The organism is Kitasatospora sp. RG8 (genome assembly GCF_017813315.1).
GTDB lineage: Bacteria > Actinomycetota > Actinomycetes > Streptomycetales > Streptomycetaceae > Kitasatospora.
This window is the reverse complement of record NZ_JAGIYX010000038.1, coordinates 1-83194: the sequence shown is the minus strand read 5'-3', so window position 1 is coordinate 83194 and position 83194 is coordinate 1. Positions and strand designations below refer to the sequence as shown.

General features: G+C 73.0%; 72 protein-coding genes and 1 pseudogene. 36 read left to right on the top strand and 37 right to left on the bottom strand.

Annotated elements, in window-relative coordinates; genetic code table 11:
- On the bottom strand, positions 1-576 hold a 576-nt coding region (locus tag J5Y04_RS36295), incomplete at its 3' end, for a LuxR C-terminal-related transcriptional regulator (RefSeq protein ID WP_209416793.1).
- Between the two features lie 132 nt (positions 577-708).
- Here J5Y04_RS36295 and J5Y04_RS36290 point away from each other — a divergent pair.
- Positions 709-2295, top strand: a complete 1587-nt coding sequence (locus J5Y04_RS36290; protein ID WP_209416792.1) for a DUF6350 family protein — start codon at positions 709-711, stop codon at positions 2293-2295.
- Positions 2296-2471: 176 nt separating this feature from the next.
- On the opposite strand, the gene J5Y04_RS36285 is transcribed toward J5Y04_RS36290, so the two are convergent.
- Complete coding sequence (locus tag J5Y04_RS36285; protein WP_209416791.1) at positions 2472-3143, bottom strand: hypothetical protein; 672 nt, start codon at positions 3141-3143, stop codon at positions 2472-2474.
- A gap of 355 nt (positions 3144-3498) precedes the next feature.
- Between J5Y04_RS36285 and purN the strand changes: the two genes are divergently transcribed.
- Together purN and purH are read left to right on the top strand one after the other, a co-directional pair.
- Positions 3499-4158: a phosphoribosylglycinamide formyltransferase gene (purN, locus tag J5Y04_RS36280; RefSeq protein WP_307853479.1), complete on the top strand. Its 660-nt coding sequence runs from the start codon at positions 3499-3501 to the stop codon at positions 4156-4158.
- Positions 4155-5732, top strand: coding sequence for a bifunctional phosphoribosylaminoimidazolecarboxamide formyltransferase/IMP cyclohydrolase (gene purH / locus J5Y04_RS36275; protein ID WP_209416790.1), 1578 nt, complete (start codon positions 4155-4157; stop codon positions 5730-5732). The genes purN and purH overlap by 4 nt, the downstream gene beginning before the upstream one ends.
- Before the next feature lie 107 nt (positions 5733-5839).
- On the opposite strand, the gene J5Y04_RS36270 is transcribed toward purH, so the two are convergent.
- The gene (locus tag J5Y04_RS36270) at positions 5840-6595 is read right to left on the bottom strand and encodes an RDD family protein (RefSeq protein ID WP_209416789.1); all 756 of its coding nucleotides are present in this window, start codon (positions 6593-6595) and stop codon (positions 5840-5842) included.
- 521 nt (positions 6596-7116) lie between these two features.
- On the opposite strand from J5Y04_RS36270, the gene J5Y04_RS36265 reads away from it, so the two are divergent.
- The 7 genes from J5Y04_RS36265 (at position 7117) to J5Y04_RS36235 (ending at position 16188) form a co-directional block, all read left to right on the top strand.
- Positions 7117-7971, top strand: coding sequence for a bifunctional methylenetetrahydrofolate dehydrogenase/methenyltetrahydrofolate cyclohydrolase (locus J5Y04_RS36265; RefSeq protein WP_209416788.1), 855 nt, complete (start codon positions 7117-7119; stop codon positions 7969-7971).
- 19 nt (positions 7972-7990) lie between these two features.
- Positions 7991-8413, top strand: coding sequence for a DUF3017 domain-containing protein (locus tag J5Y04_RS36260; RefSeq protein ID WP_148644447.1), 423 nt, complete (start codon positions 7991-7993; stop codon positions 8411-8413).
- 218 nt (positions 8414-8631) lie between these two features.
- Positions 8632-11943, top strand: coding sequence for a hypothetical protein (locus J5Y04_RS42495; protein WP_245206157.1), 3312 nt, complete (start codon positions 8632-8634; stop codon positions 11941-11943).
- A 228-nt stretch (positions 11944-12171) separates the two neighbouring features.
- Entirely contained in the window at positions 12172-13164 is a 993-nt protein-coding gene (locus J5Y04_RS36250; RefSeq protein ID WP_209416787.1) for a malate dehydrogenase, read from the top strand.
- A gap of 79 nt (positions 13165-13243) precedes the next feature.
- A complete protein-coding gene (locus tag J5Y04_RS43775; protein WP_209416786.1) occupies positions 13244-14566 on the top strand; it encodes a hemolysin family protein in 1323 nt (440 codons plus the stop codon).
- Between the two features lie 30 nt (positions 14567-14596).
- Positions 14597-15637: a tryptophan--tRNA ligase gene (gene trpS / locus J5Y04_RS36240; RefSeq protein WP_209416785.1), complete on the top strand. Its 1041-nt coding sequence runs from the start codon at positions 14597-14599 to the stop codon at positions 15635-15637.
- A 62-nt stretch (positions 15638-15699) separates the two neighbouring features.
- Positions 15700-16188: a 2'-5' RNA ligase family protein gene (locus J5Y04_RS36235; protein WP_307853478.1), complete on the top strand. Its 489-nt coding sequence runs from the start codon at positions 15700-15702 to the stop codon at positions 16186-16188.
- Between the two features lie 7 nt (positions 16189-16195).
- On the opposite strand, the gene J5Y04_RS36230 is transcribed toward J5Y04_RS36235, so the two are convergent.
- Both J5Y04_RS36230 and J5Y04_RS36225 read right to left on the bottom strand, forming a co-directional pair.
- Complete coding sequence (locus J5Y04_RS36230) at positions 16196-18694, bottom strand: CDP-glycerol glycerophosphotransferase family protein (protein WP_209416784.1); 2499 nt, start codon at positions 18692-18694, stop codon at positions 16196-16198.
- A 280-nt stretch (positions 18695-18974) separates the two neighbouring features.
- Complete coding sequence (locus tag J5Y04_RS36225; RefSeq protein WP_209416783.1) at positions 18975-22547, bottom strand: bifunctional glycosyltransferase family 2 protein/CDP-glycerol:glycerophosphate glycerophosphotransferase; 3573 nt, start codon at positions 22545-22547, stop codon at positions 18975-18977.
- Between the two features lie 230 nt (positions 22548-22777).
- Here J5Y04_RS36225 and J5Y04_RS36220 point away from each other — a divergent pair, with 230 nt between their 5' ends.
- The gene (locus J5Y04_RS36220; protein ID WP_209416782.1) at positions 22778-23776 is read left to right on the top strand and encodes a glycosyltransferase family 2 protein; all 999 of its coding nucleotides are present in this window, start codon (positions 22778-22780) and stop codon (positions 23774-23776) included.
- A gap of 70 nt (positions 23777-23846) precedes the next feature.
- The gene (locus J5Y04_RS36215) at positions 23847-24824 is read left to right on the top strand and encodes a YihY/virulence factor BrkB family protein (protein ID WP_209416781.1); all 978 of its coding nucleotides are present in this window, start codon (positions 23847-23849) and stop codon (positions 24822-24824) included.
- Between the two features lie 23 nt (positions 24825-24847).
- Here the strand turns inward: J5Y04_RS36215 and J5Y04_RS36210 are convergent, their stop codons facing one another.
- Positions 24848-26077, bottom strand: coding sequence for a D-alanyl-D-alanine carboxypeptidase (locus J5Y04_RS36210; protein WP_307853477.1), 1230 nt, complete (start codon positions 26075-26077; stop codon positions 24848-24850).
- A 144-nt stretch (positions 26078-26221) separates the two neighbouring features.
- On the opposite strand from J5Y04_RS36210, the gene J5Y04_RS36205 reads away from it, so the two are divergent.
- Complete coding sequence (locus tag J5Y04_RS36205) at positions 26222-26479, top strand: SCO4848 family membrane protein (RefSeq protein ID WP_209416780.1); 258 nt, start codon at positions 26222-26224, stop codon at positions 26477-26479.
- A gap of 73 nt (positions 26480-26552) precedes the next feature.
- On the opposite strand, the gene J5Y04_RS36200 is transcribed toward J5Y04_RS36205, so the two are convergent.
- The 4 genes from J5Y04_RS36200 to sdhC are packed head-to-tail and all read right to left on the bottom strand — an operon-like array spanning position 26553 to position 30002.
- Positions 26553-27326, bottom strand: coding sequence for a succinate dehydrogenase iron-sulfur subunit (locus J5Y04_RS36200; protein WP_209416779.1), 774 nt, complete (start codon positions 27324-27326; stop codon positions 26553-26555).
- Complete coding sequence (sdhA, locus tag J5Y04_RS36195; RefSeq protein ID WP_209416778.1) at positions 27326-29068, bottom strand: succinate dehydrogenase flavoprotein subunit; 1743 nt, start codon at positions 29066-29068, stop codon at positions 27326-27328. The genes J5Y04_RS36200 and sdhA overlap by 1 nt, the downstream gene beginning before the upstream one ends.
- 53 nt (positions 29069-29121) lie before the next feature.
- Complete coding sequence (locus tag J5Y04_RS36190) at positions 29122-29613, bottom strand: succinate dehydrogenase hydrophobic membrane anchor subunit (RefSeq protein WP_209416777.1); 492 nt, start codon at positions 29611-29613, stop codon at positions 29122-29124.
- A gap of 8 nt (positions 29614-29621) precedes the next feature.
- Positions 29622-30002 carry a succinate dehydrogenase, cytochrome b556 subunit gene (gene sdhC / locus J5Y04_RS36185; protein ID WP_148644469.1) on the bottom strand — a complete coding sequence of 127 codons (381 nt, stop codon included), beginning with the start codon at positions 30000-30002 and terminating at the stop codon, positions 29622-29624.
- 253 nt (positions 30003-30255) lie between these two features.
- Here sdhC and J5Y04_RS36180 point away from each other — a divergent pair, with 253 nt between their 5' ends.
- On the top strand, positions 30256-31017 hold the full coding sequence (locus J5Y04_RS36180) for a hypothetical protein (protein ID WP_209416776.1): 762 nt from the start codon (positions 30256-30258) through the stop codon (positions 31015-31017).
- Between the two features lie 7 nt (positions 31018-31024).
- On the opposite strand, the gene J5Y04_RS36175 is transcribed toward J5Y04_RS36180, so the two are convergent.
- The 3 genes from J5Y04_RS36175 to J5Y04_RS36165 all read right to left on the bottom strand — a co-directional run bounded on the left by J5Y04_RS36175 (position 31025) and on the right by J5Y04_RS36165 (position 34263).
- Positions 31025-31462 carry a 2-oxo-4-hydroxy-4-carboxy-5-ureidoimidazoline decarboxylase gene (locus J5Y04_RS36175; protein ID WP_374106189.1) on the bottom strand — a complete coding sequence of 146 codons (438 nt, stop codon included), beginning with the start codon at positions 31460-31462 and terminating at the stop codon, positions 31025-31027.
- 342 nt (positions 31463-31804) lie between these two features.
- Complete coding sequence (locus J5Y04_RS36170) at positions 31805-33454, bottom strand: alpha/beta hydrolase (RefSeq protein WP_209416775.1); 1650 nt, start codon at positions 33452-33454, stop codon at positions 31805-31807.
- Between the two features lie 68 nt (positions 33455-33522).
- Entirely contained in the window at positions 33523-34263 is a 741-nt protein-coding gene (locus tag J5Y04_RS36165) for an SDR family oxidoreductase (RefSeq protein ID WP_209416774.1), read from the bottom strand.
- Positions 34264-34398: 135 nt separating this feature from the next.
- Here J5Y04_RS36165 and J5Y04_RS36160 point away from each other — a divergent pair, with 135 nt between their 5' ends.
- The 8 genes from J5Y04_RS36160 (at position 34399) to J5Y04_RS36125 (ending at position 44851) form a co-directional block, all read left to right on the top strand.
- A complete protein-coding gene (locus tag J5Y04_RS36160; protein WP_209416773.1) occupies positions 34399-35988 on the top strand; it encodes a methylmalonyl-CoA mutase in 1590 nt (529 codons plus the stop codon).
- A 191-nt stretch (positions 35989-36179) separates the two neighbouring features.
- A complete protein-coding gene (locus J5Y04_RS36155; RefSeq protein WP_209416772.1) occupies positions 36180-37454 on the top strand; it encodes an amidohydrolase in 1275 nt (424 codons plus the stop codon).
- Between the two features lie 233 nt (positions 37455-37687).
- Positions 37688-38746: a BMP family protein gene (locus tag J5Y04_RS36150; RefSeq protein WP_209416771.1), complete on the top strand. Its 1059-nt coding sequence runs from the start codon at positions 37688-37690 to the stop codon at positions 38744-38746.
- Between the two features lie 284 nt (positions 38747-39030).
- The gene (locus J5Y04_RS36145; protein WP_374106188.1) at positions 39031-40623 is read left to right on the top strand and encodes an ABC transporter ATP-binding protein; all 1593 of its coding nucleotides are present in this window, start codon (positions 39031-39033) and stop codon (positions 40621-40623) included.
- Positions 40624-40627: 4 nt separating this feature from the next.
- The gene (locus tag J5Y04_RS36140; RefSeq protein ID WP_209416770.1) at positions 40628-41791 is read left to right on the top strand and encodes an ABC transporter permease; all 1164 of its coding nucleotides are present in this window, start codon (positions 40628-40630) and stop codon (positions 41789-41791) included.
- Entirely contained in the window at positions 41788-43053 is a 1266-nt protein-coding gene (locus tag J5Y04_RS36135) for an ABC transporter permease (protein ID WP_209416769.1), read from the top strand. Before J5Y04_RS36140 ends, J5Y04_RS36135 begins: the two co-directional genes overlap by 4 nt.
- The gene (locus J5Y04_RS36130) at positions 43050-43445 is read left to right on the top strand and encodes a cytidine deaminase (protein ID WP_209416768.1); all 396 of its coding nucleotides are present in this window, start codon (positions 43050-43052) and stop codon (positions 43443-43445) included. Before J5Y04_RS36135 ends, J5Y04_RS36130 begins: the two co-directional genes overlap by 4 nt.
- Positions 43446-43573: 128 nt before the next feature.
- On the top strand, positions 43574-44851 hold the full coding sequence (locus J5Y04_RS36125) for a thymidine phosphorylase (RefSeq protein WP_209416767.1): 1278 nt from the start codon (positions 43574-43576) through the stop codon (positions 44849-44851).
- A 27-nt stretch (positions 44852-44878) separates the two neighbouring features.
- Here the strand turns inward: J5Y04_RS36125 and J5Y04_RS36120 are convergent, their stop codons facing one another.
- From J5Y04_RS36120 to J5Y04_RS36110, 3 genes are all read right to left on the bottom strand, one after another.
- Positions 44879-45433, bottom strand: a complete 555-nt coding sequence (locus tag J5Y04_RS36120) for a Uma2 family endonuclease (RefSeq protein ID WP_307853476.1) — start codon at positions 45431-45433, stop codon at positions 44879-44881.
- Between the two features lie 42 nt (positions 45434-45475).
- Positions 45476-46150, bottom strand: coding sequence for an alpha/beta fold hydrolase (locus tag J5Y04_RS36115; RefSeq protein WP_209416766.1), 675 nt, complete (start codon positions 46148-46150; stop codon positions 45476-45478).
- Positions 46151-46240: 90 nt separating this feature from the next.
- Positions 46241-47530 carry an MFS transporter gene (locus tag J5Y04_RS36110; protein WP_209416765.1) on the bottom strand — a complete coding sequence of 430 codons (1290 nt, stop codon included), beginning with the start codon at positions 47528-47530 and terminating at the stop codon, positions 46241-46243.
- A gap of 119 nt (positions 47531-47649) precedes the next feature.
- Between J5Y04_RS36110 and J5Y04_RS36105 the strand changes: the two genes are divergently transcribed.
- From J5Y04_RS36105 to J5Y04_RS36095, 3 genes are all read left to right on the top strand, one after another.
- Positions 47650-48603, top strand: coding sequence for a LysR family transcriptional regulator (locus J5Y04_RS36105; RefSeq protein ID WP_209416796.1), 954 nt, complete (start codon positions 47650-47652; stop codon positions 48601-48603).
- A gap of 110 nt (positions 48604-48713) precedes the next feature.
- Complete coding sequence (locus J5Y04_RS36100) at positions 48714-49862, top strand: adenosine deaminase (protein WP_209416764.1); 1149 nt, start codon at positions 48714-48716, stop codon at positions 49860-49862.
- 203 nt (positions 49863-50065) lie between these two features.
- Positions 50066-50419 carry an ATP-binding protein gene (locus J5Y04_RS36095; protein WP_209416763.1) on the top strand — a complete coding sequence of 118 codons (354 nt, stop codon included), beginning with the start codon at positions 50066-50068 and terminating at the stop codon, positions 50417-50419.
- Positions 50420-50545: 126 nt separating this feature from the next.
- Here J5Y04_RS36095 and J5Y04_RS36090 read toward each other — a convergent pair whose 3' ends face one another.
- The gene (locus tag J5Y04_RS36090) at positions 50546-50728 is read right to left on the bottom strand and encodes a PspC domain-containing protein (protein WP_209416762.1); all 183 of its coding nucleotides are present in this window, start codon (positions 50726-50728) and stop codon (positions 50546-50548) included.
- A gap of 311 nt (positions 50729-51039) precedes the next feature.
- Here J5Y04_RS36090 and J5Y04_RS42485 point away from each other — a divergent pair.
- Positions 51040-51249, top strand: a pseudogene (locus J5Y04_RS42485) (MerR family transcriptional regulator); the annotation flags it as partial.
- Between the two features lie 539 nt (positions 51250-51788).
- On the opposite strand, the gene J5Y04_RS36085 reads toward J5Y04_RS42485, so the two are convergent.
- From J5Y04_RS36085 to J5Y04_RS36075, 3 genes are all read right to left on the bottom strand, one after another.
- Complete coding sequence (locus J5Y04_RS36085) at positions 51789-52514, bottom strand: NAD(P)-dependent oxidoreductase (RefSeq protein WP_209416761.1); 726 nt, start codon at positions 52512-52514, stop codon at positions 51789-51791.
- 191 nt (positions 52515-52705) lie between these two features.
- Positions 52706-53326 (bottom strand): TetR/AcrR family transcriptional regulator, encoded by a 621-nt coding sequence (locus J5Y04_RS36080; protein ID WP_209416760.1) that lies wholly within the window; start codon positions 53324-53326, stop codon positions 52706-52708.
- Between the two features lie 38 nt (positions 53327-53364).
- Entirely contained in the window at positions 53365-54456 is a 1092-nt protein-coding gene (locus J5Y04_RS36075; protein WP_209416759.1) for a TlpA disulfide reductase family protein, read from the bottom strand.
- A gap of 309 nt (positions 54457-54765) precedes the next feature.
- Here J5Y04_RS36075 and J5Y04_RS36070 point away from each other — a divergent pair, with 309 nt between their 5' ends.
- The gene (locus J5Y04_RS36070) at positions 54766-55167 is read left to right on the top strand and encodes a peptidoglycan-binding protein (protein ID WP_209416758.1); all 402 of its coding nucleotides are present in this window, start codon (positions 54766-54768) and stop codon (positions 55165-55167) included.
- A 346-nt stretch (positions 55168-55513) separates the two neighbouring features.
- Entirely contained in the window at positions 55514-56794 is a 1281-nt protein-coding gene (gene aspS, locus J5Y04_RS36065) for an aspartate--tRNA(Asn) ligase (protein ID WP_245206155.1), read from the top strand.
- Positions 56795-56938: 144 nt separating this feature from the next.
- On the opposite strand, the gene J5Y04_RS36060 is transcribed toward aspS, so the two are convergent.
- The gene (locus J5Y04_RS36060) at positions 56939-57475 is read right to left on the bottom strand and encodes a hypothetical protein (RefSeq protein ID WP_209416757.1); all 537 of its coding nucleotides are present in this window, start codon (positions 57473-57475) and stop codon (positions 56939-56941) included.
- Between the two features lie 147 nt (positions 57476-57622).
- On the opposite strand from J5Y04_RS36060, the gene J5Y04_RS36055 reads away from it, so the two are divergent.
- The 3 genes from J5Y04_RS36055 (at position 57623) to J5Y04_RS36045 (ending at position 60357) form a co-directional block, all read left to right on the top strand.
- The gene (locus tag J5Y04_RS36055) at positions 57623-58267 is read left to right on the top strand and encodes a PhzF family phenazine biosynthesis protein (RefSeq protein WP_209416756.1); all 645 of its coding nucleotides are present in this window, start codon (positions 57623-57625) and stop codon (positions 58265-58267) included.
- Between the two features lie 264 nt (positions 58268-58531).
- On the top strand, positions 58532-59926 hold the full coding sequence (locus tag J5Y04_RS36050) for a hypothetical protein (protein WP_209416755.1): 1395 nt from the start codon (positions 58532-58534) through the stop codon (positions 59924-59926).
- Positions 59927-59982: 56 nt separating this feature from the next.
- The gene (locus J5Y04_RS36045) at positions 59983-60357 is read left to right on the top strand and encodes a ribosomal protein L7/L12 (protein WP_209416754.1); all 375 of its coding nucleotides are present in this window, start codon (positions 59983-59985) and stop codon (positions 60355-60357) included.
- A gap of 50 nt (positions 60358-60407) precedes the next feature.
- Here J5Y04_RS36045 and J5Y04_RS36040 read toward each other — a convergent pair whose 3' ends face one another.
- The 4 genes from J5Y04_RS36040 to J5Y04_RS36025 form a co-directional block, all read right to left on the bottom strand.
- The gene (locus J5Y04_RS36040) at positions 60408-60947 is read right to left on the bottom strand and encodes a VanZ family protein (protein WP_209416753.1); all 540 of its coding nucleotides are present in this window, start codon (positions 60945-60947) and stop codon (positions 60408-60410) included.
- A gap of 128 nt (positions 60948-61075) precedes the next feature.
- On the bottom strand, positions 61076-61411 hold the full coding sequence (locus J5Y04_RS36035; protein ID WP_209416752.1) for a hypothetical protein: 336 nt from the start codon (positions 61409-61411) through the stop codon (positions 61076-61078).
- Positions 61408-62919, bottom strand: coding sequence for a HAMP domain-containing sensor histidine kinase (locus J5Y04_RS36030; protein WP_209416751.1), 1512 nt, complete (start codon positions 62917-62919; stop codon positions 61408-61410). Before J5Y04_RS36030 ends, J5Y04_RS36035 begins: the two co-directional genes overlap by 4 nt.
- An 82-nt stretch (positions 62920-63001) precedes the next feature.
- On the bottom strand, positions 63002-63679 hold the full coding sequence (locus J5Y04_RS36025) for a response regulator transcription factor (RefSeq protein ID WP_148644494.1): 678 nt from the start codon (positions 63677-63679) through the stop codon (positions 63002-63004).
- 291 nt (positions 63680-63970) lie between these two features.
- Here J5Y04_RS36025 and J5Y04_RS36020 point away from each other — a divergent pair, with 291 nt between their 5' ends.
- Entirely contained in the window at positions 63971-64954 is a 984-nt protein-coding gene (locus tag J5Y04_RS36020) for a SigE family RNA polymerase sigma factor (RefSeq protein ID WP_374106187.1), read from the top strand.
- Positions 64955-65151: 197 nt separating this feature from the next.
- On the opposite strand, the gene J5Y04_RS36015 is transcribed toward J5Y04_RS36020, so the two are convergent.
- The 5 genes from J5Y04_RS36015 to deoC all read right to left on the bottom strand — a co-directional run bounded on the left by J5Y04_RS36015 (position 65152) and on the right by deoC (position 69832).
- Positions 65152-65787 (bottom strand): ATP-binding protein, encoded by a 636-nt coding sequence (locus J5Y04_RS36015; RefSeq protein WP_209416750.1) that lies wholly within the window; start codon positions 65785-65787, stop codon positions 65152-65154.
- Between the two features lie 47 nt (positions 65788-65834).
- Positions 65835-66245, bottom strand: coding sequence for a hypothetical protein (locus J5Y04_RS36010; RefSeq protein ID WP_209416749.1), 411 nt, complete (start codon positions 66243-66245; stop codon positions 65835-65837).
- Between the two features lie 218 nt (positions 66246-66463).
- Positions 66464-67366, bottom strand: coding sequence for an aldehyde dehydrogenase family protein (locus tag J5Y04_RS36005; RefSeq protein ID WP_209416748.1), 903 nt, complete (start codon positions 67364-67366; stop codon positions 66464-66466).
- Positions 67359-68840: an aldehyde dehydrogenase family protein gene (locus tag J5Y04_RS36000; protein ID WP_209416747.1), complete on the bottom strand. Its 1482-nt coding sequence runs from the start codon at positions 68838-68840 to the stop codon at positions 67359-67361. The genes J5Y04_RS36005 and J5Y04_RS36000 overlap by 8 nt, the downstream gene beginning before the upstream one ends.
- 5 nt (positions 68841-68845) lie before the next feature.
- On the bottom strand, positions 68846-69832 hold the full coding sequence (gene deoC, locus J5Y04_RS35995; protein WP_209416746.1) for a deoxyribose-phosphate aldolase: 987 nt from the start codon (positions 69830-69832) through the stop codon (positions 68846-68848).
- Between the two features lie 140 nt (positions 69833-69972).
- Here deoC and J5Y04_RS35990 point away from each other — a divergent pair, with 140 nt between their 5' ends.
- A complete protein-coding gene (locus J5Y04_RS35990) occupies positions 69973-70650 on the top strand; it encodes a PH domain-containing protein (RefSeq protein ID WP_209416745.1) in 678 nt (225 codons plus the stop codon).
- 99 nt (positions 70651-70749) lie between these two features.
- Here J5Y04_RS35990 and J5Y04_RS35985 read toward each other — a convergent pair whose 3' ends face one another.
- The 6 genes from J5Y04_RS35985 to J5Y04_RS35960 form a co-directional block, all read right to left on the bottom strand.
- Positions 70750-72474, bottom strand: coding sequence for a phospho-sugar mutase (locus J5Y04_RS35985; RefSeq protein WP_245206154.1), 1725 nt, complete (start codon positions 72472-72474; stop codon positions 70750-70752).
- A gap of 130 nt (positions 72475-72604) precedes the next feature.
- Entirely contained in the window at positions 72605-73426 is an 822-nt protein-coding gene (locus J5Y04_RS35980) for a purine-nucleoside phosphorylase (protein ID WP_209416743.1), read from the bottom strand.
- Between the two features lie 127 nt (positions 73427-73553).
- A complete protein-coding gene (locus J5Y04_RS35975; RefSeq protein WP_209416742.1) occupies positions 73554-74651 on the bottom strand; it encodes an NlpC/P60 family protein in 1098 nt (365 codons plus the stop codon).
- 68 nt (positions 74652-74719) lie between these two features.
- Positions 74720-75202 carry a poly-gamma-glutamate biosynthesis protein PgsC/CapC gene (locus J5Y04_RS35970; protein WP_063349074.1) on the bottom strand — a complete coding sequence of 161 codons (483 nt, stop codon included), beginning with the start codon at positions 75200-75202 and terminating at the stop codon, positions 74720-74722.
- On the bottom strand, positions 75199-76674 hold the full coding sequence (gene pgsB, locus J5Y04_RS35965) for a poly-gamma-glutamate synthase PgsB (protein ID WP_307853474.1): 1476 nt from the start codon (positions 76672-76674) through the stop codon (positions 75199-75201). The genes J5Y04_RS35970 and pgsB overlap by 4 nt, the downstream gene beginning before the upstream one ends.
- Positions 76675-76687: 13 nt before the next feature.
- Positions 76688-78919: a HAMP domain-containing protein gene (locus tag J5Y04_RS35960; protein ID WP_307853473.1), complete on the bottom strand. Its 2232-nt coding sequence runs from the start codon at positions 78917-78919 to the stop codon at positions 76688-76690.
- Positions 78920-79144: 225 nt separating this feature from the next.
- Here J5Y04_RS35960 and J5Y04_RS35955 point away from each other — a divergent pair, with 225 nt between their 5' ends.
- Positions 79145-80116, top strand: coding sequence for a hypothetical protein (locus J5Y04_RS35955; protein ID WP_209416741.1), 972 nt, complete (start codon positions 79145-79147; stop codon positions 80114-80116).
- A gap of 6 nt (positions 80117-80122) precedes the next feature.
- On the opposite strand, the gene J5Y04_RS35950 is transcribed toward J5Y04_RS35955, so the two are convergent.
- Positions 80123-80560, bottom strand: coding sequence for a gamma-glutamylcyclotransferase (locus J5Y04_RS35950; RefSeq protein WP_209416740.1), 438 nt, complete (start codon positions 80558-80560; stop codon positions 80123-80125).
- Positions 80561-80638: 78 nt separating this feature from the next.
- On the opposite strand from J5Y04_RS35950, the gene J5Y04_RS35945 reads away from it, so the two are divergent.
- Entirely contained in the window at positions 80639-82093 is a 1455-nt protein-coding gene (locus J5Y04_RS35945) for an NAD(P)H-quinone dehydrogenase (RefSeq protein WP_209416739.1), read from the top strand.
- Between the two features lie 236 nt (positions 82094-82329).
- On the top strand, positions 82330-83194 hold an 865-nt coding region (locus J5Y04_RS35940; protein WP_245206159.1), incomplete at its 3' end, for a DeoR/GlpR family DNA-binding transcription regulator.

The following is an 83194-nucleotide window of genomic DNA, read 5'->3' as shown; positions in this document are numbered from 1 at the left end:
GGCCGGCGGGGGCGAGGGCGAGGGCGCCGGTGCCGGGGCCTCGGCGGCGTCCGGCCGGGGGCCCGGCCTCCCGCTCCGCGCGGGCCCGGCCGCGCGCCCCGCAGCCGCGGTCCGCCCGCCGGCGGTGGTCCCGGGCGCCGTTCGGCCTGCCGCGGGTGCGGACTGAGCGGGGCTCAGCAGAGCGGCGAAGGCGTCGATCTCGCCGCGGGTCCGGGTGCCGAGCTTGCGCATGGCCCGGTGCTGGTAGCTGCGCGCGGTGGCCGGGGCGACCCCGAGCGCGGCCGCGGTCTCGGCGAGGTTCCGGCCGGCGGCGAGGTGGGCGAGGGCCTCGGCTTCACGGGGTGTCAGCTGCCGGAGCAGCCGGGCCGCCTCCTCCTGGCCGACGGAGGGCCCGGCGGTGCGGCCGGCGGCGGGCCCGGTGGTGGGGCCGCCGACCGCCTTGGCGCGCGTCGCCTTGGTGTTCTTGGCGGCCCGGCCGCGTCCGGCCCGGCCCTTTTCCGAAGAACGGCCCTGGGGTGCGGGTCCGTCGGTCGTGGGGGCGCCGGTGGGGCGCTCGGCGGTCGGCGGCGTGGACATCAGACGCTCCGGGCCGGAGTGGGGGCGGCGAGAGGGCAGGGTCTGAAAATGCGCATAAGCCAATAATCTGGGACACGACGGCGGTTTGCCTCTTCACGGAGCATGGCGAGTCGCCTTGGCACCATGAGGCGCATGACGCAGCTGATGGGCCGTCCGATCGTTCAGGTGCCGGGGGAGCTGGGCACCAGGCCCGTCCTGGCGGACGTGCTCACCGGGGTGCGGACGGCGCTGCTCGGTCTCGCGGGGGTCGCGGTGCCGGTACTCGGGCTCTGGGTGGTGACCCCGTACGCGGACGACGACGCGGCCGGCGCCGTCCGGCTGGCGGGCGCGCTCTGGCTGCTCGGGCACGGCGCGCCGGTGCTGCGGGGCGGCGCGGACGCCCCGCTGACCGTCACTCCGCTGCTGCTCGGCCTGCTGGTGGTGGGGCAGTTGTACCGGGCGGGTGCCCGGGCGGCGGCGCGGCGCGGTCCGCGGCCGCGGTGGAGCGGCCCGCCGGCGGTGTGGTGCGGCTACTGCGCGGTGGCCGCGGCGGTGGTGGCGCACTGTTCGGGCGCCGGGCCGTTCCGCGCGCGGGTGCTGCCGGACGTGCTCGTGGTGACGCTGCTGGCCGCGGCCGCGATGGCGGCCGGTGCCAGGAGGGCGCGCCGCGCGGAGGGCGCGCCGCCCGGCGCGGGCGGGCCGGTGCTCCGGTGGCGGGCGCTGGAGCGGGCGCTGGAGCGGGCGCTGGAACGGGTGCCGGACTGGGCCCGGCCGGCCGGGGGAGCGGCGGTGATCCGGACGGCGGCGCTGGCGGCCGGGGCGGGGCTGGTGGCGGCGGGAGCGGCGGTGCTGGCCGTGGCGGCCGTGCTGGACGCGGTGGCCGGCACAGGCCGGGCGGCGGCGGTGCTCGCCCACGGCCCGGCCGCGGTGGCCGGGCTGCTGCTGCTGAGCGTGCTGCTGCTGCCGAACGCGGTGCTCTGGGGCACGGCCTACGCGCTGGGCCCGGGGTTCGCGGTGGGGGCGGGCACGGTGGTGGCGCCGGGCGGGGCGGTCCTGGGGCCGTTGCCGGAGTTCCCGCTGTTCGCGCTGGTGGCGGAGCCGGGCGGGGGCGGCTGGCGGTCGGCGGCCTGTCTGCTGCCGGCCCTGGCCGGGGTGGCGCCGGCCCTGCTGCTGGGCCGGGCGGCGGCTGACGGCGCGGAGCGTACGGACGTCCGGGCCGGGGCGGACCGGCCGGCCGGGGCGGCGACCCCGTGGCACCCGGCGGCGACGGCCGTCGCCGCGCTGGCGGCGGCGCTGCTGACCGGGGTGGCGGGCGAGGTGCTCGGCCGGCTCTCCGGCGGTGCGCTGGCGGGCGGCCGGATGGCGCAGCTGGGCCCGGCGCCGTGGCGGACGGGCCTGGCGGCGGCGGGGTGGTTCGCCGCGGTGGCGGTGCCGGGAGCGCTGCTGGTGCGGGCCCGGGCGCTGGGCAGGGCGGCGGGCCGTGCGCCGGACAAGGCGGCGGGCCGTGCGCCGGGCCGGGACACCTGTCGGGGCGTCACCGCGGAGGGTGGAGGGGCCTTGGCTGCCGGTGTCAGTGCCGGCAGTGCGCTCGCCGGCCACGCGCGCCGGAGCGCACTGTTGCTGCGCGCCCGTGCGTACGCGCTGGTGCTGCGGCTGGGCCCGCCCGTGGACGGGGTGGGCGGAACGGACGGCGCGGACGGCGCGGACGGTACCGTCTCCGCCTCCCCCGACGAGGACTGACCACCTCGCCACCCCGCCGGCCGAGGGCGACGACCGGCCCACCCGGCGCCGGCTCTCCGGCGGCCCGCTCCCCGGGGGCCCGTTCTCGGGCGGTCGGCTGTCCCGACGGCCCGCTGTCCCGCTGTTCCGATGCCGGCGGCGCCGCTGCCCGTTCTCCCGGGGGAGAGTTTCCCGGGCTACTCGCCCTTGGTCGTGATGTCCACGTACCACTTGGGCGCGAGCCGCTCGCAGTTGTCCGCACCGGTGGCGGTGAGCGAGTCCCGGACGCAGGTGACGTAGTCGTTGTAGTACAGGCTGAGCCCGATCACCGAGGACACGAAGACCACGGTCATCGCGCCGGTGAGCACCCCGGCGAGCGCGGCCGGGGTGAGCGGGTTGGGCGCGGCGGACCCGGTCGCGCCGGCGGGCACCGCGCCGGCCGTGGTCCCGGCCGTGGTCCCGGCCGGCCGGTCGGTGGCCGGCTTGGGGGTGCGCATCGCGCCGATGCCCCAGGCGACGGCGAGCGCGCCGACGAACAGGGCGACGTAGTGCAGCGCGGCGAACGCGCAGACCAGCGAGGCCATGCCGGCCAGCGCCGCGTTGCGGGCCTTGCGCTGGGCCGGGTCGTTCGGGTCGAGCTTGGGCGGCTGCGGGGCGGGCGGCCGGGGGTGCCAGCCGCCGCCCTGGTAGCCGGGGCTCCACGGGTGCGGCGGCGGCACCAGCGGGCGTTCGTCCTGGCCCTCGTCGCCGTCGGGTGCGTGCTGGCCCTCGGCGGGCCCGGGGTTGCGCGGCCGCCACGGCTGGTCCGGGGCATCCGCCGGCGGCGGCGCGAAGGGGTTGCGCTCGCCGGTGTCGTCACCGCTGCTCATGGTTCAGCCATTCCTTCTCGGTCGGTTGGGCGGACGCCCGCGCCACCCTATGATCCCGCAGCCGCCCGCGGGCAGTCCTGCGGCCTTCCGCCCGGCGCGGGCGTCCGGCCCGGTGCCCCCGCCCGCGGGCCGGGGAGATCCCCGTCTCAACTACGCGCGTAGCGACGCCCGGCCGTTTCGGAGGCCGTCCGACCAGCCGTTATCGTGGTGACGGTCAGCAGCTCACAGAGGTTCCCGGGGCCCGCGTCGCGGCGGGTTCTCCTGATGTTCCCCCTTGCTCGACCTGCCGTTCGTAGTGGCCCCACCGCCGGTGGACGTACCAGCGGGCGGCGCCCGACCTACGGAGAAACGCGCAGTGACCGCCGCCCCCGCTCAGCTCTTCCCGCCCCGCACGCCCGGCCCGGCCCGTCTGGTGGTGCTGGTCTCCGGCTCCGGCACCAACCTGCAGGCGCTCATCGACGCCGCCGCCGACCCGGCCTTCGGCGCCGAGATCGTCGCCGTCGGTGCGGACCGTGACGGGATCGCCGGCCTGGAGCGCGCCGAGCGCGTGGGCCTGCCGGTCTTCGTCCACCGGGTGAAGGACTTCCCCGACCGGGCCGCCTGGGACGCCGCGCTGACCGCCTCCACCACCGCGTACGAGCCGGACCTCGTGGTCACGGCCGGTTTCATGAAGATCCTCGGCGCCGGCTTCATCGAGGCCTTCGCCGGGCGGATCGTCAACACCCACCCCGCACTGCTGCCCGCCTTCCCCGGCGCCCACGGCGTCACCGACGCCCTCGCGTACGGGGTGAAGGTCACCGGCTGCACCGTCCACCTGGTCGACGCCGGCGTGGACACCGGGCCGATCATCGCGCAGGGCGTCGTCGAGGTCGCCGACGCCGATCACGCCGATGGCGGCGAAGCGCTGCACGAGCGCATCAAGACTGTCGAGCGCAAGCTGCTCGTCGACGTCGTGGGCCGGCTGGCCCGCGAGGGTCACCGCATCGAGGACCGAAAGGTATGGATCCCGGCATGAGTGCCAGCTCCGCCACCCCCCCTGTCTCCGAGAACGTCCGTCCGCTCCGTCGCGCGCTGATCAGCGTGTACGACAAGACCGGTCTGGAGGAGCTGGCCCAGGGCCTGCACGCCGCCGGGGTCGCCATCGTCTCCACCGGCTCCACCGCCGGCCGGATCGCCGCCGCCGGCGTGCCGGTGACCGAGGTCTCCGAGCTGACCGGGTTCCCGGAGTGCCTGGACGGGCGCGTGAAGACGCTGCACCCCCGCGTGCACGCCGGTGTGCTCGCCGACCTGCGCCTGGAGTCGCACCGCGCGCAGCTGGCCGAGCTGGGCGTCGAGCCCTTCGACCTGGTCGTCGTGAACCTCTACCCGTTCAAGGCCACCGTCGCCTCCGGCGCCACCCCCGACGAGTGCGTCGAGCAGATCGACATCGGCGGCCCGAGCATGGTCCGCGCCGCCGCCAAGAACCACCCCTCGGTCGCCGTCGTGGTCGACCCGGCCCGCTACGGCGACGTGCTGAAGGCCGCTCAGGAGGGCGGCTTCGACCTGGCCACCCGCAAGCGCCTGGCCGGTGCCGCGTTCGCGCACACCGCCGCGTACGACGTCGCCGTCGCCTCCTGGTTCGAGGCCGGCTACGCGCCGAGCGACGAGCGCTTCCCGGAGTTCCTGGGCGCCACCTACGAGCGGCAGAACGTGCTGCGCTACGGCGAGAACCCGCACCAGGGCGCCGCGCTCTACGTGGACGGCACCGGCGGCCTGGCGGGCGCCGAGCAGCTGCACGGCAAGGAGATGTCGTACAACAACTACGTCGACACCGACGCCGCCCGCCGCGCCGCGTACGACCACGCCGGCCCGGCCGTCGCGATCATCAAGCACGCCAACCCGTGCGGCATCGCGACCGGCGCGGACGTCGCCGAGGCGCACCGCAAGGCGCACGAGTGCGACCCGGTCTCCGCGTACGGCGGCGTGATCGCGGTCAACCGCCCGGTCACCGTCGAGCTGGCCGAGCAGATCGCCCCGATCTTCACCGAGGTCGTGGTGGCCCCGGGTTACGAGGAGGGCGCCGTCGAGGTGCTCGCCCGCAAGAAGAACCTGCGCGTGCTGCTCGCCCCGGAGGCCCCGGTCAACCGCCAGGAGGTGCGCCCGATCTCCGGCGGCGTGCTGCTCCAGGAGGCCGACCGGGTGCACGCCGAGGGCGACGACCCGTCGACCTGGACGCTGGCCACCGGCGAGGCGCTCACCGAGGCCGAGCTGGCCGAGCTGGCCTTCGCCTGGCGGGCCTGCCGGGCCGTCAAGTCCAACGCGATCCTGCTGGCCAAGGACGGCGCCTCGGTCGGCGTCGGCATGGGCCAGGTCAACCGGGTCGACTCCTGCAAGCTCGCGGTCGAGCGGGCCGGCGAGCGGGCCAAGGGCGCGTACGCGGCCTCCGACGCGTTCTTCCCCTTCGCGGACGGCCCGGCGATCCTGATCGCGGCCGGCGTCAGGGCCATCGTCCAGCCCGGTGGTTCGATCCGCGACGAAGAGGTGATCGCCGCCGCCGCCGAGGCCGGTGTGACGATGTACCTCACCGGTACCCGCCACTTCTTCCACTGATCCCACCGGTCACACCGGTCCCGGCGGCTCCGCCGGTGACGGTGTGACGGACGCGACGGCCCGGCCCCCGCGAGGGGAGCCGGGCCGTCGCGTCGTACCGGTACGCGCTACTTCTTGATCACCACGGTGCCGGCGGCACGGTCGTGCCAGCCCTGCAGCTTCCCGGTGTTGTCGAAGAACGGGGACAGGTAGACGAGGGTCTGGCCGAGGCCGCACAGCAGGGCGCCGACGCTCGGGATGATGAAGCGGATGAAGCCGCCGCCCACGCCGGGGTTCTGGCCGGAGTTCTCCTTCACGACCCGCAGGCCCATGGCGAACTTGCCCAGCGTCGCGCCGGTAAAGGCCACCAGCAGCCACTCGTAGAGCAGGCCGACGGCCATGAACAGGCCGAACATCACCATCACGGTGGCGAACCAGCCGGTCGCCGCCTGCGTGTTCTGGTGCACGCAGTCGTAGTAGGCGGAGTTGGTGCCGCCGTAGGAGGAGCCGCTGTAGTCGAGCTTCGAGCTGCAGTCCTGCTGGTCCTTGGCGACGCCCATCGCGCCGAGGACGCCGAACACCGCGAAGAGCGCGTAGAGCGCGCCGAAGAACAGGCCGTCGATCAGCCGGGCGGCGAACCGCTGCCCCATGGTGGCGATCTTCACCGTGCCCAGCTGGGCGATGTTGATGTAGCCGTTGTTCGCCTGGATGGTGCCCGGCATCGGCGCGTACCCGTACGCCGGCTGCTGCGGCACGCCGTAGCCCGCGGCCGGCGGCTGCTGGGGGTAGCCGTAGCCCGCGGCCGGCGGGGCCTGCTGCGGGTAGCCGTAGCCGGGCTGCTGCGGCTGGCCGTACGGGTTGTTCGGGTCGGGCGGGTAACTCATCGATGCCTCCGGGCAGGATGGGGACAGGGGACGGGACAGCGGAGGACCCGGACCGGACCGGCGGGACGAGCAGCCGGGCGGATGGGACGATAACGGAGCGCGGTGACATCGGGGGCGCGTGGGAACCGGCACCCGCCGTCGCGGCTCAGGACCGTGGGGACCGTGGGAGTCGTGACGACGGTACGAACAGGAGCATCGACGGCTGCGGTCCTGGCAACGTGCGGCCGTGGCGCTCTGGCGGCACGGCGTGCTGTGGTCGGCTCACTCTGTTCTTCCCCCGGGTACGCCCCGCCGGTGTGTCCGTCGGCCCGTCACCGGGCCGGAGGCGGCAGGGAATGCCCGCTCATCGTCAACCGGACGGCCCGTCGCTGTCCAGCCGCTCCCGCGCACCGGACCGGACTGTGGCGCAACCGCAACGTGGCCCGCACGTTCCGCTCCGGACCGTGGCCGCCCCGGTGCGGGAGGACGAGGTGGTGCCGGGGCTGGCGCGGCCGGTTGCCGGGATCCGGGAGAATGGGGTCATGACTGCCCAGATTCTCGATGGCAAGGCCACCGCGGCCGCGATCAAGTCCGAACTCGCCGCCCGCGTGGCGGCCCTCAAGGCGAAGGGCGTCACGCCCGGCCTCGGCACCGTCCTGGTCGGCGACGACCCGGGCAGCCGCTGGTACGTCAACGGCAAGCACAAGGACTGCGCCGAGGTCGGCATCGCCTCGATCCAGCGCGAGCTGCCCGCCACCGCCACCCAGGAGGACGTCGAGAACGTCGTCCGCGAGCTCAACGCCGACCCCGCCTGCACCGGCTACATCGTCCAGCTCCCGCTGCCCAAGGGCCTCGACCAGAACCCGGTCCTGGAGCTGATGGACCCGGACAAGGACGCCGACGGCCTGCACCCCACCTCGCTCGGCCGCCTCGCGCTGGGCATCCAGGGCCCGCTGCCGTGCACCCCGCTCGGCATCGTCGAGCTGCTGCGCCGCCACGACGTCGAGATCGACGGCGCCGAGGTGGTCGTGATCGGCCGCGGCGTCACCGTCGGCCGCTCGATCGGCCTGCTGCTCACCCGGCGCAGCGAGAACGCCACCGTCACCCTCTGCCACACCGGCACCCGTGACCTCGCCTACCACCTGCGCAAGGCCGACATCGTCGTGGCCGCCGCGGGCGTGCCGCACCTGGTCAAGCCGGAGGACGTCAAGGCCGGCGCGGCCGTGCTGGACGTCGGCGTCAGCCGCAGCGAGGGCAGGATCGTCGGCGACGTGCACCCGGGCGTGGCCGAGGTGGCCGGCTGGATCTCCCCGAACCCCGGCGGTGTCGGCCCGATGACCCGCGCCATGCTGCTGAACAACATCGTCGAGGCGGCCGAGCGCCGCGCCGGCATCTGACACCGGAGGGACGGCGCGGATGAGTGAGCGACCGGTGAGGTCCCGGCGCAGGCCGGTCAAGACCACCGGGACCCTGCCCCCCGAGGGCTCGGCCGCGGCGCTGGGGCGCGAGCACGCGCTGCCGGTGCGCCAGTGGCCGATAACGCTGGTCCTGCTGGTGGTCGGTGCCGGGCTCGCCGTGACCTGGTTCGCCGACTTCAAGGAGGGCTTCAAGTACGGGCTGCTGATCCTCGGCGGCGGCGTGCTGCTCGGAGCCGTCCTACGGCTGGTCCTGCCCGAGGTCGGCATGCTGGCGGTGCGCAGCCGGTTCACCGACGTGATCGTGCTGTCCTTCCTGGGTCTGTCGATCGTGCTGCTGACCCTGGTGGCCCAGCCCAACCCGTGGCTGGAGATCCGGCTGCTGGACAACATCGGCAATCTGATCGGCCGTCCGCGCCACTGACGCGCCCGGCCCTCGACGGCCCCCGCCCGGAGCTCCGGGCGGGGGCCGTTCCCGTGCCCGGGAAATCCCGGCGCACCAGGAGATCATCCGTTGGTATGCTCCGGCCGTTCTCGGGGGGATCGAGTCAGGACGGGACGGCGCCGGACCCGCTGCGGGTGGCGGCCGCGTCCGGCTGCGCGTGTTCCCCCTCCTGCGCTCACACAACGAGGGAGCATCCCTTGGACCCGTCCGGAAGCCGGTCAACGCGCCTGTGCCGGGGCCTCAGTGCCGTCGCACTGGCCCTGGCCACCGGCGCAGCGTCACTGACGCTGGCTCTTCCGCAGGCCGCCGTCGCGGCACCCGCCGGCGAGCCGTCCGCGGAACTGGTGCTGCCGGCCGCGCCGCGCGGCATCCCGGCCCGCGACCAGCTCTTCGTGGCCGGGGACACCGGCCTGCTGCACGCCCGCGAGGGCAGCGATCAGCTGCTGTGGACCAGGTACGACACCGGCGCCACCACCGACACCGGCCTCCGGCTGCCCGCCCCGGTCCCGGCGGGCCTCGACGAGGGCCGGCCGTCGGGCTTCTACCGCGGCAAGCCGGACAACCGCTACGGCACCGGCTCGGACACCGTGGCCGTCCCGGTGGCCGCCACCGGGCAGACTCCGGCCAAGGTCGACCTGTACGACCTGGCAGCCGGCCGGCCGACCGCGCTGGGCTCGGTGGAGCTCCCCGCCGGGCAGACCTACTACGGCACCTACGGCCGGACGGTACTGGCGTACGAGGGCACACCGTCCGCGGTCACCGGCTGGTTCCTGCACCGGCTGGACGGCGGCTCCGTCTCCCACACCAAGGTGGCCCTGCCGGCGGGCGCCACGCTCGCGACCTCGGTGCACGACGGCGACCAGAACTCGGTGATCCTGCGCTACCGCCAGGACGACCTCTCCCACTCCGTCCTGGTGGACGTCGTGACGGGGGCGCTCCTCGCGCTGCCGGACGAGCAGCAGTTCGACTTCTCGTACGACTTCCGGCTGGGCAAGGGGGTCGTGCTGCGGGCACACGGCTCCAACGGGGACGTCGACCACCTCGACCGGGCGCAGCCGCAGACCGTGCTGAGGACGACGTACGTCAGCGGCATCGGCGGCGAGCTGCGGCTGGTCGGCGACCGGCTGGTACGCACCGAGTCCGTCACGCACAGCTCCGGGGACAACCGCGGACGGCCGGTGTTCGCCTCGGCCGCCGGCTCGACCGACGGCTCCGCGGAGATGGTCCTGGAGAGCGCGGACGCCCAGCTGCTGCCCGCTCCGGACGGATCCCTGATCGTGGTGGGCACCGAACACCTGCCCGCCTACGGGCAGCAACGCGACACGAAGGTCTACCGGCTCGCCGCGCAGGCCGGCGCCAAGCCGGCCGTCGCCGCGCTGACCGACGTCCCGGCGGCGCCCGCCACCGTGTTCGGGCTCTCGATCGGCGGCGGCGTGCTGACCACGGCCTCGGACACCGTCGGCTTCCAGCCGGCCATGACCACCGGCTCCTTCCGCAGCTACCGGGTGTCGGGCGACGCCACCCCGGTGAAGCTCTCGGAGACCCTGGACGGCTCGCACAACATCTCCGACTGCTACAGCCACAACGCCGCGTGCACCGAGCTGTGGTCGACCGGTGACGCGCGCTACCTGCAAGGGGACCCGGCGTCCGGCGACAAAGTGGCCGTCCGGAAGGCCGGCACCCAGGATCAGGCCGGCACCGTCGCCACCGGCGGTCTGTACAGCCTGAGGACCGAGGACACCGCGGGCCGGTACGTCGTCGTCGCACAGGCGACGTCCAACTGGCAGGTCAACCGGACGATGATCGTCGGCGACCTGGACACGGGTGACCGGCTGCAGCAGACGGAGCTGACCGCCGCCGCCGTGCAGGGCGACACGCTGTGGAGCGCGAAGCAGGGCACCAACACCGTGAAGGCCACCGACGTCCGGGGCGACTCCGTGCGCGACTCCTTCACCGCACCCTGCCCGGTCACCCAGCTGGAGGCCGTCGGGCGCTTCGTCTCCTGGGGCTGCCAGGACAGCCAGGGCACGCTGCGCACCACCGGCGTGTTCGACACGGCGACCCGTCAGACCCTCTCCGTCCCCGTGCAGGCCACGAACTGGGGCTACGACTGGTCGGGCCGGGAGACGCTGCTGGGCGACGGTTACCTGGTCCGCCAGGACCTCGCCAACGGCAGGCTGCTGCTGGTCGACTTCCACGACGGCATCCGCTCCTCGGGCGGCGAGGGCACCGTCGCGGTCCGCACCCTCGCCGCGGGCGACTACTGGAAGACGGTGCGCAAGCCGCACAAGGCCTGGGCGGTGGACCGGACCGGTTCGAACGTCGTCTGGACCGACCCCGACAACCAGCGCGTCCACGTGGCGAACAACGGGATCCCGACCCCGCCCGCGGGCGACCGCTTCACCGCGGTCGCGCCGTCCCGGTTGCTGGACACGCGGGCGGCGGTGGGGCGTCCGGGCACGGATCCGGTGCCGGCCTTCAGTGAGGTGACGCTGCAGGTCGCCGGTCGTGCGGGTGTGCCGCAGACCGGGGTGAGGGCCGTGGTGCTGAACGTGACGGTGACCGAGCCGAAGGCCGACGGCCACCTCCGGGTCTGGCCCTCGGGCGGTGAGCGTCCCGGCTCGTCCAACCTCAACTGGACCGTCGGCCGGACCGTGCCCAACCAGGTGGTGGTGCCGGTGGGCGACGACGGCAGGGTCAAGCTCTACAACTCGTCCGGGGACACGGCGCACCTGATCGCCGACGTCTTCGGCTACTACTCCGCGGAGCCCTCCGGCGCAGCCTTCACCGCGGTCGCGCCGTCCCGGCTGCTGGACACGCGGGCGGCGGTGGGGCGTCCGGGCACGGATCCGGTGCCGGCCTTCGACGAGGTGACGCTGCAGGTCGCCGGTCGTGCGGGTGTGCCGCAGACCGGGGTGAGGGCCGTGGTGCTGAACGTGACGGTGACCGAGCCGAAGGCCGACGGCCACCTGACGGTGTGGCCCTCGGGCGGTGCGCGTCCCGACTCGTCCAACCTCAACTGGACCGCCGGGCTCACCGTCCCGAACCACGTGGTGGTGCCGGTGGGCGCGGACGGCAGGGTGAAGCTGTTCAACGCCGCGGGGGACACGACCCACCTGATCGCCGACGTCTTCGGCTACTACTCCGACGACCCGGCCGCCGCCACCTTCCACAGCGCCGGACCCAAGCGGATGTTCGACACCCGGACCACCGGCGCGGTCGGGCCGGGCGCGAGCACCACGCTCGACCTGTCCGGCAGCCGCGACCTCGCCCACGCCAAGGCCGTGGTGCTGAACGTGACGGTGACGGAGCCGACGGAGGCCGGGCACCTGACGGTCTGGCCGTCGGGCACCGCGCGCCCGGACGCGTCCAACCTCAACTGGACGCAGGGCAGGACCGTGGCCAACCTGGTGACCGTCCCGGTGGGTGCCGACGGCAAGGTGGAGTTCGCCAACCGCAGCGGGGGCTCCACGCAGGTGATCGTCGACCTCCTCGGCTACTTCGGCTGACGGGGCGTCGCCCGGTCCCGGCGGGCCCCGGAGGCAATGCCTCCGGGGCCCGTCCCGTCCCGGCCGGACCGGGGTGGTCCGCTGTGACGTATCAGCCACGCCCGCACACGCGGCGTACGCTTCGCTTTGCGATAACCTGACGCGGGTCTCTCGATGTCGAGAGACCATCCTCGGCTCCAGTGCGCCGGTGTGCCTGGGGCACCTGGCGATTTGCTGGAGAAGGTAGAAATGACCCGCACCCCCGTCAACGTCACCATCACCGGAGCGGCCGGCCAGATCGGCTACGCGCTGCTCTTCCGCATCGCCTCGGGCCACCTGCTCGGCGCCGACGTGCCGGTGAACCTGCGCCTCCTGGAGATCCCGCAGGGCCTCAAGGCCGCCGAGGGCACCGCGATGGAGCTCGTCGACTGCGCGTTCCCGCTGCTGCGCGACATCAAGATCACCGCCGACGCCAACGAGGCCTTCGACGGCGCCAACGTCGCGCTGCTGGTCGGCGCCCGTCCGCGCACCGCGGGCATGGAGCGCGGCGACCTGCTCCAGGCCAACGGCGGCATCTTCGGCCCGCAGGGCAAGGCCATCAACGACAACGCCGCGGACGACATCAAGGTCCTGGTCGTCGGCAACCCGGCCAACACCAACGCCCTGATCGCCCAGCGCAACGCCCCGGACGTCCCGGCCGAGCGCTTCACCGCGATGACCCGCCTGGACCACAACCGGGCCCTCGGCCAGCTGGCCCAGAAGACCGGTGCCGGCGTCGCCGACATCAAGAAGGTCACCATCTGGGGCAACCACTCCGCCACCCAGTACCCGGACATCTTCCACGCCGAGATCGCCGGCAAGCCGGCCTTCGAGGCCGTCGGCGGCGACCAGGCCTGGCTGGAGGGCGACTTCATCCCGACCGTGGCCAAGCGTGGCGCGGCCATCATCGACGCCCGCGGCGCCTCCTCGGCCGCCTCGGCCGCCAACGCCGCCATCGACCACGTGCACACCTGGGTCAACGGCACGGCCGAGGGCGACTGGACCTCCATGGGTGTCGTCTCCGACGGCTCCTACGGCGTCCCGGCCGGCCTGATCTCCTCCTTCCCGGTCACCACCAAGGACGGCAAGTTCGAGATCGTCCAGGGCCTGGAGATCTCCGACTTCTCCCGCGGCCGCATCGACGCCTCGGTCAACGAGCTGGTCGAGGAGCGCGACGCGGTCCAGGCCCTCGGCCTGATCTGAGCGCGGTAGCACCGAGCCACGCACGGCCCGCCGTCTCCCTCCCGGGAGGCGGCGGGCCGTCGCTCTACACTGACCCCCCGTGAGTGAAACCATTGAGGACGCGGCGCTCGTTCTCGTCTTCATCATGCTGGGCGGCCTCTTCAACGTCGCCGAGATCTCGCTGATCTCCCTGCGGGAGGGCCAGATCCGGTCGCTGGAGGCGCGCGGCACCCGTCGCGCCGCCCGGGCCGCGCACCTGGCGGCCGACCCGAACCGCTTCCTGGCCGCCGTCCAGGTCGGAGTGACCTGCATGGGCTTCCTGTCCGCGGCCTTCGGTGCGGACACCCTGGCGGGCAAGCTGGCCCCGGTGTTCGTCCGGGCCGGCCTCTCCGAGGGCGTCGCCGACGCGGTCTCGCTGGTCGGCCTGACCCTGGTGATCAGCTACGTCTCGCTGGTGCTCGGCGAGCTCACCCCGAAGCGGATCGGCCTCCAGCGCGCCGACTCCATCGCGCTGCTGGCCGCCCCGGTGGTGGACGTGATGTCGGTGGTGCTGCGCCCGGTGATCTGGCTGCTGGGTCACTCCACCAACCTGATGGTCCGCCTGTTCGGCGGCGACCCGGCCGCCGGGCGCGGGTCGATGAGCTCCGAGGAACTGCGCGGCCTGGTCGCCGCCAACACCGAACTCGGCAGCGACGAAAGGGCGTTGATCGCCGACGTGTTCTCCGCGGGGGAGCGCCAGCTGCGCGAGGTGATGGTCCCGCGCACCGAGGTGACCTTCCTGGACGCCGAGCGCCCGCTCGCCGAGGTCCGCGAACAGGCGAGCTCCTCGCCGCACTCCCGCTACCCGGTGGTCGAGGGCAGCTACGACGCCGTGACCGGCTTCGTCCACGTCCGCGACCTGTACGGGGCCCGTGGCGAGCAGGCCGCGAAGGTCCGCGACCTGGCCCGCCCGGTCAAGCTGCTGCCCGGCACCAAGCGGGTGCTGGAGGCGATGGGCGAGATGCGCCGGGAGGGCCACCACCTGGCCATCGTGGTCGACGAGTACGGCGGCACCGCCGGCATCGTCACCCTGGAGGACCTGGTCGAGGAGGTGATCGGCGAGATCCGGGACGAGTACGACCGGCCGGAGACCGCCGCCACCCGCCGGCTGGCCGGCGGCGGCATGGAGCTCGACGGCCTGCTGAACCTCGGCGACTTCACCGAGGAGACCGGCGTCACCCTGCCCGAGGGGCCGTACGAGACGGTGGCCGGCTGCCTGGTCGCCGCGCTGGGCCGGCTGCCCGCCGACGGCGACCAGGTCAGGATCCCGGTCGGCGACGAGGAGGTGCGCCTGACGGTGGCCAAGTTGGAGGGCCGGCGGATCGCCCGGGTCAGGGTGAGTGCGGTCACACTGGCGGAACCTCCAGGGGCGGACGTTTCCTGAGCGACCGGTGTAACTGGAACAATGGCCCGCATGGTCAACGCAGCGGTCACCGGTCCGGTCAAGGACCGTCCCCGGGTGCTCTCCGGCATCCAGCCCACCTCCGGCTCGTTCCACCTCGGCAACTACCTGGGCGCGGTGCGCCAGTGGGTCGACCTGCAGAAGGAGAACGACGCCTTCTACATGGTGGTCGACCTGCACGCGATCACCGTCTCGCAGGACCCGAAGGAGCTGCGCGAGAACACCCGGATCTCCGCCGCCCAGCTGCTCGGCGCCGGCCTGGACCCGGACCACTGCACCCTCTTCATCCAGTCGCACGTGCCCGAGCACGCGCAGCTCGGCTGGGTGATGAACTGCCTCACCGGCTTCGGCGAGGCCTCCCGGATGACCCAGTTCAAGGACAAGTCCAGCCGGCACGGTGCCGACAGCACCACGGTCGGCCTCTTCACCTACCCGGTCCTCATGGTCGCGGACGTCCTGCTCTACCAGGCCGACGCCGTCCCGGTCGGCGAGGACCAGCGCCAGCACCTGGAGCTCACCCGGGACCTCGCCGAGCGCTTCAACACCCGCTACAGCCCGACCTTCACGGTGCCGAAGCCGTACATCCTCAAGGAGACGGCGAAGATCCAGGACCTCCAGGACCCGGGCGCCAAGATGAGCAAGTCCGCCGCCTCGGACAAGGGCCTGGTCAACCTGCTGGACGACCCGAAGAAGAGCGCCAAGAAGTTCAAGAGCGCCGTCACCGACACCGGCACCGTCGTCTCCTACGACGAGGCGGAGAAGCCCGGCGTCTCCAACCTGCTGCGCATCCACTCCGCGCTCAGCGGCCAGTCCATCGACCAGCTGGTCGAGCACTTCGAGGGCAAGATGTACGGCGCCCTGAAGACCGAGCTGGCCGAGCTGTTCACCGAGTGGGTCACCCCCTTCCAGGAGCGCACCCGCACCTTCCTGGACGACCCGGCCGAGCTGGACCGGGTGCTGGCGATCGGCGCCGAGAAGGCCCGCGAGGTGGCGTCGCAGACGCTGGAGGCGGTCTACGACCGGATCGGCTTCCTTCCGGCCGCCAAGCGGTGACTCCGCTGACGAGACTGCCCGATGGTGAGCGGCTCCCCGAGCTGCTCACCATCGGCGTGTCCGTGAGCGTCCCGGACCCGTTCGGCTCGGCGATCCAGGACGCGCGGGCCGGGCACGGCGACCCGCAGGCCCGGTCGATACCCACGCACGTCACCCTGCTGCCGCCGACCGAGGTGGCGGCCGCGGACCTGCCGAAGATCGAGGAGCACCTGGCGGAGGTCGCCGGCGGGCACCGGCCGTTCCGGATGCTGCTGCAGGGCGGCGGCACCTTCCGCCCGGTCTCCCCGGTGGTCTTCGTCCGGGTCGAGGAGGGCGCGCAGGAGTGCCGGCTGCTGGAGGCCGACATCCGCTCCGGCCCGCTGGCCCGGGAGCTGGCGTTCCCGTACCACCCGCACGTCACGGTGGCGCACGGTCTGCCGGAGGACGTCCTGGACCAGGCGTACGAGCAGGCCCGGGGCTTCCGGGCGGCCTTCACGGTCCCGGGCTTCAGCCTCTCCCGGTTCGACGCCGACGAGGTCTGGCGGCCCTGGCGGTCCTACCCGTTCTCCTGACGCGCGTTCAGTCCCCGCGCCCGAGTTCGAGCATCCGGTCGACCACGCGGCGGGCGGCGGCGCCGTCGTCCAGCCCGCAGTGCGTGTCCCGGAAACGGCGGTAGCGCTCCTCGTACCCGGCGGGCAGGGCGCCGCCGCCGTCGGCGAGTGCGCGCAGCTCGGCGAGCAGCCCGGCCGAGGTGGGGACGAGCGGTCCGGGGGCCTGCGGCTCGAAGTCGAAGTAGAAGCCGCGCAGGGTGTCCCGGTAGTGCTCCAGGTCGTAGGTGAAGAAGAGCACCGGGCGGCCGGTGATCACGAAGTCGAACATGATCGACGAGTAGTCGGTGACCAGCACGTCCGCGATCAGCAGCAGCTCCTGCACGTCGGGGTAGTCACCGCAGTCGTACAGGAAGCCGTCGCCGGCGCCGGGCAGCGGCTCGCGGACGTGCACGTGCGGGCGGACCAGCAGCACGTGGTCGCCGCCGAGGGCGCGCCGGGCGTGGTCGAGGTCGATCCGCAGGTCCAGCCGGAAGCCGTCGCCGTCGCCGCGCTGCTGGTCCTCGCGCCAGGTCGGGGCGTACAGCACGACCCGCTTGCCCTCGGGGATGCCGAGCCGGCGCCGGACGGTCGCGGCGTGCCCGGCGTCCGGCCGGGCCAGCACGTCGCCGCGCGGGTAGCCGGCCTCCAGGATCTCGCCGTCGTAGCGGAAGGCCCGGCGCAGGATCGGGGTGGCGAACGCGCTGGGGGAGAGCAGCAGGCTCCACTGCGGGGTCTCCCGGTCCAGCGCCTCCAGATAGCCGTGGTCGGCCAGCCAGGGGTTGTCGACGTCGTGGGCGATCCGCTTGAGCAGGGAGCCGTGCCAGGTCTGCACGACCACCTGGCCGGGGCGGCGCTCCAGGAAGTCCGGGAAGTGCGTGTTGCCGACCAGGTAGCGGCTGGTGGCCAGCGCCCGGTACCACTCCGGGCTCCAGATCCGTACCGCGCGGACCCCGGCGGGCAGCTCGGCCTGGGCGTCGTCGACCACCCAGAGGTGCTCCAGCGGGGCGTCGCGCCGGGCGAGTTCGGCGTGCACGGCGCGCGGTGAGTCGGAGTAGCCGCGGCCGCCGAACACGTCGTACAGCACGGCCTCGCACAGCGGCTCGCGGCGGGCGGCGGGGTAGCCGTCGGTGCGCTGGCGGGCCTGGGTCCAGGCGCTGCGCTCGGTGGCGGTGAGCACCGGCGTGGAGTCCACCAGCAGGGTGTCGTGCCAGCGGCGCTGGAGCAGGACCCGCTTGCCGCCGGCCCGGGTGGTGGCGGGCAGGGCCGGCAGGACGGCGGGGGCGGCGATGAGCGGCCGCTTCGGGCCGTGGTGGCCGGCCGGCCGCAGCGAGGCCTCCCAGACGCCCTTGCGCAGCGGCAGGGTGGTGCCGTCGGAGCCGGTGCGGGTGGCGGGGAGCCGGATCCGGAACCGGCCGTCGTCGCCGTGTTCCACCGGGTGGCGGACCTCGCCGGCGGTGCCGCTGTGGCGCAGGACCAGTTCGAGCGGGCCGTCGCAGGGGCAGTGGCCGGTGAGTTCGAAGCCCTCCGCCCGGACCGCTATCCGTTCGACGTAGCCGGCGGCGGGCTGGACGCAGAACTGGAGCCGGCCGTCGGCCAGGTGCTTGAGGTAGAGCGCCCGGTCCTGCCGGCCGGGCAGCGGGTGCTGACCGGCCACCGGACCGCCGCGCTCGTCCAGGGTGAGCTGCTCGGCGGAGCCGTCCGGGCCCAGCAGCTCGGCGTCCCAGTGCTCCAGGTCGGCGGCGCCGCGCCCGTCGGCGGTGAACGGCCGGTACGGAAGGTGGACGGCGAAGGTGTTGCCGGTGCGGGCGACCGGTCGTTCGAGGACGGCGTCGCTCTCCCGGTGGCGCAGCCGCAGGACGGTCCCGGCCGGGCAGTGGTCGGCGGTTCCGCGCAGGTCGAGGCCGTCGGCGTCGGGGACGGCGCGGGTGAGCCGGACGCCGGGGCGTTCGAGCCGCAGCCGCAGCCGGCCGTCGGCGAAGAACGGCTGGAGCCGGACGTCGTGGTCGACCCAGCGGGCGGGCGGGTACTCCCCGGAGCCGCACCAGTGCGGGCCGAGGGCGCCGTACTGGCGGCGCAGCCGGGTGGGCCGGGGGCGGGTGAAGAGGGTGGTCTCGATCTGCCAGTCGCCGAGCAGCCACTCCTCGCCGCGGCGCAGCCGGCGCAGCTCGATCAGGGCGGTGAAGCCGGACCAGTCGTGGTTGTGGTCGGGCTGCGCGCTGTCGTCGGTCACCTCGGGCAGCCGCCGGGGTCTGGACCGGAGGTGGACGGGCGGCTCGTCCTCGCCGCGGTGCAGGGTGAGCCAGGTCCAGGCGGAGCCGGGGCGGGCGGTGTCCAGGTCGTCGGGGCGGGCGAAGCCGGTGAGTTCGAGCCCGCGGGCGGTCCAGCGGGCGCGCAGCAGGCCGAACTCGGCGTCCTCGTCGCCCGGGGGCAGGCCGTCGCTCGCGCGGGGGTCGGCGTGCGGCAGGACGAGCCGGGTGAGGACTGGCATGCAGTGGCCCTTCGGGACGGGGTCCCGGTCCATGGCGGTGGTCCGGGAGGCCCTCGTACCGAGCCGGAGATCGGACGGGGGCCGAATCGATATCCCATACCGAAAGGACATGTGGGGTCAACTGTACGGTCCGGCGGATTTGCTGAGAGATTCGCTTGCGAAACGTGAGTTCGACGGCAATGTGGTCGTAAAGGACAGGTACCGCCCAGGTAACTCCCAGAAAGCCCGGAGGCGCCCGACGCGAACCACGCGTCGGGCGCCTCCGGGCGGTGTCGGCGGACTACTGCTGGCGGAGCATCCCGTCCACCACGCGGGCCGCGGCGTGGCCGTCGTCGAGGTCGCAGTAGGCCTCGCGGAAGGCCGTGTACTTGTCGGCGTACTCCGCGGTCAGCTCGTCGACCCGGCCGAGCGCGGAGACCAGCTCCTCCGAGGTGGCCAGCAGCGGGCCGGGCGCCTCCGACTCGTAGTCGAGGCTGAAGCCGCGCAGGTTGTCGCGGTAGTGCTCCAGGTCGTGCGTGAAGAACAGCACCGGCTTACCGGTCGCGGCGAAGTCGAACAGCGTGGCCGAGTAGTCGGTGACCAGTACGTCGGCGATCAGCAGCAGCTCGGCCATGTCGGGGTAGCTGCCGACGTCCCAGATGTAGCCGTTGCCGGCGCCGGGGATCTGGCCGCACATCACGCTGTGCCGGCGGACCAGCAGGACCTGGTCGTCGCCCAGTGCGGCCTTCGCCGCCTCCAGGTCGATCCGCAGGTCGATCTGGTAGCCGCCGTTCGGGCGCCGCCGGTCCTCGCGGAAGGTCGGCGCGTAGAGCACGACCTTCTTGCCCTCGGGCAGGCCGAGCCGCTCGCGGACCTGCTCGGCGGTCTTCTCCCGGTCGGAGGCGAACAGCAGGTCGTTCCGGGGCGAACCGCTCTCCAGAATCTCGCCCTTGAAATCGAACGCACGGCGCAGCACCGGCGCCGCCCAGCTGTTCCCGGCCACCAGCACCGACCAGTTCGGAACCTCGGCGGCGAGGCCCTTCAGGTAGTTGGCGTCGGTGAACCAGACCTTCTCGAAGTCGTACCCGATCTGCTTCAGCGGGGTGCCGTGCCAGGTCTGCACGACCACCTGGCCGGGGCGGCGGACGAAGAAGTCCGGCAGGTGCGCGCTGGTGACGATGTACTTGGCGGTGGCCAGCGCCTCGAACCACTCGGGGCTCCAGAGCCGGATGGCGTTCGCCGTCTGCGGCAGCTCGGCCTGGAGGTCGTCGCTGCCCCACAGGTGCTCCAGCGGCAGGCCGCGGCGGACCAGCTCCTCGTGGATCGCCCGCGGCGAGTCCGCGTAGAGGCCGCCGAGCGCGACGTTGTAGAGCACGGTGTCGCGCACCGGGAGCCGGCGGGCCGTCGGGTAGTCGACGGTGCGCAGCTGGCGCTGGCGGTAGCCGCTGCGCTCCTCGGGCAGCAGCGCCGAGTGCGACTCCAGCGAGAGGCCGTCGTAGTAGCGGCGCTCCAGCACGATCCGCTTGCCGCGCGACTCGACCTCCAGCGGCAGGGAGGTGAAGCAGTCGGGCGAGATCAGCGCGTGCCGGACCAGGACCGTGCCGGCCGGCTCGCCGACCGGGCGGAAGAAGACGTCCCAGGTGCCCTGGGCGAGCGGCACCCGGCCGGCGAAGGAGGCCGTCGGCACCGGCGGCAGCGCGGCCCGGAACCGGCCGTCCGCGATCTCCACCGGGTAGACGTGCTCCTCCTCGCGCCAGTTGTGCCGCACGACGAGCTCCCAGCGGTGGTTGCCGGGCAGCGGGAAGGACCCGCTGAACAGGAAGCCGTCGGCGCCGCGGGAGGCGACCTCGTCCACCACCGGCTGGAGCAGCTGGTCGGAGAACTGGAGGTAGCCGCCGGGGGAGGGCTTGGAGTAGAGCGCGCGGCGCTCCTCGGCCGGGGCGTCCGGGTTCAGCGCGACGTGCAGCTGTTCGGGCGCGTTGCGGTCGTCCAGCGCCACCGGCACGGTGCGGCCGTCGGCGAGCAGCAGGGCGGTGTCCCAGCGGTCGCGGCTGCGCTCGTTGGCGACCGGGTCGAGCTCGGCCCAGGCCCGGCGGACGGCGGTCAGCTCGTCCAGCGGGACGGACGTGGAGAACGGCTGGAGCGTGCCGACCGGGGCGCCGAGCTCCAGCGGGTAGAGCAGCTCGCGGTCGGACTCGACGTGGGTGAGCTTGAGGCGGGCCCCGGCGAGGTCCGGGCCGGAGCGGGCCGCGCCGGACACCTCCACCCGGCCGCCGTGGGCGGCCAGGCCGGTCGCGCGCGCCCGGACGGTCTCCACCCGCAGGTACACGTGGCCGTCCCGGACCCACGGCACGACCCGCACGTCCGCATCGACCCACTGCGCGGGGAGGTACGCGGCGGTGTCGCTCCAGCCGGCCGAGATCCGGCCCTTGTAGACGCCGCCCTTGCCGGCGCCGGCCACCAGGACGCGCCAGTTGCCGTCCTTCCACTGGCCCCGCTGCTTGAGCTTCTTGGGGTCGAGGGCGACGCTGAAGCCGGCCCAGTCGCAGTTGTACAGGTCGTGCTTGGAGCTGGCGGTGGCCTCGGGGCTGTACAGGGTCTTCATCGGCACGGCGAGCACCCGGCGGCCCTTGGTCTCGCGCAGCACCAGCGTGCGGACCATGTCGAGCTTGTTGGCGGCGCCCAGCTGCTCCGGGTAGGCGTGCCCGGTCAGCTCCAGCTTGCCGCCGACCCAGGCGGACTCGTACAGCCGGCTGCGCATCACCAGCGAGTTGTCCAGCTTGAGCACGGAGGCCGGCACGCTCTTGCGCCCGCCGCGCAGGAACGGGTAGTCCGCGTACGGGCGCAGCAGGCCGCGGGCGGCGACACCGCCGTTGCTCTCGCCCTCGTACTTGATCTGCTCGACGAACTCGTCGATCCGGCCCGACAGGGTCAGGTGGTACTTCAGCCGCAGCGGCGCGCGCAGCTTGCGGACCTGCTCGGGGCCGATCGCCCGGAGCAGCCGGCCGACGTTCTTGAGGTAGGCGTCCCGGTACTCCTTGTCGCCGTCCACGACGGACCAGAAGAACATCGGGATCTCCTCGACGAGGGTGTTCTCGTCGTAGGAGCGCAGGTACTCGGCGAAACGCGGGTCGGTCTGCTTCTTCAGCCAGCCGCGGACCAGCTCCACCGAGGCGACCCGGTCGACCAGGCCCTTGGGGTTGGTCCGCATCTGCGTGATCGACATCTCGCCGACCTCGCGCTCGCGCCAGTGGTAGATCGGCTCGGAGAGCACGTCCACGCTCTTGGCGAGGTAGTGGTGCGGCACGCTGACCGGGGCGTCCTCGTACAGGATGCCCTCGGGGTAGAGCAGGCCGGCCGCGTCGAAGAAGGACCGGCGGTACACCTTGTTCCACGCCGTGCGGTCGGTGACCAGCGCGGGGATCTCGGTGATGTGGGTCTTGAGCCTGGTCTCCTTGAAGGGCTTCACGTGCCCGCCGGACTGGTAGTAGCCCACCGCGCGGAAGCGCAGCACGTTGCCGGTGACGAAGTCGGAGCCGGTCTCGGCCAGCGTGTTGATCATGAGCTCGTACGCGCTCGGCGGCATCGAGTCGTCGCTGTCGACGAAGCAGAGGAACTCGGCGTCCGGGTCGATGTGCCGGATGCCGGTGTTCCGGGCCGCGCCGAGGCCCTTGTTCACCTGGCGGACCAGCCGGAACCGGGAGTCCTTGGCGGCGTACGCCTCGGCGAGCGCCGCGCTGTCGTCCTTCGAACCGTCGTCGACCATGACGCACTCGAAGTCCGTGAACGTCTGGGCGGCGATCGAGTCGAGGCATTCCACGAGGTAGCGCTCGACGTTGTAGATCGGGACGACGATGGAGAGGCGGGGAGCCATCGGCTACGCAGGCCTTTCTTGGGGAAGGAGCGTGGCAGCCCGTTCGGGGCCTGGCCGCACTTGGAACCGGTGCGTACGTGCCCAGCGATCCTACCTTCCGGCCCCGGAGGCCCTCCGGGGCCGCCGAGGGCCGCCGGGCAGGTCCGGAGCCGCGGCCCCGCACCCTACCGGCCCCGCGGCGGACCGGGCGGGGTGGGACCGGCCGGGCGGGCGGCCACTACTCTGTGCCCATGCCCCGCTTCAGCGTCATCGTCCCCGTCCACCGGGTCCAGGAGTACCTCCCCGAGTGCCTCGACTCGGTGCTCGGCCAGGGCGGCCCGGACTTCGAGCTGATCGCGGTGGACGACCGCTCGCCGGACGGCTGCGGCGCGATCCTCGACGAGGCCGCCGCCGCCGACCCCCGGGTGCGGGTGCTGCACCTGCCGGAGAACGTCGGCCTCGGCCGGGCCCGCAACGCCGGCCTGGAGGTCGCCACCGGCGAGTACGTGATCTTCCTGGACAGCGACGACACGCTGACCCCCGGTCTGCTCAAGGCCGTCGACGACCGGCTCGCGGCCGGCGGCGACCCGGACGTCCTGGTCTACGACTACGCCCGCACCTACGTCGACGGCCGGATCACCCGCGCCGCCTCGGCGCACGTCTTCGGCGCCGACTCCCCGGACGTCTTCGACCTCGACCGCCGGCCCGACCTGCTCGACCTGCTCCAGGTGGTCTGGAACAAGGCCTACCGCCGCGACTTCATCACCGGGCAGGGCCTCGTCTTCCCCGCGGGCTACTACGAGGACACCCCCTGGACGTACCCGGCGCTGCTCGCCGCGGAGAGCATCACCCTGCTCGACCAGGTCGGCGTGCACTACCGCCAGCGCCAGGAGGGCGGCAACATCCTGGCCACCGCCAGCCGCAAGCACTTCGACGTCTTCGCCCAGTACGACCTGGTCTTCGCCTTCCTGGACGGCCGCCCCGACCTCGACCGCTGGCGCCCGGTGGTCTACGGCCGGATGCTGCACCACCTCAACACCGTCGTCTCCAAGGCCGGCCGCGTCCCGCCCGGCGACCGCCGCGAGTACTTCCGCCGTGCCGCCGCGCACTGCGCCCGGCTGCGCCCGGCCGGCTACCGGCCGCCGGCCGGAGTCGACGGCGTGCGCACCGAACTGCTCAGCCACGGCCGCTACGGCGCCTACCAGGCCGTCCGCGCACTGGCCCGCGCCCGCCGGCTGGTCAGGCGCTGACCCGCCGAACCCCGCAGGGACGCGGGGAGCCTGACGGCCGTTCGGGCGAACGGCCGGTATAACCGGTCGCGTGGACTTCCTGACCCGCCTCCCGGTGATCGGCCCGTTCGTGGCGCGGGTGCTGCGCAGCCGCCCCTACCGCGTGTACCAGCACTTCGCCACCGCCCGCGGCAACCGGTTGGCCGGCGCGATCACCTTCTTCGGCTTCCTCGCGCTCTTCCCGCTGCTCACCGTGGCGCTGGCGATCGCGGTCGCGACCTTCAGCGACACCCGGGTCGCCGAGCTGCAGAAGCGCATCTCCGACCAGCTGCCGGGCATCTCCGACGCGCTCAACCTGCCCTCGCTGGTGGCCAACGCGGGCGCGGTCGGGCTGGTCAGCGGCGTGCTGCTGCTGATCTCCGGCCTCGGCTGGGTGGACACCATGCGCACCTCGATCCGGGACGTCTGGCAGTTGCCGGAGAGCGACACCAACGCCGTGCTGCGCAAGGCCCTGGACTGCCTGGTGCTCTTCGGGCTGGGCCTGGTCTCGCTCTTCTCGCTGGCCGCGTCCACCGCCGGGACGACCCTCGCCGGCCGGATCGCCGAGTGGATCGGGCTGGGCACCGGCGGGCCCGGCGGCTACCTGCTGACCGGCGTCGGCCTGCTGATCGCGGTCGCCTCCGACATGGTGCTCTTCGCCTACCTGCTGGCGCCCTTCCCCGGGATCGGCGGCCAGCGGCGGCGGGACGTGCTCCAGGGGGCCCTGATCGGCGGGGTCGGCTTCGAGCTGCTGAAGATCCTGCTCGCCTCCTACCTCGGCTCGGTGGCCGGGAAGAGCATCTACGGCGCCTTCGGCGTGCCGGTGGCCCTGCTGCTCTGGATCAACTTCGTCTGCCGGCTGCTGATGTACTGCGTCGCCTGGACGGCCACCGCCGACCCGGCCGCCGCCCGCGCCCGGGCCCGCGAACGCGCCCGGGCGATGGTGGCCGCGGCCGACGAGGAGGAGGCGGCGGCGCAGACGGGGACGCCGGCGGAGGCGGGCAAGCCGCAGGCCCGGCCCCAGGAGTGAGACCGGGCCTGACGCGGCGTCCGTCAGCCGGACGACGGGCGGCGTCGCCGCCGCAGGAACAGCGCGCCGGCGCCGCCCGCGGCCAGGGCGAGCGCCACGGCCGTCCAGCCGGCCGGGCCGAGCAGCCCGTCGTCACCGGTGTCGGCGGCGGTCGTGGCGGCCGCCGCGGTCGGCGGTGCGGTCGTGGCGGCGGGTGACGGGTGCGGCGGCGGAGCGGGCACCCCGGCGGTGCCGCCCGCCTGCCCGGTCGGCGCCGGCTCGGCGCCCCCGGCGGGGGCCTCGTCCACCAGCCGTCCGACCGGGGTGACCTTGTCGGCGGCCGCGAACCCCCAGTCGAGCAGCGCAGCCGTCTCGTCGTACACCTTCTGATACGTCGACGGGTGCATCACCGTCACCAGCAGGGTGCGGCCGTCCCGTTCGGCGGCTCCGACGAAGGTCGAGCCGGCCTCGGTGGTGAAACCGTTCTTCACGCCGATCAGGCCCGGGTACTTGCCCAGCAGCCGGTCGGTGTTGGCGATCCCGAAGCTGCCGCGCTGGCCCGTGTTCTTGTCCACCGCGCCGGGGAACAGGGCGTCCCGGGTGGCGCAGTACATCCGGAAGTCGGGGTTGCGCAGCCCGGCCCGGGCGAACAGCGTCAGGTCGTACGCCGAGGAGAGCTGGCCGTCCATGTCGTAGCCGTCCGGCGACACCACCTTGGTGTCCTTGGCCTGGAGCGCGTCCGCACGGGCCTGCATCTCGGCGACGGTCTGCGGGACCCCGCCGTTCATGTGCGACAGGACGTGCACCGCGTCGTTGCCCGAGCTGAGGAACACCCCGCGCCAGAGGTCCTCGACCTTGTACTCCAGGTCCTCCTTGATGCCGACGAGGCTGCTGCCGGCGCCGATCCCCTGGATCTCGGCGTCCGCGACCTTGTGCACCAGGTTGCGGTCGAACTTGGGCAGCACGGTGTCCGCGAAGAGGATCTTCAACGTGCTGGCCGGTGCGAGCCGCTTGTGCGGGTTGCTGGCCGCCAGCACCTCCCCTGACGTGGCGTCGGCGACCACCCAGGACTGTCCGGTGAGTCCCGCCGGCAGTGCCGGGGCGCCTGCCTGGGGTGCGACCTGGACACCGGAGAGTCCCAGCCGCTCGCCGCCGATCGCCACCGCCGGGGGCGGCGGCTCGTGCGGGGCCGCGACGGCCGCCGGGGCGGCGAGGAGCGGGAGGGCCGCGGCGTAGGCGGCGAGCAGGTGTGCGAGCTTAGGGCGTTTGGGCACCAGCAGACCGTACCCAGTCAGGGCCCCCGTCGTCCGCCCCTCCGGGCCGGTAATCCGCAGGAGGGGGTCACCGTACGCCGAACGGACGCCTGCGCATACTGGGAGGGCACACCTTCTTCACGCCACCGCCCGTTGAGGACCCCCATGAAGCTCAGCCGCCGCACCTCCTGGTTCCTGACCGCCTTCGGCGTCTGGTCCATGATCATCTGGACCACCTTCGTCAAGAACCTCTGGAAGGACTCCGGCGGCCAGGCCTTCACCAACGGCGACCACTCCCAGCCCACCGCCTTCTTCTGGATCCACCTCCTGCTCGCCGTGACCTCCTTCGTCCTCGGCGTCGCCGTCGGTGCCGTCGGTGTCCGCGGCCTGCGCGCAACCCGCCGCGAGCCGGCCGCCGGCTGACGCCGGCCGCCGGGAACGACCGAGGGCCCGTCCGATCACAGGATCGGACGGGCCCTCGGTGTTCGGCGGTGGATCAGAAGCGGCGGGTGACCAGCGCCCGCTTCACTTCCTGGATCGCCTTGGTGACCTCGATGCCACGCGGGCAGGCCTCGGAGCAGTTGAAGGTGGTCCGGCAGCGCCAGACGCCCTCACGGTCGTTGAGGATCTCCAGCCGCTGCTCGGCACCCTCGTCGCGCGAGTCGAAGATGAAGCGGTGCGCGTTGACGATCGCGGCCGGGCCGAAGTACTGGCCGTCGTTCCAGAAGACCGGGCAGGACGACGTGCACGCGGCGCACAGGATGCACTTGGTGGTGTCGTCGAAGCGCTCGCGGTCCTCGGCGGACTGCAGGCGCTCACGCGTCGGGTCGTTCCCCTTGGTGATGAGGAACGGCATGACGTCCTTGTACGCCTGGAAGAACGGGTCCATGTCCACGACCAGGTCCTTGAGGACCGTGAGGCCCTTGATGGCCTCGATCGTGATCGGCTTCTCCGGGTTGACGTCCTTGATCAGGGTCTTGCACGCCAGCCGGTTGCGGCCGTTGATCCGCATCGCGTCGGAGCCGCAGATGCCGTGCGCGCAGGAACGGCGGTAGGTGAGGGTGCCGTCCTGCTCCCACTTGATCTTGTTGAGCGCGTCCAGGACGCGCTCCTTCGGGTCCAGGGTCAGCTGGTAGTCGACCCACACCGGGTCCGGGTGCTCCTCCGGGTTGAACCGGCGGATCCGGAAGGTGACGGTGATCAGCTCGACACCGCCCGCCTCGGCCGCGTCCAGAGCGGCCGAGTGCTTCTCCACAGTCGGAGTGCTCATCAGTACTTACGCTCCATCGGCTGGTAGCGGGTCGTGACGACCGGCTTGTAGTCGAGGCGGATGGAGGTGGTGCCGTCCTCGGCAACCTCCTGGTACGCCATGGTGTGCTGCATGAACTTCACGTCGTCACGGGTCGGGAAGTCCTCGCGGTAGTGGCCGCCGCGCGACTCCTCGCGGGCCAGCGCGGAGACCGCCAGCACCTCGGCCAGGTCGAGCAGGTTGCCCAGCTCGACGGCCTCCAGCAGGTCCGTGTTGTAACGGAAGCCCTTGTCCTGGATGGCGACGTTCTTGTACCGCTCACGCAGCGCGGCGATGTCCTCGACCGCCTGCTTCAGCGTGGCGCCGGTGCGGTAGACCATGGCGTTGGTGTCCATGGTCTCCTGCAGCTCCTTGCGGATCTGCGCCACGGACTCGGTGCCGGTGGACTCGCGCAGGCCGTCGACCAGCGCCTGCACCTTCTCGGCCGGGTTCTCGGGCAGCTCGGTGAAGTCCACCGTCTGCGCGTAGTCGGCGGCGGCGATGCCGGCCCGCTTGCCGAAGACGTTGATGTCCAGCAGCGAGTTGGTGCCCAGGCGGTTGGCGCCGTGCACGGACACGCAGGCGACCTCGCCGGCCGCGTACAGGCCCGGGACGATGTCGGTGTTGTTGCGCAGGACCTCACCCTCGACGTTGGTCGGGATGCCGCCCATGGCGTAGTGCGCGGTGGGCTGGATCGGGATCGGGTCCGTGTAGGGCTCGATGCCGAGGTAGGTGCGCGCGAACTCGGTGATGTCCGGGAGCTTGGCGTCCAGCTGCTCCGGCGGCAGGTGGGTGAGGTCCAGGTAGACGTGGTCGCCGTCCGGACCGCAGCCGCGGCCTTCGCGGATCTCGGTGTAGATCGCGCGGGAGCAGACGTCACGGGACGCGAGGTCCTTCATGACGGGGGCGTAGCGCTCCATGAAGCGCTCGCCGTCCTTGTTGCGCAGGATGCCGCCCTCGCCGCGGGCGCCCTCGGTGAGCAGGATGCCCATGCGCCAGATGCCCGTCGGGTGGAACTGGAAGAACTCCATGTCCTCCAGCGGCAGGCCCCGGCGGTAGACCAGGGCCTGGCCGTCACCGGTGAGGGTGTGGGCGTTGGAGGAGACCTTGAAGAACTTGCCGGTGCCGCCGGAGGCGAACACGACCGACTTGGCCTGGAAGACGTGGATCTCGCCGGTGGCCAGCTCGTAGGCGACGACGCCGGCCGTCTTGCCCTCGTTGATCAGCAGGTCGAGGACGTAGAACTCGTTGAAGAACTCGACACCGTGCTTGACGCAGTTCTGGAACAGCGTCTGGAGGATCATGTGACCGGTGCGGTCGGCCGCGTAGCAGGAACGGCGGACCGGGGCCTCGCCGTGGTTGCGGGAGTGGCCGCCGAAGCGGCGCTGGTCGATCCGGCCCTGCTCGGTGCGGGAGAAGGGCAGGCCCATCTTCTCCAGGTCGAGGACGGCGTCGATGGCCTCCTTGCACATGATCTCGGCGGCGTCCTGGTCGACCAGGTAGTCACCACCCTTGACCGTGTCGAAGGTGTGCCACTCCCAGTTGTCCTCCTCGACGTTGGCGAGGGCGGCGCACATGCCGCCCTGGGCCGCGCCGGTGTGGGACCGGGTGGGGTAGAGCTTGGTCAGCACCGCGGTGCGGCTGCGCTGGGTCGACTCGATGGCCGCGCGCATGCCGGCGCCGCCGGCGCCGACGATGACGGTGTCGTACTGGTGAATCTGCATGGGGGGTTAACTCGCCTCTGGCCTCTGCCGATTGCCGATTAAATGCTGAGTCGTCAGATGTTGGGGTCGAAGGTGAAGATCACCAGGGTGCCGAGCAGCACGGTGAAGACCGTGGCGGCGCCCATGAGGCCCTTCAGCCAGAGCCGGGTGGAGTCCTTCTCGGCGTAGTCGTTGATGACCGTCCGCATGCCGTTGGCGCCGTGCAGCATGGCGAGCCAGAGCATCAGGAGGTCCCAGCCCTGCCAGAACGGCGAGGCCCAGCGGCCGGCCACGAAGGCGAAGCCGATCTTCGAGACGCCGCCGTCGAGCACCAGCATGATCAGCAGGTGGCCGAGGATCAGCACCACGAGGACGATGCCGGACAGGCGCATGAAGAGCCAGGCCAGCATCTCGAAGTTGGTGCGAGTGCGGCGCGGGGTCTTCTTGGTCCGCTGGCGGGCCGGCTCGATGACGAACTCGTCCGCCGGGTTGCCGGTGCCGAGACCCTTGCCGGTGTGCGCCTGGGCGGAGGGGACCACCAGGGCGTCGGAGATTTCCGTGGACATGTCTCAGATCACTTCCCGAACCAGGTGAGCAGGGTGTGTTCGAGGATGTTGTAGAAGGAGCCGGCCAGCAGGACGACCCACACCCCGACCACGGTCCAGAGCATCTGCTTCTGGTACTTCGGGCCCTTCGACCAGAAGTCGACGGCGACGACCCGCAGGCCGTTGAGAGCGTGGAACAGGATGGCGGCCACCAGGCCGTACTCCATCAGGTTCACCAGTGGCGTCTTGTACGTCTGAATGACGGAGTCGTACGCCTCGGGCGACACTCGCACCAGCGCGGTGTCCAGGACATGAGCGAACAGGAAGAAGAAGATGAGGACGCCGGTGACTCGATGAGCCACCCAGCTCCACATGCCTTCCCGGCCGCGGTACAACGTTCCAGCCGGCACGGAAAAACCCTCCGGAAGCGATTGGGGGCTCGGCCGGCTTCGGTGTCGGTCAGCCCGGCCGGGTACGGTCCACCGGCCGCGAGCATCCTATCGACGCCGTCTCGGTAACCGCCTCCGGGGGCCCGAGGTGTGATCAATCAGGCACGACTGGCCTAGTCGGGCGGGAACTCCGCCCCGTTCGGGGACCCAGGGTGACCGTCCGGTTGCGCTACGGTGGCGGCCCCTCCCGCGCCGACACCCTGCCGAGGCCGCCGTGCCGCTCCGCCAGCCCCGCCCGTCCGCCCCCGTCGTCGTCTGCGCCCTGCTGCTCGCGGCGGGCTGCACCACGGTCGGCGGCTCCGCCGACCAGGCCGGGCCGGGGCGCGAGCTGTCCGCCGCCGAGCTGCGGGCGGCCGCGGTGGCCGACGCGGACCTGGGGCCCGGCTACACGGTGACGGTGATGACGCCGGGGCACGGCGAGACCGGGTCGGGCGGTGCGCGGGAGGTCTCCGACCTGCCGGCCTGCCAGCCGCTGCTGGACGCGGTGGCCCCGGCCGCTCCGCCGGGCGCCGCCTCGGCCTCGCCCGGGCCGGGGGCCCCGTACGCCGAGACCGACCTGGGGGTGGCGCGCGCGGCCGACCCGCAGGGCGGTGTGTACGGGGGGCTGCTCGGCTACCGCACCGGGCGGGCGGCGCAGCTCCAGGCGGAGCTGGAGAAGCTGTTCGGCCCGTGCGCCTCGTTCACCTCCACCGCGCCGCCGCCGGTGGACAAGGCGCGGAAGGGCGTGCGGACCAGGCACCGGTTGAGCCGGGACGACACGCCCACGCCAGGGGGAGCCGACGCGGTGACCGGGTTCACCCTGACGAATGAATCGGGTTCGGTGGTGCTCTCCCAGCGTGCGGTCCTGGTCCGGGTCGGCCCGGCACTGGCGGTCTTCAGCACGGTGGGCGTCGGCGCGGAGCCGGCCACGGCGCCGGACGAGCGGATCGTCCGGCAGCAGGTGGCGAAGCTCCGCGCCGCGCAGGCGAAGAGGTGAGGCGGGTTCAGCGCGCGCCGGCCTCCGAGTGGGTCGCGACCAGGTGCTCCAGCCGGGTCAGGGCGATCCGGCGCAGTTCGTCCGAGGCGATCAGTCGCTCCTCGTCCGGGTCGTTGGCCAGCCGGGTGCGGATGGAGGTGAGCACGGTGTCGAGCATCTCCTCGGGGGCGACGCCCTCCAGGCAGACCACGAAGACGTGCCCGAAGCGCGCCTCGTACGCGGCGTGGGCCGCCCGCAGCGCGGTGTGCGCGGCCTGGCTGCCGGGGGCGCGCATGCCGAGGAGCGGCTGCGGCATCCAGCTCTCGTCCGCCAGTGCCTCGGCGAGGTCCGCCGGGCGCAGGTCGTAGGAGGCCTCGCTGGCGGCGGCCAGCAGGGACTCTATGTCGGGGTAGGGCCGGTGTGCGGTGAGGCGCAGGGCCCAGCGGTGGCTGCCGCAGCAGGCCAGGAGGGCCTCCTCGGCGGCGCCGGCGTCGGCCTCGTTGAAGCGGTGCAGTCCGAGGAGGGTCGGCTCGGAGCTGGGATCGAGCCGCTGCGGCGGGATGTCGCTGGCCAGCGGGTCCTCCTCGTGAGGGCGGGAAGGTGCCGGTGAAAGGGGAGGTGGAGCAGGTGAAGTATCGGACTGCGGGGCGGCGTCCAGCGCCCGCCGGGCAGTGACTCAACGGTAGTTGAGCAGTCATCAGTTGGGGAGGGCGCACGCGGAATTCATCCGATCGAGCTATCAAGTTGTGACGTTGACACCTCGGTGTCAGCGCCCTCCCCATCCTCATCTGCTAATAACGCCGGCATCTCAGGAACAACGCGTCCCGGCCGCCGGCAGCTTGCCGTCGACCAGGTAGGCCTCCAGTGCGGAGTCGATGCAGGTGTTCCCCTTGCCGAACGCGCCGTGGCCCTCGCCCACCCGGGTCAGCAGGGTGGCGGCGGCGAAGCCCTTGGCCAGCGCCTCGGCGGAGGCGTACGGGGTGGCCGGGTCGCCGGTGGAGCCGACGACCAGGATCGGGTCGGCGCCCTCGGCGCGGATCGTGTGCGCCTTCTCCGGGGTCTTGAACGGCCAGTACGCGCAGCCCGGCTCGCTGTAGTCGTCCACCGTGACGCCCTTGGAGAACAGCGGGGCCTCGGCCTGGAGCCTGGCCACGGCCTGCTGGGCCTTCTCGGGGGTCGGGGCCGGGGCGGCGTTGTCGGCGCACCTGATCGCGCCGTTCGCCTCCTCCATCGCGTTGTAGTGGCCCTTCGCGTCACGGCCGTTGTACTCGTCCGCGAACGCCAGCAGGGGGTCGGGCTTGTTGCCGACCATGGCCCAGCCGAGCGCGTTGCGCAGGTACTGCCAGGTCGTCTTCTCGTCGCCGTACAGCAGCTGGGTGGTGCCGGTCCAGGCGAGGTCCCGGCCGAGCTTTCGGCCGTCCTTGGCGGTCATCGGGTGGTCGTGCAGGCCGTCGAGGAAGTCGGCGGCCTTCTTGGCGGCCTTGGCCGGGTCCTTGCCGAGCGGGCACTCGGCGGCGTGGTTCTGCACGCAGTCGGCGGCGAAGCGCTCGAAGGACTTCTCGAAGCCGACCTGCTGGTCGATGCCGTGGTCCAGCTGGTCCTGGGCGGGGTCGACGGCGCCGTCCAGGATGAGCCGGCCGGCGTTCTTCGGGAACTCCTCGGCGTAGACCGCGCCGAGGTAGGTGCCGTAGGAGACGCCGAGGTAGTTCAGCTTCTTGTCGCCGACGGCCGCGCGCAGCACGTCCAGGTCCCGGGCGGTGTTGCGGGTGCCGACGAAGGGCAGCAGCTTGCCGGACTTGGCCTGGCAGGCCGCGGCGTGCTCGGTGGCGTTCTTGACGTGCTCGGCCTTGCGGACCGCCGGGTCGAGCGGGTCGTCGGCCTCGTTGCGGGCGTCCTTCTGCTTGTCGTCGAAGCAGACGACCGGCGAGCTGTCGCCGGTGCCGCGGGGGTCGAAGCCGATCACGTCGAAGCGGTTGTGCAGGCCGCCGTCGAAGTCCTTGGCGCCGTACTTGACCATCTCGATGCCCGAGGCGCCCGGGCCGCCCGGGTTGACCATCAGCGAGCCGACCTTCTGGTCCGGCTTGGCGGCCGGCAGCTTGATCATCGCGAGGTCGAGGGCGTCGGCGGCGGGGTGGGTGTAGTCGAGCGGGACGTGCAGCTTGCCGCAGAGCATCCCGGATATGTCGATCTTGGCCTGCTCGGCCTGGGGGTCGGCGGGGCAGGCGGCCCAGGCGATCTGCTGGCCGTAGAAGGGCTTGAGCGCCGGGTCGTCCGCCCCGGTGGGCTTCGGCGTCGGGGTCGGGGTCGCCGTCGGGGTGGCGGCGGCCGTGGAGGGGGCCCCGGCGGCCTGGTCCTGGGCGGGCTTGGTGCTGTCGTTGCAGGCGGAGCTGAGGAGCAGGGTGCCGGCCGCGAGTGCGGTCAGCAGAACCCGCGGGCGGGAGGCCCGGAGAGATTTCATCGCACGTATGTACCACTCTGGGGTGACACGTCCGATCACTACCCCCCGGGCTGCCCGCCCGTCCCGCGTCAGGCCCGGTGCACCTTGTGGTTGGCGGCCTGGGCGCGCGGGCGGACCACCAGCAGGTCGATGTTGACGTGCGGGGGCCGGGTGACCGCCCAGGCGACGGTGTCCGCGACGTCCTCCGAGGTCAGCGGCTCGGCGACGCCCGCGTACACGGCCGCCGCCTTGTCCTCGTCACCCCGGAACCGGGTCACCGCGAAGCCCTCGGACTTCACCATGCCGGGCGCGATCTCGATCACCCGGATCGGCTCGCCGCACAGCTCCAGCCGCAGCGTCGCCGCGATGGTGTGCGCCGCGTGCTTGGCCGCCACGTAGCCGCCGCCGCCCTCGTAGGCGGCCAGCGCGGCGGTGGAGGAGAGGACGAGGACGGTGCCGTCGCCGCTCGCCCGCAGCGCCGGCAGCATGGCCTGCGTCATGTGCAGCACGCCGAGCACGTTGACCTCGTACATCGCCAGCCAGTCGGCCGGGTCGCCGGCCTCCACCGACTCGGCGCCGATCGCCCCGCCGGCGTTGTTGACCAGCACGTCCACCCGGCCGATCGCGGCCGCGAAGGCGTCCACGGCCGCCCGGTCGGTGACGTCCAGGGTGTAGGCACGGCCGCCGGTCTCCTTGGCCAGGGCCTCGATCCGGTCGGTCCGGCGGGCGGTCAGCACCACGTCGAAGCCCTCGGCGGCGAGCCGGCGGGCGGTCGCGGCGCCGATCCCGCTGCTCGCACCGGTGACCACGGCCACCTTCTGTTCGGTCATTGCCACTCCTCGGAAGCGTGGGGTCGGAAGCGATTCGGTCGCTCACCCGATCATCTCAACGGTGTCGGCGCCGCCCGTCACCGCCTAGATTCGAAGGGACGAGTGCACCGTCCCGCCGACCCCGCGGAGGACACCATGGCAGCCGAGCCGCGCCGCACCGAGTCGGGCTTCCCGTTCGCACCGCTCTACGGCCCCGGGGACCTGGCCGGCTGGGATCCGCGGGAACGCCTCGGAAACCCGGGGGAGTACCCGTACACCCGGGGCGTCCACCCGACGATGTACACCGGCCGGCCGTGGACGATGCGCCAGTACGCCGGCTTCGGCACCGCCGCCGAGTCCAACGCCCGCTACCGCCAGCTGATCGCCGGGGGCGGCACCGGCCTCTCGGTCGCCTTCGACCTGCCCACCCAGATGGGCTACGACTCGGACGCCCGGATCGCGGCCGGCGAGGTCGGCAAGGTCGGGGTGGCGATCGACAGCGTCGAGGACATGGGCGTCCTGTTCGACGGCATCCCGCTGGGCGAGGTCTCCACCTCGATGACCATCAACGCGCCCGCCGGCCTGCTGCTGCTCCTGTACCAGCTGGTCGGCGAGGCCCAGGGCGTCGCACCGGACCGGCTGACCGGCACCGTGCAGAACGACGTGCTGAAGGAGTACATCGCCCGCGGCACCTACATCTTCCCGCCGAAGCCCTCGCTGCGGCTGGCCGCGGACGTGTTCCGGTACTGCCGGGCCGAGATCCCCCGCTGGAACACCATCTCGATCTCGGGCTACCACATGGCCGAGGCCGGGGCGGGCCCCGCGCAGGAGATCGCCTTCACCCTCGCCAACGGCATCGCGTACGTGCGCACCGCCGTCGCGGCCGGCATGGCGGTCGACGACTTCGCGCCCCGGCTCTCCTTCTTCTTCGTCGCCCGCACCACCCTGCTGGAGGAGGTGGCCAAGTTCCGTGCCGCCCGCCGGATCTGGGCCCGCGTCATGCGCGAGGAGTTCGGCGCGCAGAACCCGCGCTCGCAGATGCTCCGCTTCCACACCCAGACCGCTGGGGTGCAGCTGACGGCGCAGCAGCCCGAGGTCAACCTCGTCCGGGTCGCGGTCCAGGCGCTGGCGGCGGTGCTCGGCGGCACCCAGTCGCTGCACACCAACGGCTTCGACGAGGCGATCGCGCTGCCCACCGAGAAGTCCGCCCGGCTGGCGCTGCGCACCCAGCAGGTACTCGCCCACGAGACCGACGTCACCGCCACCGTCGACCCCTTCGCGGGCTCGTACGTGGTCGAGTCGCTGACCGACGAGGTGGAGGCCGCCGCCCTCGCCCTGATGGCCCGGGTCGAGGAGCTGGGCGGCGCGGTGGCCGCGATCGAGGCCGGCTACCAGAAGGCCGAGATCGAGCGCACGGCCTACCGCGTCCAGCAGGAGACCGACTCGGGCGAGCGGACGGTGGTCGGCGTCAACCGCTTCCGGCTGGACGCCGAGGAGCCGTACCAGCCGCTGCGGGTGGACCCCGCGATCGAGGAGCAGCAGGCCGGGCGGCTGGCCCGGTTGCGGGCCGGGCGGGACTCCTCGGCGGTCGCCCGCTCGCTCGGCGCGCTGCGCCGCGCGGCCGGGGGACGGGACAACGTGCTGTACCCGATGAAGGAGGCGCTGGCCGCCCGGGCCACGCTCGGCGAGGTCTGCGACGCGCTGCGCGAGGTGTGGGGGACGTACACGCCGGACGAGCGGTTCTGAAGGATCGTCACACCGCCGCGGCACGGGGGCCGTGACCGCCGGCGCGGGCGGTCGTTGCACAGGACACGCAACCCGGGGAAGGCGGCTAAAACGAGATGTCATACCCACCTGCTCGGCCGGTATGCGCCCATCCGGGGACTACTTTCGGGGAAGTCGGGCCAAATCCCCCCAACAGGCCTACTCTTGTTGAGATGAACCGTCCTGAGTCCGCCCAGTCGGCCGTCACGCTCACCGCTGCCCGCCCCTCCGCAGACCTGCGCGGCCGGGTCAGGGCGCTGGAGCCGGAGCTGATCGCCTTCCGCCGCGACCTGCACCGGCACCCGGAGCTGGGACGCCAGGAGTTCCGCACCACCGGCCTGCTGCGCGACCGGCTGGCGGCGGCGGGCCTGGCCCCCCGGGTGCTGCCCGGCGGCACCGGGATGACCGTCGACATCGTCCCGGACGGGACCCCGCGCGGCGCCGAGTTCCTGGCGTTCCGCGCCGACATCGACGCGCTGCCGATCGACGACGCCAAGACGGACGTCCCGTACCGCTCGACCGTCCCCGGCCGGGCCCACGCCTGCGGCCACGACGTGCACACCTCCGTGGTGCTGGGTACCGCCCTGGTGCTGGCGGAGGCCGCCCGCACCGGCGAGCTGCGCCGGCCCGTCCGGCTGGTCTTCCAGCCGGCCGAGGAGGTCATGCCGGGCGGGGCGCTGGACGTGATCAACGCCGGCGGGATGGACGGCGTCGGCCGGATCTTCGCGGTGCACTGCGACCCCAAGGTGGAGGCCGGGCGGATCGGGCTGCGCACCGGGGCGATCACCTCGGCCTGCGACCGGCTGGTGCTGCACCTGGACGGCCCGGGCGGCCACACCGCCCGCCCGCACCTGACCACCGACCTGGTGACGGCGATCGCCCGGATGGCCGCCGACCTGCCGGCCGCACTGGGCCGCCGGATGGACCCGCGCTGGGGCGTCAGCCTGGTCTGGGGCCGGATCGCCTCCGGCTCAGCGCCCAACGTGATCCCGCAGCACGCCGAGCTGGAGGGCACCGTCCGCTGCCTGGACCTGGCCGGCTGGCGCGAGGCGCCGGACCAGCTGCACGAGCTGATCGCCAAGCTGGCCGAGACCTACCGGGCGAAGTGGACGCTCGACTACCACCGCGGGGTGCCGCCGGTGGTCAACGAGGCGGTCTCGGTGGGTCTGCTGGAGGCCGCCATGACGGCCCGGTTCGGCCAGGACGGCCGCCAGGTGGTGGAGGACACCGAGCAGAGCCTCGGCGGCGAGGACTTCTCCTGGTACCTGGAGCACGCCCCGGGTGCGCTGGCCCGGCTGGGCGTCCGCGCCCCCGGCGACACCACCGTGCGCGACCTGCACCAGGGCCGTTTCGACGTGGACGAGCGGGCGATCGGGATCGGCGTGGAGCTGTTCGCGACGCTGGCGCTGGACGGGGGGCCCGACGGGCGGCAGGTGGACGGGGCGTAGGGCTCGCGGCGGTCCGGTTTGCGTGAATTCAGGCTTTATGTCCGGTTACGTAAACTGGGCCGAGCCAGTTCCAGCCACCGTCCGCCAGGGGAGAGGAGAGCCGGGATGGTTGTCAGACCACGGTTTGATAACAACCCGAATGCTCCGGCGGCCCGTAACACAACCGTGTTCTACGCGCGTTACGGTGGCGTCCGACCACGCTAATCGGGTGCGTGTGAGAAGGAGATATTCCCTTGCGCCGTTCAACTAAGCTCGCCGCGGTTGTGCTCTCGGGTTCCCTGGGCATTGCCTCGCTCGCCGCTTGCGGCGCAAAGAGCAACGACACCAACGCTTCCTCGGGCTCCTCCGAGGGCGGCCTGAAGGTCGGCATGGCCTACGACATCGGCGGCCGTGGCGACCAGTCGTTCAACGACTCCGCCGCCCGTGGCCTCGACAAGGCCAAGGCCGACCTCGGCGTCTCCGTCACCGAGGCCGACGCCAAGACCGGCGAGGCCGAGGCCGACAAGGAGACCCGTCTCAAGAACCTGGTCACCTCCGGGTACAACCCGATCATCGCGGTCGGCTTCGTGTACCAGGCCGCGGTCGAGAAGGTCGCCAAGGAGAACCCGAACACCAAGTTCGCGATCATCGACTCGGCCTCCGACACCCAGCCGAGCAACGTCACCTCGCTGACGTTCTCGGAGCAGGAGGGCTCGTACCTGGCCGGCGTGGCCGCCGCCCTGAAGAGCAAGACCAAGCACATCGGCTTCATCGGCGGCGTGCAGTCCGAGCTGATCAAGAAGTTCGAGGCGGGCTACAAGGCCGGCGCGAAGTCCGTCACCCCGGACATCGCGATCGAGACCACCTACCTCACCACGCCCCCGGACTTCTCCGGCTTCAACTCGCCCGACAAGGGCAAGGAGGCCGCGCAGGGCCAGCTGGACAAGGGCGCGGACGTCATCTACTCCGCGGCCGGCTCCTCCGGCAACGGCTCCATCGAGGCCGTCGCCAACGCCGGCAAGCTGGCCATCGGCGTCGACTCCGACCAGGCCGCCCAGCCGGCCCTGGCGAAGTACAAGAACAGCATCCTCACCTCGATGGTGAAGAACGTCGACAAGGCCGTCTACGCCTACATCGAGTCCGCCAAGAAGGGCTCCCCCTTCACCGGCGTGAAGAACTTCGACCTGAAGGCCGACGGCGTCTCGCTCGCCACCACCGGCGGCAAGATCGACGACATCCAGGGCAAGCTCAACGACGCCGCCACCGCCATCAAGAGCGGCGCCACCACCGTCCCCACCGACCCGTCCAAGTAAGGACGCGGCGGGACGTCGCTGCCGCTGCCACCTGCCCGGCAGCGCAATGATTGACACGGCATCAGGGAGGGGCCCGGCAGGGTGCGCTCAGTGCGCACCCCCGGGCCCCTCCTGTACCTCATCGTTTTTTCTTGGCCCTCCAGCGCAACGACGCGCCTCCAGACCACCAGGAGATCGCCATCACCGCATCCGACCCCGCCCTCAGCAAGGGCGGTACCCCCAGCGCGGGGACGGCGACACCGGCCGTCGAACTGCGCGGCATCACCAAGCGCTTCCCCGGCGTCGTGGCCAACCACGACATCAACCTCACCGTCCGCACCGGCACCGTGCACGCCCTCATGGGTGAGAACGGCGCCGGCAAGTCGACGCTGATGAAGATCCTCTACGGCATGCAGAAGCCGGACGAGGGCACCATCGCCATCAACGGCGAGCTGTGCGAGTTCAACACCCCGGGCGAGGCCATCGCGCGCGGCATCGGCATGGTGCACCAGCACTTCATGCTCGCCGACAACCTGACCGTCTGGGAGAACGTCGTCCTCGGCGGCGAGAAGCTCTACGGCATCGGCGCCAAGGCCAAGGCGAAGATCAAGGAGATCTCCGACCAGTACGGGCTGGGCGTGCGCCCGGACGCCCTGCTCGAGGACCTCGGCGTGGCCGACCGCCAGCGGGTCGAGATCCTCAAGGTGCTCTACCGCGGCGCCAAGATCCTCATCCTCGACGAGCCCACCGCGGTGCTCGTCCCGCAGGAGGTCGACGCGCTCTTCGACAACCTGCGCGAGCTCAAGGCCGAGGGCGTCACCGTCATCTTCATCTCGCACAAGCTGCACGAGGTGCTGGCGGTGGCGGACGCGATCAGCGTCATCCGGCGCGGCACCACGGTCGGCGACGCCGACCCGCGCACCGTCACGGCGCGCCAGCTCGCCGAGCTGATGGTCGGCGCCGAGCTGCCCTCCCCGGAGAGCCGCGAGTCGACCGTCACCACCAACGAGATGCTCGACGTCCAGGGCCTGCGGATCGCCAAGACCGACGCCGAGGGCATCGAGCGCGTGGTGCTGGACGACATCTCGCTGCGCATCCACAAGGGCGAGATCCTCGGCATCGCCGGCGTCGAGGGCAACGGCCAGGCCGAACTGGTCGAGGCCATCATGGGCATGCTCCCGCTGGACGGCGGGACGGTCACCCTGGACGGCAAGGACCTCTCCGGCTCGCTCACCCGCTCCCGCCGCGAGGCCGGCATCGGGTACATCCCCGAGGACCGCCACCGGCACGGCCTGCTGCTGGAGGCCCCGCTCTGGGAGAACCGGATCCTCGGCCACGTCACCGAGAGCCCGAACTCCAGGGGCGTGCTGCTCGACCCGGCCGCCGCCCGCAGGGACACCCAGCGGATCGTCGACGAGTACGACGTCCGCACCCCCGGCATCGAGGTCACCGCGGCCTCCCTCTCCGGCGGCAACCAGCAGAAGCTGATCATCGGCCGCGAGATGAGCCACCGGCCCAAGCTGCTGATCGCCGCCCACCCCACCCGCGGTGTGGACGTCGGCGCGCAGGCGCAGATCTGGGAGCACATCCGCACCGCCCAGCGGGCCGGCCTCGCGGTGCTGCTGATCTCCGCCGACCTGGACGAGCTGATCGGCCTCTCCGACACCATCCGGGTGATCTACCGCGGCCGTCTGGTCGCCGACGCCGACCCGGCCACGGTCACCGCCGAGGACCTGGGTACCGCCATGACCGGTGCGGCCCGCGGCCACATCGAGTCCGAGGCGGACGCCGTGGAGGAGTTCCACGCGACCCAGGCCGAGGGCACCGAGGCCGCCGCAGGGGACGACGCCCCGTCCGAGACCCCCACCGACACCGCCGACCCGCAGGCGGGGGAGTAGCCACATGACCAGTCCCAACCCCGCCGCCCCCGCGGCCAAGAGCTCGCTGGCGCAGCGGTTCAGCGTCGAGAAGATCGTGCTCGCCCTCGCGGCGCCGGTGCTCGCCGTCGTGCTGTCGGTGGCGATCTGCTCGGTCCTGCTGGCGACCTCGGGCAAGAACCCGTTCGACGCCTGGGACGTGATGGTCACGTTCGGCACCAAGGCCGACGGCCAGGTGCTGATCCTGAACCGGGCCACCACGTACTACCTGGCCGCCGCGGCCGCCGCGTTCGGCTTCCGGATGAACCTCTTCAACATCGGTGTCGAGGGCCAGTACAAGGTCGCGGCGCTGTTCGCGGCGTACGTCGGCAGCCGGCTCGACCTGCCGTCGTTCATCCAGATCCCGCTGCTGCTGATCACCGCCATGCTGGTCGGCGGCCTGTACGCGAGCATCGCCGGTCTGCTGAAGGTCTTCCGCGGCGTCAGCGAGGTCATCTCGACCATCATGCTGAACGCGATCGCGATCGCCATCGTCGGTCTGCTGCTCGTCCCCGGCATCTTCGCGCCGGAGAAGGGCGGCACCACCAACGCGATCCAGACCGCCCCGGTCTCGCAGTCCAGCCACTTCTTCGCGCTGGACACCAACGGCGGCCCGCTCTACGGCTTCCTCTTCATCGCGATCCTGGTCGGCGTGGCGTTCCAGTTCACCCTGACCCGCACCCGCTTCGGCTTCGACCTGCGGGCCACCGGCCGCTCGGAGTCCGCGGCCACCGCGTCCGGCGTGAACGTCAAGCGCATGATCGTCATCTCGATGCTGGTCTCCGGTGCGCTGGCCGGTCTGATCGGCCTGCCCGAGCTGCTGCAGAACTCGTACTACTTCGGCCAGAGCTTCCAGCCCGGCCTCGGCTTCCTGGGCATCTCGGTCGCGCTGCTGGGCCGCAACAGCCCGATCGGCATGGCGTTCTCGGCGCTGCTCTTCTCCTTCCTGGACACCACCGGCGCGCTGCTGCCGAACCAGGGCGGGTTCCCGCAGGAGATCGTCCCGGTCATGCAGGGCACCATCGTCATCTGCGTCGTCGTCGCGTACGAGCTGGTGCGTCGTTACGGCCTCAAGCGCCAGCAGCAGAAGGTCGGCGCCGAACTCGCCGCCCAGGCCGCCGCCAACGAGAAGAAGGAGGTGTCGGCATGAGTACCGCCACCGCTGCCCGTGCGAAGGCGCCGGGCGCCCCCGCCAAGAAGCGCAAGATGTCCTGGCCCGTGGTGCTGCTGCTGATCGCCGGCGCCCTGGTCCTCTTCTCCGCCGTGGGCATGGCCACCGGCAACCACTCGCTGACCTCCTCCGGTCAGGTCACCGCCGCGCTGAGCGCCGCCGTGCCGATCGGCATGGCCGGTCTGGGCGGTCTCTGGTCCGAGCGGGCCGGCGTGGTCAACATCGGCCTCGAAGGCATGATGGTCGCCGGCACCTTCTGCGGCGCCTGGGCCGGTTACCTGTACAACCCGTGGGTCGGTCTGCTGGCCGGCATGCTCGGCGGCGCGCTCGGCGGCCTGCTGCACGCCGTCATCACCGTCACCTTCGGCGTCGACCACATCGTCTCCGGCGTCGGCATCAACCTGCTGATCCCCGGCATCTGTGCGTACGTCAACCGGATCTACTACAAGGACTACATCTCCGTCGGCGCCGGTGCGAACCAGTCCCCGCCGGCCGATCCGCTGCCGTACATCACCATCCCCGGCCTCTCCTCGTGGCTGAAGGACATCGAGACCAACCACTGGTTCCTGGTGTCGGACGTCGCGGGCGTGCTCGGCGGCCTGGTCACCAACATCTCCGTGGTGGTGCCGCTGGCCGGTGCGCTGATCGTGGCCACCTACTTCATCCTCTGGCGCACGGTGTTCGGCCTGCGCCTGCGCTCCTGCGGCGAGAACCCGACCGCGGCCGAGTCGCTGGGCGTCAACGTCTACAAGTACAAGTACTACGCGGTCGTCGCTTCCGGTGCCTTCGCGGGCCTCGGCGGTGCGTACCTCTCGCTGGTCGCCGCGCACTTCTACAAGGACGGCCAGACCCTCGGCCGGGGCTTCATCGGCCTCGCGGCGATGATCTTCGGCAACTGGCTGCCGGGCGGCCTCGCCATGGGCGCCGGCCTGTTCGGCTTCACCGACAGCCTCCAGCTCCGTGACCCGGAGTCGGTGCACGTGCTGATCCTGACGGTCGCGATCGCGATGTTCCTGCTGGCGCTCTGGCACGTCTACCGCCGCAAGATGACCAGCGCGGTGATCACCTTCGTGGTCTCCGGCGGCCTGTTCGCCTGGTACGCGACCACCGACGAGGTGCAGCGTCCGCTGATCGTCGCCACGCCGTACGTGATCACCCTGGTGGTGCTCTCGCTGGCCTCGCAGCGGCTGCGTCCGCCGAAGGCCGACGGCCAGATCTACCGCAAGGGCGAGGGCAAGTGACGCCCGCCCCGGTGGTCGACTGGGAGGCGCTGCGCGCGGCCGCGCGCGAGGCGATGGGCCACGCCTACGCCCCGTACAGCAAGTTCCCGGTCGGCGCGGCGGCGCTGGTGGACGACGGGCGGCTGGTCACCGGCTGCAACGTGGAGAACGCCTCGTACGGGCTCGGCCTCTGCGCCGAGTGCGGCCTGGTCTCCGCGCTGTACGCGAGCGGCGGCGGCCGGCTGACCGCGTTCACCTGTGTGGACGGGGACGGTCGGCTGCTGATGCCGTGCGGTCGTTGCCGCCAGCTGCTGTACGAGCACGGCGGTCCGGAAATGCTGATCGAGCTGCCGTCCGGCGTGAAGCCGATGAGTGACGTCCTGCCCGACGCGTTCGGGCCGGAGCGGCTCTAGTCTTTGCCTTTGTTACGCGCGTAGAGTGTCGCGAGTGGGCCGCAATCCGGCCACCTCGCGACACTCTTCGCTTTTCACAGCCTTTCGAATCACAGCTTTCGAACCCCTCCGGTAGCAATGGAGCAGCCATGGACGCCATCTCCGTCATCAGGACCAAGCGCGACCGCGGAGAGCTGAGCGACGCTCAGATCGACTGGGTCATCGACGCCTACACCCGCGGCGACGTCGCCGACGAGCAGATGTCCGCCCTCGCCATGGCCATCCTGCTCAACGGCATGAACCTGCGGGAGATCAGCCGCTGGACCGACGCGATGATCCGCTCCGGCGTCCGGATGGACTTCTCCTCGCTGGCGCAGCCGACCAGCGACAAGCACTCCACCGGCGGTGTCGGCGACAAGATCACCCTGCCGCTCGCCCCGCTGGTCGCCGCCTGCGGCGCCGCCGTCCCGCAGCTCTCCGGCCGCGGCCTCGGCCACACCGGCGGGACCCTCGACAAGCTGGAGTCCATCCCCGGCTGGCGCGCCCTGCTCTCCAACGAGGAGATGCTCCAGGTGCTGCGCGACGCCGGCGCGGTGATCTGTGCGGCCGGCGACGGCCTCGCCCCCGCCGACAAGAAGCTGTACGCCCTGCGCGACGTCACCGGCACCGTCGAGGCGATCCCGCTGATCGCCTCCTCGATCATGTCCAAGAAGATCGCCGAGGGCACCGGCGCCCTGGTGCTGGACGTCAAGGTCGGCTCCGGCGCCTTCATGAAGAACCTCGACGACGCCCGTGAGCTGGCCCGCACCATGGTCGGCCTCGGCACCTCGGCCGGCGTCAACACCGTCGCCCTGCTCACCGACATGTCCACCCCGCTCGGCCTCACCGCGGGCAACGCGCTGGAGGTCCGCGAGTCGGTCGAGGTGCTGGCCGGCGGCGGCCCCGCCGACGTCGTCGAGCTGACCATCGCGCTGGCCCGCGAGATGCTCGCCGCGGCCGGCGTGCACGGCAAGGACCCGGCCGACGCGCTGCGCGACGGCTCCGCGATGGACCACTGGCGCCGCATGATCGCCGCCCAGGGCGGCGACGTCGACGCCCCGCTGCCCGTCGCCCGCGAGCAGCACGTCATCACCGCCCCGGCCTCGGGCGTCCTCACCACGCTGGACGCGTACGCCGTCGGCGTCTGCGCCTGGCGCCTCGGCGCGGGCCGCGCCCGCAAGGAGGACCCGGTGCAGGCCGGCGCCGGCGTCGAGATGCACGCCAAGCCCGGCGACACCGTGGTGGCCGGCCAGCCCCTGCTGACCCTGCACACCGACACCCCCGAGCGCTACGACTACGCCGTCGAGGCGCTCGCCGGCGGCATCGAGGTCGCCCCGGCCGGCACGCCGTTCACCCCGAACCCGATCGTGCTGGACCGTATTGCGTGAGCCGCACGTCTGCTCACGTACGCCTGATCAGGCGTACGTGAGCAGACCGCTGGTGTCGAGGGTCCACGGGCCGACGGTGACGGTGTCGCCGAAGGCGAACTCCTTGCGCGAGGTGTAGCCGGGCTCCGAGTGCACGATGCCGGTGCCGGTCCGGGGGTCGACGATCAGGTAGAACGGGATGCCCATGGCCGCGTAGTCGCGGACCTTGTTGCGGTAGTCGTTCTCGGGATTGGACTTCGAGACGATCTCGACGACCAGCAGGACCTCGTGCGGCAGGAGCGCGGGCTGGTCGCCTTCGAGGACCTTCTCGGAGAACACCATCAGGTCGGGATTCCGCAGTCGGCCGAGCCCGGCGTCCTCCAGGTCGGCACCACCGTGAGCGATGTGGCCGGGATGCGTCTGCGGGAGCTGGGCGTTCAGCTGCCGGGCGATGCGGATGACGGCGAGCTCGTGCCGCTTGACCGGCGACGCCGTCACCACGATCGCGCCGTCGGCGATCTCGACCTTCCCGATCCCCGGTACCTGTGGAAGCCGGTCCGCGATCTCGCGCAACCGGGCGTACGCGGCAGGGTCGATGCTCACGGCCCGGAGCGTACCGGCGGCCGCCGACAGCCGGGGCGTTCGTCACCCGGCGGCGGCGAGGGTGATCTTGAGGAACTCGTCCGGCGCCTCGCGGACCAGGTCGTGGCCGACGGGGAGGGTGTGGACGGTCCAGGCGGGGTCGTTGCGGACGCGGGCGACCGTCTCCAGGAACGGGGTGTCCGGGAAGCGCTCGGCGTGGATGTAGGTGCGGCGGGTGACGGCGTCGGCCGCACCGGTGAGGGTGACCGGCTGGAACAGGCTGGCCAGCGGGTGGACGGTGGCGCGCGGGTCGAGGAACGGGCTGAGGCCGACCACGGTGGAGCCGTCGCCCGCGGCGGCGCCGGCCAGGTAGCGCTGCTTCCAGACCTCGTTGACGATCTGGTAGGCCGACTCGCCGTCACGCGGGACGAAGGCGTCGGCGTAGACCAGCGCCCCGATCCGCTCCGGCGCCCGGTCGGCCACCCCGGAGGCGACCATCCCTCCGTAGCTGTGCCCGACCAGTACGACGTCGGTGAGCTGCTCGGCCTCCAGCGTCCCCAGCACGTCCTGGATGTGCGTGTCCAGGTTGACCGCCGCGTTGTTCAGGTGCCCGCGCTCGCTCACCCCGGTCAGCGTCAGCGGGTACACCTCGTGCCCGGCGGCCCGCAGGCCGTCGGTGAGCGGCCGGTACCACCAGGCGCCGTGCAGCATGCCGGGGATGAGAACGAAGGTCGCCATGGTGCTTTCCTCTGGTCGGGCCGGCGGGACGAGGGGAACGCTATGGCGGATACCTGACACCCTGCGTCAGGTATCCGCCGTGAGGTGCGGTCAGTGGGCGGCCCGGACGCCGCGGCGGGCGGTGTGGGCCTGGCGGGTGGCGTAGAGGGTGACGGCGGCGGCGAGGGTCATGGCGGTGAGGCCGACGGCGGCGGCGCCGGACCAGCCGGTGGAGTGGTAGGCGTCGGCGCCGACGGTGCCGCCGAGGCTGTTGCCCAGGTAGTAGGCGATCAGGTAGAGCGCGGAGGCCTGGGCGCGGCCCTCGGTGGCGGTGCGGCCGACGGCCGAGGAGGCGGTGGCGTGGCCGGCGAAGAAGCCGGCGGTGATCAGGACCAGGCCGAGCAGGGCGCAGACCAGCGAGCCGGCGAGGGAGAGCAGCAGGCCGGCGGCGGTCACGCCGATGGCGACGTAGAGGGCGCCGCGGCGGCCGAGGCGGCCGGAGAGGCGTCCGGCGGCGGCCGAGGTGCCGGTGCCGACCAGGTAGACCACGAAGATCGAGGCGGCGACCGACTCCGGCAGGTGGAACGGCGCGGAGACCAGGCGGTAGCCGACGGTGTTGTAGACCGCGCCGAACACGGCCATGAAGAGCAGCCCGAGCGCGTACAGCCGGGCCAGCAGCGGGTTGCGCAGGTGCCGGCCGACGGTGCGGGCGAGGGCGCGGGCGTCCACCGGGGCCGGGGTGAAGTGGCGGGCGGCGGGGATCAGCAGCCGGAAGGCGAGCGCCGCGAGCAGTGCGAGGGCGGCGGAGGCGGCCAGGCCCCAGCGCCAGCCGAAGCCGGCCGCGACCCAGCCGGAGAGCAGCCGGCCACCCATGCCGCCGATGCTGTTGCCGGCCACGTACAGGCCCATCGCGGAGGCGAGGGCGCTGGGGTGGACCTCCTCGGCGAGGTAGGCCATCGCGGTGGCGGGCAGTCCGGCGAGGGCGGCGCCCTGGAGGACGCGCAGGACGACCAGGGTGGTGAGGTCCGGGGCGAACGGCAGGGCGAGGGCGAGGGTGGAGGCGGCCAGGGTGGAGGCCGTCATCACCGCGGTGCGCCCGTACCGGTCGGAGAGCGCGCTGGCCGGGAGTAGGGCGAGGGCGAGGCCGAGGGTGGCGGCGGACGCCGTCCAGCTGGCCTGGCCGGGGGTGAGGTCGAGGTCGGCCGAGAGGACCGGCAGCAGGCCCTGGGTCGAGTAGAGCAGGACGAAGGTCGCGACACCGGCGGCGAAGAGGGCGAGGTTGGCGCGTCGGAAGGCGCGCTGCCCCGGGCGGTGGCGGTCGTCCGCGGTTGCGGTGCGGAGGGACGGCTGGGCGAGGGCATCCGGAGTGGCCACGGATGCCCCGGTACTGGAGGGCTGCATGACGTCGACGTTAGGCCCGCCCCAGCTGATGCGTCCAATGCATGATCAGCCGATAATCCATACGTCAGAGCATGAGTCGAGGTCGTCGTGGTGAAGGTGGCGCAGAGGTGACGGACGGCATGGCGGACCCCGGGCTGCCGCACCGGCTCGCCGAGTTGGGGCCGGAGGAGCCGGCCGCCCTGCTGGCGCCCCGGCTGGCCCAGTTCGCGGCGGTGGCCCGGCTGGAGCACGTGACGCAGGCGGCCGCGCTGCTGGGCGTGCCGCAGCCGACGCTGTCCCGGGCGGTGGCCCGGCTGGAGGCGGAGCTGGGCGTGGACCTGCTGGCCCGTCAGGGCCGGACGGTCCGGCTGACCCGGGCCGGGCGGCTGCTGCTGGCCTCGGTGGAGCGAGCCCTGGCCGAGGTCGAGCGCGGCGCCGAGGCGGCCCGGGCGGAGGCGGACCCGGCGGCCGGGCGGGTCGCGTTCGGCTTCCTCCACACCATGGGGACGGACGCCGTCCCGGCGCTCCTGCGGGGTTTCCGGGCGGCGCACCCGCAGGTGCGCTTCCAGCTGGTGCAGGACTACGTCGGCGCGATGCTGGAGCGGCTGCGCGCCGGCGAGCTGGACCTCTGCCTGGTCGCCCCGGTGCCCGACGACGACCCGGCGCTGGTGGCGCGGCGGCTGGACGAGCAGCGGCTGAACCTGGTCGTCCCGGCCGACCACCGGCTCGCCGGGCGGCGCCGGATCCGGCTGGCCGAGGTCGCCGAGGACCCGTTCGTCGGGCTGGAGCGCGGCTACGGGCTGCGCGCGATCACCGACGGGTTCTGCGCGGAGGCCGGCTTCGTGCCCCGGATCGCGTTCGAGGGGGAGGAGGCGGAGACGCTGCGCGGCCTGGTCGCGGCCGGGCTGGGGGTGGCGCTGCTGCCGCCCGCGCTGGTGCCGCGGCCGGGGGTGGTGGAGCTGGAGGTGGCGGCGCCGCGGACCAGGCGGGCGATCGGGCTGGCGTGGGCGGCGGGCCGGCCGCTGACCCCGCCGGTGGCGGCGTTCCGGGACTTCGTGCTGTCGCGGCGGGGGCGGTTGTTGCAGCACGACTGAGGCCTCCCGGGGGCCGCGGATCGTCCAGTCGGTGGAATTCCAGGTGCACATCGGCCGAACCGGAGTGTGGGGTGTGGCCTGTCTACGCGCGTAGGAGCTACACTCCCGCAATGGAGAACCAGATCCCTGTCACCACCGCGGGCACCGGCCCCCGGATTCCCACCCCCGACCAGATCGCCCGCGCCCCCAAGGTGCTCCTGCACGACCACCTCGACGGCGGGCTGCGCCCGGAGACCATCGTCGAGCTGGCCGCCGCGGTCGGCTACGAGGGCCTCCCCACCAAGGACCCGAAGGCACTCGGCGAGTGGTTCCGCGAGGCCGCCGACTCCGGCTCGCTGGTCCGCTACCTGGAGACCTTCGCGCACACCTGCGCCGTGATGCAGACCCGCGAGGCGCTGATCAAGGTCGCCGCCGACTGCGCCGAGGACCTGGCCGCCGACGGCGTCGTCTACGCCGAGGTCCGCTACGCCCCCGAGCAGCACCTGGAGGGCGGCCTGACCCTCGACGAGGTCGTCGAGGCCGTCCAGGAGGGCTTCCGCCTCGGCGAGGCGAACGCCCGCGCCGCCGGCCACCGCATCCGCATCGGCACCCTGATCACCGCGATGCGCCACGCCGCCCGCTCCTCCGAGATCGCCGAGCTGGCCAACCGCCACCGCGACTCGGGCGTCGTCGGCTTCGACATCGCCGGCGCCGAGGCCGGGTACCCCCCCACCCGCCACCAGGCCGCCTTCGACTACCTCAAGGGCGAGAACAACCACTTCACCATCCACGCGGGCGAGGCCTTCGGCCTGCCGTCGATCTGGGAGGCCCTGCAGTGCTGCGGCGCCGACCGGCTCGGCCACGGCGTCCGCATCGTCGACGACATCACGGTGAACGAGGACGGCAGCGTCGAGCTCGGCCGGCTGGCCGCGTACGTGCGCGACAAGCGCATCCCGCTGGAGATGTGCCCGACCTCCAACCTCCAGACGGCGGCGGCCACTTCGTACGCCGAGCACCCGATCGGGCTGCTCAGCCGACTGAAGTTCCGGGTGACGGTCAACACCGACAACCGCCTGATGAGCGGCACCAGCATGAGCCGCGAGTTCGAGCACCTGGTGGAGGCGTTCGGCTACACGCTGGGCGACATGGAGTGGTTCACGGTGAACGCGATGAAGTCGGCGTTCCTGCCGTTCGACGAGCGGCTGGCGATGATCAGCGACGTGATCAAGCCGGGCTACGCCGAGCTCAAGGCGGAGTGGCTGTTCAGCGCCGGCTCCTGAGGGCGGCGGCGTGGTCGGATGAACGCCTTTGTCCCGTAAGGGTGTTGGCGTTCATCTGACTACCCACTCGTGTGGGTTAACCGCCTTTGATCCTCGTGCGATCCAATCACTACGGTGTGCCAGTCAACGCCGACCGGCCGTGGCGGCGGAACCCGCTGCCTGCCGTGAATGTCGGCCACCGACGAGGATCCAAGGGGACGAACATGAAGCAGGCCACTCTCAAGGCCGCCGGTACCGCCGTGCTCGGCATCGCCATTGCGGCGGTCGGCGCCGGCAGCGCGTCCGCCGACCCCGCTGCGGCCGGTGGCCTCGGGCTTCCCACCGGTGCGGTGACCAACCCGGCCGTCACCGGTGCCGTCGTCGACACCGCCGGCAAGCTGCCCGGCGGTGACAAGGTGGCCGGCACCCTCGGCACCCTCACCCCGAGCGCCGGCCAGGCCGTCGCCCCGGCGGCCGATGCCGCACCCCGTGCCGCCGTCCCGAGCGTTCCCGGCCTGAGCAGCACCCCGCTCGGCGGGCTGACCCAGACCCTGCCGCTGCCCGGCCTCGGCGGCTGACCCGACCGTCGCACGGAGGGCCGTCCGCACCCCGGTGATCCCGGGGCGTGGGCGGCCCTGCGGTGTTCCGGGGCTCGCGGTGGTCCGGGGGCTCCGGTTCCGCGGGGGCGCCCGCCGCCCCCGCGGTCACGGCTCCTGGGGGAGCAGCAGCCAGAGCGCCAGGTAGATCAGGAACTGCGGGCCGGGCAGCAGGCAGGACGCCAGGAAGATGATCCGGACGGTCCACGGCGTCAGGCCGAAGCGCTCGGCGATCCCGGCGCAGACGCCGGCGATGACGCGGTGGTGACGGGGGCGGGCGAGGCGGCTCATGGCGGTCTCCCTGGTCTTCGCGCCTGGTCCGGTCCCTCCGGTCGGCGTACTTCCATGCTCCGCCGCGGCGGCCGCCGGATCCTCAGCCTGGATGGCGATCCCGTCCCGGACCTCCGTCCCCTGGAAGGCGGACGGACTCTCGGGGTTCACCTCAGGGGCGCCCCGGAGGACCGCCGCCGGAGGACCGCCGCCGTGGGAGCGCCGCTTCCGGACCGCGCGGGTTCGGCGGGAGACCGGGTCGGCCGGCGTCCGCTCCAGGCGCAGGCGCAGCCGCTTGCCTCTGCCCCTGGGGCAGAGGCAAGAGTGGGGGCGTGAACGAGGACTTGATCGGCATCGGGGAGCTCGCGGCCAGGACCGGGCTGAGCCACAAGGCGCTGCGGCTGTACGGGGACCGGGGGCTGCTGCCGCCCGCGCACGTCGACCCGCGGACCGGGTTCCGCCGCTACGGCCCGGACCAGGTCGAGCGGGCCCGGCGCATCGCGCTGCTGCGCGCCGTCGGGATGCCGCTGGCCCTGATCGCCGGGGTGCTGGACCCGGGCGGGGCCGAGTCCGTCCGGCTGCTCGACGTCTACTGGCGCAAGGAGCAGTCCGTGCACGAGGCCCGCCGGGAGGCGGTGGGCTACGCCCGAGAGGTTCTGGCCGGAAGGATTCCGCGCATGTACGAGATGGCCGAGCGCGACGTACCCGAGCAGAAGGTGCTGTTCGTCCGGCGCCACGTCACCGCCGGAGGTCTGCCGGACTTCCTCGGCGGGGCCACCGAGGCGATCTTCGACCACATGCGGTCGACCGGCGCCTGCCCGTCCGGCCCGGTCTTCACCGTGTACCACGGCCTGGTGACCGACGACTCGGACGGCCCGGTCGAGGTCTGCGTCCCGACGACGAACACGGTCGAGCCCGCGGGGCCGATCGGGGTGCGGATCGAGCCCGCGCACCGCGAGGCGTACACGGCCCTGGCGAAGAGGCCCCGGGACTTCGCGACGATGGCCGCCCTGCACGACTCGGTGCTCAGCTGGATCGCCGAGCAGGGGTACGTCCGGGTGGGCGGCTCGCGCGAGGTGTACTACCCGGACTGGGGGACGGCGGAGGAGGGCGAGCATGTGGCGGACGTCGCCGGGGTGTTCGTCCCGGCGGCCCGGCCGCCCTCGACCGCGGCGGCGACGGCGCGGGCCGCGTCGTCCGCGTCCACCCAGGACAGCGCCCGGCCCTGGTCCGCGAGTCCGGGCAGGGCGCGCCTGCGCAGCACCGGCAGCGCGGTGGTCTCGGTGACGCCCGCGCCGTAGAACATGCCGAACCTCAGGCTGACCGCCTCCAGGCCGTCGGAGGTGAAGGCGAGTTCCTCCTTGGTGCGCATCGCGCCGACGTGGCGCTCCAGCCAGGAGTTGCCCTGGACGGGGCCGAAGGCGTCGCGCTCCTCGTCGAGCGGGCGGTCGCCGTGGTCGCCGTAGCCGTAGCCGAACATCACCGACTCGACGACGATCCGGCGGGCGCCGGTCTCCCGGGCGGCGGCGATCGGGTTCGGAGTGCCGTCGGTGCGCAGCAGGTTGGTGCCGGCCATGTCCTGGTGACGCATCATCGACCTGCCCTGCAGGGCGGTGGCCGCGTGCACGACCACGTCGAAGGCGAGCCCGTCCACCGCGCGCAGCACGGCCTCGCGGTCCAGCAGGTCCGCGCGGACGGCGCTGCCCTCGCCGCGGCCGAGCCCGGCGACCTCGTGTCCCGCCGCGCGCAGCTCCCGGGTGATCTTCCGACCCAGCAGACCGCTCGCCCCCGCCAGCAGCACCTTCATGGCCGTTCCCGCTTTCCTCCGGTGCTCGGCTCCGCGTTCCGGAGTCGTCCATGGGACAGGCGGGCGGGGGTGGATGTGACACGCGCGGGAGTGAACCGGGCCACATGCCGTGGCGGGGGTGTGCGGGGAGCAGGAAGTCGGAGGGGTCGACTTCCTGAGCGGCGACCTCCTGAGCGGGGAGCGGGTGGCCGTCAGGGGAGGAACGCCACCACCGCCGCCCGGGTCAGCGTCCGGAACCGCTGCTCGCCCAGGCCGCCCGGGAAGTGGCCGCCGAGCTCCAGGCTGATCACCCCGTGGCTCGCTGCCCAGAGCGTGTCGGTGATCTCGTCGACATCGGAGCCCGCGCGCAGCACACCGGCCTCGACGGCGGCGCGGGCCGCTTCCCGCAGCACGTCCAGGCTGGTCGCGGCCGCGGCGCGGGACGCCTCGTCCGGAACGAAGCCCGGGATGGCCTCGCCGTGCATGACGCGGTAGAAGTTGGGCTCCTCCAGGGCGTTGGCGCGGTAGGCGCGGCCGATGGCGGCGAGGTACTCGCCCGGGTCCTCGCCGCGCGGCACGGCTTCGAGGCGGCGGCGCAGCCGGGCGAAGCCTTCCCGGTACAGGGCCGCCGCGATGCCCTCCTTGGCGCCGAACAGGCGGTAGAGGACGGTGGTCGAACAGTCGGCGGCGGTGGCCAGGCGGCGCATGCTCAGCGCACCCGGGCCCTCGGTGACCAGCAGGCCGGCGGCGACGTCGAGCATGGCGGCGCGCAGCGCCTCCTCGCCCCGGGCCTGGGCGCGGGCGAAGGCGCCGGTGGGTGCGTTGGCGGGCATGGGAACGATCCTCTCAGGTGGTTACTGCCGGCCGGTCGTCACTGCCAGTCCGGCAGCGGCCGGTAGACCGGCACGCCCGCCTCCTCCAGGGCCGCCCGCCGGGCGAAGTACTCGTCGCCCATCGGGTCCAGTCCGAGGAGCGGCATCGCGCTGCGCCACGTCGTCACGTCCTCCGGTGCGAGCTCGGACGCCGCCGCGAAGTGCCGCCCGGCCGCCTGTTCGTGGCCGCTTCGCAGTAGCCACAGCGCCAGCGCGGCCTCGGTGCGGGCGCGCTGCTGCTCAGGGGTGCCCGGCCGGGTCAGCCCGGCGACCGAGCCGGCGTCCAGGCCCGGGTCGCCGGTCGTCACCCACCGCCGCAGCGCGGCGAGCGCCTTCGCGGAGTCGAGGCCGCTCATGGAGCGGAAGAGGTCGGTCGCGAACTGGGTGTCGTGCGGGCGGGCGATGCGGCCCTCCTCGTCGATCCAGAGCACCGTCGGGACGTTCAGCAGCTGGTACAGGTCGGCGACCCGGCCGCCGATGTCGATCAGCGCGGGGTGCGTAGGCGCGGCCTCGGCGATCCAGGGCGCCGCGTCCTCGGTCCGGCGGTCCACCGCGACGCTCAGTACCGAGAAGTTCTCGGAGGCCAGAGCGGCGTGCTCGCGCTCCCATGCGGGGAGGTCGTAGCGGCAGCCGCACCACGAGGCCCAGAAGACGAGTGCCACCTTGCGCCCGCGCAGTGCGCCCAGGGAGTGCGTGACGCCGTTGACGTCCGGCAGTGCGAAGTCGGGTGCCACGCCGCCGATCAGGGCCGCCGACCGGTCGGCGGCCGACGCGCCGAGCGCCACCACGCCCGCGTCGGGGTCCAGTGCCACCGGCCGGCCCTGCAGCCCGGCGAAGGCGGTGACGTCCAGCATTCCGGCGTCCGGGTCCTCGATCCGCGCGATGGCGGCCGCCGGGATGCAGAGGTCGCCCCGGCACCAGCCCCGCGGCTTGCGCGTGAAGCCGAGGGTGCGTTCGACGTCCGCGAACGCGAGCCAGACGTGCGGGCCCGTGCCGTCGGCCGCGTCCCGGAGCCGGGCGTCGGTCCGGCTCTCGGCGTGGTCGTCCAGGACCGTCAGTCCGACGACGGTCCCGGTGGCGCTGCTGTTCATGGTGTTCCCCCTGGCGATAACGCTGTTATTCTTTGATAACAGCGTTATCGCCGCGGGTCAACCAGGCGGAACGCGCGGATGCAAGGCCCGGGGCGGGGCGGAGCAGGAAGTCGGAGGGGTCGACTTCCCACTTCGGGGTGGGCCGCTCGTCTCCACTTCACGCCCGCTCCGCGTCCCAATGGCCAGGTCGGCCGCCTGGGACGGTGATGAGACGCATGCACCGGCGCCGCGGTGGTTCAGGCCCTGTCCGGCGCGGTCCTAGAGTCCTCATCGTCCGTCAGGAACACACGAGCGGGGGAACCGATGAACATGAAGCGCAGGGGTGGGCGGTCGGCCGTGGTGGCGGTCACCGCGTTGGCGGCCGTGACCGGGCTGACCGGCACCGGCCACGCCGATTCGACGGGCCGCAACATCGGCTACGGCCAGCCGAACGTCCCGCAGGCGGTGGTCTGCGTCCAGCAGTTCTACAACCGCTACATCGAGGAGGGCCAGGGCGCCCTGATCCAGGTGGACGGCAAGTTCGGCCGCGAGACGGACCGGGCCGTCCGCAGGATCCAGTCCGCGGTCAACACGCGCTTCCCCGGGACCGAGCTCCAGGTGGACGGCGTCGTCGGACCCCGGACCGGGCACAGGATGATCCAGGTCCTCCGCGACGACTGGACGATCGACCGCGGCTACGCCGACCGCTGCGCCCAGTTCCTCCCGGGCTGACCCGCGCACGGGGCGGGCGGCCGCATCGCGTCACCGCCCGCGCCGCATTTTGCCTTGCGCGGACGGTGACGCGATGCCTACTCTCCCTGCAACGCGTCGAGGGAGACGAGTACCTCCGGGACCCGCGAGCCGAGAGAGCCGCCACCAGCTGTGAAGGCGGCCTCGCGTCCGGGAGGGAAGACACTCCTGAGTGCGGGGAGGAAATGCCCCGCCGGCCGGCCCCCGTCACCGGGCCAGCAACGAGGTCGCCGTCCTCCTCGGGCGGTGGCGAAGGTGCGGTGGTACCGCGAGTCCCCTTCTCGCCCGCACTTCCAAGGGATCACCACGACGCCCCCGGAGGGCCGCGATGATCCACCCGACGACCGCCCGTGTCCTGGCCGCCGGACTACCCGGCCACATCGGCGAGTCCATCGAACTCTGCGGCTGGCTGCACCGCCGCCGCGCTCTGAAGTCCGTCACCTTCCTCGTCCTGCGGGACCGCTCCGGGCTCGCCCAGGTGGTCGCCCCCGAGGGGGAGGCCGACTTCCCCGAGGAGACGGTGCTGCGGGTCCGGGGCACCGTGACCGCCAACCCCCAGGCGCCGAACGGCGTCGAGCTGACCGCCCCCACCGTCGAGGTGCTGTCCAGCCTCGCCGAGGCGCCGCCGTTCAGCCTCTACCGCCCGGACGTCCGGGCCACCCTTCCCGTCATCCTCGACGGCGCGCCCGTCACGCTGCGGCACCCGCGGCTCGCCGCCCCGCACCGGATCTCCGCCGCCTCGGTGGCCGGGTTCCGCGCGGCGCTCGACGGCCTCGGCTTCACCGAGATCCAGACGCCGAAGGTGGTCTCCTCGGTGACCGAGTCCGGTGCCAACGTGTTCGGCCTCGACTGGTTCGGCCGGCCCGCGTACCTCGCCCAGTCGCCGCAGTTCTTCAAGCAGGCCATGGTCGGCGTCTTCGAGCGCGTCTACGAGACCGGGCCGGTCTTCCGCGCCGAACCGCACGACACCGCCCGCCACCTGGCCCAGTACACCAGCCTCGACGCCGAACTCGGCTTCGTCACCGACCACCGCGAGGTGATGGCCGTCGTCCGCGAGGCCGTCGCCGGGATGCTGGAGTCGGTGAGGACCCGGGCCGCCGGCGCCGTGGAACTGCTCGGGGCGGAGCTGCCCGTCGTCCCGGCGGAGATCCCGCAGATCCACTTCGCCGACGCGATGCGGCTGCTGGGCGCCGACGAGCCGGACCTCGCACCCGCGCACGAGCGGTGGCTCGGTGAATGGGCGCTGCGCGAGCACGGCAGCGAGTTCCTCTTCGTGGTCGGCTACCCGATGCGCAAGCGGCCGTTCTACACGCACCCCGAGCCGGGCCGGCCGGAGTACTCCAACAGCTTCGACCTGCTCTTCCGCGGACTGGAGCTGGTCACCGGCGGCCAGCGGTTGCACCGGTACGAGGACTACCTCGCCGCGCTCGCCGCCCGGGGCGAGTCACCGGAGCCGTACGCCGCCTACCTGCGCTCCTTCGCCCACGGCATGCCCCCGCACGGCGGCTTCGCCCTCGGGCTGGAACGGTGGACGGCGCGGCTGACGGGGGCGGACAACGTCCGCCGCACCACGCTCTTCCCCCGGGACCTGCACCGGCTCACGCCGTGACCGGCCCGTCCGCCCGTCGCACATCCGCGACGGGCGGACGGCCGGGACCCCGGGCGGTACGGTCGCGCCCGATGCCCGCCGGGCGCGTCCGTCACCAGGGGGAGCGCGGCGCCCGGTCCGGGTTCTCCGTTCCGGCCCGGCGGATCAGACGGCCGGCGGCTGCGGGGCCTGCGGCTGAACGGGCGGCGAGGCCGGAGCCGGGGCCGGGGCCGGGGCCGGAGCAGCCGGGGCGCCCTGCGGCGGGACGGGCGCCGACTGGGCGTACGGGTTGTACTGCGCACCGGGGTGCTGCGGAGCACCCGGGTTGTACGCCGCGCCGGGGCCGAACTGCGCGTTCGGGTCGTACGGCGCGTTCGGGTTGTACGGCGCCGCGCCCGGGACCGGCTGCGGGGCGGGCGTGTTGCCGCGCGCCAGCAGCGCCTTCACCGCGTTGGCTATCAGCAGCAGCGGCAGGACGAACGCCTGGAAGAACATCCGGTACTCGCCGCCCTCGAAGACGAACGCGAGGTAGTACGCGTAGCCCGCGAACGCCATGCCGGCGAGCACGTTGACGGCGCGCCAGCCACCGCTCAGCCCACCACCGAGATTGATGGCGCCGAGGACGACCATGGCGATGCCGCTGATCGCCAGCAGGACGACATACCAGGAGAAAAGGGGTTCGGCGCTGAAGTCGAGATTCACGGAGGCATTCCTGTGGGGAGAGGGGGTGAGGAGCGACTGCTGATGGGGAACGAGTGCGCACAGTACTGGAGCCCGCCGACATTCGCCCCCGCCTTTTCATCACGGATCAATGACCGGTCCGTGCCACGGCCGTGGTTGGCTGGGCGGATGACTGACTATGAGGTCCTTCGCGTCTTCTGCGGCCCCGACGGTGCGCACGGCAACGAACTCGGCGTGGTCCGCGACGGTGCCGCCCTCCCCGGCGAGACGGACCGGTTGGCGCTCGCCCGCGAACTCGGCTTCAGCGAGACCGTCTTCGTGGACGATGCGGTGCGCGGCGCCGTCGACATCTACACGCCCAGCGTCCGCCTCCCCTTCGCCGGCCACCCGTGCGTCGGCGCGGCCTGGTTGCTCGGGGTGGACCGGCTGGTCACCGCCGCCGGCGCCGTCGGTGTGCGCCACGACGGCGAGTTCACCCGGATCTCGGCGCGCCCGGAGTGGGCGCCCGGGCGGACGACGAAGCAGTACGGCTCGGCCGCGGAGGTGGAGGCCCTGGACGTCCCGCCGCCGGGCGAGTGGATCTACGCCTGGGCCTGGCAGGACGAGGCGGCCGGCACCGTCCGGGCGCGGGCCTTCCCCGGCCGCGGCGACGGGATCGACGAGGACGAGGCCACCGGTGCCGCCGCCCTGCTGCTGACCGCCGAGCTGCGCCGCGACCTGACGATCACCCAGGGGCGCGGCTCGCAGATCGTCACGGGGCTGCGGGCCGGGGGCCTGATCGAGGTGGGCGGCAGGGTCCGCGCGGCCGGATAGCCGGGGCGGGCGCGGGCCCCGCCCCCACCCGACCTCTCCCGTTCTTCTCCCGGGACGGAAACCCCTTCACGGATGGATCACACCGTCCGATAACATGCCGTCGTTGCTCAGGGTTTGGGGGCGAAGCAGCAGCAGGGGAAATGGCGATCGGCGGCCCCTCACACCCCGGGACCCACCTTCTCCCGGGTACTGCCCGTCTTCTTCCGTGAGGTCCCATTGCGTACTCAGCACCGCAGATTCCTTGCCCTGGCCGCGGCGACCGCCGTGGCCTCCGGCACGGGCCTGGCCGCCGCCCAGGTCGCGCCCGCGGCCCCGGTGTCCGCCGGCGCGACCCAGGCCCCCGGGACCCCCCAGGCCGTCGGATCCACCCAGACCCCGGGGGCCACCCGGGCCGTCGGGACCACCCAGAACCAGAACGACCCGGTACTGATCACGCTGGACGGGTTCCCCGGCACGCTCACCGCCGGAGCCCCGGCGGTCGAGTTCACCGCCACCCTCAGGAACTCCGCCGACCACGAGGTCGCCACGCAGAGCGGGTTCACCGTGGCGGACGTCGACGCGGGGATCAGGGAGACCCAGCTCAGGCTGGAGTTCCAGGCACCCGGCAGCACGGAGTGGAGGACGCCCCGGCTCCACGCCGGCGCCAACGTCGGTGCCATGTGGGACCTGGAGGCGTTCGGCGGCGAGCCGCACCTGCCGGCGGGAGCCTCGGTCACCTACCGGCTGCGCCTCGCCGTGACCGCCGACGCCCGTGGCGGCAGGGCGAGCGCACTCTTCCGCAGCACGGTCTCGGACCCCGGGCTGCCCGCGTGGCAGCAGCCGTCCTACGCCATCAGCCCGCTCGGCTCCTTCACCATCGCCCCCGTCGGGACCCCGACCACGCCGCCCCCGGCTCCGGTCCCGGTGCCCGGTGCCCCGACGCTCGGCATGGACGGGGTGCCGGCCATGTTCACCGGGGGAGCGCCCGCCCAGCCGTTCGGGCTGACGATCGCCAACCACAGCGGCAGGGACATCCGCTTCCTCCCGCAGGTCGGGTTCCAGGGCAACGACGCGCTGACCGCGGCGACGACCCGGCTCGACTTCCAGACGCCCGGGGGCGAGTGGCTGGCCGCCACCGACGAGGGGCAGAGCGAGCCCGGCCAACTGCGGCTGACGCTCCGGGCGGGCGGCCGGGACCTCACCGTCATCGCCCTGCACGACGGCGAGTCGCGGACGGTGAACGTCCGGCTCTCCTTCACCGCGGACGTCCCGAACAGCACCGCCCAGGTGCTGTTCACCGGCTCAAGCATCCCGCTCGCACCGGGTGGTACGGAGGTCCGTCACTCGGGCCCGGCGGCCGACTTCGGCATCGCCGCCGCGGCCGCCCCCGGCAGGTCGTCCACCCCGGTGCCGCCCGCCGCCGGCCCGGCCGCCCCGGCCGGGGCCCGGTCGGAGACCCCGGCCTCGTCGGGTGCCGCGGTCGTCCCGGTGTCCCGGTCCACCGGCTCGGTGGCGGGCCCGGCGGCCGTGGCGGCCGCTCCCCAGGCCACCAAGCTCGCGTCGACCGGCGGCGGGACGAAGGCGGAGCCGATGGCGATCACCGGTGCCACCGCGGTGGCGATGGGCGTGGGCCTCCTGGTGGTGGCGGGGCGCCGGGCCACGCGGTCGTCCCGGAACTGACGGTCCCGGGGCCGTGGCACCGCGGCCCGCCGATCGAGCGCCACAGCGGGGGGAGCGTGGAGGAGCCCGAGTTCATCGTCGTGCTGACCGACGCGGGGGAGCGGCGGATCGAGGTGATCCGGGTCGTCCGCTCCCTCACCGGTCTCGGCCCCTGGCAGAGCAGCCTGCTGCTGGAGGACCTTCCGGCCACCGTCGGGGCGGGGTGCCTGCGTGACCTGGACGGCGCCCTGGCCCGGCTGCGGGAAGCGGGTGCGCACGCCACGGCGCGGTGCCGTTCGTGCGGGCGGGACGCGCCGCAGGACGGGACGCTGATCGATCCCGGGCCGTGCGACGCGTCGGCCCCGTGGGCCTCCTACTGCCCGGCGAGCCGCACACCCCCTCGGTGGGGAGTGGTGGACGGGTACTTCGTGGAACTGCCCGACGAGCCGTGACCGACGAGCCGTGACCGACGAGCGGTCACCCCCTCAGCGGTGCCGCCCCCTCAGCGGACGGGGGAGGAGACCGGCTCCGCGTAGACGGCGGCGGGCGCGGCCGGGGCCGGGCGCGGGGTCGCCGGCGGTGCGGCCGGGTGGCGGCGGGCGGCGTGGAGGGCCAGCGAACGGGAGGCGGGGACCAGGGCCAGGTGGGCGGCGGCCACGCCGACGACGGCGAACAGGATGTGGTCGACGTCGAGGACGTGCCCCGGGGTCCAGGAGGAGAGGAACTCCAGCGCGGTGGCCAGCAGGGCCGAGGCGCCGGTGGTGCGGAGGAAGGACGGCAGCCAGGGGGCCCGGAGGCGGCCGCCGGCCAGCGGGAGCAGCACGCCGAGCGGGGCCAGCAGCAGCAGTTCGCCGAGGAGCTGTCCGGCGGTGGAGAAGCGGAGCGACGCCAGCGGCGTCAGGTTGGCGTCGTAGACCCAGGCCACCGGCACCGGCCGCAGCACCAGCCAGCCGGCCAGCACCAGATGGAGGGTGAGTCCGACGAGGCCCGCCATGCGGAGGGAACGGCGGACGGCCGTCGCCGGCCCGGTCTCGGTCCGCACGCCGGAACGCTCGTCGCGTGTCCTGGTGCCATCTCGCTGCACGCGGGGAAGGACGTGAGCCGGTGGCACGGCGGTTCCACGCGAGGAGTGAACATTCCGGTGCACGCCCGCGAGCCCGGCCGCGCCGGTCACCGGCAGGTCGCGGACGCCGCCGCGGACGGCGTCGGCAGCGCGCTGAACGGGTTGTCAGCCGGGGCGCTGGGCGAGACGACGGCCGGCGACGGCGAGGGCTTCGTGCCCGGCTTCGGCGAGGTGTGGGCGGTGGGGGCCGTCGGGCCGGTGGGCGAGGGGGTGGACAGCGCGGTGGGTATCTGCGGCGCCGTCGGGCAGGCGGTCCGGCTGGCCGGGGCGCCCGCGTCCACCGGGACGGGGGTCGGCCGGATCCCGCAGCCCGTGGCGAGCGCGAGCATCAGCACCGCGCCGGTGGCGCAGGCGGCGGGCAGACGGAACGAACGGGCGCTCACTGCGCACTCTCCTCGGATGCGGCGGCCGGTGGAGACGGCGGGGTCAACGGCAGCGTCAGCGTGAACACCGCCCCCACCTCCCCGTTGGCGGCCGTGATCGTCCCCCCGTGGATCTGCGCGTTGGCCATCGCGATCGACAGCCCCAGCCCGCTGCCCTCCGAGCGGGCCCGCCCCTTGTCCGCCTTGTAGAACCGGTCGAAGACGTGCGGCAGCACGTCCTCGGGGATGCCGGGACCGCTGTCCGAGACCTCCACCGTGATGGCGTCCTCGGTCTCACGGACCTTCACCCGCACCGGCGAGCCGCCGTGCTTGAGCGCGTTGCCGATGAGGTTGGCGAAGACGACGTCCAGCCGGCGCGGGTCGACGACGGCCCGGACGCCGCGCGGGGCGTCCAGCTCGACGGCGTCGTACCAGGCCCGGCCGTCGATGCAGGACATGATCAGGTCGGCGATGTCCACCTCGTCGGCGACCAGCTTGGCGGTGCCGGCGTCGAAGCGGGTCACCTCCATCAGGTTCTCCACCAGGTCGGACAGGCGCCGGGTCTCACTGACCACCAGCCGCACCGCCGGTTCGATCATCGGGTCCAGCGACTCGGCCTCGTCCTCCAGGATGTCCGTGACGGCGGTCATCGCGGTGAGCGGCGTGCGCAGTTCGTGCGACATGTCGGCGACGAACCGCCGGCTCTGTGCCTCGCGTGCGCTGAGCTCCTCGACCTGCTCGTGCAGCGACTCCGCGGTGCGGTTGAACGTCCTTGCCAGATCGGCGAGTTCGTCCGAGCCGTCGACCTCCAGGCGGGTGTCCAGGTGGCCCTCGCCGAGCCGCCGGGCGGCGTCGCCGAGGCGCTTGACCGGGCGCAGCACCGTCGCCGAGGCGGCCTGGGCGAGCAGCGCCGAGCCGATCAGCGCCAGCAGGGTGGCGATGGCCAGCGACCAGCCGAGCGTGTTGAGGTCGGCCCGCTCGTTCTCCAGCGACTTGAACATGTACGCGGTCGGGCCGGTCGGCACCACCTTGGTGCCGCCGATGACGTACGGGCGGCCCTCCAGGTTCTGCCGCTGCCAGTACAGGTGGTACGCGTACGGGTTGCTCTCGGTGACGTCGCGCTGCTTGGCGACGATGTCCTGGAGCTTGGCCGGGACGTTGGCGAGCGTGTAGCGCGACGGGTCCGAGGAGGCGGTGCAGTCCGGGTGGGCGGCGTCGGTGACCACCACCTCGTAACTGAGCCCGGAGCTGGCGACGGTGGAGGCGAGCTGGGCCAGTTCGGCGCAGGTGGCGTTCAGCGGCAGCTCGGAGACGTTGCGGCTGAGCGAGACCCGGAAGTCGTTGAGCGCGGTGTCCTGGGCGCGCTTGAGCACCGCGTCCCGGTTCAGCCAGTAGGCGATGCCGGAGGCCGAGACGGCGGTGAGCAGCGCGACCGCGGCGAACACCGCGATCAGCCGCACCCGGAGGGAGCGCAGCCGTCGCCACGGGCCCGAGGAGAACCGGCGGGTCGTCGTCTGATGGTCAGTCACGGGAGCCTGTCGTCGCGTACCGGAGGATCGGTGGATCAGAGGGATATCGAGGGGAGCGGGAGGACCCGGCGGGCCGGCGCGGTCACGCCGGCGGGTCCAGCCGGTAGCCGACCCCGCGCACGGTGCGGATCAGCGTCGGCGCCGAGGGGACGTCCTCGACCTTGGCCCGCAGCCGCTGCACGCACGCGTCCACCAGCCGGGAGTCGCCGAGGTAGTCGTGCTCCCAGACCAGCCGCAGCAGCTGCTGCCGGGAGAGCGCCTGACCGGGCCGGCGGCTGAGCTCCAGCAGCAGCCGCAGCTCGGTCGGGGTGAGTTGGAGGTCCTCTCCGTCCTTGGTGACGGTCATCGCCGCGCGGTCGATCACCACGCTGCCGTACGCCGAGGAGTCCGAGCTCTCCCGCTCGCCGCGGCGCAGCACGGCCCGGATCCGGGCGTCCAGGACGCGCGGCTGCACCGGCTTGACCACGTAGTCGTCCGCACCCGACTCCAGGCCGACGACCACGTCGATGTCGTCGGACCGGGCGGTGAGCAGGATGATCGGCAGCTGGTCGGTGCGGCGGATGCGGCGGCAGACCTCGAAGCCGTCGATTCCGGGCAGCATGACGTCCAGCACGATCAGGTCCGGCCGCTGCTCCTTGAAGAGCCTCAGACCGTCCTCGCCGGAGGCGGCGGTGGCCACTTTGTGGCCCTGGCGGGTGAGGGCGAGTTCGAGGCCGGTCCGGATGGCGTCGTCGTCCTCGATCAGAAGGAGGAAAGGCACGGCCTCATTCTGGCCCACCCGGGGCGCCGAATCACCCCCCGGCCCGGACCGTCCCGTCGGCCCCCGGCCGCGCGGGAACCGGAATGTGCGCCACCGGCGTCCGTGACGGCAGGTGGGGGTGCGGGACGAAAGGCCCGCCCCTGTGACACCCCTGTGACAGTCGGCGGACAGCGCCATCACAACCGGCGGGCAGGATTTTCCATGTCGCCGCAGGACAGCGGGCCAACAGGCCGGCTGGAAGGCGGCAACAGGAACCGCTCGTACCGATCAAGGGGGCGCACGATGAACGCCATGCTTCAGGCCCGGACCAACCCGGCTGACCGCACCGCGCGTTCCTCAGCGACCACCCACCGGACCCGGTACGAGGTCAGGACCGATGAGACCTCCGGTGCCGTCACCGTACGGGGGTGCGCACACGGCACCGGTGGAAACACTGCCGCGCGCCGGGTGAGCGGCGGCGGCAGGCAGGGGGAGCTGTACGGGATCGGCCGGATGGGGAGTGCGGCCGACTCCGCCAACACCCTCACGCTGCGGGGGATCCTCCCCGTCCGCGTCGAGGGCAAGGACGCCCTGGGGGGTAACGGGGGAACCAGGGGGATCGGGGGGACCGGCCTGCGGAAGGCCGACTCGGGGGAGTCGGCCGGCCGCGAGGCCGCCGGTGCGACGCTGCTGCGACTGAACCCCGCAGCAGCCCGCACCACCGAAGCGGGACAGGGAGGCGCGCAGGGGGAGCACTCGGCCGTCGCGGAGGACCACACCAAGGAGTTCACCGCGTACGTGCGCGAGCGCCGCGCCTCCCTGTACGCCACGGCGTACCACCTCACCGGTGACCGCTACGAGGCCGAGGACCTGCTGCAGAGCGCGCTCTTCAGCACCTACCGGGCCTGGGGCCGGATCACCGACAAGGCCGCGGTCGGGGGCTACCTCCGCCGCACCATGACCAACCTGCACATCTCCGCCTGGCGGCGCCGCAAGGTCAGCGAGTACCCGACCGAGGAGCTGCCGGAGACGGCCGGCGACACCGACGCGATGGGCGGCACCGAGCTGCGCGCCGTGCTCTGGCAGGCGCTGGCCAAGCTGCCCGAGAACCAGCGGACCATGCTGGTCCTGCGGTACTACGAGGGCAAGACCGACCCGGAGATCGCCGACGTGCTCGGCATCAGCGTCGGCACGGTCAAGAGCAGCATCTGGCGCGCGCTGCGCCGGCTGCGCGACGACGAGCACCTGAACAAGTCGGGCGACACCGTCCGCGCGTTCGGCGAGCTGGTCGCGTAACGGCCGCAGGCCGTAACGGCGTACGACACATGAGGACTCCCGTCGGGGGACGGGTGAGGACGGTCACGGGACTGGTGGCGCCGGCTCGGGGGAGCGGCGCCGCCGGGGGAGTCCGACGGCCGTCCGGGAAGGCGACGGGCCCGGTGCGGGGGAGACGCACCGGGCCCGTCGTTCGTTCGTCCGTGCGTCCCGGCGGCTCAGACCGCCGACAGCTCGCGCGAGGCCGCCGCGCGGATCCGCCGGTCCGCCTCGGCGCCGGTGCACGGGTGGGCGCCCAGGCCCACCTGGCGGCCGACGATCGAGCGCTCGGCCCGCATCAGCCGCCAGCCGCGGCGCAGCAGCACCGGCAGCGACTTGCGGCCCTCGCGGACGTCCCGGCGCAGCCGGCGCCAGGCGGTGGTCAGCGCGCCGTTGCGCAGGCAGAGCGCATCGCCCAGGACGCCCTCGGCGGCGCAGTCGGAGGTGATCTCGGCGGCGAAGATGCCCTCGGCGATGAACGCGGGGGCGCCGGCCAGGTCCAGCACCCGGGTGGAGACGCGGCCGTTGTCCGGGATCGAGTACACCGGGACGTCGGCACGGCCGGTCTCGTGCAGGCTGCGGATCGCGGCGACGGCCTGGTCGCGGTGCCAGGCGAGCGGGGAGTCCCAGTCGACCACGCCGTCGGGCAGCAGCGGCAGGGTGGGGTCGTCCCCGTCCTTGTAGAAGTCGTCGAGCTGGAGCACCGGCAGGCCGCTGCGCTCGGCCAGCGAGGACTTCCCCGATCCGGAGGGCCCGGACAGCAGGACCACCCGGGCGCGGGCTATCGGCACAGGGTTCAGCGGGGAGTCACTCACGAGACACCAGTCTGACGCATCCGGGCCCGATGCCGAAACCGGTCGGATCAGCCTTTCCGCACGGACCGGGGATCGGTGAGCGCGGCCTGGACGAGCGGCAGGTACCGGCTGTCGACCTGGAGGTGGACCGGCGGGCCGCCGCCGGGCGGCCGGTACGTGGTGGCGGCCCAGTCCTGGCTGTACCAGGTGTCCGGTTCGGGCTCGTGGAAGCTGCCGCCGGCGGCCAGTTCGTTGTGGCCGAGGACACGGGAGCCGAAGCCGGCGACGGAGGCCCCTGGGGTGATGTGCAGCCGGCCGTTGACGTACGCGCGCTGCCAGCCGGGCCGGTCGGACCGGGCCGAGCAGGGCACCCGGACGGGCCGGCCCGCGGCCAGCCGGCGGCGGGTGCGGGCCACGTGCAGCCTGCGCAGGAACCCGTCCGCGAACAGTGTTATCAGCTCGCCGACGATCTCTCCCACGGCGTCCCCCCTCGGTCGTTTCCGGTACGGACGATTCTGTCCGGCCCGGACCGGCGCCGGGAGCGCCGAAAGGCGGAACCGTCCGGAGACGAAAGTCGACGGACCCGCGCCAGGGGGGGAGAGGCGCGGGTCCGTCCTATGACCGTCCGGGCCCTGGGGGGGAGAGGGCACTGGGGACGGCCAGCTTGTGGAGTTGTTACCGGTGGCCGACGGGGAGGTCAGATCCCCATCGGGTGCCAGACCGTCTTCGTCTCCAGGAACGAGAGTAGCCGGTCGGTACCGGGAGCATTGGTCCAGTCCTGGGCGAACGGGTCCAGCTCCGGACGGACCACCCTCTTCAGGGTATCCGCGGCGGCGGCCTCCAGCGCGCCCGCCGCGCCGGGACCGTCGGCCGCGATCGCCCCGGTGAGGTCCACCGCGTTGACGTCCTGGTGCGAGGCCAGGGTGGGCGCGATGTCGGCGGTCCGGCCCGAGACGATGTTGACGACGCCGCCCGGGACGTCCGAGGTGGCCAGCACCTCGCCCAGCGACAGGGCCGGCAGCGGGGCGTCGGCCGCGGCCGCGACCACCACCGTGTTGCCGGTCGCGATGGCCGGGGCGATCACCGAGACCAGGCCGAGCAGCGAGTGCCCGTAGCCGGCCTGCGGGGCGACGATCCCGACCACACCGGTCGGCTCCGGGGTGGAGAGGTTGAAGTACGGCCCGGCGACCGGGTTGGCGCCGCCCGCGATCTGGGCGACCTTGTCGGTCCAGCCCGCGTACCAGACCCAGCGGTCGATCGCCGCGTCCACCAGGGCGGCGGCCTTCTTCGGGCCGACGCCCTCGGAGAGCGCCACCTCGGTGGCGAACTGCTCGCGCCGGCCCTGGAGCATCTCGGCGACCCGGTACAGCACCTGGCCGCGGTTGTACGCGGTGGTGCCGGCCCAGCCCTTGACCGCCGCACGGGCGGCCACGACCGCGTCGCGGGTGTCCTTGCGGGTGCCGAGCGGGGCGTTGGCGAGCCACTCGCCCTTGGAGTCGGTCACCTCGTACACCCGCCCACTCTCGGAGCGCGGGAACTTCCCGCCGACGTACAGCTTGTAGGTCTTGAGGACATCAAGACGGCTCACGACATCAGACATCGAGGTAGGCCTCCAGACCGTGGCGGCCACCCTCGCGGCCGTAGCCCGACTCCTTGTAACCGCCGAACGGCGAGGTCGGGTCGAACTTGTTGAAGGTGTTGGCCCAGACCACGCCGGCCTTGAGCTTGCTGGCCATCCAGAGGATGCGCGAGCCCTTCTCCGTCCAGATGCCGGCGGAGAGGCCGTACGGGGTGTTGTTGGCCTTCGCGACTGCCTCTTCGGGGGTGCGGAAGGACAGCACCGACAGGACCGGGCCGAAGATCTCCTCCTGGGCGATCCGGTGGGCCTGGCTGACGCCGGTGAAGACGGTCGGCTTGAACCAGAAGCCGGTGCCCGGAAGCTCGCAGGCGGGCGACCAGCGCTCGGCGCCCTCGGCCTCGCCGGCGTCGGTCAGCGCGGTGATCCGGGCCAGCTGCTCGGCCGAGTTGATGGCACCGATGTCGGTGTTCTTGTCCAGCGGGTCGCCGACCCGCAGGGTGGCCATCCGGCGCTTCAGCGCGTCCAGCAGCTCGTCCTGGACCGACTCCTGGACCAGCAGGCGCGAACCCGCGCAGCAGACGTGGCCCTGGTTGAAGAAGATGCCGTTGACGATGCCCTCGACCGCCTGGTCGATCGCCGCGTCGTCGAAGACGATGTTGGCGGCCTTGCCGCCCAGCTCCAGCGACAGCTTCTTGCGGGTGCCCGCCAGCTGCTTGGCGATCGCCCGGCCGACCGGGGTGGAGCCGGTGAAGGCGACCTTGTTGACGTCCGGGTGCGCGGTGAGCGCGGCGCCGGTGCGGCCGTCACCGGTGACGATGTTGACGACGCCCTTCGGCAGACCGGCCTGGCGGCAGATGTCGGCGAAGCGGAGCGCGGTCAGCGGGGTGGTCTCGGCCGGCTTGAGCACGACCGTGTTGCCGGTGGCCAGTGCCGGGGCGATCTTCCACGCCAGCATCAGCAGCGGGAAGTTCCACGGGATGACCTGGCCGGCCACGCCCAGCGGCTTCGGGGCGGCGCCGAAGCCGGCGTAGTCCAGCTTGTCCGCCCAGCCCGCGTAGTAGAAGAAGTGCGCGGCGACCAGCGGCAGGTCGACGTCGCGGGTCTCGCGGATCGGCTTGCCGTTGTCGATCGACTCCAGGACGGCCAGCTCGCGGCTGCGCTCCTGGATGATCCGGGCGATCCGGAACAGGTACTTGGCGCGCTCGCTGCCGGGCAGCGCCGACCAGCCGGTGAAGGCCTTGCGGGCGGCGGCGACGGCGCGGTCCACGTCCTCGTCGGTGCCCTGGGCGAACTCGGCGAGCACCTGCTCGGTGGCCGGGTTGACCGTCTTCAGGGCCTCGCTGCCGGAGGAGTCGACGAACTCGCCGCCGATGAAGTGGCCGTAGGAGGTGGCGATGTCACCCGCGGCGGCGGGCGACTCGGGGGCCGGGGCGTACTCGAAGAGGCCGCCGCGCTTGGGGGCCACGGGCTCCTCGATGGTGTTCTTCTTGGCCATGGTGATCAGTCCACCGTCACGTAGTCGGGGCCGGAGTACCGTCCGGTGGTCAGCTTCTGACGCTGCATCAGCAGGTCGTTGAGCAGGCTGGAGGCGCCGAAGCGGAACCAGTGCGGGGTCAGCCAGTCGTCGCCGAGCGTCTCGTTGACCATCACCAGGTACTTCATGGCGTCCTTGGTGGTCTTGATGCCGCCGGCGGGCTTGACGCCGACCTGGACGCCGGTCTGCGCCTTGAAGTCGCGGACCGCCTCCAGCATCAGCAGGGTGACCGGCGGGGTCGCGTTGACGGCGACCTTGCCGGTCGAGGTCTTGATGAAGTCGGCACCGGCCAGCATCGCCAGCCACGAGACGCGGCGCACGTTGTCGTACGTCTGCAGCTCGCCGGTCTCGAAGATCACCTTGAGGTGGGCGGAGGTGCCGTCCGGGCGCCTGCACGCCTCCTTGACGGCGACGATCTCGTTGAAGACGTCCATGTACCGGCCGGAGAGGAAGGCACCCCGGTCGATCACCATGTCGATCTCGTCGGCGCCGGCCGCGACCGCGTCGGCGGTGTCGGCCAGCTTCACCGGGAGCGCGGCGCGCCCGGCGGGGAAGGCGGTGGCGACGGAGGCGACCTGGATGTCGGTGCCCTGCAGCGCGGCCTTCGCGGTGGCGACCATGTCCGGGTAGACACAGATCGCGGCGACCCGGGGGGTGGCCGGGTCGGTGGGGTCGGGGGTCCGGCCCTTCGCGCAGAGCGCGCGCACCTTGCCGACCGTGTCCGCGCCTTCGAGCGTGGTCAGGTCGATCATCGAGATGGCGAGGTCGATGGCATAGGCCTTCGCCGTGGTCTTGATCGAGCGGGTACCGAGAGTGGCGGCGCGCGCCTCCAGGCCGACCTGGTCGACGCCGGGCAGGCCGTGCAGGAAGCGGCGGAGCGAGGCCTCGGACGCCGCAACGTCCTGGAGACCGCTGCCCGCAACGCCGGGGGCATTGGCTGCAAGAGTGGACATAGTCACCAGACCAGCATATCTACGCGCGTAACATTGCGCTAGGCCCGGACCTTTTCGATGCCGGACCGAGACCTCCGAACCCCGTCCGCCCCGCTGGTCACCCCTGTAGATCGCGGGGGCCATGCGGCAGAATCGTCGGCATGACCGAATCCGACGGCAAGCCCCACCAGGGCCCGGCCGGCTCCGACGGGGAGCCCGTGTACGCCGACCGCGTGTACCGCTCCATTCCCGGTGTGATCTCCGGCGTGCTGTTGTTGGCCGTGGCCGGGTGGCTGATCGGGGACGCGGCGCTCAACGGGACGGGGAAGACGCCGTACGTGGCTCTGGCCGCGGTACCGGTGTTCGCCTTCCCGGTGATCGCCTACACGCTGCGGCCGGCCGTGCTGGCCAACGACCGGCGGCTGGTGGTGCGCAACCCGCTGCGGACGATCACGGCGCCGTGGGCGTCGGTGGACGCGCTGCGGGCCGGGTACTCGGTGGAGCTGCTGGCGGACGGCCGCAAGTTCCAGGTGTGGGCGGTGCCGGTGTCGCTGCGCCAGCGCAAGCGGGCCAACCGGGCCCAGCAGCGCGGCGGCGGCGTCGAGCACACCTCCCGGCTGGGGATGGTCGTGGGGCGCCAGCCCGTCCCCGAGGTCCTCGGCTCGCCGGACTCGACCAGGGCCTGGTCCGACCAGGTGGTCGCGGTGCTCCAGGAGATGGCCGAGCGGAACGCGTCGAGCCCCGACGCGGCCGGGCCGGTGACCGTCCGCTGGTGCTGGTGGATCATCGCGCCGACGCTGGCCGGCCTGGTCGCGCTGATCGCCGCGATCGCGGCCTAGGAACCACGACGACGAAGGGCCCGCCGGTCTCGGCGGGCCCTTCGTCGTCTGCGGGTGCGTCAGGCGTGTCCGGGGTGCGTCAGGCGCCTGCGGGGTGCGTCAGGCGTCGATCCCGGCGGCCGCGGCCAGGTCGCGCTTGATCCCGTCGAGCAGCCCGGCGGCGCGCTCGCGGGCGCCGGCCAGGTCGGCGGCGGAGGCCACCGGGAGGACGACCTCCAGGTAGCACTTCAGCTTGGGCTCGGTGCCGGACGGCCGGACGACGATCCGGGCCGAGCGGACGGCCTCGCCGGCCAGGTAGTAGCGCAGGCCGTCGGTCGGCGGCAGGTCGGCGGAGCCGGCGGTCAGGTCGTCCGCCTGGGTGACCTTCAGGCCGGCCAGCCCGGTCGGCGGCTGCTCGCGCAGGCGCCGCATCGCGTCGGCGATCAGCGAGAGGTCCTGGACGCGGACGGAGAGCTGGTCGGTGGCGTGCAGGCCGTGCTCCAGCGCCAGGTCGTCCAGCAGGTCGGCCAGGGTGCGGCCGGACTGCTTGAGCGTGGCGGCCAGTTCGGCGACCAGCAGGGCGGCGGTGATGCCGTCCTTGTCGCGCACGCCCTGCGGGTCGACGCAGTAGCCGAGCGCCTCCTCGTAGCCGTAGCGCAGGCCGTCGGCGCGGGCGATCCACTTGAAGCCGGTGAGCGTCTCGGTGTACCCGAGGCCCGCCGCCTCGGCGATCCGGCCGAGCAGCGTGGAGGAGACGATGGTGGTGGCGAAGGTGCCGGCGGCCTTCTTGGCGACCAGCGCGGCGCCGAGCAGCGCGCCGACGTCGTCGCCGCGGAGCATCCGCCAGCCGCTGCCCTGACCGGGGCCGCCGGCGGCGTTGCCGTTGGCGGGGACGGCCACCGCGCAGCGGTCGGCGTCCGGGTCGTTGGCGATGACGATGTCCGGGCCGACCGAGGCGGCGGTGCGGAAGGCGAGGTCCATCGCCCCCGGCTCCTCCGGGTTGGGGAAGGCCACGGTCGGGAAGTCCGGGTCGGGCTCGGCCTGCTCGGCGACCACGGTGGGCGCGGGGAAGCCGGCCCGGCGGAAGGCGGCGACCAGGGTGTCGCGGCCGACGCCGTGCATCGGGGTGTAGACGACGTCGAGGTCGCGCGGGCTGTGCGGGTCCACGATCGAGACGGCGCGGGCCAGGTACGCCTCGACGACGTCGCCGCCGACCACCTCCCAGCCGTCCTCGGCGAGCGGGACCTCGGCGAGCGAGCCGATCGCGTCGATCTCGGCGGCGATCCCGGCGTCGGCCGGCGGGACGATCTGCGAGCCGTCGCCCAGGTAGACCTTGTAGCCGTTGTCCTGCGGCGGGTTGTGGCTGGCGGTGACGGTGACGCCGGCGGCCGCGCCGAGGTGGCGGACGGCGAAGGCGAGCACCGGGGTGGGCAGGGCGTGCGGCAGCAGCGCGGCGCGCAGGCCCGCGCCGACCACCACGGCGGCGGTGTCGCGGGCGAAGTCGTACGACTTGTGGCGGGCGTCGTAGCCGATCACGACGAGGTCGCCGAGCTGTTCCTTCTTCACGTAGGCGACCAGCCCGGCGGCGGCCCGGATCACCACGGCGCGGTTCATCCGCATCGGGCCCGCGCCCAGCTCGCCGCGCAGGCCGGCGGTGCCGAACTGGAGCCGGCCGGAGAACCGCTCGGCCAGCTGGGACCAGGCGAGCTTGCTGTCCCCCTCGGCCTCCGGGCCCTCGGCCACGGCCAGCAGCGAGGTCAGCTCCTCGCGGGTCTGCGGGTCGGGGTCCTCAGCCAGCCAGGCCCGGGCCCGGGTGAGGAGATCGGTGGTGGGTGCCTGCGTCAAGGCCAGCTCCGTTGGGAAGTTCCGCAAGTGGGTGGGTGTGCGCATGCGGACGGGGCCCGCAGGCGGCTGTGATCCGCTGATCACAGCCGTCCGCGGACCCCGTCGCTCACGATTGTGAACCAGATCCGGGTCAGATCCGCTCAAGGACCTTCGCCAGCAGCGCGCCCATGCGCTCGGCGGAGGCCTTGCCGGCCTCCAGGACCTCGGCGTGGTTGAGCGGCTCGCCGGTCATGCCGGCGGCGAGGTTGGTGACCAGGGAGATGCCGAGCACCTCGGAGCCGGCCTCGCGGGCGGCGATGGCCTCCAGCGTGGTGGACATGCCGACCAGCTCGCCGCCGATCACCCGGGCCATGTGGACCTCGGCCGGGGTCTCGTAGTGCGGGCCGCGGAACTGCACGTAGACGGCCTCGTCGAGGGTGGAGTCCACCTCGCGGCAGAGGTCGCGCAGGCGCTTGGAGTAGAGGTCCGTCAGGTCGACGAAGTTGGCGCCGACGATCGGGGAGTCCGCGGTCAGGTTGATGTGGTCGCTGATCAGGACCGGCTGGCCGGGGACCCAGCCCTCGCGCAGACCGCCGCAGCCGTTGGTCAGCACGATGATGCCGCAGCCCGCGGCGGCGGCGGTGCGCACGCCGTGGACCACGGTGGCCACGCCGTGGCCCTCGTAGTAGTGGTTGCGGCCGAGGAAGATCAGGGCGCGCTTGTCGCCGATCTTCACCGAGCGGATCTTGCCGGCGTGGCCGGCCACGGCGGGGGCGGGGAAGCCCGGGAGGTCGGTGACCGGGAACTCTGCCACGGTCTCGCCCAGGGCGTCGGCGGCCGGCACCCAGCCGGAGCCCATCACCAGGGCGACGTCGTGGCGCTCGGCACCGGTCAGCTCGCGCAGGCGCGCGGCGGCGGCCTGGGCGGCGGCGTAGGGGTCGGCGGAGACGACCGACTGAGGAGATGCGTTCACACGTCCGAGGATAGACGGGAAATGGCTACGCGCGTAGAAAATCCTGGCGCGACGTGCCGGATCGTTACCCGGATGGCGTGAAAGTACAGCTCGCAGGCCCCTTTCCGCCCGTCCGCACGGGAGCAACCTACAGCCGCTTGGCGCTCCGCAGCCCCTTGGCGTACATGCCGTTGTCGTCCAGTCGCGCGGTGCCGCCCTTGTCGCCGAAGGTCGGGCCGTTGGCCTCCTCGCGGCTGGAGACGTAGCGGGGGTGGCCGTCGGTGTCCAGGCCGAGGTAGATGCCGGTGTGGTCGAGCCGGGCCCCGGTGCGCGCGTCGATCTCGAAGAAGACCAGGTCGCCGGGTTGCAGCGGGTCGATCGAGGCGGGCCGCAGGGTGGTGTCCGAGCCGGGCGCGGTGGTCAGCGGCAGCACCGGCACGCCGGGCGCGAGCCGGGCCAGGCCGTTGGCGGTGCGCTGGAGGCCGTTGCCGGCGACGTCCTTGCTGAGCAGCGGGTAGCCGGCGCGGTAGCCGTAGACCATCCGGACGAAGCCGGAGCAGTCGAAGGCGCCGTAGCGGGTCTTGTCGGGCTGCTTGGTGACCTTGTCGGCGAAGGTGTACGCGGTGCCGAGGTAGTCGAGGAAGTCGGTCTGCTCCAGCCGCAGGTCGTTGCCGGCCGAGCCGTTCGGGTTGAGCGGGCCGAACGAGGCGTCGCCCTTGATCCGTACGCCCTTGGCGTCCTTGCCCTCCGGCGCGCCCGCCAGGTACTGGGTGGCGATCGCCAGCACGTCGTCCGCCGTGGAGCCCAGCGACTGCTGGAACCAGGTGCGGAACCAGCCGTCGTTCTCCGCGCCGGCCTTCCAGGCCTGCGGCATCAGCCGGACCCAGCTGTCGCTGACCAGGGTGGCCGAGGTGGTGCCCGGTTCGGTGAAGGTGCGGCTCGGTCCGGCCAGGACGGCGGTGCGGGCGCCGTCGGTCAGGGTGGCGACCACGCCGCCGCGGGAGTCCCGGACCACCGTGCGGTCCGGCCCGGCCAGCCGCTCGTACCGGTAGCCGGCGCCGGCCTGGGCGGTGCCCTGGGCGGCGGCCGGGCTCGGCGTGACGGTGGCGGCGATCAGCGGCGCGGTGCCGCCGGCCGCGGCGGGCTGCCCGTCGCGGTCCCGCAACTGGACGGTGAGGTACCCGCTGGCGGCCAGCAGGGTGACGGCGAGACCGCCGCTGAGCAGGGACTTCCGGGTGACTGGCATGGGCGCTTCCTGGAGGGGGCGGGACGGGGCCGGTCCGGTGGGCACCAGGGGCGGCCCACCGGTCGGTCCTACGTGCCGGGGAGGGCGCCGAGCAGCACGCCGGCGGTGAGGACGACGTAGTTGGCGAGCGTCACCGTGCTGGTGGCCATCAGGGTGGCGGCCCGCGGCTGGCGGACCAGCTGGTAGGCGATCAGGCCGGGGACGATGAAGCCGAGCGTCTGGTTGGCGTACAGGGTGGGCAGCTCGCGCTGGAGGACCAGCATCACGGTGGCCTGGAGCAGCACGCCGATCAGCACCACGGCGGCGAACAGCCGCTTGCCGTAGAGGATCACCAGCTTCTGGACGACCCGGGTGGCGAGGTAGGTCAGCACCGTCACGCCGATCACGATGGCCACCCGCTGGAGGTCCTCGACCAGGGTGAGGGCCAGCCAGCCGGGGGTGATCATGCCGCCGGGGGAGAGGTTGGTGGTCAGGTAGCAGACGAGCGAGAAGACCAGGCCGAGCGCGATGCCGATGGCGGCGATCTCGGGGGTGAGCTCGGTGGGGATCACTGCTGGTCTCCGTACGGGAAGGGGCGCTGCGGGCGGGCGGGGGCCGGGTCGAACCAGGAGTCGGGCAGCGGCTCCGGGACGTACACGGGCTGGGCGGCGGCGGGCCCGGCGTACGCGGGCCCGGGGTGGGCGGGCCGGGCGTACGCGGGTTCCGTGTAGTACGCGGGCCCGGGCTCGTCGTACGGGCGGTACCCCGCGTCCGGCCGGTACCCGGTCACCACGTCCGGCTCCTCGTACGGATCCCCGTGCGGCTCCTCGTACGGCGCCTCGTACGGCTCCGCGTCCGGCTCGTCGTCGGGGGCCAGCCGGGCGAGCTCGTCCAGGAACAGCTCGCCCTGGCCGTGGATGTTGCCGATCGCGACCAGCGAGGAGTCCGGCCCGAGGCCGGCCAGCAGCTCCGCGGTGAGCGCCGCCGGGTCGCGCTTGTCGCCGCCGAGGTCGACCACCCGCCCCGACCAGCCCGCCGGGATGCCGTCCCTGGCGCTCTTGGTGGGGTGGCCGATCAGGAAGACGGTGTCCGGGTCGAGGTCCGGCACGATCTGGCCCATCTGGCCGTTGCGCTCGACGCGGTCCGGGCGGCAGTTGATCACCACGTTCAGCGGGCGGTTGATCGCGCCGAGGCCCTCCAGCTGGCGGACGTTCATCAGCGTGGACTCGGGGTCGTTGGCCGCGAACACGTTGGCGAACCGCAGCCGCTTGCCGTCCTCGGTGCGGTAGCGCTCGACCGAGAGGACGCCCGGGTCCGGCGGCGCCTGCCACATGCCCTGGAGCGCCGTCTGCCGTTCCACGCCGAGGAGCTCGGCGACCGCGAGGGCGATGGCCACGTTCTCCTTGAAGGTGAACCAGCTGAAGCCGCGCAGCTCCTCGTCGGTCACCGACTCCGGGTCGACGACGATCAGCTCGCAGTTCCGCCGGGCCGCCTCCTCGCGCAGGATGTGCGCGCGCTCCTGCTCGGCGGTGACGCAGACGCCGCCGACCGGCATCGAGCGGGAGAGCGAGCGGGCGACGTCGTCCAGGGTCGGGCCCATCTCGGCGAGGTGGTCCTCACGGACGTTGCAGAGCACGCCGATGGTGGAGCGGATCAGCTTGGTCTGGTTGACCTCCTGGAGCGCCGGCATCACCGCCATGCACTCGATCACCAGGGCGTCCGGGCGGTAGGTCGCGGCGCGGCGGACGATGCCGATCTGCTCCACCACGTTGGCGATGCCGAACTTGCGGTAGACCGGCTCCTCCGTCGCGTCGGGGTGGATGAACCGGGCCGCGGTACCGGTGGTCTTGGCGACGGTGACCAGGTCGCCGCCGCGCAGCGCGCCGGCGCAGAGCCGGGTGATCGAGCTCTTGCCGCGGATGCCGTTGACCAGCACCCGGGTGGGGATCTGCTCCAGCGCCGCGAAGTGCCGGCGCTGCTCGACGATGCCCGCCACCAGCAGGACGGCGCAGCACACCAGCAGCACGAGGTAGAGGAAGAGCACGTCGGAGGTCCTCTCAGCGGGCGGTGGTGGAGGCGGGGGCGGTGGGCGCGCCGCGGCCGGACGGGGCCTTGGCGGCGGACCCGAGGTCCTGGCGGATCAGCTCCAGGCTGCGGGCGACGGCGCCGACCTCGTCGTGGTGGACGGGGTAGAGCACGGTGCGGCGGTCCCCGGCGGCCAGCGCCTCGGCGCTCGCGGCGAGGCGGCGCAGCGGCAGGCCGACGGCGATGAAGAGCCAGCCGAGGCAGAGCGTGGCGGCGGCCAGGCCGAGCATGCCGGCCAGCACGGCGCGCCGGTCGGCCCGGTTCTGGTCGAGGTGGAGCCAGGCCACCGGGTGGGCGGTGACCACGGACCAGCCGAGCTTGGCGACGGTGCCGTTGCCGCCGAGCTGGGCGGCGGAGACCAGGGAGGGGTCGCCGCCGGTCCGCACGACATCGGCGGCGGGGCCCTTCTTGGCGTCGTCCAGGACGGCCCGGGCACGGCCCTCGGGGAGGTCGCCGAACGAGCTGTAGCCCTCGTTGGCGGCGAGGACGCGCTGCCGGTCGTCGATCAGCCAGACCCGGCCGAGGCCCGGGCGGGTGAGCAGGGTGCTCAGGAAGTCGGTCTTGAACTCGCCGACCACCACCGGGCCCTTGGCCGTCTGGGCGTCGTCCCCCTCCGGCTCGGCGGGGGCGGCGGTGAGCGCCGCGCGGGCGGCGATCCGCGGCTCCTTGCCGGACGTGTTGAGCAGCAGGACGCCGCTCGGGCCGACCGCCTCCGGCCCGGTGCGGTGCGGGGTGTCGCCGGCCTGGGCGAGCAGCTCGCCGCCGGCGCCGAGGACGTAGAGCGAGCGGTAGCGGTCGTGCTCGGCGAGGGTGGCCCGGAGCAGGGTCGTGGCCTGGCCGACGGAGGCGCCGGCGAGCGCGGGGGCGAGCGAGCGCAGGTCGGCGTAGCCCTCGTTGAGCGCCTGGCGGACCCGGTCGGCGGCGGTGTCGGTGCGGTCCCGCTGGCCGGCCACCACCTGGGTCGGGACGCGGACCTCGGTGTCGGAACCGCCGAGCAGGAGCAGCGGGCCGGACCAGCCGAGGATGACGACGGCGCACAGGGCGAGCGGCAGCGCGATCCCGGGGCGGCGCTTCGCCGCCGGGGCCTCGGCCGGCGGGCGGGCCGGGTCGAGCAGCTGGAGCCGCAGCTCCTCCAGAGCGCGGTTGATCCGGCCGGCCTCGCCGCGCCTGGGCCCGCGGACCGGCTGGTCCAGCTCGCCGCGGGTGAGCCGGCGGGCGTCCAGGAAGAGCCGGAGCAGGGGGCGCTGGAGGGTGCGGATCAGGAAGAAGGCCAGCAGCAGGGCGACCACCAGCAGCGCGCCGGCGGCGGCCAGGCCGAGGGCCGGGTGGCGCAGGCTGCCGGGCTTGCCGTCGACCGTGCTGGTGGAGACGACGGTGAGGCCGAGCGGAGTGGCCGGGTCGTGCCCGCCGGGGGTGGCGACGACCGCGTAGCCGGCCACCCGGCGCACGCCCTTGTCGTCGGGGCTGCCGGCCAGGCTGCCGGAGGCGGTCTCGCCGGGCGTGGGGCGCTGCCGGGCGGCGCGCTCCCGGGCGGTGGCGACCAGCCGCTTGTCGGGCTCGGCGAGCGCGGCGCCGGTGGAGTCCAGGACGGCGCCGGTGGCGTCGAGGACCTGGATGGTCTGTTCCTTGCGGGTGGCGATGCCGGGCAGCCGCAGGTTGTCGGAGGCGACCAGCAGGGCCCGGCCGTCCGCCTTGGTGGTCACCAGGGCGAAGGTGAGCAGCCGGGTTCCGGCGGTGGAGGGCACCAGCAGCGGCGCGGGTGGGGTGTCGGTGACCTTGGCGAGGTCGAGGCCGGCCAGCGGGACGGTCTCGCCGCGGGCGGCGAGCAGCCGGCCGGTGTCGGGCCGGACGATCACCGTGCCGCGCCACTTCTGGTACGCCTGGCCGAGCGCGGTCAGCACGGCCGCGGGCTCGGCGGGGGCGTCGTCGTAGCGGGCGGCGGCGCGGCGCAGGTCGGTGGCGCTCTCGTGGAGTCCGGCGCGGAGCGAGCCGGCGGTGTCCTCGGCGGCGAACTGGTGGGACTCGCGGACGGCCTGCGGGGTGTCGTCCACCCGCAGGCCCCCGACGGCGAGCGCGGTGATCGCGGCGACGGCCAGCAGCAGGATCAGCAGCAGCGCGATCGGCGGTCGGATGCCCCCGAGCAGCGGCATGTCGGCCCGTCGGCGATAGCGGTGCTGCCGCGGCGGGTTGGTTGCCGTGCTCACGAGGGGCCTCGTCATCGGTTCGGGGGCTGCGGCGTGTCCGCCGCCCCCCGGAGCCGCGCCGCGACCTGTGGTCAAGCCCTGGTCAAAACCTGAAAAGCGTACGAAGTGGTTCACGAAATGCTGTCACGTTTCGGTATCGAAACGGAGAATCTTTGGGTACGCCATGTGTGGATCATGGAAAAAGAGGCGCGCACGGTAAGTTCTCGCCCTATGGAGACTCTGCCCGTGAAGAGAGCGGGTTCCCGCCGCGCGGTCGTGCTGCCGATGGCGGCGCTGCTGGTGCTGGCGGCGCTGGCCGTCGGGCTGACGGTCGCGGCCCGCGGTTCCGCGGGGCGGCCGGGCGCGGCGGCCACGGCGGGCCCGACCGGCCCGCTGCCGGTGGACCTGGCGGCCCGGGTGGACGCGTACACCGCCGGCTTCGCCGCGGGCACCCCGTACACGGTCCCGGACGCGGTGCAGCGCCGGGCCGTCGCGGACGGCGTGGTGGCGGCGCTCGACGGGCGGCCCGAGCAGGCCGGGCAGGCGCTCGCGCCGGTGGGCTACCGGCTCAGCGAGTTCACCGAGGCGGGCAGCGGGCGCCGGGTGGCCGAGATCGCCGAGGACGGCCCGGCGGACCGGCGCGGCTGGGGCCGGGTCTACCTGGACCTCTCGGCGAAGGACTACTGGTCGGTGCAGGTGCCGCACCCCGTCTCCGACAGCCGCACCGAAATGCTCGGGGTGGACCTCTTCCGGGCCGCGCCCGGCGGGGTGCTGGTGCTCGCCGGGGCGCACCGCAGGGCGGGCGCGGACGGCTCGTCCGATCCGGCCCACCGCAGCGACACCGTGTTCGCCGCCGTGATCGAGGCGCTCACCGCGCGCGGGCTGCCCGGCATCCAGGTGCACGGCTTCGACGAGGGGAGCCTGCCCGGGCAGGACACGGTGGTCTCCAGCGGCGCGGGCCAGGCCGGGCCGGCCGCCGAGCTGACCGCGGCCGGGCTCGGGCGGGCCGGGTTCGCGGTCTGCCGGGCGTGGCAGGAGAAGTGCGGGCAGCTGGAGGGCACCACCAACGTCGAGGGCCGCTTCGCGGCGGGCCTCGCGGTGCCGTGGCTGCACGTCGAGCTGGCCAACGCGCTGCGCACCGAGCCGGCCCGGCGGGCCGCGGTGGCGGCGGCCCTGGCCGCCACCGCCGTCTCCTGGCGTGGCCCGGCTACGCCCTGACGCGCCTCAGCAGGGGCGGCGGCGCAGGTCCAGGACGTAGTCGTGCGGCGCGCCGGCGCTCTCCGCGGCGTCCGCGATCAGCCCGAGGTAGCGGGCGGCGGGCAGGCCGCCCTCGTAGTCGTTGAGCACGTACGTCCAGACCGGGATGTCGCCGTCCAGGGTGTGCGCGCGCAGCTTGATCTTGCGGTAGATGCCGAGCTGGACGCCCTCCCAGCGGTCGAGGCCCTCCTCGTCCATCGGCGCGACGTCGTACAGCGAGACGAAGACCTGGTCCTTCTCGTCCTCGACCACCGTCGCCAGCGAGCCCTCCCAGCCGAGCTGTTCGCCGCCGAAGGTGAGTCGCCAGCCGTCCAGCCACCCGCTGCCGCGCAGGGGGGAGTGCGGCGCGCGGCGGGTCATCTGCCGGGCATCGAGGTTGGTGGCATACGCGGCGTAAAGGGGCATGGGGGGAAGCCTACGTTCACGGGGCGATTGCACAGAAGCCCCGACCCCGGCGTGGCAGCGCTCCCGGCGTACGGGACAATGGTGAGCGTGACTCGGATCGTGATCATCGGTGGCGGACCCGGCGGCTACGAGGCGGCGCTCGTCGCCGCTCAGCTCGGCGCGGAGGTGACCGTCGTCGACCGCGACGGTCTGGGCGGATCGGCGGTGCTCACGGACTGCGTGCCGTCGAAGACCCTGATCGCGACCGCGGAGGTGATGACGACCTTCGACAGCTCGTACGAGGAGCTGGGCATCATCGTCGCCGACGACACCCCGCCGCTGGAGCAGCAGGCCAGGGTGGTCGGCGTGGACCTGGGCAAGGTCAACCGACGGGTGAAGCGACTCGCCATCGCGCAGTCGCACGACATCACCCAGTCGGTGACCCGTGCCGGCGTGACGGTGCTGCGCGGCCGGGGCCGGCTCGGCGCCGGCGGGCAGGCCGTGGACGGCTCCCGCGAGGTGCTCGTGGACGCGCCCGACGGCAGCGTCCAGTCGCTGCGCGCCGACGCGGTGCTGATCGCCACCGGGGCCCACCCGCGCGAGCTGCCGGACGCCCAGCCGGACGGCGAGCGGATCCTGACCTGGACCCAGGTGTACGACCTGGACGAGCTGCCGCGCGAGCTGATCGTGGTCGGCTCCGGCGTCACCGGCGCCGAGTTCGCCGGCGCCTACCAGGCGATCGGCTCCAAGGTCACCCTGGTCTCCAGTCGTGACCGGGTGCTGCCGGGCGAGGACCCGGACGCCGCCGAGGTGCTGGAGGAGGTCTTCCGCCGCCGCGGCATGAACGTGATGAGCCGCTCCCGCGCCGAGGGCGCCAAGCGCGTGGGCGACCACGTCGAGGTGACCCTCTCCGACGGCACGGTGATCAAGGGCACGCACTGTCTGATGGCGGTCGGCTCGATCCCGAACACCGCGGACATGGGCCTGGAGGAGGCCGGGGTCAAGCTCAACGACTGGGGCCAGATCCAGGTCGACCGGGTCTCCCGCACCAGCGCCCCCGGCGTGTACGCGGCCGGCGACTGCACCGGCGTCTTCATGCTCGCCTCGGTGGCGGCCATGCAGGGCCGGATCGCGATGTACCACGCGCTCGGCGACGCGGTGCAGCCGCTGAACCTGAAGACCGTGGCCTCCAACGTCTTCACCGACCCGGAGATCGCGACCGTCGGCTACACCGCCGCCGACGTGAAGTGCGGCAAGATGGACGCGGTCGAGGTCAAGCTTCCGCTGCGCGGCAACCCGCGGGCCAAGATGCAGGGCATCCGGGACGGCTTCGTGAAGCTGTTCTGCCGCCCGGGCACCGGCATCGTGGTCGGCGGTGTGGTGGTCGCCCCGCGCGCCAGCGAACTGATCCACCCGATCTCGCTCGCGGTGGACGCCAATCTGACGGTCGAACAGGTGGCCAGCGCCTTCACCGTCTACCCGTCGGTCTCCGGCTCGACCGCCGAGGCCGCCCGCCAGCTCCACATCAGGAAGCGGGCCGAGGGCGAAAACTGAGCACCCGACGCGAAGTTGAGGGCGGCTGCCGGCAGGTGGCCGCCCTTCGCGCATGCAGGGGTTTCACCCGGACGGCGGGCGCAGTTCCGGTTTGCTGACGGCGCGTATTGTACGGTCACGCGCCGCTCGTGCGTGAGCAATTCCGGCTACCAGCTGCAAACGCCTGAAAGCAGACGGTCACGCAGGTTACCGTCGGTTCTGTGTTTGCAGCAGAACGTCGCCAGTTGATCCTCGAAATGGTGCGCGCCAACGGAGCCGTGTCGCTCCGTGAACTGGCCCGCGTCGTCCAGACCTCCGAAGTGACCGTGCGCCGAGACGTACGGGCACTGGAGGCAGAAGGGCTCCTCGACCGCCGGCACGGCGGCGCGGTGCTCCCCGGCGGCTTCAGCCGCGAACCCGGCTACCCGCAGAAGACCCACCTCTCCGCGGCCGAGAAGAGCGCCATCGCCGATCTCGCCGCGGGCCTGGTGGAGGAGGGCGACGCCGTGGTGGTCGGCGCCGGTACCACCACCCAGGAGCTGGCCCGCAGACTGGCCCGGGTGCCCGGGCTGACGGTGGTCACCAACTCGTTGCTGGTCGCCCAGGCGCTGGCGCACGCCAACCGGGTGGAGGTGGTGATGACCGGCGGGACCCTGCGGGGCTCCAACTACGCCCTGGTGGGCAGCGGGGCGGAGCAGTCGCTGCACGGGCTGCGGGTCTCCAAGGCGTTCATCTCCGGCAGCGGGCTGACGGCCGAACGCGGCCTGTCGACCACGAACATGCTCTCCGCGAGCGTGGACCGGGCTCTGGTGCAGTCGGCCGCCGAGGTCATCGTCCTCGCCGACCACACCAAGCTCGGCGCGGACACCATGTTCCAGACCGTGCCGACCGAGACCATCACCCGGCTGGTCACGGACGAGCAGGCCACCTCCGAGGACGGCACCGCGCGCGAGCTGGACGCGCTCGCCGACTGCGGCGTGCAGATCGACCTCGCGCCGCTCGGCGCCGCCCCCGCCGGGGACGCCCCGGTGCACGGCACCGGCAGCGGGCCGGTCCACCAGACCCAGCCCGGCCCGATGGCCCGCCGGGCCGCCCCGCCGCCCGGGGGCGCGCCGCTGCCCG

What these genes read in the sequence shown, in the direction of transcription:
- J5Y04_RS36290 (WP_209416792.1), top strand. Translation starts at nt 709, where the DNA reads ATGACGCAGCTGATGGGCCGTCCGATCGTTCAGGTGCCGGGGGAGCTG.
- J5Y04_RS36285 (WP_209416791.1), bottom strand. Translation starts at nt 3,143, where the DNA reads ATGAGCAGCGGTGACGACACCGGCGAGCGCAACCCCTTCGCGCCGCCG.
- purH (WP_209416790.1), top strand. Translation starts at nt 4,155, where the DNA reads ATGAGTGCCAGCTCCGCCACCCCCCCTGTCTCCGAGAACGTCCGTCCG.
- J5Y04_RS36270 (WP_209416789.1), bottom strand. Translation starts at nt 6,595, where the DNA reads ATGAGTTACCCGCCCGACCCGAACAACCCGTACGGCCAGCCGCAGCAG.
- J5Y04_RS36265 (WP_209416788.1), top strand. Translation starts at nt 7,117, where the DNA reads ATGACTGCCCAGATTCTCGATGGCAAGGCCACCGCGGCCGCGATCAAG.
- J5Y04_RS36260 (WP_148644447.1), top strand. Translation starts at nt 7,991, where the DNA reads ATGAGTGAGCGACCGGTGAGGTCCCGGCGCAGGCCGGTCAAGACCACC.
- J5Y04_RS36250 (WP_209416787.1), top strand. Translation starts at nt 12,172, where the DNA reads ATGACCCGCACCCCCGTCAACGTCACCATCACCGGAGCGGCCGGCCAG.
- trpS (WP_209416785.1), top strand. Translation starts at nt 14,597, where the DNA reads ATGGTCAACGCAGCGGTCACCGGTCCGGTCAAGGACCGTCCCCGGGTG.
- J5Y04_RS36230 (WP_209416784.1), bottom strand. Translation starts at nt 18,694, where the DNA reads ATGCCAGTCCTCACCCGGCTCGTCCTGCCGCACGCCGACCCCCGCGCG.
- J5Y04_RS36225 (WP_209416783.1), bottom strand. Translation starts at nt 22,547, where the DNA reads ATGGCTCCCCGCCTCTCCATCGTCGTCCCGATCTACAACGTCGAGCGC.
- J5Y04_RS36220 (WP_209416782.1), top strand. Translation starts at nt 22,778, where the DNA reads ATGCCCCGCTTCAGCGTCATCGTCCCCGTCCACCGGGTCCAGGAGTAC.
- J5Y04_RS36205 (WP_209416780.1), top strand. Translation starts at nt 26,222, where the DNA reads ATGAAGCTCAGCCGCCGCACCTCCTGGTTCCTGACCGCCTTCGGCGTC.
- J5Y04_RS36200 (WP_209416779.1), bottom strand. Translation starts at nt 27,326, where the DNA reads ATGAGCACTCCGACTGTGGAGAAGCACTCGGCCGCTCTGGACGCGGCC.
- sdhA (WP_209416778.1), bottom strand. Translation starts at nt 29,068, where the DNA reads ATGCAGATTCACCAGTACGACACCGTCATCGTCGGCGCCGGCGGCGCC.
- J5Y04_RS36190 (WP_209416777.1), bottom strand. Translation starts at nt 29,613, where the DNA reads ATGTCCACGGAAATCTCCGACGCCCTGGTGGTCCCCTCCGCCCAGGCG.
- J5Y04_RS36170 (WP_209416775.1), bottom strand. Translation starts at nt 33,454, where the DNA reads ATGAAATCTCTCCGGGCCTCCCGCCCGCGGGTTCTGCTGACCGCACTC.
- J5Y04_RS36165 (WP_209416774.1), bottom strand. Translation starts at nt 34,263, where the DNA reads ATGACCGAACAGAAGGTGGCCGTGGTCACCGGTGCGAGCAGCGGGATC.
- J5Y04_RS36160 (WP_209416773.1), top strand. Translation starts at nt 34,399, where the DNA reads ATGGCAGCCGAGCCGCGCCGCACCGAGTCGGGCTTCCCGTTCGCACCG.
- J5Y04_RS36155 (WP_209416772.1), top strand. Translation starts at nt 36,180, where the DNA reads ATGAACCGTCCTGAGTCCGCCCAGTCGGCCGTCACGCTCACCGCTGCC.
- J5Y04_RS36140 (WP_209416770.1), top strand. Translation starts at nt 40,628, where the DNA reads ATGACCAGTCCCAACCCCGCCGCCCCCGCGGCCAAGAGCTCGCTGGCG.
- J5Y04_RS36135 (WP_209416769.1), top strand. Translation starts at nt 41,788, where the DNA reads ATGAGTACCGCCACCGCTGCCCGTGCGAAGGCGCCGGGCGCCCCCGCC.
- J5Y04_RS36125 (WP_209416767.1), top strand. Translation starts at nt 43,574, where the DNA reads ATGGACGCCATCTCCGTCATCAGGACCAAGCGCGACCGCGGAGAGCTG.
- J5Y04_RS36115 (WP_209416766.1), bottom strand. Translation starts at nt 46,150, where the DNA reads ATGGCGACCTTCGTTCTCATCCCCGGCATGCTGCACGGCGCCTGGTGG.
- J5Y04_RS36110 (WP_209416765.1), bottom strand. Translation starts at nt 47,530, where the DNA reads ATGCAGCCCTCCAGTACCGGGGCATCCGTGGCCACTCCGGATGCCCTC.
- J5Y04_RS36105 (WP_209416796.1), top strand. Translation starts at nt 47,650, where the DNA reads ATGGCGGACCCCGGGCTGCCGCACCGGCTCGCCGAGTTGGGGCCGGAG.
- J5Y04_RS36100 (WP_209416764.1), top strand. Translation starts at nt 48,714, where the DNA reads ATGGAGAACCAGATCCCTGTCACCACCGCGGGCACCGGCCCCCGGATT.
- J5Y04_RS36095 (WP_209416763.1), top strand. Translation starts at nt 50,066, where the DNA reads ATGAAGCAGGCCACTCTCAAGGCCGCCGGTACCGCCGTGCTCGGCATC.
- J5Y04_RS36090 (WP_209416762.1), bottom strand. Translation starts at nt 50,728, where the DNA reads ATGAGCCGCCTCGCCCGCCCCCGTCACCACCGCGTCATCGCCGGCGTC.
- J5Y04_RS36085 (WP_209416761.1), bottom strand. Translation starts at nt 52,514, where the DNA reads ATGAAGGTGCTGCTGGCGGGGGCGAGCGGTCTGCTGGGTCGGAAGATC.
- J5Y04_RS36080 (WP_209416760.1), bottom strand. Translation starts at nt 53,326, where the DNA reads ATGCCCGCCAACGCACCCACCGGCGCCTTCGCCCGCGCCCAGGCCCGG.
- J5Y04_RS36075 (WP_209416759.1), bottom strand. Translation starts at nt 54,456, where the DNA reads ATGAACAGCAGCGCCACCGGGACCGTCGTCGGACTGACGGTCCTGGAC.
- J5Y04_RS36070 (WP_209416758.1), top strand. Translation starts at nt 54,766, where the DNA reads ATGAAGCGCAGGGGTGGGCGGTCGGCCGTGGTGGCGGTCACCGCGTTG.
- aspS (WP_245206155.1), top strand. Translation starts at nt 55,514, where the DNA reads ATGATCCACCCGACGACCGCCCGTGTCCTGGCCGCCGGACTACCCGGC.
- J5Y04_RS36055 (WP_209416756.1), top strand. Translation starts at nt 57,623, where the DNA reads ATGACTGACTATGAGGTCCTTCGCGTCTTCTGCGGCCCCGACGGTGCG.
- J5Y04_RS36020 (WP_374106187.1), top strand. Translation starts at nt 63,971, where the DNA reads ATGCTTCAGGCCCGGACCAACCCGGCTGACCGCACCGCGCGTTCCTCA.
- J5Y04_RS36005 (WP_209416748.1), bottom strand. Translation starts at nt 67,366, where the DNA reads ATGTCTGATGTCGTGAGCCGTCTTGATGTCCTCAAGACCTACAAGCTG.
- J5Y04_RS36000 (WP_209416747.1), bottom strand. Translation starts at nt 68,840, where the DNA reads ATGGCCAAGAAGAACACCATCGAGGAGCCCGTGGCCCCCAAGCGCGGC.
- deoC (WP_209416746.1), bottom strand. Translation starts at nt 69,832, where the DNA reads ATGTCCACTCTTGCAGCCAATGCCCCCGGCGTTGCGGGCAGCGGTCTC.
- J5Y04_RS35990 (WP_209416745.1), top strand. Translation starts at nt 69,973, where the DNA reads ATGACCGAATCCGACGGCAAGCCCCACCAGGGCCCGGCCGGCTCCGAC.
- J5Y04_RS35975 (WP_209416742.1), bottom strand. Translation starts at nt 74,651, where the DNA reads ATGCCAGTCACCCGGAAGTCCCTGCTCAGCGGCGGTCTCGCCGTCACC.
- J5Y04_RS35950 (WP_209416740.1), bottom strand. Translation starts at nt 80,560, where the DNA reads ATGCCCCTTTACGCCGCGTATGCCACCAACCTCGATGCCCGGCAGATG.
- J5Y04_RS35945 (WP_209416739.1), top strand. Translation starts at nt 80,639, where the DNA reads ATGGTGAGCGTGACTCGGATCGTGATCATCGGTGGCGGACCCGGCGGC.